At 64.1% G+C, this 108,369-nt stretch carries 94 protein-coding genes, 1 tRNA gene and 1 pseudogene (1 of these 96 only partly in view); 65 read left to right on the top strand and 31 right to left on the bottom strand.

The window, feature by feature from the left end:
- Positions 1-9,697 (bottom strand): retention module-containing protein (locus GWQ44_RS15570; RefSeq protein ID WP_275927710.1); only part of this gene is annotated, 9,697 nt, incomplete at its 3' end.
- A gap of 363 nt (positions 9,698-10,060) precedes the next feature.
- On the opposite strand from GWQ44_RS15570, the gene GWQ44_RS15565 reads away from it, so the two are divergent.
- From GWQ44_RS15565 to GWQ44_RS15500, 14 genes and pseudogenes are all read left to right on the top strand, one after another.
- A complete protein-coding gene (locus GWQ44_RS15565) occupies positions 10,061-11,413 on the top strand; it encodes a TolC family outer membrane protein (protein WP_016967921.1) in 1,353 nt (450 codons plus the stop codon).
- A 37-nt stretch (positions 11,414-11,450) separates the two neighbouring features.
- Positions 11,451-13,607: a type I secretion system permease/ATPase gene (locus GWQ44_RS15560; protein WP_016967920.1), complete on the top strand. Its 2,157-nt coding sequence runs from the start codon at positions 11,451-11,453 to the stop codon at positions 13,605-13,607.
- The gene (locus GWQ44_RS15555; RefSeq protein ID WP_103740968.1) at positions 13,597-14,964 is read left to right on the top strand and encodes an HlyD family type I secretion periplasmic adaptor subunit; all 1,368 of its coding nucleotides are present in this window, start codon (positions 13,597-13,599) and stop codon (positions 14,962-14,964) included. The genes GWQ44_RS15560 and GWQ44_RS15555 overlap by 11 nt, the downstream gene beginning before the upstream one ends.
- A gap of 326 nt (positions 14,965-15,290) precedes the next feature.
- Positions 15,291-16,178 (top strand): annotated as a pseudogene (locus GWQ44_RS15550) (TauD/TfdA family dioxygenase).
- Positions 16,179-16,216: 38 nt separating this feature from the next.
- Positions 16,217-17,242, top strand: a complete 1,026-nt coding sequence (locus GWQ44_RS15545) for an ABC transporter substrate-binding protein (RefSeq protein WP_275927717.1) — start codon at positions 16,217-16,219, stop codon at positions 17,240-17,242.
- A gap of 5 nt (positions 17,243-17,247) precedes the next feature.
- Positions 17,248-18,108: an ABC transporter ATP-binding protein gene (locus tag GWQ44_RS15540; protein WP_047300805.1), complete on the top strand. Its 861-nt coding sequence runs from the start codon at positions 17,248-17,250 to the stop codon at positions 18,106-18,108.
- 33 nt (positions 18,109-18,141) lie between these two features.
- Positions 18,142-19,008, top strand: coding sequence for an ABC transporter permease (locus GWQ44_RS15535; protein ID WP_210713740.1), 867 nt, complete (start codon positions 18,142-18,144; stop codon positions 19,006-19,008).
- 222 nt (positions 19,009-19,230) lie between these two features.
- Positions 19,231-20,157, top strand: a complete 927-nt coding sequence (locus tag GWQ44_RS15530; RefSeq protein WP_047300769.1) for a LysR family transcriptional regulator — start codon at positions 19,231-19,233, stop codon at positions 20,155-20,157.
- A 176-nt stretch (positions 20,158-20,333) separates the two neighbouring features.
- Positions 20,334-21,878, top strand: a complete 1,545-nt coding sequence (locus tag GWQ44_RS15525; RefSeq protein WP_047300770.1) for an MFS transporter — start codon at positions 20,334-20,336, stop codon at positions 21,876-21,878.
- 14 nt (positions 21,879-21,892) lie between these two features.
- Positions 21,893-22,963, top strand: a complete 1,071-nt coding sequence (locus GWQ44_RS15520) for an HlyD family secretion protein (protein WP_047300772.1) — start codon at positions 21,893-21,895, stop codon at positions 22,961-22,963.
- Positions 22,960-24,570: an efflux transporter outer membrane subunit gene (locus tag GWQ44_RS15515; RefSeq protein ID WP_275927709.1), complete on the top strand. Its 1,611-nt coding sequence runs from the start codon at positions 22,960-22,962 to the stop codon at positions 24,568-24,570. Before GWQ44_RS15520 ends, GWQ44_RS15515 begins: the two co-directional genes overlap by 4 nt.
- A 70-nt stretch (positions 24,571-24,640) precedes the next feature.
- Complete coding sequence (locus GWQ44_RS15510) at positions 24,641-25,150, top strand: sigma-70 family RNA polymerase sigma factor (RefSeq protein ID WP_016967904.1); 510 nt, start codon at positions 24,641-24,643, stop codon at positions 25,148-25,150.
- A complete protein-coding gene (locus GWQ44_RS15505) occupies positions 25,147-26,100 on the top strand; it encodes a FecR domain-containing protein (RefSeq protein ID WP_047300774.1) in 954 nt (317 codons plus the stop codon). The genes GWQ44_RS15510 and GWQ44_RS15505 overlap by 4 nt, the downstream gene beginning before the upstream one ends.
- Positions 26,101-26,193: 93 nt before the next feature.
- Positions 26,194-28,659: a TonB-dependent siderophore receptor gene (locus GWQ44_RS15500; RefSeq protein WP_275927708.1), complete on the top strand. Its 2,466-nt coding sequence runs from the start codon at positions 26,194-26,196 to the stop codon at positions 28,657-28,659.
- A 96-nt stretch (positions 28,660-28,755) separates the two neighbouring features.
- Here GWQ44_RS15500 and GWQ44_RS15495 read toward each other — a convergent pair whose 3' ends face one another.
- Positions 28,756-29,511 carry a DUF3142 domain-containing protein gene (locus tag GWQ44_RS15495; RefSeq protein ID WP_275927707.1) on the bottom strand — a complete coding sequence of 252 codons (756 nt, stop codon included), beginning with the start codon at positions 29,509-29,511 and terminating at the stop codon, positions 28,756-28,758.
- Positions 29,481-31,673, bottom strand: coding sequence for an outer membrane assembly lipoprotein YfiO (locus GWQ44_RS15490; protein ID WP_275927706.1), 2,193 nt, complete (start codon positions 31,671-31,673; stop codon positions 29,481-29,483). Before GWQ44_RS15490 ends, GWQ44_RS15495 begins: the two co-directional genes overlap by 31 nt.
- A gap of 330 nt (positions 31,674-32,003) precedes the next feature.
- Here GWQ44_RS15490 and GWQ44_RS15485 point away from each other — a divergent pair, with 330 nt between their 5' ends.
- The 3 genes from GWQ44_RS15485 to GWQ44_RS15475 all read left to right on the top strand — a co-directional run bounded on the left by GWQ44_RS15485 (position 32,004) and on the right by GWQ44_RS15475 (position 34,444).
- Positions 32,004-33,614: a glycosyltransferase family 39 protein gene (locus GWQ44_RS15485; protein WP_275927705.1), complete on the top strand. Its 1,611-nt coding sequence runs from the start codon at positions 32,004-32,006 to the stop codon at positions 33,612-33,614.
- 108 nt (positions 33,615-33,722) lie between these two features.
- Positions 33,723-34,184, top strand: coding sequence for a YbaK/EbsC family protein (locus GWQ44_RS15480; protein WP_016967891.1), 462 nt, complete (start codon positions 33,723-33,725; stop codon positions 34,182-34,184).
- 14 nt (positions 34,185-34,198) lie between these two features.
- Entirely contained in the window at positions 34,199-34,444 is a 246-nt protein-coding gene (locus GWQ44_RS15475) for a DUF2789 domain-containing protein (protein ID WP_047300786.1), read from the top strand.
- Here GWQ44_RS15475 and GWQ44_RS15470 read toward each other — a convergent pair.
- Complete coding sequence (locus tag GWQ44_RS15470; RefSeq protein WP_275927704.1) at positions 34,441-34,722, bottom strand: type II toxin-antitoxin system RelE/ParE family toxin; 282 nt, start codon at positions 34,720-34,722, stop codon at positions 34,441-34,443. The two genes, GWQ44_RS15475 and GWQ44_RS15470, sit on opposite strands and share 4 nt — an antisense overlap.
- Positions 34,719-34,997, bottom strand: a complete 279-nt coding sequence (locus GWQ44_RS15465) for a hypothetical protein (RefSeq protein ID WP_016967885.1) — start codon at positions 34,995-34,997, stop codon at positions 34,719-34,721. Before GWQ44_RS15465 ends, GWQ44_RS15470 begins: the two co-directional genes overlap by 4 nt.
- 197 nt (positions 34,998-35,194) lie before the next feature.
- Here GWQ44_RS15465 and GWQ44_RS15460 point away from each other — a divergent pair, with 197 nt between their 5' ends.
- The 11 genes from GWQ44_RS15460 (at position 35,195) to pgaD (ending at position 49,344) form a co-directional block, all read left to right on the top strand.
- Positions 35,195-35,623 (top strand): MarR family transcriptional regulator, encoded by a 429-nt coding sequence (locus GWQ44_RS15460; protein WP_016967883.1) that lies wholly within the window; start codon positions 35,195-35,197, stop codon positions 35,621-35,623.
- Positions 35,620-37,707 carry an FUSC family protein gene (locus tag GWQ44_RS15455; RefSeq protein ID WP_179598834.1) on the top strand — a complete coding sequence of 696 codons (2,088 nt, stop codon included), beginning with the start codon at positions 35,620-35,622 and terminating at the stop codon, positions 37,705-37,707. The genes GWQ44_RS15460 and GWQ44_RS15455 overlap by 4 nt, the downstream gene beginning before the upstream one ends.
- Positions 37,704-37,913: a DUF1656 domain-containing protein gene (locus GWQ44_RS15450; protein WP_011058538.1), complete on the top strand. Its 210-nt coding sequence runs from the start codon at positions 37,704-37,706 to the stop codon at positions 37,911-37,913. The genes GWQ44_RS15455 and GWQ44_RS15450 overlap by 4 nt, the downstream gene beginning before the upstream one ends.
- Entirely contained in the window at positions 37,910-38,800 is an 891-nt protein-coding gene (locus tag GWQ44_RS15445; RefSeq protein ID WP_047300791.1) for an HlyD family secretion protein, read from the top strand. Before GWQ44_RS15450 ends, GWQ44_RS15445 begins: the two co-directional genes overlap by 4 nt.
- Positions 38,797-40,245 (top strand): efflux transporter outer membrane subunit, encoded by a 1,449-nt coding sequence (locus GWQ44_RS15440; protein WP_275927703.1) that lies wholly within the window; start codon positions 38,797-38,799, stop codon positions 40,243-40,245. Before GWQ44_RS15445 ends, GWQ44_RS15440 begins: the two co-directional genes overlap by 4 nt.
- Positions 40,246-40,338: 93 nt before the next feature.
- On the top strand, positions 40,339-40,974 hold the full coding sequence (locus tag GWQ44_RS15435) for a hypothetical protein (protein ID WP_016966109.1): 636 nt from the start codon (positions 40,339-40,341) through the stop codon (positions 40,972-40,974).
- Between the two features lie 204 nt (positions 40,975-41,178).
- Positions 41,179-42,681 (top strand): YdgA family protein, encoded by a 1,503-nt coding sequence (locus GWQ44_RS15430; RefSeq protein WP_275927702.1) that lies wholly within the window; start codon positions 41,179-41,181, stop codon positions 42,679-42,681.
- Positions 42,682-42,986: 305 nt separating this feature from the next.
- Positions 42,987-45,473 (top strand): poly-beta-1,6 N-acetyl-D-glucosamine export porin PgaA, encoded by a 2,487-nt coding sequence (pgaA, locus tag GWQ44_RS15425; protein ID WP_275927701.1) that lies wholly within the window; start codon positions 42,987-42,989, stop codon positions 45,471-45,473.
- A gap of 14 nt (positions 45,474-45,487) precedes the next feature.
- The gene (pgaB, locus tag GWQ44_RS15420; protein WP_275927700.1) at positions 45,488-47,485 is read left to right on the top strand and encodes a poly-beta-1,6-N-acetyl-D-glucosamine N-deacetylase PgaB; all 1,998 of its coding nucleotides are present in this window, start codon (positions 45,488-45,490) and stop codon (positions 47,483-47,485) included.
- Positions 47,486-47,488: 3 nt separating this feature from the next.
- Complete coding sequence (pgaC, locus tag GWQ44_RS15415; RefSeq protein WP_047300800.1) at positions 47,489-48,838, top strand: poly-beta-1,6-N-acetyl-D-glucosamine synthase; 1,350 nt, start codon at positions 47,489-47,491, stop codon at positions 48,836-48,838.
- Positions 48,838-49,344, top strand: coding sequence for a poly-beta-1,6-N-acetyl-D-glucosamine biosynthesis protein PgaD (gene pgaD / locus GWQ44_RS15410; RefSeq protein WP_179598824.1), 507 nt, complete (start codon positions 48,838-48,840; stop codon positions 49,342-49,344). The genes pgaC and pgaD overlap by 1 nt, the downstream gene beginning before the upstream one ends.
- An 87-nt stretch (positions 49,345-49,431) precedes the next feature.
- On the opposite strand, the gene GWQ44_RS15405 is transcribed toward pgaD, so the two are convergent.
- On the bottom strand, positions 49,432-50,025 hold the full coding sequence (locus GWQ44_RS15405) for a DUF4291 domain-containing protein (RefSeq protein WP_275927699.1): 594 nt from the start codon (positions 50,023-50,025) through the stop codon (positions 49,432-49,434).
- Positions 50,026-50,073: 48 nt separating this feature from the next.
- The gene (locus tag GWQ44_RS15400; RefSeq protein ID WP_275927698.1) at positions 50,074-50,343 is read right to left on the bottom strand and encodes a hypothetical protein; all 270 of its coding nucleotides are present in this window, start codon (positions 50,341-50,343) and stop codon (positions 50,074-50,076) included.
- 418 nt (positions 50,344-50,761) lie between these two features.
- Between GWQ44_RS15400 and GWQ44_RS15395 the strand changes: the two genes are divergently transcribed.
- The 7 genes from GWQ44_RS15395 to GWQ44_RS15365 all read left to right on the top strand — a co-directional run bounded on the left by GWQ44_RS15395 (position 50,762) and on the right by GWQ44_RS15365 (position 55,480).
- On the top strand, positions 50,762-51,040 hold the full coding sequence (locus GWQ44_RS15395; protein WP_275927697.1) for a BrnT family toxin: 279 nt from the start codon (positions 50,762-50,764) through the stop codon (positions 51,038-51,040).
- A complete protein-coding gene (locus GWQ44_RS15390) occupies positions 51,018-51,281 on the top strand; it encodes a BrnA antitoxin family protein (RefSeq protein WP_016966295.1) in 264 nt (87 codons plus the stop codon). Before GWQ44_RS15395 ends, GWQ44_RS15390 begins: the two co-directional genes overlap by 23 nt.
- Before the next feature lie 221 nt (positions 51,282-51,502).
- On the top strand, positions 51,503-52,063 hold the full coding sequence (locus tag GWQ44_RS15385; RefSeq protein WP_275927696.1) for a YbhB/YbcL family Raf kinase inhibitor-like protein: 561 nt from the start codon (positions 51,503-51,505) through the stop codon (positions 52,061-52,063).
- A gap of 87 nt (positions 52,064-52,150) precedes the next feature.
- Complete coding sequence (locus GWQ44_RS15380) at positions 52,151-53,920, top strand: VWA domain-containing protein (protein WP_016966297.1); 1,770 nt, start codon at positions 52,151-52,153, stop codon at positions 53,918-53,920.
- Positions 53,921-53,957: 37 nt separating this feature from the next.
- On the top strand, positions 53,958-54,539 hold the full coding sequence (locus tag GWQ44_RS15375; RefSeq protein WP_016966298.1) for an RNA polymerase sigma factor: 582 nt from the start codon (positions 53,958-53,960) through the stop codon (positions 54,537-54,539).
- Positions 54,536-55,219, top strand: a complete 684-nt coding sequence (locus GWQ44_RS15370) for a hypothetical protein (RefSeq protein ID WP_275927695.1) — start codon at positions 54,536-54,538, stop codon at positions 55,217-55,219. Before GWQ44_RS15375 ends, GWQ44_RS15370 begins: the two co-directional genes overlap by 4 nt.
- 72 nt (positions 55,220-55,291) lie before the next feature.
- Entirely contained in the window at positions 55,292-55,480 is a 189-nt protein-coding gene (locus tag GWQ44_RS15365; protein ID WP_199010877.1) for a hypothetical protein, read from the top strand.
- An 18-nt stretch (positions 55,481-55,498) separates the two neighbouring features.
- Here the strand turns inward: GWQ44_RS15365 and GWQ44_RS15360 are convergent, their stop codons facing one another.
- From GWQ44_RS15360 to GWQ44_RS15350, 3 genes are all read right to left on the bottom strand, one after another.
- Positions 55,499-55,963 carry a hypothetical protein gene (locus GWQ44_RS15360; protein ID WP_275927694.1) on the bottom strand — a complete coding sequence of 155 codons (465 nt, stop codon included), beginning with the start codon at positions 55,961-55,963 and terminating at the stop codon, positions 55,499-55,501.
- Entirely contained in the window at positions 55,947-56,798 is an 852-nt protein-coding gene (locus GWQ44_RS15355) for a hypothetical protein (RefSeq protein ID WP_275927693.1), read from the bottom strand. The genes GWQ44_RS15360 and GWQ44_RS15355 overlap by 17 nt, the downstream gene beginning before the upstream one ends.
- A 167-nt stretch (positions 56,799-56,965) precedes the next feature.
- Positions 56,966-57,042, bottom strand: a tRNA-Arg gene (locus GWQ44_RS15350).
- A 188-nt stretch (positions 57,043-57,230) separates the two neighbouring features.
- On the opposite strand from GWQ44_RS15350, the gene GWQ44_RS15345 reads away from it, so the two are divergent.
- The 9 genes from GWQ44_RS15345 (at position 57,231) to GWQ44_RS15305 (ending at position 64,933) form a co-directional block, all read left to right on the top strand.
- Positions 57,231-57,773: a sigma-70 family RNA polymerase sigma factor gene (locus GWQ44_RS15345; RefSeq protein WP_080962978.1), complete on the top strand. Its 543-nt coding sequence runs from the start codon at positions 57,231-57,233 to the stop codon at positions 57,771-57,773.
- Positions 57,774-57,892: 119 nt separating this feature from the next.
- Positions 57,893-58,120: a RebB family R body protein gene (locus GWQ44_RS15340; RefSeq protein ID WP_011058560.1), complete on the top strand. Its 228-nt coding sequence runs from the start codon at positions 57,893-57,895 to the stop codon at positions 58,118-58,120.
- A 24-nt stretch (positions 58,121-58,144) separates the two neighbouring features.
- Positions 58,145-58,807, top strand: coding sequence for a hypothetical protein (locus GWQ44_RS15335; RefSeq protein ID WP_275927692.1), 663 nt, complete (start codon positions 58,145-58,147; stop codon positions 58,805-58,807).
- Between the two features lie 146 nt (positions 58,808-58,953).
- Positions 58,954-59,505 carry a hypothetical protein gene (locus GWQ44_RS15330; RefSeq protein WP_275927691.1) on the top strand — a complete coding sequence of 184 codons (552 nt, stop codon included), beginning with the start codon at positions 58,954-58,956 and terminating at the stop codon, positions 59,503-59,505.
- 113 nt (positions 59,506-59,618) lie between these two features.
- On the top strand, positions 59,619-59,933 hold the full coding sequence (locus GWQ44_RS15325; protein WP_025128569.1) for a RebB family R body protein: 315 nt from the start codon (positions 59,619-59,621) through the stop codon (positions 59,931-59,933).
- A 55-nt stretch (positions 59,934-59,988) separates the two neighbouring features.
- Entirely contained in the window at positions 59,989-60,303 is a 315-nt protein-coding gene (locus GWQ44_RS15320) for a RebB family R body protein (protein ID WP_047300842.1), read from the top strand.
- 377 nt (positions 60,304-60,680) lie between these two features.
- Complete coding sequence (gabD, locus tag GWQ44_RS15315; RefSeq protein ID WP_011058565.1) at positions 60,681-62,123, top strand: NADP-dependent succinate-semialdehyde dehydrogenase; 1,443 nt, start codon at positions 60,681-60,683, stop codon at positions 62,121-62,123.
- Positions 62,124-62,299: 176 nt separating this feature from the next.
- The gene (gabT, locus tag GWQ44_RS15310) at positions 62,300-63,577 is read left to right on the top strand and encodes a 4-aminobutyrate--2-oxoglutarate transaminase (RefSeq protein WP_016965981.1); all 1,278 of its coding nucleotides are present in this window, start codon (positions 62,300-62,302) and stop codon (positions 63,575-63,577) included.
- Between the two features lie 141 nt (positions 63,578-63,718).
- Complete coding sequence (locus tag GWQ44_RS15305) at positions 63,719-64,933, top strand: response regulator (protein ID WP_275927690.1); 1,215 nt, start codon at positions 63,719-63,721, stop codon at positions 64,931-64,933.
- Positions 64,934-65,022: 89 nt separating this feature from the next.
- On the opposite strand, the gene GWQ44_RS15300 is transcribed toward GWQ44_RS15305, so the two are convergent.
- Positions 65,023-66,015, bottom strand: a complete 993-nt coding sequence (locus GWQ44_RS15300; protein ID WP_042941451.1) for a sensor domain-containing diguanylate cyclase — start codon at positions 66,013-66,015, stop codon at positions 65,023-65,025.
- Positions 66,016-66,202: 187 nt separating this feature from the next.
- Entirely contained in the window at positions 66,203-67,387 is a 1,185-nt protein-coding gene (gene desA, locus GWQ44_RS15295) for a delta-9 fatty acid desaturase DesA (protein ID WP_016965984.1), read from the bottom strand.
- 146 nt (positions 67,388-67,533) lie between these two features.
- Here desA and dibA point away from each other — a divergent pair, with 146 nt between their 5' ends.
- The 9 genes from dibA to GWQ44_RS15250 all read left to right on the top strand — a co-directional run bounded on the left by dibA (position 67,534) and on the right by GWQ44_RS15250 (position 78,340).
- Positions 67,534-69,453 carry a phosphodiesterase DibA gene (gene dibA / locus GWQ44_RS15290; protein ID WP_047300849.1) on the top strand — a complete coding sequence of 640 codons (1,920 nt, stop codon included), beginning with the start codon at positions 67,534-67,536 and terminating at the stop codon, positions 69,451-69,453.
- A gap of 274 nt (positions 69,454-69,727) precedes the next feature.
- Positions 69,728-69,910: a sulfur starvation response protein OscA gene (oscA, locus tag GWQ44_RS15285; RefSeq protein WP_016965985.1), complete on the top strand. Its 183-nt coding sequence runs from the start codon at positions 69,728-69,730 to the stop codon at positions 69,908-69,910.
- 171 nt (positions 69,911-70,081) lie between these two features.
- The gene (locus GWQ44_RS15280) at positions 70,082-71,092 is read left to right on the top strand and encodes a sulfate ABC transporter substrate-binding protein (protein WP_253130235.1); all 1,011 of its coding nucleotides are present in this window, start codon (positions 70,082-70,084) and stop codon (positions 71,090-71,092) included.
- Positions 71,093-71,246: 154 nt separating this feature from the next.
- On the top strand, positions 71,247-72,065 hold the full coding sequence (cysT, locus tag GWQ44_RS15275; RefSeq protein ID WP_275927689.1) for a sulfate ABC transporter permease subunit CysT: 819 nt from the start codon (positions 71,247-71,249) through the stop codon (positions 72,063-72,065).
- Between the two features lie 13 nt (positions 72,066-72,078).
- Positions 72,079-72,948 carry a sulfate ABC transporter permease subunit CysW gene (gene cysW / locus GWQ44_RS15270; RefSeq protein ID WP_016968484.1) on the top strand — a complete coding sequence of 290 codons (870 nt, stop codon included), beginning with the start codon at positions 72,079-72,081 and terminating at the stop codon, positions 72,946-72,948.
- Between the two features lie 3 nt (positions 72,949-72,951).
- On the top strand, positions 72,952-73,941 hold the full coding sequence (locus tag GWQ44_RS15265; protein ID WP_016968485.1) for a sulfate ABC transporter ATP-binding protein: 990 nt from the start codon (positions 72,952-72,954) through the stop codon (positions 73,939-73,941).
- A 297-nt stretch (positions 73,942-74,238) separates the two neighbouring features.
- Entirely contained in the window at positions 74,239-75,615 is a 1,377-nt protein-coding gene (locus GWQ44_RS15260) for a cytochrome C (RefSeq protein WP_103740189.1), read from the top strand.
- Positions 75,612-76,124 (top strand): hypothetical protein, encoded by a 513-nt coding sequence (locus GWQ44_RS15255; RefSeq protein WP_016968487.1) that lies wholly within the window; start codon positions 75,612-75,614, stop codon positions 76,122-76,124. Before GWQ44_RS15260 ends, GWQ44_RS15255 begins: the two co-directional genes overlap by 4 nt.
- A complete protein-coding gene (locus tag GWQ44_RS15250; RefSeq protein WP_275927688.1) occupies positions 76,121-78,340 on the top strand; it encodes a GMC family oxidoreductase in 2,220 nt (739 codons plus the stop codon). The genes GWQ44_RS15255 and GWQ44_RS15250 overlap by 4 nt, the downstream gene beginning before the upstream one ends.
- 42 nt (positions 78,341-78,382) lie before the next feature.
- Here the strand turns inward: GWQ44_RS15250 and GWQ44_RS15245 are convergent, their stop codons facing one another.
- On the bottom strand, positions 78,383-78,907 hold the full coding sequence (locus tag GWQ44_RS15245; RefSeq protein WP_047300858.1) for an Mpo1-like protein: 525 nt from the start codon (positions 78,905-78,907) through the stop codon (positions 78,383-78,385).
- A gap of 102 nt (positions 78,908-79,009) precedes the next feature.
- On the opposite strand from GWQ44_RS15245, the gene GWQ44_RS15240 reads away from it, so the two are divergent.
- The gene (locus GWQ44_RS15240) at positions 79,010-79,696 is read left to right on the top strand and encodes a Crp/Fnr family transcriptional regulator (protein ID WP_016964922.1); all 687 of its coding nucleotides are present in this window, start codon (positions 79,010-79,012) and stop codon (positions 79,694-79,696) included.
- 55 nt (positions 79,697-79,751) lie between these two features.
- Here the strand turns inward: GWQ44_RS15240 and uraH are convergent, their stop codons facing one another.
- Both uraH and GWQ44_RS15230 read right to left on the bottom strand, forming a co-directional pair.
- Positions 79,752-80,162 carry a hydroxyisourate hydrolase gene (gene uraH / locus GWQ44_RS15235; protein ID WP_016964923.1) on the bottom strand — a complete coding sequence of 137 codons (411 nt, stop codon included), beginning with the start codon at positions 80,160-80,162 and terminating at the stop codon, positions 79,752-79,754.
- 47 nt (positions 80,163-80,209) lie between these two features.
- Positions 80,210-80,701, bottom strand: a complete 492-nt coding sequence (locus GWQ44_RS15230; RefSeq protein WP_199012316.1) for a heme-binding protein — start codon at positions 80,699-80,701, stop codon at positions 80,210-80,212.
- A gap of 135 nt (positions 80,702-80,836) precedes the next feature.
- Between GWQ44_RS15230 and GWQ44_RS15225 the strand changes: the two genes are divergently transcribed.
- Both GWQ44_RS15225 and GWQ44_RS15220 read left to right on the top strand, forming a co-directional pair.
- Positions 80,837-81,517, top strand: a complete 681-nt coding sequence (locus GWQ44_RS15225; RefSeq protein ID WP_041115126.1) for a heavy metal response regulator transcription factor — start codon at positions 80,837-80,839, stop codon at positions 81,515-81,517.
- Complete coding sequence (locus GWQ44_RS15220) at positions 81,504-82,892, top strand: heavy metal sensor histidine kinase (protein WP_199012317.1); 1,389 nt, start codon at positions 81,504-81,506, stop codon at positions 82,890-82,892. Before GWQ44_RS15225 ends, GWQ44_RS15220 begins: the two co-directional genes overlap by 14 nt.
- Before the next feature lie 11 nt (positions 82,893-82,903).
- Here the strand turns inward: GWQ44_RS15220 and GWQ44_RS15215 are convergent, their stop codons facing one another.
- From GWQ44_RS15215 to GWQ44_RS15205, 3 genes are all read right to left on the bottom strand, one after another.
- On the bottom strand, positions 82,904-84,124 hold the full coding sequence (locus GWQ44_RS15215; protein ID WP_275927687.1) for a type II toxin-antitoxin system HipA family toxin: 1,221 nt from the start codon (positions 84,122-84,124) through the stop codon (positions 82,904-82,906).
- Positions 84,117-84,365, bottom strand: coding sequence for a helix-turn-helix transcriptional regulator (locus GWQ44_RS15210; RefSeq protein WP_179598787.1), 249 nt, complete (start codon positions 84,363-84,365; stop codon positions 84,117-84,119). The genes GWQ44_RS15215 and GWQ44_RS15210 overlap by 8 nt, the downstream gene beginning before the upstream one ends.
- Before the next feature lie 144 nt (positions 84,366-84,509).
- On the bottom strand, positions 84,510-85,514 hold the full coding sequence (locus tag GWQ44_RS15205) for an AraC family transcriptional regulator (protein WP_047300869.1): 1,005 nt from the start codon (positions 85,512-85,514) through the stop codon (positions 84,510-84,512).
- Between the two features lie 99 nt (positions 85,515-85,613).
- Between GWQ44_RS15205 and GWQ44_RS15200 the strand changes: the two genes are divergently transcribed.
- On the top strand, positions 85,614-86,687 hold the full coding sequence (locus tag GWQ44_RS15200) for a fatty acid desaturase (protein ID WP_275927686.1): 1,074 nt from the start codon (positions 85,614-85,616) through the stop codon (positions 86,685-86,687).
- 113 nt (positions 86,688-86,800) lie between these two features.
- Positions 86,801-87,247, top strand: a complete 447-nt coding sequence (locus GWQ44_RS15195) for a pesticin immunity protein (protein WP_085057498.1) — start codon at positions 86,801-86,803, stop codon at positions 87,245-87,247.
- Positions 87,248-87,428: 181 nt separating this feature from the next.
- Here the strand turns inward: GWQ44_RS15195 and GWQ44_RS15190 are convergent, their stop codons facing one another.
- Genes GWQ44_RS15190 through GWQ44_RS15180 form a run of 3 tightly spaced genes read right to left on the bottom strand, consistent with a single transcriptional unit; the run spans position 87,429 to position 91,461 of the window.
- Complete coding sequence (locus tag GWQ44_RS15190) at positions 87,429-89,039, bottom strand: arylsulfatase (protein WP_275927685.1); 1,611 nt, start codon at positions 89,037-89,039, stop codon at positions 87,429-87,431.
- Between the two features lie 14 nt (positions 89,040-89,053).
- Positions 89,054-89,869, bottom strand: coding sequence for an ABC transporter ATP-binding protein (locus GWQ44_RS15185; protein ID WP_179598781.1), 816 nt, complete (start codon positions 89,867-89,869; stop codon positions 89,054-89,056).
- The gene (locus tag GWQ44_RS15180) at positions 89,866-91,461 is read right to left on the bottom strand and encodes an ABC transporter permease subunit (protein WP_275927684.1); all 1,596 of its coding nucleotides are present in this window, start codon (positions 91,459-91,461) and stop codon (positions 89,866-89,868) included. The genes GWQ44_RS15185 and GWQ44_RS15180 overlap by 4 nt, the downstream gene beginning before the upstream one ends.
- A gap of 368 nt (positions 91,462-91,829) precedes the next feature.
- Here GWQ44_RS15180 and GWQ44_RS15175 point away from each other — a divergent pair, with 368 nt between their 5' ends.
- A complete protein-coding gene (locus tag GWQ44_RS15175; RefSeq protein ID WP_103740177.1) occupies positions 91,830-92,852 on the top strand; it encodes an ABC transporter substrate-binding protein in 1,023 nt (340 codons plus the stop codon).
- A gap of 265 nt (positions 92,853-93,117) precedes the next feature.
- Here GWQ44_RS15175 and GWQ44_RS15170 read toward each other — a convergent pair whose 3' ends face one another.
- A complete protein-coding gene (locus GWQ44_RS15170) occupies positions 93,118-94,038 on the bottom strand; it encodes a LysR family transcriptional regulator (protein WP_179598777.1) in 921 nt (306 codons plus the stop codon).
- Positions 94,039-94,221: 183 nt separating this feature from the next.
- Between GWQ44_RS15170 and GWQ44_RS15165 the strand changes: the two genes are divergently transcribed.
- Complete coding sequence (locus GWQ44_RS15165; protein WP_047301544.1) at positions 94,222-95,127, top strand: TauD/TfdA family dioxygenase; 906 nt, start codon at positions 94,222-94,224, stop codon at positions 95,125-95,127.
- A gap of 238 nt (positions 95,128-95,365) precedes the next feature.
- Here GWQ44_RS15165 and GWQ44_RS15160 read toward each other — a convergent pair whose 3' ends face one another.
- Together GWQ44_RS15160 and GWQ44_RS15155 are read right to left on the bottom strand one after the other, a co-directional pair.
- Positions 95,366-96,982, bottom strand: a complete 1,617-nt coding sequence (locus GWQ44_RS15160) for an alkaline phosphatase family protein (protein ID WP_275927683.1) — start codon at positions 96,980-96,982, stop codon at positions 95,366-95,368.
- A gap of 266 nt (positions 96,983-97,248) precedes the next feature.
- A complete protein-coding gene (locus tag GWQ44_RS15155) occupies positions 97,249-98,193 on the bottom strand; it encodes a LysR family transcriptional regulator (RefSeq protein ID WP_275927682.1) in 945 nt (314 codons plus the stop codon).
- Between the two features lie 154 nt (positions 98,194-98,347).
- Between GWQ44_RS15155 and GWQ44_RS15150 the strand changes: the two genes are divergently transcribed.
- Complete coding sequence (locus tag GWQ44_RS15150) at positions 98,348-100,714, top strand: TonB-dependent receptor (protein ID WP_275927681.1); 2,367 nt, start codon at positions 98,348-98,350, stop codon at positions 100,712-100,714.
- A gap of 66 nt (positions 100,715-100,780) precedes the next feature.
- Positions 100,781-102,130 (top strand): aryl-sulfate sulfotransferase, encoded by a 1,350-nt coding sequence (locus GWQ44_RS15145; protein ID WP_179598769.1) that lies wholly within the window; start codon positions 100,781-100,783, stop codon positions 102,128-102,130.
- 103 nt (positions 102,131-102,233) lie between these two features.
- Here GWQ44_RS15145 and GWQ44_RS15140 read toward each other — a convergent pair whose 3' ends face one another.
- The 5 genes from GWQ44_RS15140 to GWQ44_RS15120 form a co-directional block, all read right to left on the bottom strand.
- Positions 102,234-102,548 (bottom strand): hypothetical protein, encoded by a 315-nt coding sequence (locus GWQ44_RS15140; RefSeq protein WP_253130204.1) that lies wholly within the window; start codon positions 102,546-102,548, stop codon positions 102,234-102,236.
- Positions 102,549-102,571: 23 nt separating this feature from the next.
- On the bottom strand, positions 102,572-103,000 hold the full coding sequence (locus GWQ44_RS15135; protein ID WP_275927680.1) for an SMI1/KNR4 family protein: 429 nt from the start codon (positions 102,998-103,000) through the stop codon (positions 102,572-102,574).
- Between the two features lie 104 nt (positions 103,001-103,104).
- Positions 103,105-103,770, bottom strand: coding sequence for a hypothetical protein (locus GWQ44_RS15130; protein ID WP_016963104.1), 666 nt, complete (start codon positions 103,768-103,770; stop codon positions 103,105-103,107).
- Positions 103,771-103,845: 75 nt separating this feature from the next.
- A complete protein-coding gene (locus tag GWQ44_RS15125) occupies positions 103,846-104,061 on the bottom strand; it encodes a helix-turn-helix transcriptional regulator (RefSeq protein ID WP_016963103.1) in 216 nt (71 codons plus the stop codon).
- A gap of 9 nt (positions 104,062-104,070) precedes the next feature.
- On the bottom strand, positions 104,071-104,649 hold the full coding sequence (locus GWQ44_RS15120) for a hypothetical protein (RefSeq protein WP_016963102.1): 579 nt from the start codon (positions 104,647-104,649) through the stop codon (positions 104,071-104,073).
- A gap of 305 nt (positions 104,650-104,954) precedes the next feature.
- On the opposite strand from GWQ44_RS15120, the gene GWQ44_RS15115 reads away from it, so the two are divergent.
- The gene (locus GWQ44_RS15115) at positions 104,955-105,206 is read left to right on the top strand and encodes a helix-turn-helix domain-containing protein (RefSeq protein WP_016963101.1); all 252 of its coding nucleotides are present in this window, start codon (positions 104,955-104,957) and stop codon (positions 105,204-105,206) included.
- Positions 105,206-106,402: a type II toxin-antitoxin system HipA family toxin gene (locus tag GWQ44_RS15110; protein WP_275927679.1), complete on the top strand. Its 1,197-nt coding sequence runs from the start codon at positions 105,206-105,208 to the stop codon at positions 106,400-106,402. Before GWQ44_RS15115 ends, GWQ44_RS15110 begins: the two co-directional genes overlap by 1 nt.
- A 239-nt stretch (positions 106,403-106,641) precedes the next feature.
- Here GWQ44_RS15110 and GWQ44_RS15105 read toward each other — a convergent pair whose 3' ends face one another.
- Positions 106,642-107,118, bottom strand: a complete 477-nt coding sequence (locus tag GWQ44_RS15105) for a DUF6392 family protein (protein ID WP_275927678.1) — start codon at positions 107,116-107,118, stop codon at positions 106,642-106,644.
- Positions 107,119-107,470: 352 nt separating this feature from the next.
- On the opposite strand from GWQ44_RS15105, the gene GWQ44_RS15100 reads away from it, so the two are divergent.
- Entirely contained in the window at positions 107,471-107,731 is a 261-nt protein-coding gene (locus GWQ44_RS15100; protein WP_016963098.1) for a hypothetical protein, read from the top strand.
- A gap of 62 nt (positions 107,732-107,793) precedes the next feature.
- On the opposite strand, the gene GWQ44_RS15095 is transcribed toward GWQ44_RS15100, so the two are convergent.
- Positions 107,794-108,369 carry the 3' end of a CynX/NimT family MFS transporter gene (locus GWQ44_RS15095; protein WP_275927677.1) on the bottom strand. 630 nt of this gene lie beyond the right edge of the window, so only the last 576 of its 1,206 coding nucleotides appear in the window; its start codon lies off the right edge, out of view — the gene reads right to left on this strand; its stop codon occupies positions 107,794-107,796.

The raw sequence follows: 108,369 nt of genomic DNA, 5'->3' as shown, positions 1-108,369 counted from the left end.
CGGTACCGGAAGTGGCGCCTGCGGCAATGGTAATTACCGCACCGTTGCTCAGGGTCACGGTGACCGGAGTACCGGCGGCATTGCTCAGGGTCGCTGTGTAGACGATGGAACCGCCCTCGGCCACCGACGGTGTAGCGCTGAGGCTGAGGTTGGTGGTGTCCACGGTATCGGTCACGGTAGTGCTGACCGGCGATTTGTCGGCAATCAGGTTCTCGTAGTTCCCGCCGCTGACCGTGCTGATGGCATTGGTCAGCGGAGTGTGGCCAACCAGCACATCGTTCGGCGCGCTGATGCTCACCGAACCGCTGCTCTCGCCGACCGGGATGGTGATTTTTTCACCATTGGCCAGAGTCACCACCACCGGCGAGCCGGTAACTGGCGCGCTGACAGTGGCGGTATAAGTGACGGTGCCGCCTTCGGCTGCCGTCGGCGTGGCCTTGAGCGTAATGGTGGAGTTGTCGATGGTGTCGGTGACGTCGGTGACCACGGGCTTGGTATCAGGCACCAGCTTCTCGAAGTTGCCACCGTCGGCCTTGGTGATGGAAACCTCGACCTTGCCAGCGTCCTTGTACACGTCATCGGCAGGTGCAGCCACAGTCACGGTGCCACTGGTTGCCCCGGCGGCGATGGTGATCACTGCGCCGTTGCTCAGGGTCACGTTGACCGGCGTGCCGGCCGCATTGGTCAGGGTCGCGGTGTAGACGATCGAACCACCCTCGGCCACCGACGGCGTGGCACTGAGGCTGAGATTGGTGGTGTCCACGGTGTCGGTCACGGTGGTGCTGACCGGGGTCTTGTCGGCCACCAGATTCTCGTAGTTCCCGCCACTGACATCGCTAATGGCATTGGTCAGCGGAGTGTGGCCGACCAGCGCATCGTTCGGCGCGCTGATGCTCACCGAGCCGGTGGTTTCACCCACTGGGATGGTGATCTTCTCGCCATTGGCGAGGGTCACCACAACAGGCGAACCGGTGACCGGAGCGGTGACAGTCGCGGTGTAGGTGACGTTGCCGCCTTCGGCCGTCGAAGGCGTGGCCTTCAGCGACACGGTGGAATTGTCGATGGTATCGGTCACGTCGGTGACGGCCGGTGTGGTGCTTGGCACCAGTTTTTCGAAGTTGCCGCCTTCAGCCTTGGTGATGGTGGCTTCGACTTTGCCGGCGTCCTTGTAGACGTCATCGGCTGGTGCCGCGACCGTCACGGTGCCAGTGGTTTTGCCTGCTTCGATGGTGATTACGGCACCATTGGACAGCGTTACAGTCACCGGCGTACCGGCGGCGTTGGTCAGGGTCGCGGTGTAAACAATCGAACCGCCTTCCGCTACCGAAGGTGTAGCCGACAGGGACAGATTGGTGGTGTCGACAGTGTCGGTCACGGTAGTGCTGACTGGAGTCTTGTCGGCGACCAGGTTTTCGTAGTTGCCGCCGCTCACATTAGTGATGGAGTTGGTCAGCGGGGTGTGGCCAACCAGTACATCGTTAGGCGCCGTGATGCTCACCGAGCCGGTAGTTTCACCGACCGGAATGGTGATCTTCTCGCCATTGGCGAGGGTCACCACAACAGGCGAACCGGTGACTGGCGCGGTGACGGTTGCGGTGTAAGTGACGTTGCCACCTTCGGCAGCCGAAGGCGTGGCCTTCAGCGACACGGTGGAGTTGTCGATGGTGTCGGTGACGTCAGTCACGGCCGGAGTCGGATTGGTCTCCAGGTGTTCGAAGTTGCCACCCTCGGCCTTGGTGATGGTGGCTTCGACTTTGCCGGCGTCTTTATAGACGTCATCAGCCGGAGCCGCGACGGTAGCAGTGCCCGAAGTGGCACCAGCAGCGATGGTGATCACGGCGCCATTGCTCAATGTCACGGTGACCGGAGTACCAGCAGCATTGCTCAGGGTCGCGGTGTAAGTGATCTGGCCACCTTCGGCCACCGAGTCAGTAGCGCTCAGGCTCAGCGTGGTGGTGTCCGGGGTGTCGGTAACCGAGGTTTCAGCCGGCTTGTCGTTGATCTCCAGCTTCTCGTAGTTGCCACCGTCAGCTTTGGTGATGGTGGTGCTCAAGGAGCTGCCGCCAGCCAGAGCATCATTGGGTGCAGTGAAGTTCACCGAACCATGGCTTTCGCCAACCGGGATAGTGATGGTCTGTCCATTGGACAAGGTCACTACCACTGGCGAACCGGTTACTGGCGCGGACACCGAAGCGGTGTACACCACGATTCCGCCTTCCGCCACGCTCGGCGTGGCTGTCAACGAAACGGTGCTGGTATCGATAGTGTCGGTGACGTCAGTCACAGCTGGAGCTGGATTGGTGACCAGGTTTTCGAAGTTGCCGCCTTCAGCTTTGGTGATGGTGGTTTCGACTTTACCTGCGTCCTTGTAAACGTCGTCGGCTGGTGCCGCGACGGTGGCGGTGCCCGAGGTTGCGCCTGCGGCGATAGTGATTACGGCACCGTTACTCAAGGTCACGGTGACCGGAGTACCGGCCGCGTTGGTCAGTGTCGCGGTGTAAACGATGGACCCGCCTTCTGCCACGGAATCTGTCGCCGAAAGGCTCAGAGTGGTGGTGTCTGGGGTGTCGGTAACCGAGGTTTCGGCTGGCTTGTCGTTAATCTCCAGCTTCTCGTAGTTACCGCCGTCAGCCTTGGTGATGGTGGTGCTCAGAGAGCTGCCTCCAGCCAGTGCGTCGTTTGGCGCGGTGAAGTTCACCGAACCGTGGCTTTCGCCAACCGGGATAGTGATGGTCTGGCCATTGGACAAGGTCACCACAACCGGCGAACCGGTCACTGGCGCGGACACCGAAGCGGTGTAAACGACGATGCCGCCCTCGGCCACGCTCGGTGTGGCAGTCAGGCTGACAGTCGAAGTATCAATAGTGTCGGTGACATCAGTCACGGCAGGCGCTGGGTTGGTAACCAGGTTTTCGAAGTTGCCGCCTTCAGCTTTGGTGATGGTGGTTTCGACTTTGCCAGCGTCCTTGTATACGTCGTCGGCAGGCGCAGCAACGGTAACGGAACCTGTGGTTTTACCGGCCTCAATGGTGATGACTGCACCGTTGGACAGGGTCACGGTCACTGGAGTACCGGCAGCATTGGTCAGTGTCGCGGTATAGACAATGGAGCCGCCTTCAGCCACGGAGTCGGTGGCCGAGAGGCTCAGAGTGGTTGTATCCGGAGTATCGGTAACGCTGGTTTCAGCGGGCTTATCGCTGATCTCCAGCTTCTCGTAGTTGCCGCCGTCGGCTTTGGTGATGGTGGTGCTCAGGGAGCTACCGCCAGCCAGTGCGTCGTTGGGTGCGGTGAAGTTCACGCTGCCGGACGACTCACCAACTGGAATGGTGATGGTCTGGCCGTTGGACAGAGTCACTACAACCGGCGAACCGGTCACTGGTGCCGAAACCGAAGCGGTGTACACCACGATGCCGCCTTCGGCGACGCTCGGAGTCGCCGTCAGGGAGACAGTGCTGGTGTCGATGGTGTCAGTGACGTCCGTCACTGCTGGAGCAGGGTTGGTGACCAGGTTCTCGAAGTTGCCACCGTCCGCTTTGGTGATGGTGACTTCAACCTTGCCAGCGTCCTTGTAAACGTCGTCGGCTGGTGCCGCGACGGTGGCGGTGCCGGAAGTGGCGCCCGCTGCGATGGTGATTACCGCACCGTTCGAAAGGGTGACGGTCACAGGTGTGCCGGCAGCGTTGGTCAGTGTCGCGGTGTAAACGATGGACCCACCCTCTGCTACCGAGTCAGTAGCACTCAGGCTCAGCGTGGTGGTGTCTGGTGTATCAGTCACCGAGGTTTCGGCTGGCTTGTCGTTGATCTCCAGCTTCTCGTAGTTACCGCCGTCAGCCTTAGTGATGGTGGTGCTCAAGGAACTGCCGCCAGCCAGAGCATCATTTGGAGCGGTGAAGTTCACGGTGCCAGAGGACTCACCGACTGGAATGGTGATGGTTTGACCGTTGGACAAGGTCACCACAACCGGCGAACCGGTCACTGGTGCCGAAACCGAAGCGGTGTACACCACGATGCCGCCCTCGGCCACGCTCGGTGTGGCGGTCAGGCTGACAGTCGACGTATCGATAGTGTCAGTGACATCCGTCACGGCTGGAGTTGGGTTGGTCTCCAGGTGTTCGAAGTTGCCGCCTTCAGCCTTGGTGATGGTCGCTTCAACTTTGCCAGCGTCTTTATAGACGTCATCAGCAGGCGCAGCAACGGTAACGGAACCTGTGGTTTTACCGGCCTCAATGGTGATGACTGCACCGTTGGACAGGGTCACGGTCACTGGAGTACCGGCAGCATTGGTCAGTGTCGCGGTATAGACAATGGAGCCGCCTTCAGCCACGGAGTCGGTGGCCGAGAGGCTCAGATTGGTTGTATCCGGAGTATCGGTAACGCTGGTTTCAGCGGGCTTATCGCTGATCTCCAGCTTCTCGTAGTTGCCGCCGTCGGCTTTGGTGATGGTGGTGCTCAGGGAGCTACCGCCAGCCAGTGCGTCGTTGGGCGCGGTGAAGTTCACAGTGCCGGAGGATTCACCGACTGGAATGGTGATGGTTTGACCGTTGGACAAGGTCACCACAACCGGCGAACCGGTCACTGGTGCCGACACAGACGCGGTGTAAACGACGATGCCGCCTTCGGCGATGCTTGGCGTAGCGGTCAGGCTGACAGTCGACGTATCGATAGTGTCAGTGACGTCAGTCACAGCAGGAGCTGGATTGGTAACCAGGTTCTCGAAGTTACCGCCGTCCGCTTTGGTGATAGTGACTTCAACCTTGCCGGCGTCCTTATAAACGTCATCGGCAGGCGCGGCCACGGTGGCGGTACCGGTGGTGGCACCAGCAGCGATAGTGATTACGGCACCGTTGCTCAGAGTCACAGTAACCGGGGTACCGGCAGCATTGGTCAGCGTCGCGGTGTAAACAATCGAGCCGCCCTCAGCCACGGTATCGGTAGCGGTTACGCTCAGAGTCGTGGTGTCCGGCGTATCGGTAACACTGGTTTCAGCCGGCTTGTCGTTGATCTCCAGCTTCTCGTAGTTACCGCCGTCCGCTTTGGTGATGGTGGTGCTCAAGGAACTGCCGCCAGCCAGAGCATCATTTGGAGCGGTGAAGTTCACGGTGCCAGAGGATTCACCGACTGGAATGGTGATGGTTTGACCATTGGAAAGGGTCACCACCACTGGCGAACCGGTCACTGGTGCTGATACCGAAGCGGTGTAAACGACGATGCCGCCTTCGGCCACGCTCGGCGTGGCCGTCAACGAAACAGTGCTGGTATCGATGGTGTCAGTGACATCAGTCACAGCCGGAGCTGGATTGGTAACCAGGTTCTCAAAGTTGCCACCATCGGCTTTGGTGATGGTGACTTCGACTTTTCCAGCGTCCTTGTAAACGTCATCGGCAGGCGCGGCCACGGTGGCGGTACCGGTGGTGGCGCCCGCTGCGATAGTGATGACGGCACCGTTACTCAAGGTCACGGTGACCGGAGTACCGGCCGCGTTGGTCAGGGTCGCGGTGTAAACGATGGAACCACCTTCGGCTACGGAATCGGTGGCCGACAGGCTCAAAGTCGTGGTGTCCGGAGTATCGATAACCGAGGTTTCAGCTGGCTTGTCGTTGATCTCCAGCTTCTCGTAATTACCACCGTCAGCTTTGGTGATGGTGGTGCTCAGAGAGCTACCGCCAGCCAGTGCGTCGTTAGGCGCGGTGAAATTCACGGTGCCGGAAGACTCACCGACTGGAATGGTGATGGTTTGACCGTTGGAAAGGGTCACCACAACTGGCGAACCGGTTACTGGTGCAGACACCGAAGCGGTGTAAACGACAATGCCGCCTTCGGCCACGCTCGGTGTGGCAGTCAGCGAAACGGTGCTGGTGTCGATGGTGTCGGTGACATCGGTGACGGCTGGTGCTGGGTTGGTAACCAGGTTTTCGAAGTTGCCACCGTCTGCCTTGGTGATAGTGACTTCGACCTTACCGGCATCCTTGTAAACATCATCCGCAGGAGCGGCAATGGTTGCAGTCCCCGAAGTAGCGCCAGCGGCGATGGTGATGACGGCACCGTTGGAGAGTGTGACCGTGACCGGAGTGCCAGCGGCGTTGGTCAGTGTTGCGGTGTAAACGATCGAGCCACCTTCGGCCACAGAGTCGGTGGCCGTCAGGCTCAGGGTAGTGGTGTCCGGAGTATCGGTAACCGAGGTTTCAGCAGGTTTGTCGCTGATCTCCAGCTTCTCGTAGTTGCCGCCGTCAGCCTTGGTGATGGTGGTGCTCAGGGAGCTGCCGCCAGCCAGAGCATCATTTGGGGCGGTGAAGTTCACGGTGCCGGAGGACTCGCCAACCGGAATAGTAATGGTCTGGCCGTTAGACAGAGTTACTACAACTGGCGAACCGGTCACTGGTGCCGAAACCGAAGCGGTGTAAACGACAATGCCGCCTTCGGCCACGCTCGGCGTGGCTGTCAACGAAACGGTGCTGGTATCGATAGTGTCGGTGACGTCAGTCACAGCAGGAGCTGGATTGGTGACCAGGTTTTCGAAGTTGCCACCGTCCGCTTTGGTGATAGTGACTTCAACCTTGCCCGCGTCCTTGTAGACGTCATCAGCAGGCGCAGCAACGGTAACGGAGCCTGTGGTCTTACCGGCCTCAATGGTGATGACTGCACCGTTGCTCAAGGTCACGGTGACGGGAGTACCGGCAGCATTGGTCAGCGTCGCGGTGTAAACAATCGAGCCGCCCTCAGCCACGGTATCGGTAGCGGTCACGCTAAGGGTGGTGGTGTCCGGCGTATCAGTAACCGAGGTTTCGGCTGGCTTGTCATTGATCTCCAGCTTCTCGTAGTTACCACCGTCAGCCTTGGTGATGGTGGTGCTCAAGGAACTGCCGCCAGCCAGAGCATCATTTGGAGCGGTGAAGTTCACGGTGCCGGAGGATTCCCCGACTGGAATGGTGATGGTTTGACCGTTGGACAAGGTCACCACAACTGGCGAGCCGGTTACAGGAGCGGTGACCGAAGCGGTGTAAACGACAATGCCGCCTTCGGCCACGCTCGGCGTGGCGGTCAACGAAACAGTGCTGGTATCGATGGTGTCAGTGACATCAGTCACAGCCGGAGCTGGATTGGTGACCAGGTTTTCGAAGTTGCCACCGTCCGCTTTGGTGATAGTGACTTCTACTTTGCCTGCATCTTTGTAGACGTCATCCGCTGGGGCGGCGACTGTAGTTGTACCTGTGGTAGCGCCTGCGGCAATAGTAATCACTGCACCGTTGGACAAGGTCACGGTGACGGGAGTACCAGCAGCGTTGGTCAAGGTAGCGGTGTAAACAATCGAGCCGCCCTCAGCCACGGTATCGGTAGCGGTCACGCTAAGGGTGGTGGTGTCCGGCGTATCAGTAACCGAGGTTTCGGCTGGCTTGTCATTGATCTCCAGCTTCTCGTAGTTACCACCGTCAGCCTTGGTGATGGTGGTGCTCAAGGAACTGCCGCCAGCCAGAGCATCATTTGGAGCGGTGAAGTTCACGGTGCCAGAGGATTCACCGACTGGAATGGTGATGGTTTGACCGTTGGACAAGGTCACCACAACTGGCGAACCGGTCACTGGCGCGGACACCGAAGCGGTGTAGACCACGATGCCGCCTTCGGCGACGCTTGGCGTAGCGGTCAGGCTGACAGTCGACGTATCGATAGTGTCAGTGACATCAGTCACGGCAGGCGCTGGGTTGGTAACCAGGTTTTCGAAGTTGCCACCGTCCGCTTTGGTGATGGTGACTTCAACCTTGCCGGCGTCTTTGTAGACGTCATCCGCTGGCGCAGCGACGGTAGTTGTGCCTGTGGTAGCGCCTGCGGCAATAGTAATCACTGCACCGTTGGACAAGGTCACGGTGACGGGGGTGCCGGCAGCGTTGGTCAGTGTCGCGGTGTAAACAATGGAACCACCTTCGGCCACCGAGTCAGTAGCGCTCAGGCTCAGAGTGGTGGTATCCGGAGTATCGGTAACCGAGGTTTCGGCTGGCTTGTCGTTGATCTCCAGCTTCTCGTAATTACCGCCGTCGGCTTTGGTGATGGTGGTGCTCAAGGAGCTACCGCCAGCCAGTGCATCGTTTGGCGCGGTGAAATTCACGGTGCCGGAAGACTCACCGACTGGAATGGTGATGGTTTGTCCGTTGGACAAGGTCACCACAACTGGCGAACCGGTCACTGGCGCGGACACCGACGCGGTGTAAACGACGATGCCGCCTTCGGCGACGCTTGGCGTGGCGGTCAGGCTGACAGTCGACGTATCTATAGTGTCGGTGACGTCGGTGACCGCTGGAGCTGGGTTGGTAACCAGGTTCTCGAAGTTGCCACCCTCTGTCTTGGTGATGGTGACTTCAACCTTGCCCGCATCCTTGTAGACGTCATCCGCCGGGGCCGCGACGGTGGCGGTGCCGGAGGTGGCGCCTGCGGCGATGGTGATCACCGCGCCATTGGACAGCGTCACGGTCAGCGGCGTACCGGCCGGATTGGTCAGGGTCGCGGTATAGACGATGGAACCGCCCTCGGCCACGGTGCTGGTGGCCGACAGGCTGAGGCCGGTGTCGTCGATCGTGTCGGTGACGGTGGTGACCGCTTTGTCGGTGCTCGGCTGCAGGTTCTCGAAGTTGCCGCCTTCGGCTTTGGTTATGCCGACTTCGATGGTGCTGCCGTTCTTGTAGACGTCGTTGGCCGGGGCCGCTACGTCGACCGAGCCGCTGGATTTGCCCGCTTCAATGGTGATCACCGCGCCGTTGGACAGGGTGATGGTCACAGGCGTCTGCGCCGGATTGGTCAGGTTGGCGGTGTAGGTGATCTGCCCGCCTTCGGAGACGCTGGCATCGGCGCTCAGGGTGACAGTGGTGGTGTCGATGGTATCGGTGATCTGAGTCACCGCCGGAGTGGGGTCAACCGTGACCAGCAGGCCGCTGCCGCCGGTGGTGCCGGTGACGCTGACACTGATCTGGCCGGGGTCGATATAGACGTTGTCCTGGGGCGCCAGAGGGACTTGCACGCTGCCAGTGGTCTGGCCTGCGCTGATCACGATGACCGCGCCATTGGACAGGGTGACGGTCAGGTCGGTCAGTGGTGCCTGGGTCAGGGTGGCGGTGTACACCAGCACACCGCCGGCTTCGGTGATGGTCGGCGTGGCGCCCAAGGTCAGGGTGGCCGGACGCAGCGAATCACTGCCGCTGCCGTTGGTGGTGGCCAGACCGTTGTTGGTCAGTCCACCAAGGTTGTTGTCCACGGCCGAAGTGGCTTGACCCAGGCCGGCCGTCGGGAAGCCGATGGTCGGGTCTACCCGGCCAGCGGTTTCTTGCAACTGGACGAAGCTGTGGCCACCCCCCGCGGCGCCCCCGGTGCCCGCAGCGGTCGGACCCGCGGCCGTGGCTTCCAGATCGGTGGTCGGGTCGGCACCGGCGGCGATCGCCTGCTGCAGCTCTGCCACCGAGGGGGCGGCTTGCGCGCTGGCCTGGGCCAGGTCGGTGGTGGAATCCGGCGCGGCACCGCTCCACTGGGTGTCACGGCCAAGATCGAGTGTGCGCCCGTCGGTCAATTCCAGGGTGACGGCGCCAGCTGGACCGGTATCGACCTGGTCACCCACGAACAGGCGGTCGCCTTCGATGAGTACGCGCCGGATTCCTTCCGGGGAAACTACGAAAACCTGACCGACAATGCTTTTGACGATGGCAACAACACTGCTCATTGGGGACTCTCCGATGTACCGCTTAGTCGACTTCCATGTACCGGCTTGGGCGCGGGCCGCAACTCAGTCAGGAGGTACATTGCTGTGTAATTGAATACGGGTATTTGACAGTATAGACGTCAATATTTTGGCTAGTTTTTTTCGAGATTAACTTTATGCCAAACTATTGACCTTATGGGTGCCATCCTAAACAATCGCTGAATTAATGTCACATTGATATTCATGCAGTAACCTGACTTGAAGTATGTGAACCAGTTCTTAGTTTGAACTTTCCGACGGACGGTCTTTGATGGTTGAAATCATTCGATGTGGCGCCACGTTTTGACGTGTTTCTGGACATGCTGTCCGAGGGAAATTTCTATCATGCGTTTTCACCTGTTAAAGGCCCTGCCGTTCGCCTTAGCCGCGAGTTTCGTGCAGGCACAAACACTCCCCGAAGCCATGCAGAAAGCACTGGATGTGCACCCGGAAATTCAAGCCGGGGTCAACAGCCGTCTAGCCGCTGACTATCAGCTCAAAGCCGCCAAAGGTGGCTATCTGCCACGTGTCGACATGCTCGCCGGCTATGGTCGCGAGGGTACCGATAACCCCAGTACTCGTGCGGGTACTGGCAGTAATCACTGGGAGACGCTGAATCGCGGAGAGTCAAGTTTACGTCTCCAGCAGATGGTTTTTGACGGTTTTGCCACGTCCAGTGAAGTTGGGCGTCAACAAGCCACCGTCAATTCCCGGGCCTATTCCCTGCTCGGCACCTCCGAGCGCACGGCGTTGACCGTCGCCCAGGTGTACCTGGACGTGCTGACCCGCCGTCAATTCGTACAGTTGGCAGAAGACAATCTGCGCAATCACGAACGCATCTACGACCAGATCAAGCTGCGCACCCAGCGTGGCGTGGGCAGCGGCGCCGACCTCGATCAGGCCGAAGCGCGCATGGCCCAGGCCCGCAACAACCTGATCACCGAGCAGACCAACCTGGCCGACGCCCAGACCAACTACCTGAGTGCGGTAGGGCAGATGCCGGATCAGCTGGAGCGTCCTGCCAGCTTTATGGCGCTGATGCCGGCCAACCTCGATGAGGCCCGCCGCCAGATGTTGGAAAACAGCCCGATCCTGCGCTCCGCCGAATCCGACATCGTGGCTGCCGAGAAGCAGTACGACGCCGCCAAGTCGGCGTTCTACCCACGTTTCGACGCGGAGCTGGGCCGTACCGCAGACAACGACCTGGACGGCCAGAACGGCCACAACAATGAATGGCAGGCCATGCTGCGCATGCGCTTCAACCTGTTCGCCGGTGGCAGCAACAAGGCCGACCTGGAGTCCAAGGCCTACCAGTCGAACCAGGCCCTGGATATCCGCAACAACGCCTTGCGGGTCTTGAACGAGGAGCTGGGCCTGGCCTGGAACGCCTTGAACAACGCCAATGCCCAGGTGCCGATTGCCCAGGAATATGTTGACCGCAGCACGGCAGTGCGCACCGCCTACCAGAAACAGTTCAGCCTGGGCGAACGTACCCTGCTGGACTTGCTCGACAGCGAAAACGAGTTGTTCACCGCATCCCGGCGTCTGGCCGAGATCAAGAACATTCAGTTATTTACTCAGTACCGAATCAAGGCGACCATGGGCGAGTTGCTCAAGAGCCAGGGAGTGGTCGCACCTATGGCTTCCGTCGTGCAGAACGATGCGAAGCCCAAGGTCCAGCTGCCTGGGATGAATTGAGCTACTTTCATCCAACAGCCAGCCAAGAGTGTCCAGCGTGGAATCAGAAGCCAGTCGAGCGCAATTTAGTCATGATCCACGCGGTATGCATGACGACCCCTTGCTGGATGGATTGCTGACCCTCTGCTTCCTGCATCAGAAGCCCGCCAGTGCGGCCATGCTGACCACCGGTCTGCCATTGCCGTCACAGCGCCTGAGCGCCGAGTTGCTGCCCCGCGCAGCGGCTAGGGCCGGGCTGCAGGGGCGCGTGTTGCGCCGCAAGCTCGAGCAGATTCCGACCATCGCCATGCCCGCCCTGCTGTTGCTCAAGAACGGTCGCAGCGCCGTGCTCCTGGGCTGGCAAGGTGAAGATCAGGCGCGCCTGCTGCTCAGCGAAAGCGATGGCGGCGAGGTGTGCGTTGATCGCCAGTTGGTGGCTGACGACTATAGCGGGCAGGTGTTCTTCGCCCAGCCCCAGCACAAGTTCGACGTCAATCACGGTTCGCTGATTCCCCGGGCCCGCTCCTGGTTCCGCGACACCCTCAAGCGCTCGCGCTGGCTGTATGCCGACGCCATCGCCGCCAGCCTGTTGATCAACATCATCGCCATGGCCGCGCCGCTGTTCGTGATGAACGTCTACGACCGGGTGGTGCCCAACCAGGCCACCTCGACCCTGTGGGTGCTGTCCATCGGCATCATGGGCGCCTACATCTTCGACCTGATCCTCAAGAGCCTGCGCAGCCTCTGTTTGGACCTGGCGGGTAAAAAGACCGACCTGATCATTTCCGCCACGCTGTTCGAACGCATCGTCGGCATGGCCATGAAGTACCGCCCGGCCCGGGTCGGCAGCTTCGCCCAGAACATCCATGAGTTTCAGAGCCTGCGCGACTTCCTCGCGTCCCTGACCCTCACCAGCCTCATCGACCTGCCCTTCACCCTGCTGATCTTCCTGGTGATCGCCATCCTTGGCGGCCACCTGGTGTGGATCCCGGTGCTGGCCTTCCCCCTTGCCCTGGGCATCGGCTACGCCTTGCAGAAGCCCCTGGTGGCGACCATGGAGAAAACCATGGCCCTGGGCGCCGAGCGCCAGTCGAGCCTGATCGAAACCCTGGCCGGGCTGGACGCCGTGAAGGTCAACAACGCCGAGAGCGAGCGTCAGTACCAGTGGGAACAGACCATCGGCACCCTCAGCCGTCTGGAGCTGCGGGTGAAGATGCTCTCCAGCCTGGCGATGAACATCACCTTGCTGATCCAGCAACTGGCCGGGGTGACCATGATCGTCTTCGGCGTCTACCAGATCATCGACGGCAACCTCAGCATGGGCGGTCTGATCGCCTGCTACATGCTCAGCGGCCGGGCCCTGAGCCCGCTGGCCTCGCTGTCCGGCTTGCTGACCCGTTACCAGCAGGCACGCGTCACCATGACCTCGGTGGACCAGATGATGGAACTGCCCCAGGAGCGCAATTTCGACGAGCGTCCCCTGAGCCGCAACGTGCTGCAGGGCGCCATCGAATGCCGGCTGCTGAATTTCACTTACCCGGGGCAGCAGAACCCGGCACTGAAGAACATCAACCTGACGATCAAGCCGGGCGAGAAGGTCGGCATCATCGGCCGCAGCGGTTCCGGCAAAAGCTCCCTGGCCAAGCTGCTGGTGGGGCTCTACCAGCCGGACTCCGGGGCCTTGCTGGTGGACGGTGTGGACATCCGCCAGATCGACGTCAGCGAATTGCGCCACAACATCGGCTACGTGCCCCAGGACATCCAGCTGCTGGCCGGCACCCTGCGCGACAACCTGACCTCCGGTGCCCGCTACGTCGACGACGAACTGGTGCTGCAGGCCTCCGAACTGGCAGGGGTGCATGAATTTGCCCGGCTGCATCCGCAAGGCTATGAGTTGCAGGTAGGCGAACGTGGGCAAAACCTCTCCGGCGGTCAGCGACAGAACGTCGCCCTGGCCCGTGCCCTGTTGCTCAATCCACAGATCCTGCTGCTCGACGAGCCCACCAGCGCCATGGACAACACCGGTGAAGAGCGCCTGAAGCAGCGCCTGGAATCGGTGGTGCAGAACAAGACCGTGGTCCTGGTGACGCACCGGGCGTCGCTGCTGTCCCTGGTGGACCGGCTGTTGGTGGTGGACCGAGGGCAGATCCTGGCCGACGGCCCGAAAGCGGTAGTGATGGAAGCGTTGAAGAAGGGGCAGATCAGTGTTGCTTAAGTCGGGATTCAAGGACTCGATCCGCCGCTATTTCAAAGGCAGCGATTCCCTCAAGGGGCAGCCACTGCCCGAAGTCAACAAGGCCCTGATCGAGGATGCGCCGCGGGTCATCCGCCTGACCATCTGGGGCATCATCGCCTTCTTCCTGTTCCTGGTGCTGTGGGCCAACTTCGCGGTGATCGACGAAGTGACCAAGGGCGAGGGCAAGGCCATTCCGTCGTCCAAGGTGCAGAAGATCCAGAACCTGGAAGGCGGGATCGTCTCCGAGCTGTACGTCAAGGAAGGCCAGGTGGTGGAAGCCGGTGCGCCGCTGATTCGCCTGGACGACACGCGCTTTCAGTCCAACGTCGGCGAGACCGAGACTGTGCGCCTATCGATGCTGCTGCGGGTCGAGCGCCTGAGCGCCGAAGTGGATGAGCGCGAACTGAACTTCCCCGCCGACGCGGTCAAGGACGCGCCCGGCCAGGCGGCCAGCGAAAAATCCCTGTACCAGAGCCGTCGCCAGCAACTGCATGACGAGATTGGCGGCCTTCAGGAACAGCTGATCCAGAAGCAGCAGGAACTGCGTGAGTTCACCTCCAAGCAGGCCCAATACCGCCAGCAACTGGGCTTGCAGCGCCAGGAAATCGCCATGTCCGAGCCCCTGGTGGCCCAGGGCGCGGTGTCGCCGGTGGAAGTGCTGCGGCTCAAGCGCGCCGAAGTGGAAACCCGTGGCCAGCTGGACGCCACCACCCTGGCCATTCCCCGTGCCGAGTCGGCGATCAAGGAAGTGCAGCGCAAGATCGATGAAACCCGCGGCAAGTTCCGCAGCGAAGCCCTGACCCAGCTCAACGAGGCGCGCACCGAGCTGAACAAGGCCAGCGCCACCGGCAAGGCCCTGGAAGACCGGGTCAGCCGGACCCTGGTCACCTCGCCGGTGCGCGGTATCGTCAAGCAGCTGATGGTCAACACCATCGGCGGGGTGATCCAGCCGGGCAGCGACATGGTGGAAATCGTGCCGCTGAACGACACCCTGCTGGTGGAAGCCAAGATCCGTCCCCAGGACATCGCCTTCCTGCACCCGGGGCAGGAAGCGGTGGTCAAGTTCAGCGCCTATGACTACACCATCTATGGCGGCCTCAAGGCCCGCCTGGAGCAGATCGGCGCCGACACCATCACCGACGAAGACAAGAAGACCACCTACTACATGATCAAGCTGCGCACCGACCGCAGCCACCTGGGCACCGATGAAAAACCGCTGCTGATCATCCCCGGGATGGTCGCCTCGGTGGACATCATCACCGGCAAGAAGAGCATCCTCAGCTACCTGCTCAAGCCGATCATCCGCGCCCGCGCCGAAGCCCTGCACGAACGCTGATCCGCGTAAAAGGCGACCTTGCCAGCCTTGTAGGCGCTGGCTTGCCAGCGAAGGGGCCCGTGAGAGCGCCTTCGCCGGCAAGCCGGCTCCTGCAGTTCGTCTCATCGAGCCGTCGACAGCGCAGCGTCCCCCGGTATCGCGCCGCTCGAATCAACATATCGTTATTCGCTAACGGTATTTAAATTCGCTTTCTTATATCTATAAAGTCGACTCCCTGCGTACCTGCCGACCAATCGGCGCGCCGCACGAAATGAACCCACACGGGATCTCCGTGAGTTTCTGATCGACGCGCGCGCCTTGGGCGCGCCTGCGCGGGAGTTTCAGTCATGTCTGCATCAGCCAGTGCCGCCGCCGTTGCCGCACAAGCCTTCGAAATCCGTCCTTTCAACGGCGCCGTCGGCGCCGAGATCATCGGCCTGGACCTGTCCCGGCCGGTCAACGACCAGGACTTCGCCCGCATCCACCGCGCCCACCTGGATCATCACGTGGTGGTGTTCCGCGACCAGCGCATCAGCCCCGAACAACAGATCGCCTTCAGCCGCCGTTTCGGCGAGCTGCAGATCCATGTGCTCAAGCAGTTCCTGCTGGCCGGGCACCCGGAAATCCTCATCGTTTCCAACATCATCGAGAACGGCCAGTCCATCGGCCTGGGGGATGCCGGCAAGTTCTGGCACTCGGATCTGTCCTACAAGGAGCTGCCAAGCCTGGGCTCGATGCTGCACGCCCAGGAGCTGCCGGCCGAAGGCGGCGACACCCTGTTCGCCGACATGCACAAAGCCTGGGACAAGCTGCCCGAGGCGCTGCGCAAGGCGGTGCAGGGCCGCAGTGCCGCGCATTCCTACACGGCGCGCTACAGCGAAACCAAGTTCGAGGGCAACTGGCGCCCGACCCTGACCCCGGAGCAACTGGCCCAGGTCGCCGAAGTGGTGCACCCGATTGTCCGCACCCACCCGGAAAACGGCCGCAAGGCACTGTTCGTCAGCGAAGGCTTCACCACCCGCATCATCGGCCTGCCGGAGGACGAAAGCGCCCAGGTGCTGGCCTAGCTGTACGCCCACAGCGTGCTGCCGGACAACGTCTACCGCCACCAATGGCAGCCCCATGACCTGGTGTTCTGGGACAACCGCTCGCTGATCCACCTGGCCGCCGGTTGCCCGAGTCATCTGCGCCGCAAGCTGTATCGCACCACCATCCAGGGCGACGCCCCTTACTGATCGGCCGGCTCGGCAGGAGAATCACCATGTCCTTATCCATTCCCTTCATTCCCCGCCTCGGCAAGCTGGCCACGGCCATCGGCCTGGGTTTCAGCCTGCTGGCCGGCAGCCTGGTGGCGCCCGCCGCCGCCCAGGCCGAAGGCCAGATCCGCATCGCTGAACAGTTCGGCATCGTCTACCTGTTGCTCAACGTGGTGCGCGATCAGCACCTGATCGAAAAACACGGCAAGCAAGAGGGCATCGACATCAAGGTCGACTGGACCCAGCTGTCCGGCGGCGCGGCGGTCAACGACGCCTTGCTGTCGGGCTCCATCGACATTGCCGGGGCCGGCGTCGGCCCGCTGCTGACCATCTGGGATCGCACCCACGGCCGGCAGAACGTCAAGGCCGTGGCCTCCCTCGGTAACTTTCCCTACTACCTGGTGAGCAACAATCCCCAGGTCAAGACCATCGCCGACTTCACCGAGAAGGACCGCATCGCGGTGCCGGCGGTGGGCGTCTCGGTGCAGTCGCGCTTCCTGCAGTACGCTGCGGCCAAGCAATGGGGCGACCAGGAATTCAATCGCCTGGACAAATACACCATCGCCGTGCCGCACCCGGATGCCACCGCCGCGCTGATTGCCGGTGGCACCGAGCTGACCGGGCACTTCTCCAACCCGCCGTTCCAGGACCAGGCCCTGGAGAACCCCAACGTGCATGTAGTGCTCAACACCTACGACCTGCTGGGCCCGAACTCGCCGACGGTGCTGTTTGCCACCGAAAAATTCCGCAACGACAACCCCAAGACCTACAAGGCCTTCGTCGAAGCCCTGGCTGAAGCTGCCGAGTTCGCCCAAAACGACAAAGGCGCGGCCGCCGATACCTACATCCGCGTGACCAAGGCCAAGATCGACCGCGCCGCGCTGCTGAAGATCATCGATAACCCGCAGTTCGAATTCAGCGTGACGCCGAAAAATACCTACCCGCTGGCGGAGTTCCTGTACCGGGTTGGCGCCATCAAGAACAAGCCGGAATCGTGGAAGGACTACTTCTTCCAGGACGCCAAACCGCTGCAAGGGAGCTGATGGCCATGAACGCCCCCTTGCCAGGCCACACGGCCAGCAACCCCACCGCCACCGCCGAAGCGCTGTTGGCGGTGGATCAAGTCAGCCTGGAATACCGCACCCCGCAGCGCGTGGTGCGGGCCACCCACCAGGTGAGTTTCGAGGTTGATCCAGCCGATCGTTTTGTCCTGCTGGGGCCTTCGGGCTGCGGCAAGTCGACCCTGCTCAAGGCGGTGGCCGGGTTTATCCAGCCCTGCGAGGGCGAAATTCGCCTGCAAGGCCAGCGCGTCAGCCAGCCCGGGCCGGACCGCATCGTGGTGTTTCAGGAGTTCGATCAACTGCCGCCCTGGAAAACCGTGAAGCAGAACGTGATGTTTCCCCTGCTGGCGTCGAAAACCCTCGGCCGTCGCGAAGCCGAGGAGCGCGCCCTGCATTACCTGGAAAAAGTCGGACTGGCAGCCTTTGCCGATGCCTACCCGCACACGCTGTCCGGTGGCATGAAGGCCCGGGTGGCAATCGCCCGGGCCCTGGCCATGCAGCCGAAGATCCTGCTGATGGACGAACCCTTCGCCGCCCTCGACGCCCTGACCCGGCGCAAGATGCAGGAGGAGTTGCTGCTGCTCTGGGAGGAGGTGCGCTTCACCTTGCTGTTCGTCACCCACTCCATCGAGGAGGCGCTGGTGGTGGGTAACCGCATCCTTTTGCTGTCGCCGCATCCGGGGCGGGTGCGGGCGGAAGTCCACAGCCACCAGTACGACTTGCAAAGCCTGGGTGGCGTGGCCTTCCAGCAGACCGCGCGCCGCATTCACCGCTTGCTGTTCGATGAAGGCCAGGGGCCGGAAACCGACAGCGCAGTGGATTTCGCCGATATCCGCATCGCCTATTGAGCCGTCAGGCCACCGTTGAACGAGGAACGCCCGATGAGCCAGTCATCCCCCGTGCGCGAAGAATACGAAGTCGTCCTGCAACCCTTGCTGCAAGTCCCGCTGGAACGAGAGCTGCCCCTGGGCCAGCGCCTCTGGCAACAGGGCTGGCTGCGCAAGGGCCTGATCCTGATCCTTTTGGCGCTGCTGTGGGAGGCCGTGGCCCGCTACCAGAACAATGACCTGTTGCTGCCCGGCTTTGTGCAAACCGCCAGCGCCCTGTACCAGGGCCTGATCAGCGGCGAATTGCTGGGCAAGGTGGGCATTTCCCTGGTGGTACTGCTCAAGGGCTACCTGATCGGCATTGTCCTGGCCTTTGCCCTGACCACCCTGGCGGTGTCGACCCAGTTCGGCCGCGACCTGCTGAGCACCCTGACCTCGATGTTCAACCCGCTGCCGGCCATTGCCCTGCTGCCCCTGGCGCTGCTGTGGTTCGGCCTGGGGCAGAACAGCCTGATCTTCGTGCTGGTGCATTCGGTGCTCTGGGCCCTGGCCCTGAACACTTACGCCGGGTTTCTCGGCGTCTCCGAAACCCTGCGCATGGCCGGGCGCAACTACGGCCTCAAGGGCCTGCGCCTGGTGCTGTTCATCCTGATCCCGGCGGCGCTGCCGTCGATCCTGGCCGGGCTGAAGATCGGCTGGGCCTTCGCCTGGCGCACCCTGATCGCCGCCGAACTGGTGTTCGGCGCCACCAGCGGCAAGGGCGGCCTGGGCTGGTACATCTTCCAGAACCGCAACGAGCTGTACACCGACAAGGTGTTTGCCGGGCTGGCGGTGGTGATCCTCATCGGCCTGCTGGTGGAGAACCTGATCTTCGACACCCTGGAGCGAATCACGGTGAAACGCTGGGGCATGCAACGCTGAGCTGCCTCGTCCGCCAGCCCCCCCACCCCCGACCGTAGGAGCTGGCTTGCCAGCGAAAGCGTCCTCAAGCGCGATGCAAGGTTCGAGGGCCCATTCGCCGGCAAGCCGGCTCCTGCGCGGGTAGTGGGTTCACGGGTCAGGATTGATCTCCCTCATTTTCCTCGGCGCCAAGCCTGCTAGCATTGCGTCCGGATCATCCCTGATCAGTCATGAGTGCTCAGCATGCAACTCCCTGATATGAACCTTCTGGTGGCCCTCGATGCCCTGCTGGATGAGGGCAGCGTGGTCGGCGCCGCGCGGCGCATGAACCTCAGCCCGGCGGCCATGAGCCGGACCCTGACGCGAATCCGCGACGCCCTCGGCGATCCGGTGCTGGTGCGCGCCGGGCGTGGCCTGGTGCCCACCCCCAAGGCGCTGGAACTGCGCAGCCAGGTGCGTGATCTGGTGGAGCAGGCCGCGCTGTTGTTCCGTTCGGCGGATCAGGTCGACCTGTTGTCGTTGCGCCGGCGCTTCAATGTGCGCGCCAACGATTTTTTTGTCGGGGTCTACGGCGGACGGCTGATCGACACCCTGGAGCGCCAGGCGCCGTTGTGCGAACTGCGTTTCGTGCCCGAAGGCGACGGCGACGATGAGGCCCTGCGGGAAGGGCGGATCGACCTGCGAATCAGCAACACCCGGCCGCTGACCCCGGAGGTGAAGGTGCAGAACCTGTTCACCACCGCCTTTGTCGGCCTGGTACGGGAAGACCATCCGTTGTTCGACGAAGAGATCACCGCCGAGCGCTTTGCCGCGTTCCCCCATATCAGCATGTCGCGCCGCGGCATTGCCCGCGGACCGATCGACGCGGCCCTGGCGGAGCAGGGCCTGGAGCGGCGGGTGTCGCTGATTGCTCCGAGCTTTCATGCGGCAATGTTCATGCTGCCGGATTCGGACCTGATCCTGCCGGTGCCCCAGGAGACCCTGCTCAGCGTCTCGCGCCTGGGCCTGCGTCTGCGCTCGTTCGTGCTGCCGATTGCCCTGCCGACCCTGGTCCTGACCCAGGCCTGGCACCCGCGCTACGACAAGGACCCGGCGCACAAATGGTTCCGCGAAACCCTGCGCAGCTCCTGCCAGACCACCTGGCAAGAAGCCCAGCCGACCTCTTCGTAGGAGCCGGCTTGCCGGCGAAAGCGGTCTTGAGGGCCTCCTCGCTGGCGAGCCAGCTCCTACGGTCAACAGGGTGAGTTGTTGCGTCTGGTGCACTTATAAGCTGTCGATAAGTCAGTTTTCGTCAGCACTGGCTGTTCATAAACTGCTCTGGTTTTCTTGTCTGGAGCAGTATTTCCATGAGTTCCCTCGCTGTCGCTGCGCCTGCTTCGGTTGAAGCCGCCAGCAAGCCGGCAGCCATTGCGCCACCAGTGTTCGGGCCGCGAATCATCATCGGTCTGGTCGGTGTGTTGTTGGCGGTGCTGGTTTCCGGTCTCAACGAGATGGTGACCAAGATCGCCCTGGCGGATATCCGCGGTGCGTTGTCCATCGGTTTCGACGAAGGCACCTGGCTGGTGGCGTGCTACACCGCGACCTCGGTGGCGGCCATGGCCTTTGCGCCCTGGTGCTCGGTGACCTTTTCCCTGCGGCGTTTCACCCTCTGCGCCATTGCGCTGTTCACCCTGCTGGGGGTGTTGTGCCCCTTCGCCCCCAACTACCAGAGCCTGTTGCTGCTGCGCACCCTGCAAGGCCTGGCCGGCGGGGCCCTGCCGCCGATGCTGATGACCGTGGCCCTGCGTTTCCTGCCGGCCAACGTCAAGCTCTACGGCCTGGCCGGCTACGCCCTGACCGCCACCTTCGGCCCCAGCCTGGGCACACCCCTGGCAGCCCTGTGGACCGAATACGTGGGCTGGCAGTGGGCCTTCTGGCAGGTGGTGGCGCCCTGTGTGCTGGCCATGGCTGCGGTGGCTTACGGCCTGCCTCAGGACCCGCTGCGCCTGGAGCGTTGCCAGCAGTTCAACTGGCGCGGCTTGCTGCTGGGTTTTCCGGCGATCTGCATGCTGGTGATCGGCATTCTTCAGGGCAACCGGCTGAACTGGTTCGAGTCGCCGCTCATTGGCCTGCTGCTGGTCGGCGGGTTGGTGTTGCTGGTGCTGTTTCTGATCAACGAATGGTCGCAGCCGATTCCCTTCTTCAAGTTGCAGATGCTCGGCATCCGTAACCTGTCCTTCGCCCTGCTGACCCTGGCCGGGGTGCTGGTGGTGCTGACCGCAGTGATCATCATCCCGTCGGCGTACCTGGCTCAGGTCCAGGGCTATCGCCCCTTGCAAACCGCTCCGGTGATGCTGGTGATGGCCTTGCCGCAACTGATTGCCCTGCCCCTGGTGGCGGCCCTGTGCAACCTGCGCTGGGTCGATTGCCGCTGGGTGCTGGGGATCGGCCTGGGCCTGCTGGTGCTGTCCTGCCTGGGCGGCACGCACCTGACCTCGGCCTGGATCCGTGACGATTTCTATGGGCTGCAATTGCTGCAGATCTTCGGCCAGCCGATGGCGGTGCTGCCGTTGCTGATGCTCTCCACCGGCAGCATCACCCCGCTGGAAGGGCCTTTTGCCTCGGCCTGGTTCAACACCGTGAAGGGCCTGGCGGCGGTGATCGCCACCGGGGTGCTGGATGTGCTGACCACCCACCGCCTGCATTTGCACTCGACGATGCTGGTGGACAGCCTGGGCAACTCGCCCCTGGTGGATGACCGGGTGGCCGGGCTGGCCCAGCGCCTGCACCAGCAGGCCATGGTGCTGACCAGCGCCGATCTGTATTTCTGCATGGCAGGGGTGGCCGCCGCGCTGATCCTGCTGATTTTCTGGCTGCCGACGCGGATCTATCCACCGCGGGCGCCGACCTGAACGAGAAGGTTTTTATGACGATCCAGAGCAAAGATAAAATCGCCGTCGCCGTGGCGACGGTGGCCGCCCTTGGTGTGCTGGTGTACCTGCTGGTGCCCGGGCTGTTTGGCCGCGCTGGCGCGCAGAGCACCAACGATGCCTTCATCGCCGCCGACTACACCCTGGTGGCGCCACGGGTGGCCGGGTTCATCAAGGAAGTGCTGGTGGAGGACAACCAGCAGGTCAAGGCCGGGCAACTGCTGGCGCTGATCGACGACCGCGACCTGCGGGCCGCGGCCCAGGCGGCGGATGCCGAAACCCTGGTGGCCAAGGCCCAGTTGCAGAACGCCCGGGCGACCCTGGACCGGCAGAGCTCGGTGATTGCCCAGGCCCAGGCGGCCTTGAGCGCGGCCCAGGCCGAGCGGGCCTTTGCCGAGCATGAGCTGAACCGCTACAACCACCTGGCCGGGGTCGGCGCCGGTACGGTGCAGAACGCCCAGCAAGCCAGGACCCGCATCGACCAGGCCAGTGCCCGCGTGGCCACCGCCACCGCGGCCCTGGCGGCGGAACGCAAGCAGGTGGAAATCCTCACCGCCCAGCGCGACGCCGCCGAAGGCAGCCTGAAGCGGGCCCAGGCGGCCCTGGAAATGGCCAGCTACGAGCTGTCCTACACCCGCATCGTGGCGCCGGTGGACGGCATGGTCGGCGAGCGCGCGGTACGGGTCGGTGCCTATGTCACCCCGGGCAGCAAGCTCCTCGCCGTGGTGCCCTTGCAGCAGGCCTATGTGCTGGCCAACTTCCAGGAAACCCAGCTCACCGCCATGCACGCCGGGCAAACCGTCGAGGTGCGGGTCGACAGCCTGGGTGGCGAAACCCTGCAGGGCCGCGTCGAGAGTCTGGCCCCGGCCACTGGCGTGACCTTCGCCGCGGTGAAACCGGACAACGCCACCGGCAACTTCACCAAGGTGGTGCAGCGCATTCCGGTGAAGATTGTCCTGGAGCCCGACCAGCCGATGGCCGAGCGCCTGCGGGTCGGCATGTCGGTGGAAGCCAGCGTCGACACCCACAGCTCGGCCACCAGCGCCCGCGAGGTGACCCAGCGATGAGCAGCGTACCCCGCAAGCACACAGGCGCCTGGTGGCGAGGGCGCTTGCTCCCGCTGGGTAGCGCAGCGACCCCGGAACCGCGCGCCGCGGTGGCCCAGGCCGCCCGCCACGGCTGCCTGGCGAGTGCTACGCACTCGAACGCAAGCAAGCTCCCTGGCCACGGGCTCCGCACTCTGCTGGCGCTGAGCCTGCTGTCCCTGGCCGCGTGCAACGTCGGTCCGGATTTTCAGCGGCCCCGGGCGACCCAGGTCCAGGCCTGGTCGCTGCCTGCGCCAGGCGCCGCCAGCCGGGCAGTGGACAGCCCCATGCAGGAGCGCTGGTGGGAGGTGTTCAACGACCCGCAACTGTCGGCCCTGAGTCGTCGGGCGCTGAGCGACAACCTCGACCTGCAACTGGCCACCAGCCGCTTGCAGCAGAGCCGGGCGGCGCGCCAGGTGATCAGCGCCGAGCGCTACCCGAGCACCTCGGCCAATGGCGGCTACGCACGCAAACGCAACAGCGCCGAAGGCCTGAACGACCCTTCGGGGAACAGCGGCAAGTCGGCTTTCAGTCTCTGGGAAGCGGGTTTCTCCGCGGCCTGGGAGCTGGATCTGTGGGGCCGGGTCCGGCGCGAAACCGAGGCCGCCGACGCGACCCTGGAAGTGGCGGAAAACGATCGACGCGGGGTGCTGCTGTCGGTGCTGGCGCAAACCGCCCAGGACTACATCCAGCTGCGCGGCGTACAGAACATCCTGGCAGTCACCGAGCAGAACCTGGAGGTGGCCCGACACAGCCTGAAGCTCTCGCAATTGCGCCTGGCCGACGGTGTGGCCACCGACCTCGACGTGGCCGAAGCCGCTGCCCAGGTCGCCACCATCGAGGCGCAACGGCCTGCGCTGCAACAGCGTCAGGCGCAGTTGATCAATGCCCTGAGCCTGCTGCTGGGGGAGCCGCCCCAGGCCCTGCACCAGCAACTGGCCAGTGCCGCCCCCGTGCCGCAAGCGCCGTCCCGGGTGGCTATCGGCCTGCCTTCGCAACTGGCCGAGCGGCGCCCGGACATCCGTCAGGCCGAGGCCCGGCTGCACGCGGCCACGGCCAGCATCGGCGTGGCCAAGGGCGATTTCTATCCGCGCATTACCCTGTCCGGCAACGTCGGCTCCCAGGCCCTGCAACTGGCGGATTTCGGCAGCTGGGGCTCGCGCCAGTTCGGCATCGGCCCGCAGTTCAGCCTGCCGCTGTTCGACGGCGGACGCCTGCGGGGCATGCTCCAGCTGCGCGAGGCCCAGCAGCAGGAAGCGGCCCTGGCTTACCAGCAGACCGTGCTGCGGGCCTGGCATGAAATCGACGATCAACTGACCCGCTACAACGCCAGTCAGTTGCGGCGCGACAGCCTGGCCGAGGCGGTGCGGCAGAACCAGATCGCCCTGCGTACCGCGCAGCAGCAGTACGTCGAGGGCGTGGTGGATTTCGTCAACGTCCTGACCGTGCAGGGCGCCTTGCTGGCCACCCAGGAGCAGTGGGTGGAAAGCTCCGCCGGGGTGTCGTTGGCCATGGTCGGGCTGTACAAGGCCCTGGGCGGCGGCTGGGAGTCGGTGTACCCGTTGCAGGCCGCCAGCCCGTCGCCTTGAAAAGCGTTTTGCCTGGATTGAGAAAAAAGTGTAATGATAATTGCTCTCAATCATGTGCGCAGTTTCATTCATGCCAGCCACCACTGACGGCAACGCCCAGCTCCATCGTCTGTATCGGGATCACCACGGCTGGTTGCAGGGCTGGTTGCGCAAGCGCCTGGGCGATCGCGAGCATGCGGCGGATGTGGCGCAGGACACTTTTCTGCGCCTGTTGCTGTCGGGGCGCTTTCCCGGGCACCAGGAAAGCCGCAGTTACCTGGCGCAGATCGCCCGCAACTTGGTGATCGACCAGTGGCGCCGGGCGCGCATCGAGCGCGCCTACCTGGACAGCATCGCCCACCTGCCGGAGCCGCAGACCCCTTCCCTGGAAAGCCGCGCGCTGATCCTGGAAACCCTGATGCAGATCGACACCATGCTCGATCGCATGCCGGACAAGGTGCGCCAGGCCTTTGTCATGTCGCAGTTTGAAGGCTTGGGTTATGCGCAGATCGCCGAGCGCCTGGAGGTGTCGGTCAGTTCGGTGCAGAAGTACATGACCCGCGCGATCCAGGCCTGCTACCAGGTGCTCTACGCAGAATGAAAGCCCATCAGGCCCCCATCGCCCCCAGCGTCGTCGAGCAGGCCAGCGAGTGGCTGATGCTGCATTGGGGCGGCCAATTGAGCCCGCAGCAGCGCGCGGCCTTCGAGGCCTGGCAACAGGCCGATCCCGAGCACTTGCGGGCCTGGCAACGCTTGCAGCAACTGCAACAGACCTTGCAAGGCGTACCGGAGCACAGCGCCCATGTGCTGCTGGCCAAGGCCCCGGATCCGCAGCGCCGGGCGGCGCTTAAGCTGCTCGGCTTGCTGCTGGTGGCGGGCGGCAGTGGCTATCTGCTGCAGGGCAGCCAGCCCTGGCGCGCGACCTTTGCCGGGGAGCGCAGCGCCACCGGGCAGGTGCGTCACCTGACCCTGAGCGATGGCAGTCGCCTGGACCTCAACAGCGCCAGCGCCGTCGATGTGCTGTTTACCGCCAGCGAACGGCGGATTCGCCTGATCGAGGGCGAGATCCTGCTTACCAGCGGGCATGACTCATCGCGGCCGCTGATCGTTGAAACCGCCGCCGGCGACATCCAGGCCCTGGGTACGCGCTTTGCCGTGCGCGAGCTGGCGGGCGGCACCCGGGTCGATCTTTACGAGGGGGCGTTGCGGGTCAGCCCGCGGCATGCCCAGGCCCTGCAACTCAATGCCGGCGAGCGCCTGTGGTTCAGCGCTGAGCGGGTGGCCCCGCGGCAAGTGGCCGAGGTCAACGCCAGCAGTTGGAGCGAGGGCCGGCTGATTGCCGAGCGCCAGCCCCTTGGGCAGTTCATCACCGAGCTGGCGCGCTATCGACCGGGGGTGCTGCGCTGCGACGAGCAGGTGGCCGGCCTGTTGCTCACCGGCGTCTTTCCCCTGGCGGACAGTGACGCGGTGCTCGCGGCCCTGGAGCGCTCGTTGCCGGTGCGGGCGCACGCGGTGACGCGCTACTGGGTGACCCTCAAGCCGCGCGCGTGAATAAAAATTCGCCAGGCCGTTGTCGGTTCTGCCGAGTTGTTCGGGATACCCCATGAAAGCCGATCAAGACGCATTCTCATGGGGAGTTCAGGAATGCCTTACCAGACCACAGCATCCATTTTGACCTTGGGCACCGCTGCCCGCCGCCACGCCCTTGTCGCGCTGCTGGCCATGGCCCCGGTGTGCCCGGGCCTTGCCCAGGCCGCCGGTGACAGCCTCAGCCAGGCGCGGGACTACCAGATTGCCGCCGGCAATCTGGATCAGGTCCTGAACCGTTTTGCCGGTGCCGCGGGGATTCTCCTGTCGGTGGATGCGAGCCTGACCGCCGGTAAGCACAGTGCCGGCCTGCAGGGACGCTACGAGGTGGCGCAGGGCCTGCAGACCCTGCTCGCCGGCAGTGGCCTGCAGGCGGTACAAACGGGTGCCAGCTGGGGCCTGCAAGCGGTGCCCCAGGACGGCGCCCTGCAACTGGCACCGACCCGGATCGGCGTTACTCAAATCGATGAGAATGCCTGGGGCGCAGTGCCGGGAATTGTCGCCAAGCGCAGCGCCACCGGGAGCAAGACCGACTCGGCGCTGGTGGAGATTCCGCAGACCATCAACGTGATCGGCGCCAAGGAAATCAAGGCCCGCGGCGCCCAGAGCGTGACCGAGGCGCTGCTCTATACCCCGGGCATGACCGGCGGTGGCTTTTCCGACCGGGTGAAGATTTTCGACGAGCCCACCTCCCGTGGTTTCTCCCCGACGCCGATGTACCTCGATGGCCTGCATTTGCCCTACGGCGGCGGCAGTACCGGCGGCGCCCTGCAGATCGATCCCTATGCCCTGGAGCGCATCGAAGTGCTCAAGGGCCCGGCCTCGGTGCTCTACGGGCAGAACCAGCCGGGCGGGATCGTCAACATGGTCAGCAAGCGGCCCACCGAAACCCCCTTGCATCAACTGGTGCTGGAAGCCGGCAGCTATGACCACAAGAGCATCGGCCTGGACCTGGGCGGGCCGCTGGATGAGCAGGGGCAGTTCCTCTATCGCCTGACCGGGTTGGCCAGCGACAGCCAGGACGCCGTCGACTACGTGCAGCGTCAGCGCCAGTTCATCGCCCCGAGCCTGACCTGGCGGCCCGATGACGACACCCAGCTGACGCTGTTCGCCCAGTTCCAGAAGGACAACGACGTGCCCGAGGCCCAGGGCCTGCCCAGCGTCGGCACGGTGTTCGCCAACCCCAACGGCAAGATCGACCGCGACCTGTTCCTCGGCGAGCCCGGGGTCAATGCCTACGATCGTGACCAGTTTGTCCTCGGCTACGAGTTCTCCCATCGCCTGAACGATGTCTGGACCCTGAAGCAGAACGCCCGTTACGCCGACGTCGATGACCGCTACCGCGCGCCGCTGCACGGCTACAAGTTCGTCAGCAACCCCAAGACCGGGCTCAACGACCAGCGCTACATGACCCGCTACGGCGTCGACTGGAAGCAGCACAACAAGGTCTATGGCGTGGATAACATCGCCCAGGCCCAGTTCGACACCGGGCCGTTCAGCCATACCCTGCTGGTGGGTCTGGACTACTACCACTTCAATTCCAAGTTCGACGGCAAGTACGACTTCAACCCGCCGATCCTCGACATGTTCACCCCCACTTACGGTCAGTCGCTGAATTTCGGCAACCCTCATCAGTGGGACAACACCATCACTCAGACCGGCCTGTATGTGCAGGACCAGATCAAGTACGAAAAATGGGTGTTGGTGTTGGGCGGTCGCAACGATTGGGCGGAAACCGATAACAAGACGCCGCTCAACGGCGAGCACACCAATGCCAAGAGCCAGTCCTTTACCGGGCGTGGCGGGCTGGTGTACCTGTTCGACAATGGCCTGGCGCCCTTTGTCAGCTATTCGGAATCCTTCCTGCCGTTGAGTGGCACCAGCATCGGGGGCAGCGCTTTCGAGCCGTCCACTGGCAAACAGTACGAAGTGGGGGTGAAGTTCCAGCCACCGGGCCAGGAGAGCTTCGTCCAGGTATCGGCCTACCAGCTGGACCAGGAAAACATCCTGACGCCTGACCTGGTCATCCCTGGGCGCAGCGTCCAGAGCGGCGCGGTTCGTTCCCGCGGCATCGAGCTGGAAGCCAAGGCCAGCCTCGGCGAATCGTTGGACCTGATTGCCTCGGCGTCGCGCAACGACATCAAGTACACCAAGGACAACGAAGGTCGCGAGGGGCGTCACCCGGCAGGCATGCCACCGCTGACCGCTTCGCTGTGGCTCAATTACACGCTCCTTGGCGACACGCCGCTGGCGGGCCTGGGCGCGGGCGTCGGCACCCGCTACGTCAAGGGCAGCTATGGCACTGATTACGACGGCGCCTTTCAGATCCCGTCCTACACCGTGTACGACGCCAGCCTGACCTACGACCTGGAAAAATCGCCGCTGCAATGGAAGGGCGTGAAGCTGGCGCTGAACGTGAAGAACCTCACCGACAAGACCTACGTCGCCAACTGCACCACCATCTGGGACTGCTACTACGGTGAGGGGCGGACCATGGTGTCGAGTTTGACCTATGACTGGTAAGGGGCCATCTGACTGATTCGTAGGGCCCTGGTCCGCTTTCGGCTGTTTGTGGAAGCTGGCTTGCCAGCGAAGGTGTCCGCCTGGCCGCCTTCGCTCTCAAGGATTCTGCAAAAACACCACATAGCCCCTGAACCAGGGGCTGTCGCGCAGGGCCTGGGGTTCCTGCCAGTCACCGCCCTGGATCAGGCCGACCTTGTAGGGCAGGCCCATGCGGTCCAGGCGCGGCAGGTAGGCTGCGTAGTTGGGAATGCTATGGCGGCCCTGGTAGGTCTGCACCACCACTTCGTCCACCACGCCCTGGAGCTGGCCGATGGCTTGCGGGTCGGCGTTGCTGCCCCAGTCCATCAGGCCGGTGATGCTCAGGCGGTACTGCGCGGGCAGGCGCTGGCGCAGGTCGCGCAGGAAACGGCCGTAGCGTTCGAGGTCGCGGGTGCTGCTGTCAAAGTCGATCTGGATGCCCACCACCGGGGTGCCCGTGGCCTGCCAGCGCTGCAGCTGGCCGAACAACTGGCGATACACCGGCTCGGTCCAGGCCAGGGTGTGGGCGCGGTACACCACCCATACCTGCTCCTGGGGCAGGCGCGACACCGGCAGGCCCTGGGCGATGAGCTGGACGCCGCTGGCCGGGTGACGTCGCGAGCGGCTGATCTGACCCTGGAGGATGTACAGGGTCTTGGCCTGGGCGAGCACGGGCTGGGTCTTGACCCCGCTCCACAGCCAGAAGGCCTCGTGGTCGGCGGCCTGCACCTGTGTCGCGCCGGCCGCCGGGGTGGCCCACCACAGCCAGAGCGGCAGCAGGCAGTAGCCCAGGGACTGGATTCTCACCAGTAGTAGCGCAATGACTGGGCCCATTGGGTATCCCCCAGCTTGGTCTTCAACTGACGGAACCAGGCCTTGCGCACGGCCGGCTCGACGCCGGCGCCGCCACAACGGTTGTTGCCGGAGGAGGCGTAGCAGTAGATGGCCCGGTACAGGGCATAGGCGCGTTCGTCGCGGCTGGCCTTGGGGTTGTTGATCACCACTTGATAGCCGTCGAGTCGCGAGAACGGCTTGCCGGGGAAGGTGTCCTGGGTGCCACCCAGGGACTGGGCGTTCGGTGGCGTGTCCAGGGGCATCTGGTCGAAGTTGTTCAGGCGCATGAACTCTCCGAGGCAGAGCAGCCCGGCCGGCGCTTTCGGGTCACGCTCAAGGAGCGCGGCAGTCTCCACCAGGCTCGGGCAACGGTAGTCCGGCTGTTCCCCTTCAGGTTGGGCGCCATTCCAGCGGAAGTCGCGCAGTGGCGGCGTAAATAGGTAGATATAGCCCAGGCTGGCGCCAAGGCTATCGTCGGGGAGGCTGGGCGGCAGTTGCTCGTAGTCTTGGCCGAAGGCCGCGTACTGGCCGCGGGTCAGGTCCTTGTACAGCAGGATAAAGCGCGCGGCGTTGCGCTCCGCTGGCGAGTCGGCCTGTTGGGCCTGCTGGCGCAGCAGTTTGGGCGAGGCCACCTGGCGCAGGAGAATGGTGCGCACCTGGGCGGTCTTGATTGGTGAGTCGGCGGCGAACACCTTGGCCAGTTGCCCGCTGCGCTCGTAGGTGTAGGCCAGGGCCAGTTCCAGCTGTTCGCGTTGCAGCGGTTGCTGGGCCAGGGGCAGCAGTTGCAGCCACAGCGCCTCGGCGCCTTTCCAGTCCTGTTGGGCCAGCAGGGCCAGGCCGCGCAGGGTCTGCTGACTGAAGCTCAGGTAGTCCAGTTGCATCGGCAGTTGGCTGGGCAGTTGCTTGAGTGCCGCCGCCGGTTGCTGTTCGACATACAGGCTGAAAGCGGCCTGGAGGTAGTCGAACAGCGCCGGCTGGCTGGCGAACAGGGCCTTCTGCTGTTGCAGGGCGTCCCGGGTCAGAGGCGCCGATGGCGCGCCGCGCATGCGCATCAGGTCCTTGACCGCCAGCAGCAGCGGAGCCTTGAAGTGGTCTTCTGGCAGGCTCAGCAGTTTGTAGTCGACTTCTTCCACCAGGTCGTCCAGAGGCATGTTGCGCGGGGTGCCGGGTGCCTGGGTCAGTTGCTGGGCGTAGTCATCGGCCAGGGCCTGGGTGTCGCCCGCCAGCCAGTGCACACGGCGGATCAGGCCTCTGGCGGATACGGCGTAACGGCCCTGTGGATAAGTCTTCAGGTAGGCCTCGAAACCGGCGCCGGCCTGTTGCAGGACGGCTTTGTCCACATGCTCCAGATTGACCATGCTCCATTCATCGAAGGCGTTCTGCTGGGCCAGGTTGAGCAGGGTGCGCGGGCTCATGTAGGCCGCGGTTTCGGCCAGCCAGGGCTGGGGATTGTCGTTGAGCGCGGCAAAACCGTTGCCGGCTTCGTTGAAGCGGCCGCTATAGAAGTCGGCGGCGGCCTGCAGGTAGCCGGCGAACGCCTTGGCCGCTGGCGAGTTCAGGTTGCCCGGCAGCAGCTTGCTCATTTCGCTGGCGTTCCAGTCGCAGCTGGCCAGCAGTTGCACCCGGGCCTCGGCCAGGGCCTGGCGTTCTTCCGGGCTCAGTGGCGCCTGGTCGAGCTGCTCGACAAACGCCAGGGCACTGGCGTCCGAGTTGCTGCGGCAGCGGCTGCCTTCTCCGGAGAGAAAGCCGTCGCCGGCGGTTTCCTGATTGGCGCGACGCAGGCCCACGGCCTGCAGCAGGCTGTCGAGCTGCGCGGTGGCGGGCGAGGGGCCGGGCTTGGGTGGGTTGCCAGTGTCGGGGTCGAGCTCGGGCGGCGCCGGGTGCAGGCGATAGTGCATGAAGGGCACGGGACCGTAGCCCATGCCCAGTTCATCCTGAATCAGGGGCCGGGGCGTCAGGGGCAGGCTGCCCTGGTCGGCCAGCAGCAGCCGCAGGTTGACCCGGCTGTCGTTGCCCGGGCTGAGAAAGGGCAGGTTGCTGCAATTGTCCAACTGGTTGGCATAGAGCTTCCAGGTCGGTGAGCAGATGTCGTCCGAGCTGGCCTGGGCCTGGCCGGTGCATAGGGCGGTGAGGGTCAAGGCCGAGAGCAGAAGCTTGCGCATGAATTGTCCTTAATTCAGAAAAGCCATGAGGGCCGGTTCCGAGTGTGGCGAAAATCATACAGAAGGCGCCGACCGGCACCTACGACCGGATAGAAAATCTGCCGTGTTGTGACGCGACTTTGCTGTGTTCCGGTCTATGTTCATCCATTGCCGGTGATGGCCGGGCCTGATCCTGGGTCATGCGGGTCAGGGGGTAATTGGCAGGGGCCGCACATGACATTCGATGAGCGGCTTTTTACCCCTGTGTCTGTGCTTTGCGGTTTTTTAGGCAAAGGACGATGCTGTCGGGGTTTGAGCGACCAGATCATGCGAATTTATGGGGAGCAAGGAATGGATTTTCGCAGAGCGCCGGAGTTGATCGGGCGTTTGCAAGAGCAGGCCGTCGTGCCTCCGCAGCAGGGCGTGCAGCGCCTGATGCGCCGGGTGCTTGAGTACTGGTTGCTGCCGGTGTTGCTGCTGGCGGCAGCCGTGCGCTTTTACGACCTGACCGCGGCTGCCATCTGGGGCGACGAAGGCTCCAGCCTGGTGCTCAGTCAGTATTCGCTGGGCGATATCTGGTTTCATGCGGCCCGCGATGTGCACCCCCCGCTGTATTTCATGCTGTTGCGCGGCTGGATCGAACTGTTTGGCGACGGGATCTTTTCCATTCGCACCTTCAGCGCGCTGCCGGGGATCGTCACCGTAGGGCTGGGAGTCTGGCTGGTGGCGCTCCTGGCGACCCGCCGCGCGGCGATTCTCGCCGGTGTGCTGTTGGCCCTGCTGCCCACGGCCGTGCGCTACAGCCAGGAAGTGCGCATGTATGCGTTGCTCGGCCTGTTACTGCTGGGGGCGACCCTGGCCCTGGTGTACTGGCTGCGCCAGCCCTCGCGCCGGGGCTATCTGGTGAGCTACGCGCTGCTGATGACCCTGGCCTTCTACACCCATTACTTCACGGCCTTCTGCGTGCTGGCGCACTGGCTGTACCTGGCCGTGTCGGGTGTGCGCGCCGAGGGTGGCGGACGCCTGATAGGCCGGCCGGCCTGGTGGCTGGCGAATGCGGCGATCGTGCTGCTGTACCTGCCCTGGGTCCCGGAGTTGCTCGACCTGCTCCGGCACATGGACGAGTTGAAGGCCAATGGCGATGTCGGCTGGGAGCCTCCGGTGACCTGGTCGTCGCTGCCGGCGATGGTCTGGCAGTTGCTGATTCAGGACGAGGGCGACAACCTGCCCGGGGGGCTGTTCGTGGGCATGCCACTGCTGTTGCTGGCGGTCTGCGGGGGGCTGGCCTGGCGTGACGGTGCGCCTGCCCGATTTGGCGGGCTGCTGGCGAGTTTCACCCTGGTGCCGTTGTTGCTGGTGTTTGCGGTGTCGTTCGCCTCGCCGGTGTTTATCGAGCGCTACCTGACCGCCTATGCCCTGGGTTTGCCGATGATCATCGCGGTGCTCGTTGATCGCTGGCTCAAATCGGCCCGGCTGGTGGCGCTGGGGTTGCTGCTGGGGTTTGTCGGGCTGGAAGCGGTGGGGCTGAAAAACAACGTCGATGTCGACGCCAACGATCAGATCAGCGTGATGGTCGACTACGTCAACCGGCACTACGTCGCCGGCGACCGCATTGTGATCAGCGACATGCTCTGGTACCTGAGCTACCTCTACTACAACCGCACCGATGCCCAGCCGATGCTCTATACGCCGCCGCTGCCGGGCGGTGCCTCCAGCAGGCCGAACGCCTACGGTTTCGGCACCCTGATCGACCACCCGGAGCAGGTCTACCTAGATCAGTTGAGCGCCTTGCCAGTGGGCAGCGGGCGCTACTGGCTGGTGGGTTCGGACGATCAGTCCGAGGAGTTCGCGCCGTTGCCACAGGGCTGGCACAAGGTCGGTCAGTTCGCCGCGGGCGGTACCCGGGCCCGCCTGTTTGTCCTCTGTGGTTCGGCGACAGGCGTGTCCTGCGCCGGGCAATGAGCGTGCAGAGTGCCGTTCGGAAGTTCGGGGCCTTGAGTCTTGCAGCTCGACCTAGACTTGCTTCAGGAGTCACAGTCCTGTCCCCTTCGCGGGGCGCTGAGGTGCATCATGCGTATGGCAAGAACCGTACAACGCAGCCTGGAACAGGCCGCCTGCGAGTTTGATCTGGTGAGCCATCCCCATTCCGCCAGCAGCCTGGAAACGGCGCGGGTGGCGGGGGTGCCGGCGGAGCGGGTGGCCAAGTCGGTGGTCCTCGACGATCACCACGGCCACTACCTGATGGCGGTGTTGCCGGCCAGCCGTCACCTGGACCTCAGCAAGGTACGCGGCAGCGGTGAATGGCAGATCACCCGGGAAAGCACCCTGGCCCACCTGTTCAACGATTGCGAGCGCGGCGCGGTGCCGGCCCTGGGCGAGTCCTATGGGCTGGACGTGGTGATCGACCCGCTGCTGACCCGGCAGAAAGACATCTACCTGGAAGCCGGCAACCACCACAACCTGGTGCACATGAGCGTGGCCCAGTACCTGAAGCTGGTGCCCCACGCCGAGGTTTGCGAAGTCTCGCACTGATCAGGAGCCCGACCATGGAAGCACCGACCCACAATCTGCCGGCGCTGTTCAAGCAGTTGGGGCTGGCCGATGACCCGGAGAGTATTGATCGTTTCATCGCCACCCATTCGCCGCTGAAACCGGAGTTGCACCTGGCGGATGCGTTCTTCTGGAGCAAGAGCCAGGCGGATTTCCTGCGCACGGAAGTGCTCGATGATGCGGACTGGGCCGAGGTGGTGGATCAGTTGGATGTGTTGTTGAGGAAGGGGCGCGGGGGCTAGGTCGGTGACGGCCATTGGCGAGCGGTGTGGACCAGGGCCAGGATCCAGACGTGGTCCTGGCTTATCTGATAGACCAGGCGATAGCTCGGGTGGGGAATCAGCTCGCGGGTTCCTGCCACCAGTCCCATGGAGCCGATCTGCGGGTTGAGGATCAGATGACCGACGCATTCGCTGAAGCGCCTGTCCATGTCGACCGCAGCCCTCGGGTTGAGTGCATGCAGGTAGTCCCAGATATCCATGCGGTCCTGTACGGCTTCGGGAACCCAGACAACCTTCATTCCAGCCTCGATGCCCGAGCGCGTCGGGCAGCGAACTCTGCCTCTACCTCTTCATGGTTGTGCCCGCGTTGAGCGTCTACGGAGGCTCGAGCCAGCAGGACTTTCTGTTGCAGGAAGGCCTCGTACTCCCGGGATTCGTGCTGTTTTTGCACGAATTCGCGCATCAACTCACGCACGATCTGTGAGGCTGGGCGATGTGCGGCCTGTGCCTCCGCCATAAACTGATCCCGCAGTTCAGTTTCCAGTTTCATCGTAAAGATGGCGTGCTTGGGCATGAGCGTGCTCCTCAAAAAGTACTGAAAAAGTATATACCTTTTCAGTACTTTCTCTGTTTTGGAGGCGCTGGATCCAAGGCTTGGCCGAGGTATTTGTTACAAAACTTGACTGGATTTATTCGTCGATGCCATATTGATAGTTAGCAAACTAACAGTGTGCGAACAGTCTTGTGCCCAACTCCCTTGAATCACTCCACATGAACATCAGCAGCGGCATGGTGGTCGCGTCGCGGCATTGGCGGCGGATCTGCCAGACCACCCTGGTCAATTTCGGCATTTCCGAAGCCTGCGCGGTGCCTCTGCTGATGATCGGGCGCCTGGGCGAGGGCGTGCGCCAGGTCACGGTGGCCCAGGCCGCGGGGATGGAAAGCCCGTCGCTGGTACGCCTGCTGGATCAACTGTGCAGCGCCGGCTACGTGTGCCGCAGTGAAGACCCCCACGATCGTCGGGCCAAGTGCCTGAGCCTGACCGACAGCGGCCGCGAGCTGGTGCAGGCGGTGGAAAGCGAGTTGGTGCGCCTGCGCCATGAAGTCCTGGAAGGCATCAGCAGCAGCGACCTGGAAGCGGCGCTGCGGGTGATTCGCGCCTTCGAGTCCGCCAGCCATGTGCCGGTGCTGCCATCTTGAAGGGCTTCTTTACCGGCATGCCCCCGGCGCGGGACTGGTTCTACGGCGTGCGCACCTTCGCCGCGTCGATGATCGCCCTGTACATCGCCATGCTGATGCAGATGCCCCGGCCGTATTGGGCCATGGCCACGGTGTACATCGTCTCCAGCCCCTTTGTCGGCCCCACCAGTTCCAAGGCGCTGTACCGGGCGATCGGCACCTTCCTCGGCGCGGCGGCGGCGGTGCTGCTGGTGCCGATGTTCGTGCAGAGCCCCTACGTGCTGGTGCTGATCATCGCCCTGTGGACCGGGATCCTGCTGTTCTTGTCCATGCACCTGCGCACCGCCAACAACTACGCGCTGATGCTGGCCGGCTACACCCTGCCGCTGATTGCCCTGCCAGTGGTGGACAACCCCCTGGCGGTGTGGGACGTGGCCGAGGCGCGCACCGAGGAAATCTTCCTCGGCATCATTTGCGCGGCGGTCATCGGCAGCCTGTTCTGGCCCCGGCGGCTGGCCCCGGTGTTCGTCGATTCCGCCGGCAAGTGGTTCGCCGATGCCGCGCTCTACAGCCAGCGCTTCCTGGCCCGCAACGTCCAGCCTGAAGAAGTCAGCGCCTTGCGCACATCGATGGTGGCCACCTTCAACAGCCTGGAGTTGATGATCGGCCAGTTGCCCCACGAAGGCGCCCGGCCACAGACGGTGCGCAACACCAAGGAGTTGCGCGGGCGGATGATCCACCTGCTGCCGGTGGTGGATGCCCTGGATGACGCCCTGTATGCCCTGGAGCGGCGCACCCCCGAATTGGTGGCGCAATTTGCCCCCTTGCTGACCAAGGCCGAGGCCTGGCTGCAAGGCACCGCCCGGGACGCCTCGGTGGAGCACTGGCAAGCCCTGCGCAGCGAGCTCGAAGCCCTGCAGCCCAGCGCCGAAGCTCTGGATGACCGGCGCCAGTTGCTGTTCTCCAATGCCCTGTATCGCCTCGGCGAGTGGATCGATCTCTGGCAGGATTGCCGCAGCCTGCAGCACGCCATCCAGTGCGAAAGCCAGGACACCTGGCGCGCGGTCTACCGGCATTGGCGCCTGGGCCGGCTGACGCCGTTTCTCGACCGCGGGCTGATGCTGTATTCGGCGGGCTCGACGGTGCTGGCGATCATCGTCGCCTCGGTGCTGTGGATCCTGTTGGGCTGGACCGACGGCGGCAGCGCGGTGATCCTCGCGGCGGTGGCCTGCAGCTTCTTCGCTTCGATGGACGATCCGGCGCCGCAGATCTACCGGTTCTTCTTCTGGACCGCGATGTCGGTGCTGTTCGCCAGCCTCTACCTGTTTTTGATCCTGCCCAACCTGCACGACTTTCCGATGCTGGTGTTGGCCTTCGCCGTACCTTTTATCTGCGTCGGCACCCTGACGGTGCAGCCGCGGTTCTACCTGGGCATGCTCCTGACCATCGTCAACACCTCGTCTTTCATCAGCATCCAGGGGGCCTACGACGCGGACTTCCTGAGCTTTGCCAACTCCAACCTGGCCGGGCCCATGGGCCTGCTGTTCGCCTTTGTCTGGACCCTGATCGCCCGGCCGTTCGGCTCGGAGCTGGCGGCCAAGCGCCTGACCCGCTTCAGCTGGCGCGACATTGTCAGCCTTTCCGAGCCGGCGACCCTGGCCGAGCACCGGCACATGGCCGCGCAGATGCTCGACCGGCTGATGCAGCACCTGCCGCGCCTGGCCATCACCGGCCAGGACACCGGCGCCGCCCTGCGCGAGTTGCGCGTGGCGCTCAACGTGCTGGACCTGCTGGCCTACGCGCCGCGGGTGCAGGGCGTGGCCCAGAGCCTGCTGCGCCAGGTGGTGGCCGAGGTTGGCGACTACTTCAAGGCTTGCCTCAAGGCCGGTGAACGCCTGCCGGCCCCCGGCGCCCTGTTGATGACCCTCGATCGCACCCGCCGCGCCTTGGGCAGCCAGGGCCTGCAAGGCGATGACGAAACCCGCCTGCACCTGTTGCACGCCCTCAGCGGCCTGCGCCTGGCGCTGCTGCCGGGGGTGGAATTCGTCGCCACCGGCGAGCTTGAACAACCTCTTCCCCATGGCATCGATGGAGCGCCTTTATGATCGGTGATCTGGATATCAGCGGGGTGTTCCTGCCCACGCTGCTGGTGCTGATGGGCATCACTTATGGCTTGTACCTGCTGGTGCACGGGGTGCTGACGCGCTTGCACTTTTATCGTCTGGTCTGGCACCGGGCGCTGTTCAACGTCGGTCTTTACGCGCTGCTGCTGGGCGCGGTGGACTCTCTCAGTCGATACCTGATGACATGAAAAAACCTTTATTGACCATTGGTCGTGTGGTCCTGACGTTACTGGTGGTGACCTTCGCGGTCGTGGTGGTCTGGCGCATGGTGATGTACTACATGTTCGCGCCCTGGACCCGGGACGGGCATATCCGCGCCGACATCGTGCAGATCGCCCCGGACGTGTCCGGGCTGATCCAGCAGGTGCAGGTGCGCGACAACCAGCTGGTCAAGCGCGGCCAGGTGTTGTTCAGCATCGACCAGGACCGCTTCAAGCTGGCCCTGCGCCAAGCCAAGGCCGCCCTGGCCGATCGTCAGGAAACCCTGGCCCAGGCCCAGCGCGAGGCCAAGCGCAACCGTGGCCTGGGCAATCTGGTGCCGCGCGAGCAACTGGAAGAAAGCCAATCCCGCGAAGCCCGCGCCCAGTCGGCGCTGGCCGAGGCCCAGGTGGCGGTGGACAGCGCCCAGCTCAACCTCGACCGCTCGGTGGTGCGCAGTCCGGTGGACGGCTACGTCAACGACCGTGCGCCGCGCACCCAGGAATTCGTCACCGCCGGCCGGCCGGTGCTGTCGGTGGTGGACAGCAATTCCTTCCATATCGATGGTTACTTCGAGGAAACCAAGCTCGATGGCATCCATGTCGGACAGGCGGTGGATATCCGCGTGATCGGCGACCGCGCGCGGCTGCGCGGGCATGTGGAAAGCATCGTCGCCGGGATCGAGGACCGTGATCGCAGCAGCGGCTCCAACCTGCTGCCCAACGTGAACCCGGCCTTCAGCTGGGTGCGTCTGGCGCAACGGATTCCGGTGCGCATTGCCTTCGATGACGTGCCGGCGGACTTCCGCATGATCGCCGGGCGCACCGCCACGGTGTCGATCCTCGACGACCAGGCCAAGCGGGAGCCCGGGCAATGAACAACGGCGCACGTTTGGCCCTGGCCGGGCTCGGCCTGCTGCTCTCGGCCTGCCAGATGGTCGGGCCGGACTACCGGCTGCCCAAGGACGCGGCGCTGCAACGCCAGGACTTGCAGGGCGAGTTGAGCGCCAAGGGCGCCAATGTGGTGTCGGCGCCGGTGCCCGCCGACTGGTGGCGGCTGTACCAGGACCCGCGCCTGGACCAGCTGGTGCAACAGGCCCTGGCCTCCAACACCGACCTGCGAGTGGCGGCAGCCAACCTGGCCCGTGCCCGGGCCCAGGTGGATGAAGCCCAGGCCGCTGGCGGCTGGAGCGGTGGGGTCAAGGCCGGGGTCGAGCGTTTGCAGGAATCCGGCGAGGCCTTCCTGCTGCCGGAAAAAGTGCCGGTGGCCAACGTCGGCAACCTGTCCATCAGCACCTCCTACCAGTTCGACCTGTTCGGCACCCTGCAACGCGGTATCGAAGCGGCCCAGGCCAATGCCGACGCGACCCAGGCCGCGGCCGATATCGCGCGCATCACCCTGGTGGCGGATGTGGTGCGCGCCTACACCCAGGTCTGTGCGGCCAACGAAGAGCGGGAAATCGTCGAACACTCCCTGCGCCTGCAAGCCCAGAGCACCGAACTGACCCAGCGCCTGCGCGATGCCGGGCGCGGCGACGAAACCCAGGTCACCCGCTCCCAGACCCAGTTCAAATCCCTGCGCGCCGAGCTGCCGCGCTATGAAGCCGCGCGCCAGTCGGGGCTGTTTCGCCTGTCGATGCTGCTGGCCAAACCGCTGGATCAACTGCCCGCTGGCACCGGCACCTGCGCCGAGTTACCGCACATCGCCCAACTGTTGCCGGTGGGCGATGGCGCGGCGCTGCTCAAGCGTCGTCCCGATGTACGGCAGGCCGAGCGCCAACTGGCCGCCGCCACCGCGCGTATCGGCGTGGCCACCGGGGCCCTGTACCCGGACATCAGCATTGGCGCGACGGTCGGCACCGTGGGCATCCTCGACAACCTCGGCAAGCCCTCCACCAACCGCTGGGGCTTTGGCCCGCTGATCAGCTGGAGCGTGCCGGCCAACGGCGCCCGCGAGCGCATTCATGAGGCCGAGGCCGCGAGCCAGGGCGCCCTGGCGCATTTCGATGGGGTGGTGCTCAACGCCATCCGCGAAACCCAGACCGGTCTGGCCCAGTACAGCGCGCAGCTGCAACGTCGCGAGGCCCTGGCGGATGCCGAGCAGTCGGCGCAACAGGCGGCGGATCAGACCCACCGCTTCTTCCAGGCCGGCCGCGCGTCCTTCCTCGCCGATCTGCAAGCCACCCGTACCTACACCGACATGCGCGCGCAACTGGCGGCGGCCAACACCCAGGTGGCGATGAGCCAGATCGATCTGTTCCTGGCCCTGGGCGGTGGCTGGGAAAGCGGACGAACGCAAGGCCCGGAACACGCGCAACCCTGAGGCCGTTGCTATGCTTTGATCAGTTGGAAAAGTGCCACGTGCCATGTGCTTTCCAACCGGTCAAAGCATGTGATGGTCATGGGGATTCCAATAATGAAAAACCCTTATGCTCCGGGCTTCTGGTGCGCGCTCTGCGCCCTGGTGCTGCTCTCTGCCACCTACTTCTACGGCATCATGCTGGCCCACCAGATCGACAAGGCCCTGGTGTTCCTCGACAGCGCCAGCGCGCTGATCGCCGTGATGGCTATCGGCGTGGTGGCCTGGGCCTCCTTCCAGGGCCAGAAAATCAAGAAAAGACAGCTCGAACAGAGCAAGACCCTGGTGGTGATCTGGGACACCAAGGTGGCCCTGCGCCGGGTCGAAACCGTGTTCGACCGCTACTTCTGGGGCAGTTACTGGCAACCGGGGCGGACCTTCGCCGAAGTCATGGGCGAGCTGACCGGCACCCCGCTGGAAAAGAGCCTGGAGGCCCTGAAGAAACAGTGCATGTTGCTCGACAAGCAAGCCGACGACGGCCACCACTGGCTGAGCAATGCCCGGGAGCTGTCGGACGTCGCCACCGCCATGGCTCGCGAGCGCTACCAACTGGACTTCTGCGACCCCCGGGGCGAGTCCCGGGGCAACAGCGCGGTGATCGATCGCGACTTCGAAGTGCTGGTCTACACCTGGAGCGCCCGCCTCAAGAGCTTCGACCATCAACTCGATGCCTTGGAACTCGAATACTCCTGAGCCTCAAGCCTCAAGCCTCAAGCCGCACGCTGCCTCCAGCTTGCGGCTTGGCGCTTGAGGCTTGCCGCTGTTTCTCTTTTGTTGGGCTCGCGCGGGCCGCCAGTGGTAATCTGCGCCGGTTTTACGCGGAGTCGAGCCGCGACCCTTCATGGGTTCAGGGAAGACCAGCACACCTTCAAACAACGGATATTGATCGGGTCAGACATGAATAAATCAGCAGGCGTACTGTTAGGAATCGTCGTCGCAGTAGGTGCCATCAGTGCCGGCGGCGCCTGGTACACCGGCACCAAGCTGGAAGGGGTCCTGCAGCAGCAGGTGATCGAAAGCAACAAGGAGCTGCAAGCTGCGCTGATCGGCTACGACGCCACCGCCACTCTGGAGCTGGTGTCCCTGGAGCGTGGCGTGTTCAGCAGCAATGCCCACTACCGCCTCAAGGGCCAGGGTGAAGTGTTCCGCGGCGATCTGGAGCTGCTGATTGCCGATCACATCGAGCACGGTCCGCTGCCTTTCTCGCGCCTGATCCGCCTCAAGTGGCTGCCAGTCATGGCTGCCAGCCATTACGAACTGGAAAAGAGCCCGCAGACCGACAAATGGTTTGCCGCCACCAAGGGCGCGGCCCCCTTCAAGGGCGTGGTCAACGTTGGCTACGACCTGTCCGCCGAAGGCACCCTGGATTTCGCACCGGTGGAGCTGGCCCTGGATGAGCAGAGCAGCCTCAAGTTCTCCGGCCTGAACTCCACTTTCAGCGTCAGCGACAACCGCCAGAAGGCCAAGGTTGATGGCTACATGGACAGCCTGAGCCTTTCGCTCAACTCGCCGGACAAAGCCCCGGGCAAGCTGGAAATCAACGGCCTGACCCTGGCCAGCAACCTGCAAAAGAGCAGCTTTGGCTACTACCTGGGGCAGAACACCCTGGAACTGACCGGCACCAAGGCCACCTTTGGTGACAAGCAGTCGGTGCTGACCCTGAAGAACTTCGAACAGAAGACCTTCAGCGAGGAAACCGGCAGCACCGTGGCCGGGCGTGCGGACTACCGGGTCGGCGAGATCACCTTCGACGGCAAGGCCGTGGGTTCGGCGGAAATGCTCTGGAGCATGAAGAACCTCGACAGCCAGGGCATGCTCGATCTGCTCCAGATCTACCAGACCGTGCTGCAGCCGTATCAGCAGGCGGCCACCGCGGCCACTGCCGAGGGCGAGCCGGCGCCGGAACTGCAAATGAGCGAAGCTCAAGAGGTCAAGGTGCGTGCCGCGGTGAACAAGGTCCTGGAGGCCAAGCCGCAGATCGCCCTGGAAAGCCTGGCATTCAAGACCGCCGGTGGCGAAAGCCGCTTCAGCCTGAGCCTGGACCTGGCCAAGCCGCAGAGCCTGGAACTGCCGCCGGCCGAGCTGGGCAAGCAACTGATCAGCCAGCTGGACGCCAAGCTGTCGCTGTCCAAGCCGATGCTGGCGGATGTCGCCGCCTTGCAGGCCCAGGCCGAAGGCCAGACCGATGCCAAGCAGATTGCCGAGCAGAGCGCCGCCACCGCGGAAATGCTCAGCGCCATGGCCCTGGCCACTCAACTGGCCAAGCTGGAAGGCAATAACGTGGTGTCGGCGTTGCATTACGCCAACAACGAAGTGAATTTCAATGGCCAGAAGATGAGCGTTGAACAGTTCGTGGGCTTTGTCATGAGCAAAATGGGCGGCGCTGGCGCCCTGCAATAAGTCCATCAAGGGGCGCTTTGCCCGCCCCTGCCCCCTTCAACGCCCGGTGCTGTGTGACACAGCCCGGGCGTTGTGCTGTCTGCCGCCCATGGCTGCGCCGGGCCAACGCCGACTGCGTCTGACGCGGTGTCTGCGCAGCTCTTGAAAACCGATTCTGAATAAAGATGGCGTTTCAAATTCTCGACTACCCTTCGTGGAAGAATGTCCCGGAAAGCTTTGCCGGGTCATGTGTTGCCGCTACCTGACGTCCGCAAGGGCGAGGGGTCGGGCAGAGCTCCGGCTTGCTATGTAAGGATGCTGACGAAATGCCACGTACTGCTCATCCCGCCCGCCATTGTGGTCTGCGCCCGCTTTTGGGGCTGGCGCTGTGCAGCCAACTGCTCTGGTCCGGGGGGGCCTGGGCCGATGCCGCCTATGACCAGTTGATCATCCAGGCCCGGGCCGGCAGTTATGCCCCGGCACTCAACCACCTGCGGCAGGTGCCGGACAGTGCCTTGAACAATGGGCTGGTCAGTGATCATTTGCAGATCGCCAGCTGGGCCGGGCTCGACGCCGAGGTGGTGCAGGTCTATGAAACCCAGGGGCGCAACCGCATGCTGGCGCTGCAGGCGCTGACGGCCACGGCCCGGGCCTATCGCAACCTCAAGCAGTTTGATAACGCCACCCGGCTCTATCGTCAGGCCCTGGAGCGCGAGCCGCAGAATGCCGACTTGCAACTGGGCCTGGCCCTGACCCAGGCCGATGCCGGCCAACCGGCGGAGGCGGTGGTCCGGGCCCGGGCTCTGGTGGCGGCCAAGCCCGATGATTCCTCGCGGCGTCTGGCGCTGGGCTACGCACTGACCCGGGCCAATCAGCCCTACGATGCCCTGGCCGAGTACGACCAGGCCTTTGTGCGCGCCGGCGACAAGCCCGAGGTCCAGCGTGAATACATCTACGCCCTGCAACGGGCGCGCCTGCCGGAGCCGGCCCTGCGCCTGGCCCAACAGCATCCGGGGCTGATCGATCCGCTCATTCAGCGGCGGATCCAGGCCGACCTGGCGGCCGAACGGGTGCGCCTGTCGGAGTTGGCCAGCCGTGGTGAAAAGGAGCGGTTCGTGGTGGCCGACCGCGCCCTGGCCGACTACGACGCGCTGTTTGCCGCCTGGGGCAAGGACCCCCAGGCCCAAGACGAGCTGAACCGTTGGCGCATCGACCGGCTGGGGGCGCTCAAGTCCCGGGCGCGTACCGCAGAGGTGATCAGCGAATATGAGCAGCTCAGCGCGGCCGGTGTGGTCATTCCGCCATATGCGCTGCGCTGGGTGGCGGCTTCCTACCTCGACCAGCGCCAGCCGGAAATGGCCGCGGACCTGTATCGCCGCGTCCTGTCGGCCCCGGATGGCGATGCCGCGTACCGTCTGGAAGACACCACCGCCCTGTATTACGCGCTGCTGGAAAGCGAACAGCCGGAGCAAGCGCTGAAGCTCGCCAATGACCTGGCCGACAGCACGCCACGGCGGATTCAACTCACCGGCCAAACCGTGGGCGACCCCAACGACGACTGGGTCGATGCTCAACTGCTGGCGGCCCAGGCCGGTGTGGCCGGCGCTTCAGGGGCGGACCTGCCGGGCACCGAGCAACGGCTGGAGGCCCTGGCCGAGCAGGCTCCGGGCAATATCAGCGTGCGCCTGGCCCAGGCCGACCTGTACCGGGTGCGTGACTGGCCGCGGCGGTCGGAAAACCTGCTCAAGGAAACCGAAAGCGTGGCCCCCCGGGATGTCAGCCTGGAAGTGTCCCAGGCGCACACCGCCCTGGATCTGCAGGAATGGCGGCAACTGGATGCCCTGACCGACGATGTGCTCGAGCGCTTTCCGGAAAGCCGTCAGGTGCAGCGCCTGGCCCGTGAGCGCGAAGTGCATGACATGGCCGAGTTGCGCGTCTCGACCTACGGCGGCAAGAGCTACGGCGGCGGTAGCAGCGGTGCCGGCGCAGTGGCCGGGAGCCGGGATTTCGGCATCGAAAGCCGGCTTTATACGCCGCCGATTGCCGAGGACTGGCGCCTGTTCGGCGGGGTCGGCTACGCCATGGGCGACTTCCCCGAAGGCATCGGCCACCACCGCTGGCAGGTCCTGGGGGTGGAGCGGCGCACCCGCGACATGACCCTGGAAGCCGAAGTTTCCAACCATTCCTACGGCTACGGCGACAAGACCGGTGCCCGGGTGTCCCTGGCCCGCGACATCGACGATCACTGGCAATACGGCGGCAGCCTCGATTACCTCTCGGCCAACACCCCGCTGCGGGCGCTGAACAGTGACATCAGCGCCAATGGCGGCAGCGCCTTCCTGCGCTGGCGGGCCAATGAAAGCCGGGAATGGAAACTGTCCCTCAGCCCGTCGCATTTCAGCGACGGCAACAACCGTTTCGAAGCGCTGCTCACCGGTCGTGAAGGGGTCTACCGCTCACCCAAGGTGCAGGTCGACCTCGGCCTGGAAGTGGGCGCCAGCCACAACACCCTGCAAGACACGCCCTACTTCAACCCCGAGGCGGATCTCAGCGTGCTGCCCACGGTTACCGTCAACCACGTGCTCTATCACCGTTATCAAACCTCCTGGAGCCAGCAGTTCCAGGCCGGTGCCGGGACTTACAGCGAGCGCGGCTATTCCACCGGCGCGGTGGGGTTGCTCAGCTACGGCCAGCGCTACAGCTGGAATGACGTGTTCGATATCGCCGGGGTCTTGAGCGTGATCAACCGACCCTACGACGGCAATCGGGAAACCGATCTGCGTCTGGCGGTCGACCTTACCTATCGTTTCTAGAGACGAGCGTGATGATGCGCCTGATCAACCGTTGCATCCTCCTGCTGGGCGTCCTGGTGCTCAGCGCCTGCTCCCAGCCCGCGGCGGAATTTGTCGCCCCGGGGCAGCGACCGCTGCCTCATAGCGAGGCGCCGTGGCCGAAAAACCACGTGCTGGGCATTGCCTACCACGACATCGAGGATCGCGACCCGGACCAGCGGGTGGTGGCGGTACGCACCGAGCGGATGATCGAGCAACTGGCCTGGCTGCGGGAGAACGGCTACCGGCCGGTGACCGTGGACCAGATCCTGGCGGCGCGCAAAGGCGGGCCGGAGCTGCCGGCCAAGGCCATCCTGCTGACCTTCGACGACGGCTATTCGAGCTTCTACACCCGCGTGCTCCCGGTGCTGCGCAGCTATCGCTGGCCCGCGGTGCTGGCGCCGGTGGGCGTGTGGATCGATACCCCGGCCAATCAGCCGGTGGATTTCGCTGGCGAGCTGCGGCCCCGTTCGCAGTTCCTGACCTGGGCCCAGGTGCGCGAGATCTCGCGCTCCGGGCTGGTGGAAATTGCCGCCCATACCGACCACAGCCACCTGGGCATTCTCGCCAACCCCCAGGGCAACCTGCAGCCGGCGGCGGCCACCCGACGCTATGACGCCGTCGCCGGTCGCTATGAAAGCGAGGCGGATTTCCAGGCGCGGATGCGCCAGGACGTGACCAACATCTCGGACAAGATCCTGGCCGTGGCCGGTTATCGCCCGCGGATCTGGGTCTGGCCCTATGGCACCGCCGACGGCTCGACCCTGCAAGTGGTCGACAGCCAGGGCTTCAAGATGGCCCTGACCCTGGACGACGGCTTGGACACCCTCGACAACCTGATGAGCAGCCCGCGCTTCCTGGTGGTTTCCGACCCGGACGGCATGCACTTCTCCAACAGCATCGTCGGCACCGAGGCCAGCGCCCCGATGCGCGTGGCGCACGTGGACCTGGACAATGTCTACGACCCGGACCCCAAGCAGCAGGAGATCAACCTCGGCAAGCTGGTGCAGCGCATGGCCGACCTGGGGGTCAATACCGTGTTCCTCCAGGCGTTCGCCGACCCCAAGGGCGACGGCCTGGTGCAGTCGCTGTACTTCCCCAACCGGCATCTGCCGATGCGCGCCGACCTGTTCGATCGGGTCGCCTGGCAATTGCGTACCCGGGCCCACGTCAAGGTCTACGCCTGGATGCCGGTGCTCAGCTTTGCCCTGGATGCCCGCCTGCCCCGCGTCACGCGCTGGGACCCGGCCACCGGCCAGAGCGCAATCGATCCGAAACAGTATCAGCGCCTTTCGCCCTTCGACCCGCAGGTACGGCGCCTGATCGGCGATCTGTACGAGGACGTGGCGCGCATGACCTCGGTGGACGGCATTCTGTTCCACGACGACGCCGTGCTTTCGGACTTCGAAGACGCCAGCCCCGAGGCCTTGCGCGCCTATGCCGCCCAGGGGCTGCCGGATTCCATCGCCGGCCTGCGCAACGATCCGGCGACCCTGCAGCGCTGGACTCGTTTCAAGAGCCGCTACCTGATCGACTTCACCCATGAGCTGAGCGCCAAGGTCCGGGCGATCCGCGGGCCCCAGGTGCAGACCGCGCGCAATCTGTTTGCCGAACCGATCATCAACCCGCAGAGCGAAGCCTGGTTCGCCCAGAACCTCGACGACTTCCTGGTCAACTACGACTGGACCGCGCCCATGGCCATGCCGTTGATGGAAGGGCAGAGCCTGAAGCATTCCGGGCCCTGGCTGGAGGCCCTGGTGGATCAGGTGCGGGCCCGTCCCGGCGCCCTGCAGCGCACGGTATTCGAGCTCCAGGCCCGGGACTGGAAGCACAAGCCCGCCCAAGACCTGTCCGCACAGCAACTGGCCGACTGGATGGGCCGGCTCAAGCGCCAAGGGGCGACCCACTTCGGTTATTACCCGGACAATTTCCTTGAGAACTCACCGGACCTGAAAACCCTGCGGCCCGCGCTCTCCAACAAATGGAGCCCCTGAATCATGATGGATCGTATGCTCGCCCTGGTGGTGCTGGCGCTGGTGCTCGGGGTGCCCCTGGGACTGATCTTCCTGGTGACCGGCGAATTCCTCATGGACTTCGTCTTCTATTACCCGCTGTTCATGTCGGCGCTGTGGATCGCCGGCGGCCTGTATTTCTGGCTGCACTGGGAGCGCCACTGGCCCTGGTCCGATGACACGTTGCCGCCGCCTTTGGCCGGTGAGCCGCTGATCAGCATCCTCATCCCTTGCTACAACGAAGGGGACAACGTCGCCGATACCCTGCACGCGGCGCTGGCTCAGCAGTATCCGAACATCGAAGTGATCGCCATCAACGATGGTTCCAAGGACAACACTGCCCAGGTGCTCGACGCGATCGCGGCCCAGGACCCGCGCCTGCGGGTGCTGCACCTGGCGCAGAACCAGGGCAAGGCCGTGGCCCTGCGCATGGGCGCGGTGGCGGCGCGCAGCGAGTACCTGGTGTGCATCGATGGCGACGCGTTGCTGGCGCCCAACACTGCGGCCTACCTGGTGGCGCCGATGCTGGACAACCCGCGCCTGGGCGCGGTCACCGGCAACCCGCGGATCCGCACCCGCTCGACCCTGGTGGGCCGGGTCCAGGTCGGCGAATTCTCCTCGATCATCGGCCTGATCAAGCGCACCCAGCGGGTGTTCGGCAAAGTCTTCACCGTCTCCGGAGTGATCGTCGCCTTTCGCCGCACGGCCTTGCACCGGGTGGGCTACTGGAGCCCCGACATGATCACCGAAGACATCGACATCAGCTGGAAGCTGCAACTGGACCACTGGTACGTGTTCTACGAGCCCCGGGCATTGTGCTGGATCCTCATGCCGGAAACCGTGCGCGGCTTGTGGAAGCAACGGCTGCGCTGGGCCCAGGGCGGCGCCGAGGTGCTGTTCAAGAACATCCGTGGCATCTGGGAATGGCGCCACCGCTACCTGTGGACCCTGCTGTTCGACTACTGCCTGTCCACCGGCTGGGCCTTCACGTTCCTGCTGTCGGTGATCTTCTGGGGGCTGGGCAAGTTCATCGTCATGCCCGAGGCCATCGCGGTGCACTCCATTGTGCCGCCGGCCTTTACCGGCCTGGTGCTGGCGATGGTGTGCCTGGCCCAGTTCGCGGTCAGCATCCTGATCGACCGGCGTTACGAGAAAGACCTGTGGAAGACCATGTTCTGGGTGGTCTGGTACCCGTTGGTGTTCTGGTTCATCAGCCTGCTCACCACCCTGGTGAGTTTCCCCAAGGTGCTGTTTGGCGAGCATCAGAAACGGGCGCGTTGGGTGAGTCCGGACCGTGGAATCAAGCCCATCGATGACGAAAAGGAGGCGCGCTGATGAAGATCATCCGAACCCGCCAGCGACCGTTCATGGTGGTCGTCGACATTGTCCTCACCGTACTGGCCTGGGTCGGCCTGCTGTACCTGCTGATTCGCGGGCTCATACCCCTGCTGGACAGCCATGAGGGGCCGCGTTTTGAATCCGGCCTGCTCGGCGCCCTGACCACCTTGCAGTTCTACGCCTGGGTGGCGGTGCTCAATGCCCTGCTGCTGATTTCCTGGGCCCGTTATCGCCAGCGTCGCAACCGCAACTACCCGCCACGGCTGCCGGCGCCGGTGGTGGACGACAAGCGCTTGAGTGACAGCTTCAAGCTCAGCGACGAAACTTTCGCCCAGATGCGCCAGCCCGGGATCATGACCGTGCACAACGATGAAGAGGGCGGCATCACTCATGTCACCACGCAGTTCTACCGTATCCGCCCCGAGGATCAGCAGCACCCACCGTTGGTGGTGGAACCGCCGCCGCGGGTGATTCATCTGCATTCGGAGGAGAGGGAGAAGTAGCCAGAACCTTGTTCTGAATTCGATCTGGCAAACGTTGTGAAGGTGCGGCACGGGAGCCCGGCGCATAACCCAATGGTTGCTGGAGGGTTAGAGTCGCTCGACTGTGATGGGGTACTCCCGCTCCTGAGGAAGCCGGCTGTAAGCCTTCTCCAGGTCCCCATCCTCAATCAGTCGATGAATCTCGTGGGCCAGGGGCGTGACATCGGTGATGCGCTTGATCCACTGGTTCACGTACAACTGCACGGCCTCCTTGCTCAGGCCGATCTGGATCGCGCGGTGTTCCTGGGGCCGCAGGTACAGGTCACGCTCCGGGTCCCATTGAATGCGCACCGGCGACTGGTCTTTCAACTTCAACCACTCTTCCTTGCTCATGGACTCGTCGGCATGGCTCAGGCAGCCGTTGGCCAGGGCCCATTCGAAGCCTTCGCGGCTGATGTCGATGGCCAGGATGCGGGTCTGTCCGGCGTCCTTAAAACCCCAGCCGGCGCGGTACATCATCCACAGGAAAGACGGCTTTATCCAGGTCATGCGCTCCATCTTGAAGGGTGGGGAGACGAAGGTGCCGTGGGCCAGGGCGGCGTCGGCGATGCTGTCGGAGTAGGCCTGGTAGACGCGAATGGTGTCGGCGTCGTAGAGCGCGCGGATCTGGCGCTGGGGGAGTTCTGTTGCGGGTTTATGCATGGCATTTCCTTATGAAAAGCGGGCGGCCGGGAAGCCGCCCTGGGGTGTTTAGAGTTCGGCGTGCGGTTGCAGGCGTCGTGATGTCACATCCAGCAGATCACAGCCATCGCGCAGCAGGATGCTGCACACCAGGGTCAGTTCCTGCACAACCACCGGCTCGCTGCGCAGGGTCTCGGCGGCGAAGTGCTCCAATAGTTGGGTCGCGGCACGGATGCGAAAGGCTGCGGCGTCGTGCAGCACATCGATGGGCGCCTGGGTGTCGATCAGCAGGGAAGGAATCAGGCAGTCGTGGCCGGTGATCGGCATGTAGCGGTTCATTGGCACACCTCGTTTGATTGGTAGAAAGCTACCGTTCAATCGTCGCCAAACGAATGGGTGGCAGCTGTACGCAGGTTGGCGAGCCGGAAACGAGAAACCGGCAGACCCGAAGGTCTCCCGCGCACAGCTGCCATGAAGCAGCGTTGCGGGTGCAAAAGAGCCTGCAAACAAGCAAACAGCTTTCGCATTCGTTATTCCGGTCGCCAAACCAGGTCGCCATCTGGGCGACGGCCGGACTATAAGCCGCGGGCTTGCGGCGGTGCAAGGCAAGTGTGGTGGCGTCTTTTCCGAGAACGTTGTAGGGCTTTTTCCGTACACATCCATCCCGCTTGCGACTGTATTTCCAGGTATTTACCCAGGGCGCTTTTGGCGAACGCTCGGCTAGTCTGTATGTACATTTGTAAATACGGAAATGCTCATGTACTTTGAATGGGACGAGGCCAAGAACCACGCCAACCTGCTCAAGCACGGCATCGATTTCAACGATGCCGTGCTGATGTTCCAGCGTCCGGTGCTGTCCTTGCGCGATGAGCGTCTGGACTACGGCGAAGAACGCTGGATCAGCCTCGGTTGGATCAGGACCCTGGTGGGCGTGGTGGTCCATACCGAGCGGCGGGGTCAAGCGGTGCGCATTATCTCGGCGCGCAAAGCCACTAAACGGGAGGCTAAATACTATGTCCAACGGATCGAAAACTGACGGATCGAAAACGGATTGGGAGCGCCTGGCAAAAACCGATGACCAGGGCATCGATACTTCTGATATCCCCGAGCTGGATGACGATTTCTTTCGCCGCGCCGAGGTGCACCTGCCGGGCAAGAAGGCCGTGACCATTCGCCTGGACGCCGATGTGCTGGAGTGGTTCAAGGGCCAGGGCGCGGGTTACCAGACGCGGATCAACCAATTGCTGCGCCAGTACATGCAGGCCCACCGGGACTGAGGCCTGCGCATCATTTCAGGAGGCGGACGGGTGGCCCGCCGCTCTTTCCGGCCGGCCGTGGGGGGAGTCGCCATTGCGATGATTGTCTGAAATATTCATTTACAACTGCCCCTGTCCTCAAGCTCAATCTGCCCCGCGCCGTGCACGAAGCGGCGCGTCCTGTCGTGCAGGCTATAGTCTTTTGGCTCACCCCGATCTCATCCGCAAAAAGGTGCTTTCGTATGTCTCGCTTTGCCTCCCGCAATACTTGGCTGGCCGCTGGTGCCGTGCTGCTGTGCCTGCAGTTTCCCGTGCAGGCCCAGGAGCGTTTTACCCTGAACATTCCCGGGGTCTCGGATGACCGGCTGTTCACCACCGGCAATGCCAGCGATGCCAAGGGCTGTGGCGGGCACAACAATTCTCCGGCCTTGAGCTGGACCGCCGGGCCCGAGGGCACCTTGAGCTACGCCATCGTCATGCACGATCCGGACGGCGCCAAGGGCCAGGGCGTGGATCACTGGGTGCATTACGGGATCAAGCCGACCACCCGCCAGTTGCCGGCCGGCGCCGGCACCAAGCCGACCCTGGAAGGGCTGGCCGGGCTCAACAGCCGCAACGGCACGTTGTACATGGGGCCGTGCCCGCCGGTGGGCGATAGCGCCCATCACTACATCATCCAGATCTTTGCCCTGGACCTGGCGCCCGACGTGCTGCCCGCCGGGCTGACCCGCGTCCAGTTGCTGGAGAAGATCAACGGCCACGTGTTGCGCAACAGCAGCGTGGTGCGCCGCTATTCCCGCTAAGTAAAAATTTTCGCGGGCTTAACCCGAATCGCCCAGGGGCTTCGTCTGAAGGGGGGAATGGATCATTTCTTCCCGAGGTCAGCCCCCATGTCCCTTCCTCTGCATTTTCTTCGTCCGGCCGCCCAGGGTTTCGCCGCCGGCCTGCTGCTGGCGGTGGCCGGCTGCGGTGTGTCGTCCAAGCCTGAATCCGCCGCCGGGGCTTCGACTCAAGGCGCGTTGCAAGCCGCGCCCGAAGTACGGTACGAGGTGCAGCGCGCCAATGTCGCCATGGCCAAGCGCGTTGCCTATCCCATGGGGTTGTCGGCGCCGAGGCCGGCACCCATCGCCGCCCGTGATTCGATCAGCGCCGGTTACCGCGATGAGCCACGGGAGCAGTACCAGAAGCTGGCGGACAACCCGATCCACAGCGTTGCCGAAGCGCCAGTGTCGACCTTCAGCGCCGACGTCGACACCGGCGCCTATGCCAATGTCCGCCGTCTGCTCAACCAGGGCAGCTTGCCGCCGCAAGGCGCGGTACGCCTGGAGGAGCTGGTCAACTACTTCCCCTACGATTACGCCCTGCCCACGGACGGCTCGCCCTTCGGCGTGACCACCGAGCTGGCGCCCTCGCCGTGGAATCCCCATACCCGCTTGTTGCGCATCGGTATCAAGGCTTCGGACCGCGCGGTAGCAGAGTTGGCCCCGGCCAATCTGGTGTTTCTGGTGGACGTCTCCGGCTCCATGGATCGCCGCGAAGGCCTGCCCCTGGTGAAAAGCACCCTCAAACTGCTGGTGGATCAACTGCGGGATCAGGATCGGGTGTCGCTGGTGGTCTACGCCGGTGAATCGCGAGTGGTGCTGGAGCCCACATCCGGACGCGACAAGGCGAAGATTCGCACGGCCATCGACCAGCTCACCGCCGGCGGTTCCACGGCCGGCGCCTCGGGTATCCAGCTGGCCTATCAGATGGCCCAGCAGGGTTTTATCCACAAGGGCATCAACCGCATCCTGCTGGCCACCGACGGCGACTTCAACGTCGGCATCAGCGACTTCGACAGCCTCAAGGCCATGGCTGCCGAGAAGCGCAAGAGCGGCGTGTCCCTGACCACCCTGGGTTTTGGTGTGGATAACTACAACGAGCACCTGATGGAGCAACTGGCCGATGCCGGTGACGGCAACTACGCCTACATCGACAACCTGCGCGAAGCGCGCAAGGTGCTGGTGGACCAGCTCAGCTCGACCCTGGCGGTGGTGGCCAAGGACGTGAAGCTGCAAGTGGAGTTCAACCCGGCCCAGGTCAGCGAATACCGCCTGCTGGGTTATGAGAACCGCGCACTCAAGCGTGAAGACTTCAGCAACGACAAGGTCGACGCCGGGGAAATCGGTGCCGGGCATACGGTGACGGCCTTGTATGAAATCGTCCCGGCGGGCGAGAAGGGCTGGTTGGAGCCGCTGCGTTATACCCAGGCCAAGGCGCCGCAACAGACTGGCAAGCAGGGCGAGCTGGCGATGCTGCGGGTGCGCTACAAGGCGCCGGAGGGTGGCAGCAGTCGCCTGATCGAACGGCCGATCAGCGCGCAGCAGCCGGCTAAACTGGCCGAGGCCAGCCCGGACCTGCGCTTCGCCGCCGCGGTGGCGGCGTTTTCCCAGCAACTCAAGGACGGCCGCTACACCGGCAACTTCAGCCTGAGCGACACCGCCAAGCTGGCCCGCGGCGCCAAGGGCGAGGATCCTTACGGGCTGCGGGGCGAGTTCGTACAACTGGTGGAACTGGCGCAAAGCCTGCAAACTCAGGCGCCGAAAGCCCAGGCCGGGAATGCGCCCCAGGCCGAGGCTCAGCCCGTGGACATGAGCCAGTTGCAGAGCCGCCTTGAATAGCCCCCTCACGAGCAGTGAACAGGAGTTCATCCGCCCCATGTCGGCTCCCCAAGTGTCCACCGATGCCAGCAGCGATGAAGCGCTGCTGGCGCGTTATCGCGCTGGAGATCCAGCGGCTTTCGAGCTGCTGTACCAGCGCCATCGCCAGGGCTTGTATGGTTTTGTGCTGGGCTTGTGCGGCAAGGCCGAGCTGGCGGAAGAGGTCTACCAGGACACCTGGCTCAGCCTGATCCGCAGCGCCAGCCAGCCCCAGGGCCGGGCCAGCTTTCGCACCTGGCTGTATCAGATCGCTCGCAACCGGCTGATCGACCACTGGCGCAAGCACGGCCAGCGCAACCCGTTGCACGACAGCTACGACGAACAACTGCACGGCGAAACCGACCAGGCTCCCGGTCCCGAACAGCAACTGAGCCTGTGCCGCGACCAGCAGCGTATCGAAGCCGCCTTGCAAGATTTGCCCGAAGACCAGCGCGAAGTGTTCCTGCTGCGGGCCCACGGCGACCTGGAACTGCCAGAAATCGCCAGCCTGACCCAGGCGCCGCTGGAAACGGTGAAAAGCCGTTTCCGTTATGCGCTGAAAAAATTGCGTCGGCTCCTGGCCGAGGAGGTACTCACATGACTGACGCCCGACAGACCCCGTCCCCTGAAGAGCAGATGCTGGCGCACATCCGCCAACACAGCGCCCAGGAACCACCGGCCCATCTGGATGCCCTGATCCTGGCCACTGCGCGTCGCGAAGCCCCTGCGCCGAAGCCGAGCCTCTGGCAGCGCTGGATGCACGCCTGCCAGCGGCCGCGCTATCAACTGGCCTTTGCCAGCCTGTTTGGCGTGGCCCTGGTCATCGGCTTGCTGCGGCCTTCCCCGGAGCACTATCCACAAGAGCAGGCCTTTGTCCCCGCGCCCGCTCCAGCCCCAGCTGCGCCCATGGCACGCCAGGCGGCGCCACATTCTGCCGAACTGGCCGGGGCCTTGAGTGCTGCCGAGCCCGCGGCCCCTTCGCCCATTGCTCCGGCGGCCCCTGTCGGCAGTTTTGCCGCGCTGCCGGAGATGCAAGCGTCCGCCGATGCCGCGCCACCGGCGATAGCCAAGCCCAGGGCCGAGTCGAGCAAGCTGGCCAAGCGCATGTCGGCCCCGGTCGAGGCGCGGACGATCAAACGGCTGGATGAGCAACTTCAGGCGGTCTTGCGCCTGTGGGAAGGCGGCCAGAGCCGCGAGGCGGCCGAGCTGCTGCTGCAGCTGCATGAACAGTATCCACAGGAGGATCTGGACGCGCGCCTGCAAGCCTTGCGTCGTCAATAAAGCGCGGGGGTTGGCTGTCGTCGGGGAAAGCGCGCACTATCTGCGCAGTTTCCAGAAAGTGAGAGGCCGGTCATGGCACCCCGCATCGACCGTATAGCGGCAATGTTGAACTGCCCGATCAAGGGCGCGGATATCCGTCAGGCCATCAAGGAAAGTCGCAAGGACTTTGGCCTGGAAGAGGCTGAAGAGTGCGCCGACCCCGAGGCGCAGGACGAAGCCGAGCCAGCGCCGCAGGACGCCGAAGCCGCCGAGGATGAATAACTCAGGCGGCCGCCGGGTTCAGCTGTAGGGCAAGGCCGGCAGGTCGATGAACTCGGCGCAGGCTCCGTCCGCGGTCATGCGCCGGGCCCGTTCCGGCAGCAGCCGGGCGTGATTTTCCACCTGCCAGCGATACCAGCTCAAACGCTGGACGATGCGCCGCCGGCAAGGCTCCGGCAATTGCCCCAACAGATCGATGCTCTCGGGCGCCCAGTGGGTCCGGGTCGAGTAGTAACAGAACAGGTTTTCCCGCAGGCCGAAGCAATCCTCGATGGTTTCCACAACGCTGTAGACATAGAGCTCGAAGGCGCTGCTCAGTTGTTGTGCACCGTCGGCGTGGTCCCGCAGGTAGGCGAAGATCCCCGGCCAGTTGATGCAGTACAGGTGCTCGTCCCAATCGCCGTCCCGGGTCAGGTACTGGCCCTGGCCGCGAAAGAACTGGGGCATTTCCTGACGCTCCAGGGCCACTTCAAAATTGCTTTTCATCGCGTATTCCTTCGACGTCGGTGATGCTCGCGGACAGCGCTACGCATTCGATCACGCAGTCGAAGCCGATTTCCAGGCGCAGGTAATAACCGGGATTGAGACGGGTGAGCTGGGTACGCATGCGCCCGTCGAAGCGCGTACCGCTGACCGCCAGTTCGCTGATGCCCTGCACCTTGAGCAGCAGGCGGCAGTGGGTCGGGGCCTGGCTCGCCGGCCAGGTGCTAGGCACCGACAGCCGCCCCAGATCGCCATACAGTTGCAGGCTCAGTTGCTCGCCTTGAAACACCGGGCCCGGAGTATTGAAGTCGTAGGGCGTGGCCGCTTCATTGAAGACTGCCCGCCAGGCTTCGGCGTTATCGATGTTGAACAGCCAGTCGCGGGTGCCCCGATCCCGCTCCGGGATCGCCCGGCACTCTGCCAGTGAGGGTAACTGCGCGCGGGTCAGATCTTCGTGCCATAGCTCCCGGGCCGCGATCAGCAGGCGCTGGAAGAAGTCCCGGCTGTCGTCGATCACCGCTGGCCAGCCGCTGGGCCATTGATCGTATTCGTCGTCCTCCTCGACCGGCTCCCAGACACTGTCGAAAGCGTAGTCCGGGTCGTCCAGGGCCGCTTGCAGGACCTGCACCAGCTGTTGCCGATGACGGAAATTCTGCTGGGGGTAATCGCGCCTCAGAGCGTAGTGGCGGATCAGGTATTCGCGGTCTTCGGGGTGGTTGGGGTTGAAGCGGCTCAGTTCCGCATCCCGCTCAGGGGGCATGTCATAGCCGGTGAAACAGCTGATCCAATCACGGAGTTCTGGCTCGAAGGGCTGGTTGCACAACGGATGGCACAGCATGGGGACCTCCTGTCCGGGGGCGTGGAATGTAGCAAGTTGCACCTTGTCGGGACAGCCACCCGGCGTCGTTCGGGTTCCGGTTGTCGATGATGGCTGCCGCCGGAAACCTTGAAGCCCGCAAACAAAAAAGCCCCAGGCCATCAGACCTGGGGCTTTTTCGCTAAAGATGGCGCACTCGGCGGGATTCGAACCCACGACCCCTGCCTTCGGAGGGCAGTACTCTATCCAGCTGAGCTACGAGTGCAGTGCGGGCGACATCATACCTATGTCGACTCGGGGCGTCCACGCCGGTTTTCATTGGCGTGCGGTTGCACGTCGCCACCCGAGGCAACCCGGGCCGTAGCGGCAGTTTTTCCCGCTGCATCGGCCGTTCGGCCCAGCGCAACCTGCAGCCATATCCGTGCGGTCACGGGGCACAGGGAGGTGCGGGAGATGAACTGTTCGATGCAAGAGGGCCTGCCGACAGCGTTGGCGGATCATCTGTTCGAGGCGAGCTGGAAGGCGGTGCTGCCCGGGTTGCAGCGTCGCGCCCGGCAGTTGGCGCGGGGTAACGCCGATGGCGCTCAGGAGTGGCTGGCTGCCACGGCGATCAAGGCGCTGCTGTTCTTTCGTCGTTCGCCGCAGCGCATTCGCGATCCCCAGGGCTTTCTGTTTCTGGTGCTGGATCATGTGTTTGTCGACAGCTGTCGGCGGCGGGCGCGGGAGCAGCGTCTGTTCGTGGATTTCGCCGATTTCGAGGACGATCCGCTGCAGCAGCTGGAGGCGCCGCAGATGTCGGTGCTGGAGCAGGTGGAGCTGCTGGAAACCCTGGCCCTGCTCAGTCGGCGGGTGGCGCAATTGCCGCTTAAAAAACGCCGCTTGTTTGAACTAAAGTTTGTCGACGATCTGCCCTACCCGAACATCGCCGCCGAGCTGGGGATGAACCAGCCCCTGGCGCGCAAGCACGTGCAATTGTTGCGCGAGGCGCTGCGTTGAGGGCGTGGCAGGATTCACAGCGGGTGCGCCGCAACGTTCTTGTTCAGTGAACCTGTTTTCGACGCTGTAGCCGGTGCCACCGCCTCCTGCGGTGGGCCATTCCATCTAAGGAGAGATGTATGCCCGATCCAATGGTCAATTCGCAGATCACCGATGCCGTGACCCAGACCAACGTCAAGGTGGTGGCCGAAGCCCCGGCCCAGGCCATCGCCTCGTTGTATCAGGTGGCCAGCCACTCGGCCGGCCTGTCGTTGCAGAATGCGGTCAACAGCCAGCAGGCGCTGAACCAGATCTCCAACGCGGTGGTGTCCAAGGCCGTGGCGTTGATCATGGCGATCGGCGAGTAGGGCTGACAGCCCGGGAGAATCGTCATGGCATGGTTCAAGAAGAAAACCCCACCCGCGGCTGCGGCCGATGACACCGCGAGCGCGGCGGCCGGCCCCGGTCAGGGGGCGGAAGCGGCCGCGCCTCAAGCGGCGCCCAGCGAGCCCACGTCGACCGGCACCGATCGGGCGGCCGACCCTGCGCCTTCAGCGCCGCCCGCCGCCGCGCAACCTTCGGTGATGGAGACGATGAACGCGCAGTTGCTCAAGCAGGCCGGCACCCCCAGCACCGACAGCACCGATGCGCTCAACAGCCAGATCGTCCAGGCGGTGCAGTTCACCAATGCCCAGACCTTCAGCTATGCCCCGGCGCAGATCGCCGCAGCGCCGGACATGATGATCAGCCAGGCCGCCGGCCTGGTGGCGCAGTCGGCGGCGGGGTATTTCGACGGGGTCAGCAAGCTGGCCCTGGCGGCGCAGTCGGTGCTGCTCAAGCAGATGACCGAGAACATCGTCAAAGAGAACGTGAAAGGCGCCGCCGAGGATGCCCTGGGCGCCCTGGTCACGGATCTGCTGGTGGGTGCCGCCGCGGCCGTCGCGGCGGCGGCCGGTGCCATGGAAGCCGATGCGGCGGGCATGGCCATCGACAAGATCGACGCCAGCATCGCCAAGTACAGCGACGTTCTGGCCAATCGATCCTCGTCTTCCTGAACCTGACCCTCGGGCGCGCGAGGCGCCCGGGGCCGTCGTGCAAGAGGCGCCGGCGTTCGCCGGCCGCTCTGTCCACCCCAGGCGTTAAAGTTCGACGGACCCGGTGCCCAGCCCTTCGACGCCATTGATCAATAAAGGAGCAAGCAATGGCCAATGAAGAGCAAACCCCGATGGCGACGATACTTCTCTTTGCCGAGAAGTATCTGAATCGCCCATTGACCCAGCATGAGCGCCAGTTACTGCAGGCGTTTGCCCAGGCCAAGCCGCTGGACATGTCCAAGTCCGCGCAACAGAGCGTTGATCTGGCGCGGCGGCGGGCCACCGAGTTGATAGAGGCCGATCAACAGCACGCTCGCAAGATCATCGAGCAGTTGTCGGGGGCCGGTGCCGGCAAGGCTGATTCCCAGGCGCGCGAGCTGGTGCTGCGTCAGCTGCTGGCGGCGGCCGAGAGCCAGGCCGCTGCCGCTACTGCCGCGCCGACGGGCGCAGCGGAACCGGCCGCGACGCCGAGTGCGGACAACGCCGCGGCCGCGACAGCCACTCCCGCCCCAGCCCCTGCCGACGATCCCGCCCTCAAGGCAATGATCAGCGCCCTGGTGCAGCAGGAGGTAAAAGCCGCCGTCGAGGCGCGCATGGCCGAGCTGTCGCAGAAAGTCGAGGACACCCTCAAGCAGGTGCTCGCCGCTGCCGGGCAATGAGCCCCCCCTGAAATAAGCCTGCGGTTCCAGGCCTCGCGGTTCACAGCAAAACGGCTGCCACGTTCACTCAAAGACACGGAATGCTCCGTGTGCCTAACAAAGGAAGTTGAGCCATGCCACTTGTAAACGAACAAATCACCGATGCCGTTACCCAGACCAACGTCAAAGTCGTCGCCGAAGCGCCGGCCATGGCGATGGGCACCATCTACCAATCCATGGCCCAGGCCACCGCGATTCTGTTCCAGAACTCGGTGTCGGCGCAGCAGCAGCAAAACACCCTGGCCCAGGCCGCGACCAACCAGGGCGTGATGCAGATCTACAGCGTCGACACCACCGCCGGCGCCGCGGCCACCGAGAAGGTTGCCCAGGGCGGCGTATCCGACAACCTCACCAGCCTGCTGACGGTGCTCAAGTCCTTCCAGGGCTGAGTGGTTGAGCGTCTGGTTTCCCGTTGAACTTTCCTGCTGAAAAAATGGAGTTTTTATGAGCACAGTCAGTCCGCAAATCACCGATGCCGTGACCCAGACCAACGTCAAGGTGGTGGCCGAAGCACCGGCCATGGCGATGGGCACCGTCTACCAGTCCATGGGCCAGTCCGTGGCCATCCTGTTCCAGAACTCGGTGTCGGCGCAGCAACAGCAAAACACCCTGGCCCAGGCCGCGACCAACCAGGGCGTGATGCAGATCTACAGCGTCGACACCACCGCCGGTGCGTCGGCCACCGAGAAAGTCGCCCAGGGCGGTGTGGCCGACAACCTCACCAGCCTGCTGACGGTGCTCAAGTCGTTCAGCGGCTGACCCTTCTCCAGGCGTCATGCCAACGCCCCCGCGGTCTGCAGGCCCCGGGGGCGTTGTCTTTTGCCCGGCGGCATGGGAGGTTGAGGCGGATTTTTTACCGCTAGGCGCCTTTACGTTCTTTTTTTCGAACAGCCTATTGTCCTTTACCCCTGTTGACCCTAGGATTCGTTTGAGATTTCAAACGCTCTTGCCTGGGTGCCCAAGCGCACGTCTATCCTTGTGTGCGACATTTTCGTGCTTTTACCCAGTGAACGATTTTCCTGACGGCAGCTTTGTCCCGGCTTTCGGACGCGCCAGCGCGGTCCGTGTCTGACAGGGCGCCTTTTTTACAATCACAATTCGCCCCGCGTATGCGCGGTGCTGTTAAGGAAGCCGACATGCAGCTCAAAGACGCCCAGTTGTTCCGCCAGCAAGCCTTCATCGATGGAGCTTGGGTCGACGCGGACAACGGCCAGACGATCAAGGTCAACAACCCCGCGACCGGTGAAATCCTCGGCACCGTACCCAAGATGGGCGCCGCCGAAACCCGCCGCGCCATCGAAGCCGCCGACAAGGCCCTGCCGGCCTGGCGTGCCCTGACCGCCAAGGAGCGCGCCACCAAGCTGCGCCGCTGGTATGAACTGCTGATCGAAAACCAGGACGACCTGGGCCGCCTGATGACCCTGGAGCAGGGCAAGCCGCTGGCCGAAGCCAAGGGCGAAATCGCCTACGCCGCCTCCTTCATCGAATGGTTCGCCGAAGAAGCCAAGCGCATCTACGGTGACGTGATCCCGGGCCACCAGCCGGACAAGCGCCTGATCGTGATCAAGCAGCCGATCGGCGTGACCGCGGCCATCACCCCGTGGAACTTCCCGGCGGCGATGATCACCCGTAAAGCCGGCCCGGCCCTGGCCGCCGGTTGCACCATGGTCATCAAGCCGGCGTCGCAAACTCCGTTCTCGGCCCTGGCCCTGGTGGAACTGGCGCACCGTGCCGGCATCCCGAAAGGCGTGCTGAGCGTGGTCACCGGCAGTGCCGGCGACATCGGCGGCGAGCTGACCAGCAACCCGATCGTGCGCAAGCTGTCGTTCACCGGCTCCACCGAAATCGGTCGCCAACTGATGGCCGAATGCGCCAAGGACATCAAGAAAGTCTCCCTGGAACTGGGCGGCAACGCGCCGTTCATCGTGTTCGACGACGCCGACCTGGATAAGGCCGTCGAAGGCGCGATCATTTCCAAGTACCGCAACAACGGTCAGACCTGCGTCTGCGCCAACCGCCTGTACATCCAGGATTCGGTCTACGACGCCTTCGCCGAGAAATTGAAGGCGGCGGTGGCCAAGCTGAAGATCGGCAACGGTCTGGAAGAAGGCACCACCACCGGCCCGCTGATCGACGAAAAAGCCGTGGCCAAGGTCCAGGAACACATCGCCGACGCCCTGAAAAAAGGCGCGACCCTGCTGGCCGGCGGCAAGTCCATGGAAGGTAACTTCTTCGAGCCGACCATCCTGGTCAACGTGCCCAAAGACGCGGCCGTGGCCAAGGAAGAAACCTTCGGCCCGCTGGCGCCGCTGTTCCGCTTCAAAGACGAAGCCGAAGTCATCGCCATGTCCAACGACACCGAGTTCGGCCTGGCCTCGTACTTCTATGCCCGCGACCTGGGTCGTGTGTTCCGTGTGGCCGAGGCCCTGGAATACGGCATGGTCGGGGTCAACACCGGCCTGATCTCCAACGAAGTGGCGCCGTTCGGCGGCATCAAGGCCTCGGGCCTGGGCCGTGAAGGTTCCAAGTACGGGATCGAGGATTACCTGGAAATCAAATACCTCTGCCTGGGTATCTGATCCGGTTTCAAGCGCCGGGGGCACGAGAGCGCTGTCCCCCTGCGCCGCTTTAAAAACGCACTTTTCAAGGTGGCCCGGGAAGGCTCCGACAGTCGATCAACGCATGCTGTCGCAGCCGCTTCCCCGCCCCGCAACCCTTGAATCACACCGCTGTCGCAGCGGTGAATGAGGACACTATGAGCAAGACCAACGCATCCTTGATGAAACGCCGTGAAGCCGCTGTACCGCGCGGTGTGGGCCAGATTCACCCGATCTTCGCCGACAGCGCGAAGAACGCCACCGTCACCGACGTTGAAGGCCGCGAGTTCATCGACTTCGCCGGCGGTATCGCGGTACTGAACACCGGTCACGTGCACCCGAAAATCATCGCCGCGGTGACCGAGCAGCTGAACAAGCTGACCCACACTTGCTTCCAGGTTCTGGCCTACGAGCCTTACGTGGAACTGTGCGAGAAAATCAACGCCAAGGTTCCAGGTGACTTCGCCAAGAAAACCCTGCTGGTGACCACCGGTTCCGAAGCCGTGGAAAACGCCGTGAAGATCGCCCGTGCCGCCACTGGCCGTGCCGGCGTGATCGCCTTCACCGGCGCCTACCACGGCCGCACCATGATGACCCTGGGCCTGACCGGCAAAGTCGTGCCTTACTCGGCCGGCATGGGCCTGATGCCCGGCGGCATCTTCCGCGCGCTGTACCCTAACGAACTGCACGGCGTGAGCATCGACGACTCCATCGCCAGCATCGAGCGCATCTTCAAGAACGACGCCGAGCCTCGTGATATCGCCGCGATCATCATCGAGCCAGTGCAGGGCGAAGGCGGCTTCTACGTCGCGCCCAAAGAGTTCATGAAGCGTCTGCGCGCCCTGTGCGACCAGCACGGCATCCTGTTGATCGCTGACGAAGTGCAGACCGGCGCTGGCCGTACCGGCACCTTCTTCGCCATGGAACAGATGGGCGTTGCCGCCGACCTGACCACCTTCGCCAAATCCATCGCTGGCGGCTTCCCGCTGGCCGGTGTCTGCGGCAAGGCCGAATACATGGACGCCATCGCTCCAGGTGGCCTGGGCGGCACCTACGCCGGTAGCCCGATCGCCTGCGCCGCCGCTCTGGCGGTGATGGAAGTGTTCGAGGAAGAGCACCTGCTGGATCGCTGCAAGGCAGTGGGCGAGCGTCTGGTGACCGGCCTCAAGGCCATCCAGGCCAAGTACCCGGTGATCGGCGAAGTGCGTGCCCTGGGCGCGATGATCGCGGTGGAACTGTTTGAAAACGGCGACAGCCACAAGCCGAACGCCGCTGCCGTGGCCCAGGTCGTGGCCAAGGCTCGCGACAAGGGCCTGATCCTGCTGTCCTGCGGCACTTACGGCAACGTCCTGCGGGTGCTGGTGCCGCTGACCTCGCCGGACGAGCAGCTGGATAAAGGCCTGGCCATCATGGAAGAGTGCTTCGCTGAGCTCTGAGTGGTTGCTGCTGTGACCTGATCGACAAAAAACCCGCTTCGGCGGGTTTTTTTCATCCCCGGGCAGTCCATGGGGGATTTGCGCTGTATGGAAGCCTGCGCATTGACTAAGGTGCAAGGGATTGCCTAGGGAGCGTGCTGCATGACCGCTGTTGATCTACCCGCTGTACCTCGCGTGCTGATTGCCGAGGCCGACCCCTGGTCCCGCGATTTGCTCAAGCAAGTGCTGCTCAGTGTGCGCTGTGATGCCCGTGTGGACCTGTGTGCCGACGGTCAGGAAGCCCTGCAGCTGTTGAGCGAAAAACCTTATGACCTGATCATTGCCGACTGGGAACTGCCCGGGGTGGATGGTCTTGCCTTGCTGCGTTCTGTGCGCCAGCGCAAGCGCAACCCGCTGCAGCCGTTCATTCTGCTCAGTGCTCGCAACGACAGCGCCAGCGTGCGCGAGGCCCTGCCCCTGGCGCCCACCGCCTACCTGACCAAACCCTTGAACATGGAAGGCCTGACCCAGCGCCTGCAGGGCTTGCTGCTGGACGCTGGCCAGGAAGTCTCTTGCGAGGCACCGGTCCTCGCCCCGGGCATGAGCCTGTGGACCTTTCTCGAACGCCGTCGCGAGGTCGCCGATGGCGCGCCGTTACTGACCGATGTGCAACTGGCGGTCAAGCGCAGCCTCAACCCCGACGGTCTGGACCTCAAGCAACTGGAGGAAGAGATCCGCACCGACCCCCAGGTCACCGCGGTGCTGATTTCGGCCGCCAACAGCGCCGCGCAGCACCACGGCGACGGCGTGCAGACCCTGTCCCAGGCCCTGCACCGGCTGGGCACCGGGCAGAGCATGAACCTGATTCTCGGGCTGACCCTCAAGCGCAGCGCGCGCCTGAGCGATCCGGCCCTGGCCGACTATGCCGAGCGTTACTGGGAGCTGTCCCTGCATACCGCGGAATACGGCCGCACCCTGGCGCGCCTGCTGGATTTGGACCAGGAGCGTTGCTACTGCGCCGGGTTATTGCATCGCCTGGGGGATCTGGCGCTGCTGCGCTGTCTGCAGGAGTGGAAACAGGCCGGGGGCGAACTCGACGATCAGGAAGAGATCGGCGATGCCCTGGAGCGTTTTGGCGCGGCCTACGGTTCGGCCCTGCGCACCCGCTGGCGCATGCCCCTGGAACTGCGGGAGCTGATTGCCTCCAGCTACCAGTTGGGCGGCGGGGTCTACTCCCGCGAGGCGCTGGTGATGCACCTGGCGGCGCAGCTGGCGCGGTTGACCGAGCATGAGGGGATCGAAGAACTGGCGCGCAGCAAGACCGCGCGCCTGCTGAAAATCGGCCTGCCGGAGCTGACCCGTCTGCGCAAAGGCTGAGCTTCGGCAGGCGCCGGCGCTTGAGTCTTGTGCAGCCTTGGCAGCGCCTTCGCTGGCAAGCCAGCTCCCACGGACGTGCGCGCGCCTGGTTATCCGCTGACGATGCGGTTCTTGCCCTGACGCTTGGCTTGGTACATCGCCGCGTCGGCGCGGGCGAACAGGCTGTCGAGGCTTTCATCTTCGCGGCGCCGGCTGCTCAGGCCCTGGCTGATGGTGACGTTGAAGGTCTGGCCCTGGCAGCAGAAGGTCTGCCGCTGAATCTCTCGCTGCAGGCGTTCGGCGACCTGATGGGCCATGTCCGCGGCGCAGCCGGGAAACACCGCGGCGAATTCTTCGCCACCGATACGTCCGAACAGATCGCCGCGGCGCAAGGCGGCACGCCCGCTTTCGGCAATGCGTTGCAGCACGATGTCGCCTTCGGGGTGACCGTAGGTGTCGTTGATCACCTTGAAGTCATCGATATCCAGCAACAGAAACACCAGGGGCAAGCCGTGCCGGCGCGCCTGTTCGAACTCGCGATGGGCGCATTCGAAGAAGTGCCGGCGGTTGCTGCTCTGGGTCAGCGCGTCGGTGGTGGCCAGGCGTTGCAACTCGGCTTCCAGCTGCTTCTTCTCGGTGATGTCTTCGGCAATGCCCACCACGATCAGCCGTTGCCCGGGCTCGGGGTTGCGGTTGATGAAGCATTTGTCGCTGAGCCAGCGTACCTGGCCATTGGCGTCGATGATGCGGTACTCGCGGTCTTCCACCGCGCCCTTTTCCAGCACCTGGGCCAGGCTGCGCTCGGCGTATTCCAGATCGTCGGGGTAGATGCTGTCGCGCCATTGCTTGCTGTCCGCCAGCAGCAGTCCGGCAGGGCGCCCGAATATACGTTCATAGGCCGGGCTGACGTACAGCACCTGGCGGCTGTCCCAGTCATAGGCCCAGAGCACCGCGTTGACGCTGACCAGCAGGGAGCTGAACAGCTGCTCGCGCTCGGTCAGGCGCGCGACCTCGCCCTGGGCGTGCATCAGGGCCAGCAGGGTTTGCGCGGCTTCGGGCCACTGCACAAGCGAAGATGGAGTGTGTGAATTCTTATTGACCATCGGCACAGATCTCAAAAGGTCTGCCGCGCGCTATGAAGCAGCGGCTACGACCAAGCCCGCCTGGGTGGCGAAGTGTTGCTTGAGATAGGGGATCGGACGCTAAGTTCCCAGCCGCTTCGGCGATAGCTGGCGCGCCCGCCGGACGGTCGCAGGCGCCCCTCGCCCGCTGCGGGCGAGGGGCTCTGGCTCAGGCTGCGGAGGGCCGCAGAGAGTAGGTTTTCAACTGGTGGGCAAAGTCCCGCAGGGACTGGATGCCGCTGGCTTCGGCCTCGTGCACCCAGTCCTTGATCGCCGCCAGCATGTCGTGGCCGTTGGCGCTGGTCTTGACCCAGATCTGCTGCAGGGCCAGGCGCTTTTCGTAGATCACCTTCAAGGCCTGGCTGTGTTCCAGCATGGTCTGGATACGCAGGTGGTGGCGGTCTTCCAGCAGGCTGGTTTCCCGGGACAGCAGGCGCTTGGCGCGGTGGAACTGGTGGCGTACCGAGTGATCGACCTTGGCCAGTTCCTGTTTCACCAACGGGCCGATCACCAGCTTGCGGTACTGGGCCATGATCTGGAACCGGTTGTTGAGGATGGCCATGGCGGTGTCCATGTCCAGGTGGCCCTTGCCTTCGACCCGGTGGGCGATCGGCGCCACGCGCTGGACCTTGGCCAGGCGCAGGAAGCTGAAGACCTTGATCCAGGCCCAGCCCATGTCGAACTCCCACTTCTTCACCGAGAGCTTGGCCGAGTTGGGGTAGGTGTGATGGTTGTTGTGCAGCTCTTCACCGCCGACGATGATGCCCCACGGCACCAGGTTGGTGGCGGCGTCGCGGCATTCGAAGTTGCGGTAGCCCACGGCATGGCCCAGGCCGTTGATCACGCCGGCGGCCCAGAATGGAATCCACATCATCTGCACCGCCCAGATGGTGATGCCGATGGTGCCGAACAGCAGCAGGTCGATGACCGCCATCAGCGCGATGCCGCCCAGCTTGTAGCGGCTGTAGAGGTTGCGCTCGATCCAGTCTTCCGGGCAGTTCTTGCCGTAGATGCGCAGGGTTTCCGGGTTCTTGGCTTCTTCGCGATACAGCTCGGCGCCCTTGCGCAGCACGGTGGACAGGCCCTTGATCACCGGGCTGTGGGGGTCGTCGACGGTTTCGCACTTGGCGTGGTGCTTGCGGTGGATGGCGGTCCACTCGCGGGTGTTCTGCGCCGTGGTCAGCCACAGCCAGAAGCGGAAGAAGTGTTTCAGACCGGCGTTGAGTTCCAGGGAACGGTGGGCGGAATAGCGATGCAGATAAACGGTGACCGCGACGATGGTCACGTGGGTCATCAACAGAGTGACTGCCACCAGTTGCCAGGCGGACAAGCCAAGTAAACCTTCGTACCACATAGGCGATAAGGCCCTCGATAAAGAAAAAAACAGCTCAGGCATTATCACTAAGCCCGCTGAGAAAACCAGTCGCCCTTTCAGATAAGAGTGGCGGCATGTTTCTTCCTCTATAATCCCGAACTTTTCGTGTGGAAATAGACGGACTTATGTCGGTTTCTTATCGCAATGGCTTGCGTGCCGCGCTGCTCTATCTGCTGCTGTCCCTGATCTGGTTGCAGTTCAGTGGTTATTTACTGAGCAGTTTCTTCGATGAATTTGCCGATCAGGCCTACTGGCACAAGGTCAGTGGCTACGCCTGGGCACTGGTCAGCGCGGTGCTGATCTTCTTTGCCCGGGCCCGTCTGTTGCGAGTCATGGGCGCCGACCGCTGGTTGCGTCATCAGCAGAAGGATCGCGAGCGCCTGCGCCAGGCGGCGGCCGTGTTCGACTGCACCCGTGAAGGGGTACTGGTCAGCGACACCCAGGGCCAGATCGTCCACGTCAATCGTGCCTTCATCGAGATCACCGGCTACCAGAGCGAAGAAGTCCTCGGGCGTCAGCCGAGCCTGTTCAAGTCCGGCCATCACTCGGCGGATTTCTACAAGGCGATGTTCGACTCGCTGCAGAAAACCGGAGAGTGGAGCGGCGAAATCTGGAATCGGCGCAAGAGCGGCGAGATCTACCCGCAGTGGCAGAGCATTCGCGCGATCCGTGATGAACAAGGTGAACTCACCCACTATGTCGCGGTGTTCTCCGACATCAGCGCGATCAAGGATTCCGAGCACGAACTGGCCCACCTGGCCCACCACGATCCGCTGACCGACCTGCCCAACCGCCTGCTGTTCACCGATCGTGCCGAACAGGCCCTGGCCTCGGCGCAGATCCACAAGCGCGGCTGCGCCATGCTGATGATCGACCTCGATCACTTCAAGATGATCAACGACAGCCTCGGTCACAACGTCGGCGACCAGTTGCTCAAGGCCGTGGGCGAGCGCCTGGGGGGCATGTTCGGCCCGGGCATGACCCTGGCAAGGCTGGGAGGCGATGAGTTTGCAGTGCTGGCCGAGAGCTGCCCGCAACTGGTGCAGGCCGCCGCCCTGGCGCAGCGCATCATCGACGGCCTCAAGGAGCCCTTCCAGCTGGGTGAACAGCAGGTGGTGATCAACGCCAGCATCGGCATCAGCCTGTTCCCCAGCGATGCCCTGAGCGCCAGCCAGTTGCTGCGCAACGCCGATGCCGCGCTGTTCAAGGCCAAGAGTGCCGGGCGCAACGGTTATGCCCTGTACACCGAAGAACTCACCGCCCATGCCCAGCAACGGGTCGAAATCGCCTTCGAGCTGCGCCGGGCCCTGGAGCAGCAGGAGCTGCGGGTCTACTACCAGCCGGTGCACGATCTGAAGAACAGTCGCCTGATCGGCGTCGAGGCCCTGGTGCGCTGGGAGCATCCCCAGCGTGGCCTGGTGTCCCCGGCGGAGTTCATCCCCATTGCCGAACGCACCGGGATGATTGCCGAGATCGACGCCTGGGTCATGCAGCAGGCCTGCCGGCAGATGTGCCAGTGGCAGGCCGATGGTGTGGCGCTGTCGTTTATCGCGGTGAACGTCTCGACCCGGTTGTTCGCCCGCAGCGAGCTGTACCAGCAGGTGGCCCAGGTGCTGCACGACACCGGCCTGGACCCGGCCTACCTGGAACTGGAAGTCACCGAGAGCGCGGTGATGGACGACCCGGAAGTGGCCCTGGAGCAGATGCACCGGCTGCGCGAGCTGGGCATCCGCCTGGCCATCGACGACTTCGGCACCGGCTATTCGTCCCTGCTGCGGCTCAAGCGTCTGCCGGTGCAGAAACTCAAGATCGACCAGGGCTTTGTCGCCGGCCTGCCGTTCGATGAAGACGATGCGGCGATCTCCCGGGTGATCATCGCCCTGGCCCAGAGCATGGGCATGCAGGTGCACGCCGAAGGCATCGAACAGGTGGAGCAGGCGCGCTTCCTGCTCGAACACGGCTGCGACCTGGGCCAGGGCTACTGGTTCGGCAGGCCGATGCCCGCTGAGCAGCTCGACTGGAGCAATGCCCCCGCCATCCGCTGATACCCCTGTAGCCGCTGCTGAGCCTGCGAAGCTGCGAACGACCGCAACGCGGGCGCAGTTGTTGTAGACCGCTGAAGGCCTGAAGGCCTTGTCGCAGCCTCGCAGGCTCGGCAGCGGCTACAGAAGGCTAAGCTGCTGTCAGGTCGAATATTTTTTCTGGTTATATAAACATTCTTAAACAGTATTTTTAAGAATATCCGCGCCTATCTACTATTGCTCCCACGCCGCAAGCAGTGCCGCCACTGCCAGGCACATCTCACTCAGGAGCAGCACCATGAGCGCATCTCTACGTAGCGTTGACGGCCAGGACGAAGCAACCATCTTGCGGGAAATTCAAAGCGCCCTGCGCGACCTGCGCTTTGGCGCGGTGGAAATCACCGTGCACAACGCCCAGGTCGTGCAGATCGAACGCAAGGAAAAATTCCGCCTGCAACAGCCCGGCCACAAGCCCGGCTAACGCCGCCCCGCCCAATACCGCAGCACCCTCTCGCCCGCGAGAGGCCCGACTGGACAACCGGAGGGCGTCATCCATGACCCCCAGTCTGAACCCCAGCATTCGCCCACGAATGCGGTCCTGATTCGCCATAAGAAAAATGCCAGCACATTAAAAAATTTCGGGAGCTCCATCATGTCGTCGATTCGCCGTTATGCCCTGGCCGCCCTCGCCAGCGCCGTTTTTGCCGGTTCCGCCGTTGCCAAGGATTACGAGCTGCTCAACGTGTCCTACGACCCGACCCGCGAGCTGTACCAGGACTACAACGCCGAGTTCACAAGCTTCTGGAAGCAGTCGCACCCCGGCGACAACGTGAAAATCCAGCAATCCCATGGCGGCTCCGGCAAACAGGGCCGGGCGGTGATCGACGGCCTGCGCGCCGACGTGGTGACCCTGGCCCTGGCCGGCGACATCGACGAAATCGCCAAGCTCGGCAAGACCCTGCCAGCGGACTGGCAGAAACGCCTGCCCGACGCCAGCACCCCCTACACCTCGACCATCGTGTTCCTGGTGCGCAAGGGCAATCCCAAAGGCATCAAGGACTGGGGCGACCTGATCAAGAAAGACGTCTCGGTGATCACCCCGAACCCGAAAACCTCCGGCGGTGCGCGCTGGAACTTCCTTGCCGCCTGGGCCTATGGCCTGAAAACCGGCGGCAGCGAAGCCAAGGCTCAGGAGTATGTGAAGGAGCTGTTCAAGCACGTGCCAGTGCTGGACACCGGTGCTCGCGGCTCGACCATCACCTTCGTCAACAACGGTCAGGGCGACGTGTTGCTGGCCTGGGAAAACGAAGCCTTCCTGGCCCTCAAGGAAGACGGCGGCGCCGACAAGTTCGAGATTGTCGTGCCTTCGCTGTCGATCCTCGCCGAGCCACCCGTGGCAGTGGTGGACAAGAACGCCGAGAAGAAAGGCAACACCGAGATCGCCGAGGCGTACCTCAAGCACCTGTACAGCCCGGCCGGCCAGGAAATCGCCGCGAAGAACTTCTACCGTCCGCGGGACAAGGATGTCGCCGCCAAATATGCCCAGCAGTTCCCCAAACTGGACCTGGTGACTATCGACAAGGACTTCGGCGGCTGGAAGACTGCCCAACCGAAATTCTTCAACGACGGTGGTGTGTTCGACCAGATCTACACGGCCCAGTAAACCCGACCCTCCGTAGGAGCTGGCTTGCCAGCGAAGGCGCCCTGAAGGGCAATGCACGACTTGCGGGCCTTTCGCCGGCAAGCCGGCTCCTACGAGGCAGAGCCCGCATTCAGTTGCGGGCTTTGCGTATCCGTACCGTTAACCAAGGACTTTTATGTCGCGTCGTATCTCCCCCGTCATACCCGGCTTCGGGCTGACGCTGGGCTACACCTTGGTGTACCTCAGCCTGATTGTGCTCATCCCCCTGGCGGCGATGTTCGTGCATGCCGCGCAACTCACCTGGGAACAGTTCTGGGCCATCATTTCGGCGCCACGGGTGCTCGCCGCACTCAAGCTGAGCTTCGGTACCGCGCTGTATGCGGCCATCATCAACGGCGTCATTGGCACCCTGCTGGCCTGGGTCCTGGTGCGCTACAGCTTCCCCGGGCGCAAGATCATCGACGCCATGATCGACCTGCCCTTCGCCCTGCCCACCGCCGTGGCGGGCATCGCCCTGACCGCGCTCTACGCGCCCACCGGCCTGGTGGGCCAGTTCGCCACTGAGCTGGGCTTCAAGATCGCCTACACGCCCCTGGGCATCACCCTGGCGCTGACCTTCGTCACCCTGCCATTCGTGGTGCGCACGGTGCAGCCGGTGCTGGCAGACATTCCCCGTGAAGTGGAAGAGGCCGCCGCCTGCCTTGGTGCCAAGCCCTGGCAGGTGTTCCGCCATATCCTGGTGCCGGCCCTGCTGCCGGCCTGGCTCACCGGCTTTGCCCTGGCCTTCGCCCGGGGCGTCGGCGAGTACGGCTCGGTGATCTTCATCGCCGGCAACATGCCGATGAAGACCGAAATCCTGCCCCTGCTGATCATGGTCAAGCTCGACCAGTACGATTACACCGGCGCCACTTCCATCGGCGTGCTGATGCTGGTGGTTTCCTTCATCCTGTTGCTGCTGATCAACCTGCTGCAGCGGCGCATCGAACGTCCATAAGGAGGCGCGATCCATGTCTCAATCGTCTATCGCCGCCTCGTCGGCCAACGCCGCCCGCCGTGGCAGCGCCACCTCGCGGCGGGTGCTGATTGGCCTCGGCTGGCTGATCTTTGCCCTGTTTTTGCTGCTGCCGTTGTTCATCGTGGTGTCCCAGGGCCTGAAGCTGGGCATCGGTGCGTTCTTTGAAGCGATCTTCGAGCCCGATGCCCTGTCGGCGCTGAAGCTCACGGTGATCGCGGTGCTGATCTCGGTGCCCTTGAACCTGGTGTTCGGGGTCAGCGCTGCCTGGTGCGTGAGCAAGTACTCGTTCCGCGGCAAGAGCATCCTGGTGACCCTGATCGACCTGCCGTTCTCGGTGTCGCCGGTGATCGCCGGCCTGGTCTACGTGCTGATGTTCGGCGCCCAGGGCCTGTTCGGCCCGTGGCTTTCCGACCACGACATCCAGATCGTCTTCGCCTTGCCGGGCATCGTCCTGGCCACCATCTTCGTCACCGTGCCCTTCGTCGCCCGGGAACTGATCCCGCTGATGCAGGAGCAGGGCACCCAGGAAGAGGAGGCCGCCAGGTTGCTGGGGGCCAACGGCTGGCAGATGTTCTGGCACGTCACCGTGCCCAACATCAAATGGGGCCTGATCTATGGCGTGGTGCTGTGTACCGCCCGGGCCATGGGCGAATTCGGCGCGGTGTCGGTGGTCTCCGGGCATATTCGCGGGGTCACCAACACCCTGCCGCTGCACGTGGAAATCCTCTACAACGAGTACAACCACGTCGCCGCGTTTGCCGTCGCCAGCCTGTTGCTGATCCTTGCGCTGTTCATCCTGCTGCTCAAGCAGTGGAGCGAATCCCGAATCAACCGCCTGCGCGCCAGCGCCGCGGAGGAATAACTCATGTCGATCGAAGTCCGTAACGTCAGCAAGAACTTCAACGCCTTCAAGGCCCTGAACAGCATCAACCTGGATATCCACAGCGGCGAGCTGGTGGCGTTGCTCGGCCCGTCCGGTTGCGGCAAGACCACCCTGCTGCGGATCATCGCCGGCCTGGAAACCCCGGACGACGGCAGCATCGTGTTCCACGGCGAGGACGTATCCGGCCACGACGTGCGTGATCGCAACGTCGGTTTTGTGTTCCAGCACTACGCCTTGTTCCGCCACATGAGCGTGTTCGACAACGTCGCCTTCGGCCTGCGCATGAAGCCCAAGCACCAGCGTCCCAGCGAGAGCAAGATCGCCGAGAAGGTCCATGAGCTGCTGAACATGGTGCAGCTGGACTGGCTCGCCGACCGCTATCCGGAGCAACTGTCCGGCGGCCAGCGCCAGCGTATCGCCCTGGCCCGCGCCCTGGCGGTGGAGCCCAAGGTACTGCTGCTGGACGAACCCTTCGGCGCCCTCGACGCCAAGGTGCGCAAGGAACTGCGGCGCTGGCTGGCGCGGCTGCACGAAGACATCAACCTGACTTCGGTATTCGTCACCCACGACCAGGAAGAAGCCATGGAAGTGGCCGACCGCATCGTGGTGATGAACAAGGGCGTGATCGAACAGATCGGCTCCCCGGGGGACGTCTACGAGAACCCGGCCAGCGACTTCGTCTACCACTTCCTCGGCGACTCCAACCGCCTGCACCTGGGCGAGGATCACCACGTGCTGTTCCGCCCGCACGAGGTGTCGCTGTCGCGTTCGGAACTGGAAGACCACCACGCCGCCGAAGTGCGCGACATCCGCCCGCTGGGCGCCACCACCCGAGTCACCCTCAAGGTGGAAGGGCAGAGCGAGCTGATCGAAGCCGAAGTGGTGAAGGACCACGACAGCCTGATCGGCCTGGCCCGTGGCGAGACGCTGTTCTTCAAGCCCAAGGTCTGGCAGAAACACACCAGCCTCTGACCCCGCCGACATCACGCCCGCTGTAGGAGCTGGCTTGCCAGCGAAAGGGTCCTTCAGGCTTGCACCTGGCTCGAAGGCCTCTTCGCCGGCAAGCCGGCTCCTACGCAGAGGATGTCGCGTATCGACGGTGGGTGATGGCGTTCGGCTATTGCTGCTAGCTCGATTCGATCTATGGCCCGTGCCCTGGGCGCAAGTTTCCTTATCTACGCTGGAAATGGTGCCAGGAGGGCGCAATTGAAGAGTCCATGAAGGACCGGCGTTCTGTCTCCTGGCCAGCCTGATGCCAAGGAGACAAGCATGAAAAAGGAAGTCTATCGGCCCGGTCCGAGGTTCGGTTGTGCACTCTGCGGTGCACTGCTCAGCCCTTTGGCCCTGGCGCTTGCGCCACCTGACCTGTCCTCGCACATACCCTACGACGTCGCGGTGACCGCCCCCCCGACACCAACCCTGGAAAGCCTGCAGCGCGATTTCGACGTGCTGTCCTGGCAGACCTTCATCGCCCTCAACTGGCCGGCCCAGGCCGACGGCAGTCCCGGCACTGGCCCCATCGGCAAGGAGGACGGCCCCACCGTCTGGGAAAGCTGGAAAGAGAGCTATCAGATCTTCCGGGCCAAGGGCGAGAAGCCCTTGGCCTGGGAGGCCCCGGCGATTCTTCCCAAGCCCTGTGAAGGGCTCAAGTCCGGGCGCCTGCTGCAACAGATGGGCAAGGTCGCGGGTGTCCTCGACGAGTTCATCCAGCCGTTCCAGAGCGGCCCGCTGGTGGACCAGAGCGGCACCTACACCCGCAACGAAATCGTGGTCAACCGGCCGATGTTCAACGATATCGTCGACAAGGGCCTGTACAGCGTCCAGGGTCAGCAGGCGTATTTCGCCGCCAGCCCGAACAACCGCGTGGCCTTCAGTTGCAGCTCCAATCCCCACCAGAAGCTCGGCGCAATCATGGTCAAGGCCTCGTGGAAGGTGCTGGACGGCAACGACCAGCGCAGCCGCTTCCATACGGTGGACGCCCTGGTCTATACCCCCGGCAACAGCGATCCGACCCATGGGCCCATCGTGGAAGAGTCGTGCAAGGCCGAGGCGGTGGGGCTGGTGGGCCTGCACATCGTGCACAAGACCGCGCTGGCGCCGCAGTGGGTCTGGTCGACCTTCGAGCACGTGGACAACGTGCCGGAAAAAACCACCCCACCGGAGCAGCGCAAAGGCCCGTACCTGTTCTACAACGCTGCCAGCCCGGCCAAGGTCAACGAACCACCGCCCCGGCCCTGGAACCCGGCGGTCAAGGCCACGCCGTCTCAGATCGTCCGCGAGATCCCGCTGACCGAGGCCGCCAAGGCACTGAACAGCACCTACCAGGCGCTGCTGCGCACGGCCAACCCGCAGAGTGTCTGGGCCAACTACCAGATGATCGACACCCAATGGCCCGCCGATCCGGCCCCGGACTGCGAGACGCCGTCGCCGACCAATCCCCTGGGCAGCCCGGCCCCGACCTTCCTTGCCAACGCCACCCTGGAAACCTTTATCCAGGGCACGGTGCCCCAGGCGTCCTCCAGTTGCATGGACTGCCACAACAACGCGACGACCCGGGTCACCCAGAACCCCCGCACCACCTTCGCCGACTTCACCTATCTGCTGGAGCGTGCCCAATCCACTGGCGCCGCAGGGAGCAAACCATGAGCACCGAGCGTGAGAACTTTGTCGGCCTGTCCTCGGCGTTGCTGGGGATCGGCAAGGCCTTGCTGGCGCCGTCGATCGACCCCATCGACCTGCCCAGCCAGTTTCTGGCCTATATCCGCCCGAAGCTGACCGAGGCCCAACTCAATGACCTGCTGAGCCAGTACGCCAGCCTGGTGGCCGACCAGCAGAGCCCGCAACAGATCGCCCGGGCGTTGCTGATGAGCAACGGCCAGCCGGCGGCCACACCTGCGGCCAAGGCCTGTCGTTCGATCATGAAAATGTGGCTGCTGGGGGTCTGGTACCAGCCTTATGACGCCAGCAGCTTCAAGGCCGGGCAGCAGTGGGTCGTGTCCGACCTGGCGTACCAGCAGAGCTGGGCCTGGAAGGTCGCCCAGGCTCATCCCATGGGCTACAGCCAGTTTCATTTCGGCTACTGGAACGAGACGCCGCCGAGCCTGGAGGCCTTTACCGGTGTGCCCGCCAAGGGGCAGCAAGGAGCTTCGTCATGAGCACAGAACAAGCGGATGTGGTGATAGTCGGCGCCGGCCTGGCCGGTAGCATCATTGCCTATCAACTGGGGCTGGCCGGGATCAAGGTCCTGGTGCTGGAGTCCGGGCCGAGCATTCCGGCCAATCGCACGCAATACATGGAGCGCTTCTACAACGCCACCCTGAAGACCCCGGAGTCGCCCTATCCTCCGGCCAGCAACTTGCAGCCGCCGCTTTATCCGGAACTGCAGCCGGCCCAGCAGAACGCGCCACGGCCGACCATTGCCGACCTGATCAACGGCTGGAAAGAGCCCGCGACCAGCTACCTGGTGCAGAAAGGCCCGGAGGCGTTCACCAGCACCTATGAGCGCGTGGGCGGCGGCACCACCTGGCACTGGGTGGCCACCTGCCTGCGCATGCTGCCCAACGACTTTCGCCTCAAGTCGCTGTACGGCGTCGGGGTCGACTGGCCCATCGGCTACCAGGATCTGCAAAGCGCCTATTGCCGCGCCGAGGCGGAGATTGGCGTGGCGGCGGATGTGGGTGACCAGGATTACCTGGGCATGACCTTTCCCGAGGACTATCAATTCCCCATGCACAGCATTCCGCTGTCCCTGGTGGATCAGCGCTTCGTCTCGGCCTTGAAGGGGCGTTCGTTCGCCGGCATGCCGCTGCGGGTGAGCCCGACGCCGGCCGGGCGCAACTCCGAGCCCTACGCCGGGCGCCGGGTCTGCGCGGGCAATACCAACTGCACGCCGATCTGCCCGATCCAGGCCAAGTACGACGCCACGGTGACCCTGAACAAGGCCCTGGAAACCGGCAACGTGCGGGTGCTGTACCAGACCGTGGCGAGCAAGGTCCGGGTCGATGGCAAGTCCGACATCAGCGGTATCGAGTTCATCCAGTACCAGCTGGGGGACGGCCCGCCCACCGCCAATGGCGTGGCCCTCGGGCAGCGCTATGTGATCGCCGCCCACGCCATCGAGACCCCCAAGCTGTTGCTCAATTCAGCTTGCGCCGAGGCGCCCAATGGCGTGGCCAACAGCAGTGGCCAGGTCGGGCGCAGCCTGGCGGACCACCCGATCTACCTGGCCTGGGGGCTGATGCCGCCGGGGCAGAAGGTGTTCCCTTATCGTGGGCCGGTGTCCACGGCGGGCATCGAAAGCCTGCGCGACGGAGCCTTTCGCCATCACCGGGCGGCGTGGCGCATCGAGATCGGCAACGAGGGCCTGAACTGGCCGATCGGCGATCCCTACGCCACGGTGTGCGACCTGATCGACGGCAAGAAAGACAGCAACACCAACCCAACGTCCCTGGCGTTGTTTGGAGAGGATCTGATTCGTACCCTCAATGATCGTCTGACCCGTCAATTCCGCATTGCCTTCCTGGTGGAACAGGTGGAGAAGGACCCGGACCACGCCGACTGCTACATCGTGCCTTCCAGCGAGTACAAGGACGGTCTGGGCATCCCTCGCCCAGAGATTCACTACAAGCTGTCGGACTACACCAAGGAGGGCTTCAAGCAGGCCCGGCAGGCGGCCACCTACATCATCACCGAGCTGTTGGGGGCTACCGAACTCACCAATCTCAAACCGACACCGGATAAGAACCCCGGATTCTTCATCTACGATGACGAGCCCTACAGCTTCCAGGGGGCCGGGCACCTGATGGGCACCTATCGCATGGGTGACGACCGCAAGACCTCGGTGGTGGATAAGCACCAGCGCAGCTGGGAACACCCCAATCTGTTCCTGGTGGGGGACGGGGTGTTCCCCAGCAGCGGGACGGCCAACCCCAGCCTGACCATCGCCGCGCTGTCGTTTCAGGCTGCTGATGTGCTGGCCAACGAGCTCAAGGCCGCCACGGTCACGGTCCAGGCCAACAGGCCGTGGCAAGGCACCGGGGTGCAGCTCAATGGCGTGAGTCCGCGGCTGGTGCGCTATGTCGGCGGGCACTGGTCCGCCAGTCCGGCGGGAGGCATGGTGGATGGCCGGGGCAATCCGCTCTACCTCGCCAAGCCCGGCTACACCTTGCCGGGAGCCAGCGAAGGGGCATTGATCGGCCGGGTCGGTGCGGATGGCGAGCCCTTCCTGATCGGTGATCTGGCCGAGATACCGGCGGGCCGCCAAGGGGAACTGCAACTGTGTATCAATGACGACCTGGATGGGCGTTACGGTGTCGGCCTGCAGGACAACCAGGGTGAACTGACGGTGCGGGTGGAGTTCGGCACCCTGTGAAAGAACCTGGCCGGGGGGCGTTCGGCACCCCCGGCCAGGGCTTCAGACCATGGCTTTCTTGTGCCGCAGAGCCACCGGGCCCGAGCGCTGCTCGATGGCCTGTTTCAAGTCATGGCGCAGCCCCAGCAGGAACGCCAGTTCGGCCACCACGAACAGCGGACCGACGATCAAACCCGACAGATCATCGACAAAGGCCGGTTTGCGGCCCTCGTAGTAATGGCCGATGAACTGGATCACCCAACCGATCACGAACAGGCCCAGGCCGCTGCTCAACCACAGCCCGGTGCTCTGCGCTGCCAGCGCCTGCCCGGCCCAGACCGACAGCCCCATCAGCACACTCATCAACACGCCCAGGCGCAACTCCAGGCGCAGGTAGAACACGCACGAGGCCAGGGCCAGCAGCGCGGCCGGCGACACCAGGATCCCCGCCAGTGGCCAGGCGGGACGGGACAAGAGCACGGCCACCGCCACCACAATCATTGGAATACCGATAAAGTGGCTGGCGATATTGCGCGGGTCGCGGTGGTAGGCGGCGTATTGACTGAGATGATCAACGAGGCTTTTCATTGTTGTTCCTCCGTAAGGGTGGCCCGATCATGCCCGGCCACCGATCACGGCACTGTCAGCTAGGCGACAATCCTTGCGATGCCCTGAGGGAAAGACCTGTTCATGGACCTGCACCCGTGGCGTGAATGCCTGATGACCGGCCAGTGGTTCAGCCACCTGCCGGATTCCTTACAGAATAGTCTGCTCGACAACGCCCGCCTGCGTCGGCTGACGGCGGGGCAGTGCCTGTTCCGTCGCGGCGATCCGCCCTGTGGTTTGTACGCGGTGCTGGAGGGCACGGTGCGGGTGGGCGCGGTCAGCGAACAGGGCAAGGAAGCGTTGCTCAGCCTGATGCAGGCGCCGCACTGGTTCGGCGAGATCTGCCTGTTCGACGGCCAGCCGCGCACCCACGATGCCTACGCCGAAGGCGCCTGCACCCTGCTCCAGGTGCCGCAGGCGAACCTGCTGCACCTGCTGGAGCAACAGCCGCAATACTGGCGCCAGTTCGCGCTGCTGATGAGCCACAAACTGCGCCTGGCCTTTATCAATCTGGAGCAACTGAGCCTGATGCCGGCCCCGGCGCGGGTGGCCAACCGCCTGCTGGCGATGGCCAGCGGCTACGGCGAAGTCAGCCAAAGTCGCAGCCTGCTGCAACTGCCCCAGGAGCAACTGGCGCTGATGCTCTCGCTGTCGCGCCAGACCACCAACCAGATCCTCAAGGACCTGCAGCACCAGGGCATCCTGCGCCTGAGCTACGGCGAGATCGAAATCCTCGACGCCGAGCGCCTGCGGGCCCTCGCCGGCCTGTAGGCGCTGGCTTGCCAGCGAAGGGGCCCTCAAGACCGCCTTCGCCAGCAGCCAGCTCCTACGAACCACGATAGGTCGAGAAGCCATAAGGGCTGAGCAACAACGGAATGTGGTAGTGCTGCTCGGTCTGCTTGACCTCGAAGATCACCGGAATCTCCGGAAAGAAGGTGTCGCGCTTGGCCTGCTTGAAGTATTCGCCGGTCTTGAACACCACCCGGTATTCACCCGCCGTCAGCGCCTGGCCCGCGGGAAACAGCTCGCTGATCCGCCCCTGCTCGTTGGTCACGCCGCTGGACAGGGCTTTCCAGTCCTGGCCCACATGCTGCTCCAGGGTCACCTTGACCCCCGGCGAGGGCAGGCCGTTCTCCAGGTTCAGCACATGCACGCTCAAGGGATTGCCCGCCGCCAGGGCCAGGCTCGACAGACCGCAGAGGCCGATAGCGGCCAGGCCATTACGCAAAAAGTTCATGCAAGACTCCTCATCACATTGATCAAACAATCCACACGCCGACCGCGTTACAGCGCGGTCCGCAAACCGATTTTCTGCGCCGCCTTGAGCGCACATTCCTCGTCCTGCGCCGCCCCACCGGCCCCGGCAATGCCCATGGCGCCCACCAGTTCGTTACCGGCGAACAGCGGAATCCCGCCCCCCAGCAACAACAGCTCCGGCAAGGTATTGAGATTGGCCGCCTCGGGGTTGTTGCGCGCCCGCTCGGCGAACAGCCGGCTCGGGGTCTTGCTGGACAGCGCGGTATAGGCCTTGCGCTGGCTGGCGACGGTGTTGTGCGGGCCGACGCCATCAGCGCGCAGGGTCACCAAGAGGTTGCCGCCACGGTCCAGTACCGACACCACGGCCGTGCACTGGGCCAGGCTGGCGTCCGCCAATTGACGGGCGGTGGCCAGGTCCAGCTCGGCGTGGCGAGGCAGTTCCGGGGCCGCCAGGGCGCTGCCGGCAAGGCCCAGGCCGAGGCCCAGACCAAGGCTTACAACAAGGGTTTTGCACATCATGGGAAGGCTCCGCAAAGACAGGCCGCCACCTTACCCAGCGGTGCTCGTCAGAACCTCGTCAGTTGGATTACAAGTTTGTAATGGGCAAGCGCGCGCCGTGCGCCTAGCCTGTGCCGATCATTTCCGAGGTGCACCATGCGTTTGCTGGTAGTTGAAGACGAAGCCAAGACCGCGAATTTTCTGGCCAAGGGCCTGGGAGAATCCGGATTCGCCGTGGACGTGGCCCTGAACGGCCTGGACGGGCGCTATTTCATCGAGCAGCAGGAATACGACCTGATCATCCTCGACGTGATGCTCCCCGGCCTCAATGGCTGGCAGTTGCTGCAGTTGATCCGCCAGCGCGGTGCCACCCCGGTGCTGTTCCTCACCGCCAAGGACGCCATCGAAGATCGGGTCCGTGGCCTGGAACTGGGCGCCGACGACTACCTGCTCAAGCCCTTTGCCTTCGCCGAACTGCTGGCCCGGGTCCGCACCCTGCTGCGCCGCGGGCCGCTGCGCGAGGCCGAATCCTTCAGCATCGCCGACCTGGAGATCGATGTGCTGCGTCGCCGGGTCAGCCGTGGCGGCCAGCGCATCGCCCTGACCAACAAGGAGTTCGCCCTGCTGCACCTGTTGGCCAGCCGCCAGGGCGAGGTGCTGTCGCGGACCCTGATTGCCTCCCAGGTGTGGAACCTGAATTTCGACAGTGACACCAACATGGTGGAAGTGGCGGTGCGCCGGCTGCGGGCCAAGGTCGACGATCCCTATATGCCCAAGCTGATCCACACCGTGCGTGGCGTCGGCTACCAGCTGGAAGCCCCGGATGAAGCGCTCTAGTTCCATCGCCTGGCGGCTGGCCCTGGCCTTTGCCGCGGTCTGCGCCCTGGTGCTGAGCGTGATCGGGGTGTTCCTCTACCGCTCCCTGGCCGAGGAAATCGCCTACCGCGACGACCTCGCCCTGCTCGGGCGCCTGGAACAGGTGCGCGCCCTGCTGCAGGACAGCGACAGCCTGGACGCCCTGCAAGCCCGGCCCCGGCTGTACCAGAACATGCTGGGCAACCAGGAAAGCCTGCTGCTGGTGCTGCGGGCCGATGGCTCGACGGTGATCGGCATCAACCCCCGGCAACAGCGCTTGCCCGAGTTGCTGCCGATTGCCCGGGAGCAGCGCCCGCAACGCCGCGACATCCTCCTCTGGCCGGGCAGCGACCAGGTTCCGCTGGCCCTGCTGGCGGGGCAGGCCAGCGGCCCCAAGGGCGAGGCGCTGACGGTGATTGCCGGGAAGGTCCTCAGCGAGCGCGAGCAGATGCTCGCCAGCTACCGCCTGCGCCTGTACCTGGCGGTAGGCCTGGGAGCCTTGCTGGCCTTCGCCCTGGGCCTGCTGCTATTGCGCCGGGGCTTGCAGCCGCTGCGCCAGCTCAGCGAGTCGGTGCGCGAGATCGATCTGCGCAGCCTCGACCGACGTCTGCACACCAGCGGCATCCCGGCCGAATTCCACGAGCCGGTGCAAGCCTTGAACGCCATGCTGGCGCGTCTGGAGGAGAGCTTTCAGCGCTTGTCGCAGTTCTCCGCCGACCTGGCCCATGAAATCCGCACGCCGTTGCACAACCTGCTGGGCAGCAACGGCCTGGCCCTGAACCAGCCCCGCAGCGCCGCGGAGTACCAGGAAGTGCTGGCCTCCAACATGGAGGAGTTCGAGCGCCTGGGGCGCATGGCCGAGAACCTGCTGTTCCTGGCCCGGGCCGAGCAGGCCGATGCGGCGCTGGACCGCCAGTTGCTGTCACTCTCGGGCGTCGGCGCGCAGTTGTGCGACTACTTCGAGGCCCTGGCCGATGACCGGCAGATCCGCCTGGAGAACGGTTTTTACGGCGAGCTGCTGGCCGACCAGCAACTGCTGCAACGGGCTCTGGGCAACCTCCTGGCCAACGCCGTGCGCCACGCCGACGCGGGTTCGCTGATCCGCCTGCGACGCCGCGACGAAGCCGGCTGGTGCTGGCTGCAGGTGCACAACCAGGGCCCGGCGATTGCCCCCGAGCACCTGCCCCGGCTGTTCGACCGCTTCTACCGGGTCGACCCGTCCCGCGCTGAACCGGGGGATTCCGGCGGCCTGGGCCTGGCCATCGTGCGCTCGATCATGCTGCTGCATGGCGGTCAGGTGCGGGTCGCGAGCGAGGGGCAGGCCACGGTGTTCGAGCTGGGTTTTGCGGTTCTTTAACGGTGCCCGGATCAACGGGTCAGGCTGCGCGCCACACCGGTTTTCCAGGCCTCGCTCATGGCCTCGGCCATGCCCTTGAAGGCGGGATGGGCAGCGCTATAGACCTGCATCTCGCCCATTGCCTGTGCCATGCCGTGCTCGACCTGTTGCAACAGTTCATGGCTGCGGCCTTCGCTGAGGTTACAGGCCGTGCGGGCGAAGCGCAGCAGCGCCTGGCGTTTGGGCCAGGCCTTGGAGCCTCCCAGTAATAGCGCCAGGCTGTCCGCCTTGATGTAGACCGACGTGGTGACCAGATCAAAGGCCGGAGCCAGGCTTACCGGGGCGGCCACATCCGTGTCGGGGTAGAGCACGCCGAAGTTCTTCAGATGGGCATCGCCATTTCTCAGTCCGGCCGACAACGCCACGATCTTGAAGAACGACTCCAGGGCCCGGTTCAGCAGGTGTGGGGAGACAAAGGCCTTGATCTGTTTCGCCGCGCCTTCGTAGGAGCCGTCGTACTTGGCTTTGGCCGGCCAGGCGTTGAGCACGCAGAAATCCTCGAAACCCAGGTAGCCCTGGTCGCTCAGGTCGAAACGCTTGACTACCAGGAACTGGCCATTCTGGCTGAGTTCGATCTCCGGCACTGGCAGGCCGGCATGCAGCGCCGCGCGCATGCAGAAGAATTCGTTGGCGGCCAGGTGGGGGTATTGATCGGCGCGAAAAGCCTTCACCAAATGCGTGGCGCCGCGATGGGTCAGGCGTTCGACGCTGTCAGCGCTGTCGCGGATCAGGACCTTGGGCTGCACCCCGGAAACCCCTGAATACTGGCCATAGGTCGCCAACAGATCCTCGAACAGTCCCTCGGCACCGTCATGCACCAACAGGTCTTTCAGGCTGGTTTCCGGCAAGGGCGCCTGGGGGCGTTGGGTTGTGCTGATGGCCACCCGACCCAGTTGGTGCGGCCCCACGATCGATAGCAGGGCGAAGTCATCGAAACCGCGCACCGCCTTGCTGAAACGGCGCAGCAGTTCATCGCGCAGCGAACCCTCCGGCAGGTGCATATCGAACACCGGTGGCAGGCCTTGGTCCCAGCCATAACTCGCCAGGCGTGGCGGCATGGTCAGCGAGACCGCGTCGTGGGGCGAGGTGTTGTCGCTGTAGGTGAACACCGAGTCCGCCGGCGCCTGGCCACGGCCGAGAGTGCCCACCGCCGTGCCGGCCACACGGATGTGCAGCCGCTGTTCCTCAGTCATGGAAATGTGCCTGTTTCAGGCTGTCCAGGGTCGGGCGTTGCCGGTGGCGGGGCACGGCGCTGAGCTCGTAGCCAAAACCATTGAGAATGGCTTCGACCTTGCGCAGGCCGATTTCGGTAATGGTGTTGTTTTCAATCCCCGAGATGGTGGCGCGGCTCATGCCGTATTGCTCTGCCAACGCTTGCTGCGAGAGCTTGCGCTCTTTGCGCAGGGTCCGGATCAGTTGTCCAAGGCTTTCCATGGGTGTTGTTCCGCATTGTATACAGTGCATTTTTACTGAAATTTATTAAATGCATCCTATTTGATGCAATTTGCAGTGTAGATCGGCTGAGTCTCTCTCGCGGGATTTTTGATTGGTGGAGGGTGCGGCTGGCCGGTGCGGGGCTTAGCGCAAACCGTCGCGAAACTGCCCCGGGGTCATTCCGGTCCAGCGCTTGAACGCCCGGCTGAAGCTGCTGGCGTCAGCAAAGCCCAGCAGGTAGCTGATTTCGCTCAGGGAGCACTCCTGGTCCCGCAGGTGCAGCAGGGCGAGGTTTTCCCGGCATTCGTTGAGCAGGGTGTCGAAACGCGTGCCTTCATCCGCCAGGTGCCGTTGCAGGCTGCGCAGGCTCAGGTGCAGGGCCTGGGCGACTCGTTCGGCGGAGGGTTCGCCTTCCGGCAATTGGGCTTCGATCACGCCGCGCACCTTGCGCTCCCAGGTCAGCGGCCGCAGTTGCAGCAGGGTGCGCTTGAGCACCGCTTCGTTGTGCTCGGCCAGTTCCGGGTTGGCGTCGTCCAGGTGGCTGTCGAAATCGTGCAGGCCGAATTCCAGGCAGTCGTCGGCGGCGGCAAAGTGCACCGGGCAACGGAACACCTTGTGCCACTGGCTCGGGTCCGCCGGCGCCGGGCGGCGCAAATGCACGGCGAGCGGCGCGTAGTCGCGGCCCAGGCGGTTGCGGCAGGTGCGCACGTAGATCGCGGCAAAGGCGTCGATGGCCTCGATGGCCGGCTGCGGCGCGCCGTCGGGCACCTTGAGGAAGAACCGGTAGCGGTCCGGCTCGCGGGTCAGGGCCAGTTCCAGGGCATCGCTGACCACCTGGTGATAACGCACGATGCGCTCGAACACTTCCCGCAGGCTGCCGCTGGCCACCAGGGCGTAGCCCAGGGCATGGAAGGTGGTGGGGCTGACAAAGCGCGACACCCGCAGGCCAATGGCCGGGTCGCCGCTGGCCTGCACGGCGAGATGCCACAGGCGGGTGGTGGCCGACAGCGGATAGCGGGCGTTGGGGTCATCCATCAATTGCGGGTCGAGCCCGGCTGCGCGGCACAGTGCGTCGCTGTCGAGGTCGAGGGCGTCCAGTTGCTTGCGCAAGGCGCGGGTCCAGCTGGCAAGGGAAGTGGCTTCGGTCATGCGATTGGCGCGTCCGGTCAACAGGTTGGCGTTTACGGCTAGGGCCCGGAGCCGGGGCTCGGGGCAGGATGCACACATCACTGACCAGAGGATGGAATCATGCAGGGTATTTCTGCAAGCCCCGAGCGGATGAACGCACAACAGCGAGCGGCGCACATTCGCCAGGTGGTCCTGGCCCGGGGCGATGAACTGCGCCGGCGCTTTCCCTTGCTGCGGCACCAGGACGCCCTGGGCGCGGGGATTCTGCTCTTTGCCTTGTCCGGGATGCTGGGGTCAGCGGCGCTCTATGTCGCTGGCTACCTGACCTGGTGGGCGTGCCTGCTGCTCAACGCGTTCTTCGCTTCCCTGACCCACGAGCTGGAACACGACCTGATCCACAGCATGTACTTTCGCAAGCAGCGCCTGCCCCACAACCTGATGCTGGCGCTGGTCTGGCTGGCGCGGCCGAGCACCATCAACCCCTGGGTGCGGCGTCATCTGCACCTGAATCACCACAAGGTGTCCGGCAGCGAGAGCGATATCGAAGAGCGCGCCATCACCAACGGCGAACCCTGGGGCGTCGCCCGCCTGCTGATGGTCGGCGACAACATGATGGCGGCCTTCATCCGCCTGCTGCGGGCGCCGGGGGCCAAGCACAAGCTGCGCATCCTCGGCCGCACCCTGGCGGTGTATGCGCCGCTGGCGTTGCTGCACTGGGGCGCCTGGTACCTGTTCCTCGGCTTTCATGCCGCCAATGGCGTCGCCGCGTTGCTCGGCAGCCCGATCCAGTGGTCGCAGGACACCCTGGCGCTGATGCACGGCATCGATATCGCCGTGGTGGTGATCATCGGCCCCAACGTGCTGCGCACCTTCTGCCTGCACTTTGTCAGTTCCAACATGCACTACTACGGCGATATCGAACCGGGCAACGTGATCCAGCAGACCCAGGTGCTCAACCCCTGGTGGATGTGGCCGCTGCAGGCCTTCTGCTGCAATTTCGGCAGCACCCACGGCATCCATCATTTCGTGGTCAAGGAGCCCTTTTACATCCGCCAGCTGACGGCGCCGGTGGCACACAAGGTGATGGCCGAGATGGGCGTGCGCTTCAACGATTTCGGCACCTTTGCCCGGGCCAACCGCTTTCATCCCGTGGAGCAGGTGACCACGCAACCGGCGCATAACGCCCGGGCTTGAGGGGACGGACTGTCTTTCTGGTTAAATATCCAGGGACCGATAACGTTAAGCCAAGGTCGCGCGGCGCCGGGAAACGCCCGGAATCCGCGAAGGGGCAACGACAGGGAGACAGTATGAACAGTGCGCTAAGGCGATTGATCGCCGTTGCCTTGATGAGTGTGGGCAGCGTGTCGCTGGCCGACTCGGTGGCGCAGGGCCGCAACGAGGCGCTGGCGCTGAGTATCTTGAAGCATCTGGAAGTGAACAGTTTTCGCAATTCCTTAAGGCCGAAGCACTACCCGGACGGCACCACGCTGGGCCAGACGCCCTATCGGATCTACGAGAAGGATGCAGGCGCCGAGGGCGGCTACAGCGCGATGGACGAAGAACAAAGCTGGGTCTACAGCGTCAGCGTGATGGCGCGGGGGAAGCAGGGCATCACCATCTGTTTTGTCGACCAGAACCTGCACGGCAGCTACCTGGCCGCTTCGCTGTTGCTGGTCGAGAAAAACCGGGCGGGGCACTACGTTGTGATCAAGGAACTGCCGACCACCCCGGCCTGCAGCATCACCCGAGGCTGAGGCCAGCGCCTGGCACAGCCCGGTGTATTCACCGACAACCCAAACGCACCGCGTAGGAGCCGGCTTGCCGGCGAAAGTGCCCTGGAGACTTGTGTTGTTCTGGAGGACGCTTTCGCTGGCGAGCCAGCTCCTACACAGGCCCGCTCTTGCACGGTCCGGTTCAGAGCCAGCTCCTACAAGCTCAATCCGGCTGGAACGGCGATTCGCTGAGGATCACCCCGGTTTCATCCACGTAGCGCTGCCATTCCTCCAGCAGGGTGCGCAGTTTTTCCGGCTGGCTCTGGGCCAGGTCGTGAATCTCGCCCGGGTCCTGGCCCAGGTCGTACAGCTGCCAGGTCGCCGGGCCCACCGGCCCGGGGATGTACACCGCCTTCCACTGGCCCTGGCGAATCGCCCGGCGGCCGAACAGCTCCCAGCCGGTCACCGTGTGCTGGTCATGCACCTGGGCGGTTTCGCCGGAGAGAAAGCCCAGCCAGGACTTGCCCCGCAGCGGCGCCACATCGCGCCCGCGCCAGCGCTTGCCGGGGTGGCGCACGCCGGCCAGGTCGAGCAGGGTCGGGGTGATGTCCATCACCGTGCCGAAGCCGTGGCTGATCTGTCCCTTGAGCGGCAGTTGCGGGTAGTGCAGCAGTGCCGGCACGCGAATCCCGCCCTGGGTGGTGAAGGCCTTGAACAGCCGCGATGGCGCGGTGGCCGCCTGGGCCCAGGCCGGGCCGTACCAGACGTAGGAGTTGGCCCGGCCGATGTTCTCCAGGCGGTTGTCGTAGTGCTGGTTGAGGTAGGTCAAAAGCTCCGGCCCGAACTTGGGAAAGGCTTCCAGCAGCGCGCCTTCGGCGCCGTTGTCGGACATGAACAGGATCAGCGTGTTGTCCAGCTGGCCCTGCTGGCGCAGGTAGTCCACCACCCGGCCGATGTTCCAGTCCATGCGCTCGACCATCGCCGCATACACCTCCATGGCCCGCGCCGAAACCTGGCGCTGCTCGTCGCTGAGGGCGTCCCACTCGGCGTTGAGGTTGATCAGCGGATGGGGCTCGACCTCGGCCTCGATCAGGCCCAGGGCCTTGAGTTTTTCCAGGCGTTCCAGGCGCAGCACCTCGGGGCCGGCGTCATAGCGGCCACGGTACTTGGCGACGATCTCTTCGGGGGCCTGCAACGGCCAGTGGGGCGCCGAGAACGGCAGGTAGGCGAAGAACGGCCGGCTCTGGTCGCGTTCCTTGAGGTACTGCAAGAGCTTGTCGCCGAAAGCATCGGAGGAATAGAAATCCGCCGGCAGCTCATCGATGAATTGGTCGTCCTCGATGTACAGCGCCGGGGTGGATTTCAGCAGCCCGGGGGTGTGTTCATCGTAGGTCGGCTCGAAGCCGTAGTGATTGGCCGCCCCCGGCAGCAGTGAAAACGAACGCTCGAAGCCCCGGGCATGGGGCGCGCGCTCGGCGGTCAGCCCCAGGTGCCATTTGCCGCTCATCAGGGTCTGGTAGCCGGCTTCGCGCAGCAGTTCCGGCAAGGCCACCACGCGGTCATTGAGATAACCCTCGTAGCCCGGCTTGCCGATCAGTTCTGGAGTCAGGGCCTCGGCCATGGTGCCGATCCCGGCGATGTGATGGTCGGTGCCGGTGAGCAGCATGGAACGGGTCGGCGAGCAGGTCGGGGCAGTGTGGAAATCGGTCAGGCGCAGGCCATTGAAAGCCAGGGCATCGAGGTTCGGCGTGGCGATCTCGCCGCCGAAGGCTCCGAGGTCGGAGAAGCCCAGGTCGTCGGCCAGGATCACCAGAAAGTTGGGACGTTGCGGCATCGCGGCACTCCTGTTCAGCAAGCAATGAAGGTCAAGGGCAGGTCGCGGATCTGCACCGGCTGCGGCGCCTGGTAGTGATCATCGCTGGTCAGTTCGTGGAGCAGTTCTTCGCGCAGTTGGTGGAAGTCGAAACCGCTGCGCTGGCGCGGGTGGGGCAGGGCCACCTGGACCACGCGCTTGATCCGGCCCGGGCGCGGTTCCATCACCACCACCCGGTCGGCGAGGAAGATCGCTTCCTCGACATCGTGGGTCACCAGCACCGTGGTGATCTTGGCCCGCTCGCGGATCGCCAGCAGCTCGTCCTGCATCTGCTGGCGGGTCAGGGCGTCGAGGGCGCCGAAGGGTTCGTCCAGCAGCAGGATGCGCGGGCTGGCCACCAGCCCGCGAGCAATGGCCACCCGTTGCGCCATGCCGCCGGAAAGCTGGTGGGGATAGGCCCGGGTAAAGTCCTTGAGCCCTACCAGTTCGATGAAATCCTCTATCCGCCGCTGGCGCTCAGCGGCGCTCAGGGGCTCGTTGACCAGGCCCAGGCCAATGTTCTCGGCCACCGTCAGCCAGGGGAACAGGCGGTGTTCCTGGAACACGATGCCGCGTTCGCTGCCGATGCCGCTGACGGCCTGGCCGTCGACCCGGATCTCGCCGCGAAACTCGGTGTCCAGGCCAATCAGCAGGCGCAGCAGGGTGGACTTGCCGCAGCCGCTGGAACCGACGATGGCGACAAATTCGCCGTCGGCGATGTCCAGGTTGAATTCGCGGATCGCCTCCACCTCGCCACCGGCGACGGCGAAGCTCTTGCCCACGTGATTGAAACTGACCAGGGGTGCGTTCATGCGTGTCTCCAGCGGGTGGCGCGGGTTTCGAGTTGTTGGCCCAGCAGGTTGAGCAGGGCTCCGGTCAGGCCCACCAGGAGCATGCCGGCCATGATCTGGTCCATGCGCAGCAGTTGCTGGGCGCTGATCATCTGGCTGCCGATGCCGCCGTTGGACGGCATGAAGTATTCCGCGCCGATGGTGCCCATCCAGGCGTAGATCAGGCTGATGCGCAGGCCGGCGAAGATGCCCGGCGCCGCCCCGGGCAGCACCAGTCGGCGCAGGCGTTGCCAGAGGTTCAGGCGCAGCACCTGGGCGGCCTCCGCCAGTTGCGGCGACAGCTGGGCGACGCTGCGCTGGGTGGCGATGAACAATGGAAAGAACGCGGCCAGGGCGACGAACACCCACTTGGCCAGTTCCCCCAGGCCGAACCAGGCGGTGAGCAACGGCACCCAGGCGAACAGGGCGATCTGGCGGATCGCGGCCAGGGTCGGGCCCAGCAGCCGTTCACTGAGCCGCGACAGCCCCAGCAGCAGGCCAAGGGCCAGGCCCAGTCCGCCACCCAGGGCCAGGCCGCCGAGGGCGCGGCCCAGGCTCAGGCCCATGCCTCCCAGCAAGCTGCCGTCCCGCAGGCCGTCGACAGTGGTGCTGAGTACCGCCAGCGGGCTTACCAGGATGTTGGCGTCCACCCATTGCTCTGCGCTCGCCACTTGCCACAGGGCCAGCAAGGCCAGGGGCAGCAGCCAGGGTTGCAGGCGCTGCCAGCCCTGATAACGCGGGCCACGACGCAGGGCGGCGGTGGCCGGGTGCGGCCAGTGCACCAGGGTGCGGTCCAGCCAGCCGATGCCACGGTCCATGCACACCCCCAGCACGCCGATCACCAGGATGCAGACGAAGACGATATCCAGCATGAACAGTTGCCGCGCCCAGACCATCAGGTAGCCGATGCCCTCGCTGGAGGCCAGCAGCTCCACTGCCAGCAACGAAGTCCAGCCGGTGGCCAGGGCCAGGCGCACCCCGGCCATGAACGCCGGCAGCGCGGCGGGCAGCACCAGGCGCCGGATCAGCAAGGCCGGGGGCAGGCGCAGCACCGCGGCGGCTTCCCGCAGCCTGGGCTGGGCGTCGCGCACGCCCACCAGGGTGTGCAGGGTCACCGGCACCACCACGGCCTTGACCAGCACCACCAGCTTGAGCACTTCGCCGATGCCGAAAAACACCATGAACAAGGGAATCCAGGCCAGGGTCGGAACCTGCGCCAGGGCGCCGAAGGTGGGGTACACCAGACGCTCCAGACGCGGGCTGAAACCCAGGGCGCCGCCCAGCAGGGCACCGGCAGCGATGCCGGCCAGCAAGCCCCAGAACAGCCGTTGCAGGCTGATCGCCAGATGGCTCCACAGCTCGCCATGGGCCAGCTCCAGGGCGCTGCTCCAGACCAGGGCCGGGGCCGGCAGGATCTGCTCGCTCATCCACAGGTTGCGGCTGGCCAGCCACCACAGGACGAACAGGCTCAGGGGCAGCAGCCAGGGCAGCAGGCGCTGATGGATTGCGGGCCAGCCCGGGCGGCCGTTGGACGGTGCCGCCAGGGGCAGGCTGAGCAGGGAAACACGGGCCATGGATGACCTCCGTCGTCGGGTACTGCATGGCGTGGGTCGATGCCGCAGGCGCTGGCTGGTCAGCGAATCAGGGCTGGCGGGCCTCTTCACCGGCAAGCCGGCGCCTACGTGTTATGCGTTTGTGGTCTATTAAGATTCTTATCGATTCTATTAAGAGATAAGAGAAGCCATTTAAGGCTTCTGGCCGACACGCATCCAATGCATTTGAAGAATATTTTTCATGCATTTGATGCATATCCTCCGGGGCGCCCGTGGCAGCTGGTTTATTCAATACGGTTATTAAAATGTGAATTTATAGTATTTAAAGGTTGATCGATTCCGTGCCTACCTTCTGCTCCTCACAGCCTTTGCCATCAGGAGCCGCACCCATGAACCTTCCCTTCAAACGCGTGATCAGCCTGTTCGCCGCGCCGGCCCTGGCGGGACTGCTGGGGTGCTTGCCGCTGCTGGCCCAGGCCGCCGAGCTCAAGCAAATCCGCATCGCCGTGCCCGACCTCAGTGCCGGCACCCAGCACAGCGGCGGCGGGGTGGTGGACGTGCTGCGCCAGCAACAGATCTTCGAAAAGGCCTTTGCCGACCAGGGCATCCAGATCCAATGGAATTTCTTCAAGGGCGCGGGGCCGGTGATCAACGAAGCCTTCGCCAACGGCCAGGTGGACCTGGCCTATCTTGGCGATCTGGCGGCCATCATCGGCAAGTCCAATGGCCTGGACACGCGTCTGCTCAGCGCCTCGGCCCGTGGGGTCAAGCACTACCTGGGGGTGGTGCCGGGTTCCGGAATCAAGACCCTGGAAGACCTCAAGGGCAAGCGCGTGGCGGTGTTCCGTGGCACCGCCACCCAGCTCTCGTTCGACGCGGCCCTGGCCAGCCGGGGCCTGAGCGAGAAGGACCTGAAGGTGGTCAACCTCGACTTCAACGCGGCGGTGGCGGCCCTGGCGGCCAAGCAGATCGATGCGTCCTGGGGCAGCACCGGGCTTTCCGCCCTGCGCAGCAAGGGGCTGGCCGAGCTGCCCCTGAGCACCAAGGACCTGGGCGGTGCCGGCAGCGTGCAGAGCGTGCTGGTGGGCGCCGGCAAATTTGTCGACGAGCATCCCGAGGCCGTGGAGAAACTGCTCAAGGCCCAGCAGCAGGCCGTAGAGTGGCTGACCCAGGACAGCAACAAGGACGCCTATATCCAGCTGGTGTCGGGCTTGGCCAGCTACCCGCCGGTGATCCTGCAGGAAGACCTCAAGGACCAGCGCCTGAGCGAGATCTTCCCCTCGACCCTGGACCCGGTGTTCCTCGGCAAATTGCAGGATTCGGTGGACTTGGCGGCCAAGGAGCGGTTGATCCGCAAGCCGTTCAAGGTGGATGCCTGGGTCGCCCCGCAACTCGCCGCCGCAGGCCTGTAAAGCCCTTCCTGAACCCCTGTAGCCGCTGCCGCAGGCTGCGTTCGGCACCGTAGGGGCCGCCAGGGCCGGCAACGCGGTCTACCTGGAGGAACCGGGTGCCGTCTTGCGCCGACTGCGTCGTCGTTCGCAGCCTTCGGCAGCGGCTACAGGGCAGCGTTTGGCGCCGTGGGGGCGCTGGGCCGGCAACGCGGTCTATCTGGAGGAACCGGGTGCCGTCTTGCGCCGACTGCGTCGTCGTTCGCAGCCTGCGGCAGCGGCTACAGGGTTAGACGGCGATGCTGTGGCTTTGCTGGTCGACCGCCACCAGCACTTCGATCAACTTGCGTGCCGCCGGCGACAGGCGGAAACCGCTGCGGCTGACGATGCCGCAGCGGGCATTCAGGCTGTCGATGTTCTGCGGCAGGTTGCGCCAGTGCAGCAGCACCAGCGAACCCTGTTCGATGTCTTCGGCAAAGGCCTCGGCGGTGCCCACGCCAATCGCATTGGACTGGCGGACGATCTTCACCAGCGCCGGAAAGTGCTCGGTTTCGATGGTGGGTGAAAAGTCGATGCGTCCGCTGAGGTTGGCCAAAAGCTTGCGAATCCCCGGGGGGATCAGGGTGGTGGCCAGGGGGTAGTCGAACATGTCGTTGGTGGACAGGCTTTCCTTGGCCAGCAGTGGGTGCCCGGGGCGGCAGAAGAACACCCCGCGCTTGGGCGTCAGCGGCTGGGTCTGGTAGTTCGGGTCGGCCTCGAAATGGCGGATGTCGGCGATAAAGAATTCGATCTCTTCGCGGTTCAGGCTGCGGCTGAGTTTCTCCCAGTTATCCACGGCAAAGCAGGTGCGCACCTTCGGGTGGGCACTGGTGAATTGCGCCACCGCGTCGGGCACCAGTTTCACCGCCGGGGCCGGGCCGCAGCCGAAGCGCACTTCGCCGGCATCGAGCTTGGTCATCTGGGTCACTTCACTGCTGAGCAAGGCCGCGCCCTGCACCAGGCTCAAGGCGTGCTGCAGCACCACCTGGCCTTCCGGGGTGGGGCGCAGGTCCTTGTTGCCGCGGTCCACCAGTACGCAGCCGAACTCCTGTTCCAGGCCCTGGATACTGCGGCTGAAGGCCGGCTGGGTGATGCCCATGGCGTCGGCGGCGCGGACAAAACTGCGGTGTTCATTGAGGGCGATGAAGTAACGCAATTGGCGAAGATCCATATGCTTTCCCGGCATCCGAAAAATAGCTCGAAGGCATTTGCGACGAGTGAGGCATGAGGTTTTAAATGCAAGCTCTTATTCCGTCAACGAAGCATGTAGTTATCTATTAGATCTAAATTGAATATAGATAGAGCGTTGTTTCGCGGCGGTTCCAACCGTAAGCAGTCGATGAGGGTGTACCTGATGAGCAATGCCGCCTTAGCCGTTAAACCCGCTGTTGATGCCCTTGATATCCACCCGGTGGCCGGTCGCATCGGCGCCGAGATCCGTGGCGTGCAACTGTCCGGCGATCTCGACGCCGCCACCGTGGACGCCATCCAGCAAGCGCTGGTGCAGTACAAGGTGATCTTCTTCCGTGGCCAGACCCACCTCGACGACCAGAGCCAGGAAGCCTTCTCCCACCTGTTGGGCGAGCCGGTGGCCCACCCCACCGTGCCGGTGCGCGACGGCACCCGTTACCTGCTGGAGCTGGACGGCGCCGAGGGCCAGCGGGCCAACTCCTGGCACACCGACGTGACCTTCGTCGACGCCTACCCGAAAGCCTCGATCCTGCGCTCGGTGGTGGCCCCGGCCTCCGGTGGCGACACGGTGTGGGCCAACACCGCCACGGCCTACAACGAACTGCCGGCGGAACTGCGGGAGCTGGCGGACAAGCTCTGGGCGGTGCACAGCAACGAATACGACTATGCCGGGGCCAAGCCGGACGTCTCGGCGGAGAAGCTGGAGCGTTACCGCAAAGTCTTCACCTCCACGGTGTTCGAGACCGAGCACCCGATTGTTCGCGTGCACCCCGAAAGCGGCGAAAAGAGCCTGGTGCTGGGGCATTTCGTCAAGCGCATCAAAGGCTATTCCCAGGCCGACTCGGCGCACCTGTTCAACCTGCTGCAAAGCCACGTCACCCGCCTGGAAAACACCGTGCGCTGGCGCTGGAGCGCCGGTGACGTGGCGATCTGGGACAACCGCTCGACCCAGCACTACGCCGTGGACGACTACGGCACACAGGACCGCATCGTGCGCCGCGTGACCCTCAAGGGCGATGTCCCGGTGGGCGTCCACGGCCAGCGCAGCCAGACCATCAAAGGCCTCTGACCCGCCCCACGGGCATCTACCCGATGAACCTGCCCACTTGTAGGAGCTGGCTTGCCAGCGAAGGCGTCCCAGAGAGCGCTGCAAGGCTTGAGGGCCTCTTCGCCGGCAAGCCGGCTCCTACAAGAATTTATGCGATGAACCTGCCCGCTGTAGGAGCTGGATTGCCAGCGAAGGCGTCCCTGAGAGCGATGCAAGACTCAAGGGCCTCTTCACCGGCAAGGGGAGGTGCACGCGCGGGTTACCACACGCCGATCTGTACCAGCTTTTCGCTCTCCGGTTCGCCGTAGCGAAAACGCTGGCCGCGCAGGTCGATCTCTTCATGGCTGATGGTGGTGCGGCGTTTCAGGCCGCGCAGCCATTGCAGCAGATACCCCAGGTGTTCTTCACGCACCGCGGCATAGGCCGGGTCCGCCCCCAGGTCATGCAGCTCCTGCGGGTCGTGGTGCAGGTCGAACAGTTGCGGGCGCAAGCCGTCATAGGCCAGGTACTTCCAGCGTTCGCTGCGCACCATGGTCATGCGGCAGCGGTCGATGGGCTGGCCCAGGCGCTCCCGGGCCGGAGCCTGGAAGGCGTAGTCGTATTCGCTGATGGCGTAGCGGCGCCAGTCCACTGTCGCGCCGTGCAGCAGCGGGATCAGCGAGCGTCCTTCCAGGCGATGTTCGGCCCCCGGCAGGCCCAGGGCCTCAAGAAAGGTCGGCAGGGCGTCGATGGTTTCCACCAGGCGTTCATCCACCGTGCCACGGCGGCTGTCCGCCGCCGCGCGCGGGTCGCGGACAATCAGCGGCACGCCCACCGCTGGCTCCAGCAGGAACTCCTTTTCCCCCAGGTAGTGGTCGCCAAGGAAGTCGCCGTGATCGCTGGTGAAGACGATCAAGGTGTCGTCCCAGCGGCCATTGCTCTGGAGGAAATCGAACAGCCGGCCCAGTTGATCGTCCACCTGCTTGATCAGCCCCATGTAGGTTGGCACCACGTTCAGGCGCACCTCATCCCGGGAAAAATTCAGGCTCTCTTCATGCTGGCGAAAGGCGGCGTAGACCGGGTGATCGCTGAGCTGCCCGGGCGCCGCGCGCACCGCCGGGATCACCTGCTCGGGGCCATACAGGGCGTGGTAGGGCGCGGGTGCGATATAGGGCCAGTGCGGCTTGATGTAGGACAGGTGCAGGCACCAGGGCTGCTCGCCCTGTTCGCTGATGAAGTCGATGGCGCGGTCGGTGGTGTAGACGGTTTCCGAATGTTCCTCGGCGACCCGGGCCGGCAGGTGCGCGTGGCGCATCTTCCAGCCGCTGAGGATCTGCCCCTGCGCGCCGGCCCCGGCGTTGGCCCAGTCGTGCCAGGGGTTGAGGCCGTCGTAGCCGAGGTTGCGCAGGTAGTGGGTGTAGGGCGCGGCCTCGCGCTTGTCGTCGAAGATCGGGTCGTCGGGGTAGATGCCGTCGTGACGCAAGTAGGGCTCGAAGCCGACTTCGTTGAGCACCTCGGCCTGGGCACTCTCGGGGTCGATGGCCAGTCGTTGCAGGGCGTCGAGGTTGGGCGTGGCGTGGGTCTTGCCCACCAGCGCGGTGCGGATGCCGTGGGGCCGCAGGTAGTCGCCCAGGGTCCATTCTTCCAGGGGCAGGGGCACGGCGTTCCAGGCCACTTGGTGGCTGCTGACATAGCGCCCGGTGTAGGCCGACATGCGCGACGGGCCGCAGATGGTGCCCTGGGTGTAGGCGCGGCTGAAGCGCACCCCGGCGGCGGCCAGGCGGTCGATGTTCGGGGTGTGCAGGTGCGGGTGGCCGTAGCACGAGAGGTAATCCCGGCGCAGCTGGTCGCACATGATGTAGAGCACGTTGCGCACGGGTTGGAGGGTGTTGGACATGGGGTTCACCGAAGGGAAGACAGGCGAGTTTTTTCGCCTTCGGCGGGGCCTCCCGGCAAGCGCATTTGCCGAATAGTTTTGATGCATGGCATGCATCGCCTGTAGCCGCTGCCGCAGGCTGCGATCGGCCGCGCAGCGGCCGCTGGGGATTTGCCGTGGATGGCCGGGGCGAGGACTGCGTCCTCGTTCGCAGCCTCGCAGGCTCGGCAGCGGCTACAGGTGCAAGCGCAGGGGGCGAGTGTCGGGGCAGGACGCCAGTCAGGCGCTCAGACGGCCAGGTTGTCGAGGGACGGCAGCGCTTCGTCCTGTTCGTCTATGGCCTTGATCTCGTCGATCATCGCCGCCGCCAGGGGCGACAGGCGGTAGCCGGCGCGGCTGACGATGCCGTAGCGGGTGTAGAGCTCTTCCAGGTCGTCGGCCAGGCCGTCGATCTTCAGGCACACCAGTTCGCCCTTGGCGTTGTGCAAGGCGTCGCTGTAGGAGCCGATGATGCCGATGGCGTCCGAGCGCAGCACCACCCCCAGCAGGCTGTAGCTGTTTTCGCATTCCACATTGGGGGTTAAGTCCGGCTTGCCGCTCAGGTCGACGATGACCTTGCGCAGGTTCGGCGGGCGGATGGTCACCGCCAGCGGGTAGCTCATCAGTTCGCTGGCGCTGACGCTGTCGCGCTGGGCCAGGGGGTGCCCGGCGCGGCAGCAGAAATGCCATTTGCGCGGACGCAGGCGCTGGGTCAGGTAATCCGGGTCGGCCTCGAAGTGCCGGGTGTCGGCGACGAAGAACTCGAACTCTTCGCTGAGCAGGCGCTTGCTCAGGCTTTGCCAGTCATCCACCTGGAACTGCACCCGGGCCTTGGGATAACGCCCGATGAAGCTGCCGATGGCCCGGGGGATCAACCCCGAGGCCGGCGCCGGGCCGCAGCCGAAACGCAACTCTCCCGCCTCCAGGCCATTGAACTGGCTGATCTCGTTGGCCATCTGCTGGGCGCCGCTGACCAGCCGCCGCGCGTGCTCCAGCAGTAACTGGCCCTGCTTGGTCGGCGCCAGGTCCTTGCGCCCGCGATCCACCAGCTGACAACCGACGCTGTGTTCCAGGGCCTGGATGCTGCGGCTGAAGGCCGATTGCGAAAGGTTCACCGCCGCCGCGGCCGCGACAAAGCTGCGCTGCTCGGCGAGGGCGATGAAGTGGCGGAGCTGGCGCAGGTCGATATGCATTTTTCACATAAAAAATATCGGGGAAATGCATTGGCTATGCATTAGGTCGACTCCTTATAAAGGCAATCTCTTATGCAGTAAATCTTTGTAAAAACATAAATAAATAACTTTAAGGAATATACGAGGCTGTATATTTTCTGACCAGGAGCCGCCCATGAGCCCGTTGTCCCTCGCTTCACCCCTCTCGCCCCGGCGGCTCAAGCGCCTGCCCCTGGCGCTGTTGCTGGCCGGCAGCGCGAGCTGGACGCCGACCTGGGCCGAAGACGCTCCGGCGCCAGACACCACGCCGGCCAAGAGCAGCGCCAGCAAGGCCGATGACGGCCAGTTGCAGACGGTGACCGTGACCGCCCGCCGCCGCGAGGAAAGCTCGCAGAACGTGCCCACGCCGATGAGTGTGGTGGGCGGGCAAGCCCTGGAGAGCCAGCGGGTCTATCGCATCCAGGATCTGCAGCAACTGGTGCCCAGCGTCAACGTCGCCTACATGCATGCGCGCCAGTCCAGCGTGTCGATCCGTGGCCTGGGCAATAACCCGGCCAGCGACGGCCTGGAAGGCAGCGTCGGGCTGTACCTCGACAACGTCTACCTGGGACGGCCGGGGATGGCGGTGTTCGACCTGATGGACATCGAGCAGCTGGAAGTGCTGCGCGGTCCCCAGGGCACCCTGTTCGGCAAGAACACCACCGCCGGGGTGATCAACATCAGCACCCGGGCGCCGAGCTTCACCCCGGAGCGCAGCATCGAAACCTCCCTCGGCGAGGACGGTTACTTCCAGACCAAGGGCACCATTTCCGGGCCGCTGACAGATGAGCTGGCGGGGCGTTTTTCCGCCTACCGCACCCGCAGCGATGGCGACATCAAGAACGAGTTCGACGGCCATGACCTCAATGGCGGCTCCCGCCAGGGCTTTCGCGGGCAGTTGCTGTACAAGCCCAACGAGCGCTTCAACCTGCGCTGGATCGGCGACTACAACGAAGAGGATTCCAGTGCCGGCACCCGGGTGCTGTACAGCACCGGGCCGACCATCAACGGCACCAACGTCTACGAGTCCCGCGCGGCGGCGGCCGGAGCGACCTTGGTCAACGGTTCGCAGCGCAAGGTCAACCTGGACAACGACCAGCACGTGACGGTGTTCCAGGGCGGCACTTCGCTTGAGGCCAACTGGACCCTGCCCAGCGACTTCACCCTGACCTCGGTCAGTGCCTACCGCTGGTGGAATTTCACCCCGCGCAACGACGACGGCCTCAACGTGCCGGCCAGCTACAACGCCGGGGTGTCGGTGGAGGACAAACAGTGGTCCCAGGAATTCCGTCTGGCCTCGCCCACCGGCGGCTTCTTCGACTACGTGCTGGGCGCCTACTACTTCGGCTCCGACCTGGACAACAAATCCTTCGCCTATTACGGGCCCCAGGCGGACATCTGGAACGGCACCCCGGCCGGCGCCCTGAGCAACGTCACCAGCCTCGGCAACGGGCATATCCAGACCAACAGCTTCGCCCTGTTCGCCCAGGGCACCTGGCACCTGACCGAGCGCCTGGATTTCACCGCCGGGCTGCGCGGCACCTACGAGGAAAAAAGCGCCTGGGTCAGCCGCAACGCGCCGCTGGGGGGCGCGGCGGTGGCCGGTGCCGCCGCCAATGCCCGTCGTGGTCGTGCCGGGGCCTATGATTCCGGCGACCTCAACCAGTACAGCACCAGCCCTTCGGGCCTGCTCAACCTCAGCTACCGCTTCACCGATGACCTGCTGGGCTACGCCACCCTGTCCCACGGCGAGAAGTCCGGCGGGGTCAATCTGGCGGTGGGCTCGGCGCCGACCGCCGGGGCCGACTCGCTGCTGATCGGCACCGAGCGCGCCAACAACGCCGAGCTGGGGTTCAAGAGCACCCTGTGGGACCGTCGCCTGCAACTCAACGCCAACCTGTTCTGGACCCAGGTCAACGGCTACCAGACCAACGCCTACGACAATGCCAACCGCGTGCAGTACCTGACCAACGCCGGTTCGGTGCGCTCACGCGGGGTGGAAGTGGAAAGCACCCTGGTGCCGATTCGCGGCCTGACCCTGAACCTCAACGGTTCCTACAACGACGTGCGCTACCTGTCCTACAAGGACGCGCCGTGCCCGCCGGAAGTCAGCCTGCGCCCCGGTGCTCCAGCCTCCTGCGATCTCAGTGGCCACCAGGTGGTGGGCGCCTCGAAATGGATCGGCAACGCCAACGGCGAATACAAGTGGAACCTGGACAACGGCCTGGAAGAGTACGTCACCGCCAGCTACGCCTTCCGTTCCAAGGCGGTGGGCACCGTGGAGGATTCCGACTACGGGCAGATCCCCAGCTACGCCGTGGTCAACCTGTCCACCGGCCTGCGCGGCAACTACGAACAGGGCCAGTGGGACGTTTCGCTGTGGCTGAAGAACGCCTTCGACAAGACCTACTACACCACCCTCTGGACCGCCGGCAACGGCGGTTACGAAGGCCTGCTGGGCACCCCGCGAACCCTCGGCGTGACCGGTCGCTACGACTTCTGATGCTCGGCTTTTCGCCCCTTGCGCCGGGTTCGCCGGCGCCTTTCGACTTGAACAGGAGTGCTTGTCATGTTGCGCCTCACCACCGCGTTGCCCCTGCTGCTGTCCACCGCCCTGCTGGCCTCGGCGGTGCAGGCCGCGCCCAGCGTCTACCCCACCGGCGTGACCCGCTACGACCCGGCCAGGGCCTATAACCAGTACGTGATCTTCAGCGGCGCCGACAAACAGACGCACCTGATCGACATGAACGGCAACGAGGTGAAGCACTGGCCCCAGGCCGGTTTTCCCTCGGCCATCATCGACCCGCAACTGGTGAACGGCGAGCGTGGCCGGGTGCTGTTGCAGCTCAAGGACAAGGAGCCCGGGCCCTTGGGTTCGGCGGGCAACGGCCTGGGCAACCAGAGCGTCGGCGAGCTGGACTGGAACGGCAACCTCGTCTGGCAGTGGGGCGACCAGGCCCCGGGCGGCGCCGCCCAGCAGCATCATGACCAGCGCCGCCTGAGCAACGGCAACACCCTGGTGCTGGCCAACAAGGTGCACCAGGTGGCGGGGTTCAAGGTGCCCCAGGTGATCGACGACGCGATCTATGAAGTCAGCCCCGAGGGCCAGGTCAAATGGCAGTGGCTGGCCTCCGAACACCTCAAGGAGTTCGGCTTCACCCCGGCGCAACTGAAGCTGGTGTACGGCACCGACAACCCGGATTACCTGCACATCAACAACCTCAGCGTGGTCGGCCCCAACCCGTGGTTCGACGCCGGGGATAAACGCTTCGCCCCGGACAACCTGCTGATCGATTCGCGCAACGCCAACTTCATCGCCATCCTCGACAAGCACAGCGGCAAGGTGGTCTGGCGCCTGGGGCCGAACCTGTTGCCGATCAACCCCAAGACCGCCGCCAAGGTGCCGCGCCCGGTGGACCAGTTCGTCGGCCAGCATGACGCCCACATCATTCCCGCCGGCTTGCCGGGGGCCGGGCACCTGCTCGTGTTCGACAACCAGGGCACAGCCGGCTACCCCTCGGTGCCGCTGGGGCTGATCGCCGGTTCCCGGGTGCTGGAGATCGACCCGATCAAGAACCAGATCGTCTGGCAGTACAGCGCCGCCAGCTCCCGGCAGCCGGGCTGGGCTTTCTACAGCTCGTTCATCAGCAGTGCGCGGCGCCTGCCCAACGGCAATACGCTGATCGACGAGGGCATGAACGGACGCTTTTTCCAGGTCACCGCCGGCGGCGAAATCGTCTGGGAATACGTCAGCCCCTATCTGGGCAAGGCGCCGGGCAGCGAGGCCATCAGCAACTGGGTGTACCGCGCCTTGCCGGTGAGCTACGACTGGGTGCCCCAGGGCACGCCGCGTTCGGAAACCGCGGTGAGCGTGCCGGAGTCGGGGCTGAAACAAGCCAGTGCCAGCGCGGGGATCTGAGCGTGAGGCCGTGCCATGGCGCCTGTCAGGTCGGGCTGGCGCCCTGACGGGAGCAAGCGCCCTCGCCACACAATGAGGTGCGGGAGCAGACCTGGGCAGTGCCTCAGAAGTAGAAGTACAGGCCGGTGTCGCGTTCCAGGGCCAGTCGATTCAGGGCGATCAGCCTGTGGATAAGTTCATCCCCGGGCGTCGCGGCCTGCATCAGGATCGACAGGGCCGTGGCCAGGGCGGCCTGGCCCTGGATCGAGGCGTCTTCGTAGTCATCGATCAGGCTGCCCAGGGCGCGGTTCAAGCTGGGCAGCAGGTCGCTGCGCGACAGCAGCGTCCACTGCTCCGGGGACAGCGCCAGTTCCTCCAGGTCGCCCGGTAGGCACTGGTCCAGGTCCAGGCGTTGTTGGGCCTCTTGGCTGGTGGGCACGACTATCCATTTGCGCGCTGTGTTCATGGCTGCCACAGCTCGACAAAGGCCTTGAAGTCGGCCGCCACCGGGTAGCGCCTGGCGCTCTCGGGATCGAAGATTTCCACCGCCACGCCCGGGCTGTTGAAGTCCAGGCAGATCAGCAGGCCGCCGGCATCCCGGGCAATCGGCAGGCAGCCTGTGGCGAGCCCCGGCACGCGGCCAGGGCTGGCGTACCAGAGCAGGGTCCAGGGCTGGTTGCTCAGGCCGAACTCGAAGAACTCGCTGATGCAGGTGTAGCCGCCGCCATAGGCGAAGCCGCCGATCCCCGGCGTGGCGGCCGCGGCGTATTGCACCAGCTCCAGGTACAGCGCCGGAAACTCAAGGCCGAGGCGTTGCTGCACCTGGGCGATCAGTTGTTCGTCCACCGCCGATCCGGGTTCGATTTCCCAGGCAGTCCAGTCCAGGGGCATGTTCGACCTGCGCCTTGTCGTTGAGGGGGCTGCGCCCGCGCGAGGGGGATCGGGCGGGCGGCGAGCGGCGATTGTAAGCGTGTCGCCTGGTGCGCGGTAGGCGCTTAGTTGCAGCTGTGGCCTTCGGGCAGGGTGACCGTGTATTTGCGCTGCACGCGGTTGCGGAAGTCCAGGTTGTCCAGACTTTCCTGCACCAGGAAATCCTCGACCTTGGCGTCCTGGCAATCCTCGTTGTAGGACGAGGCCCGCAGCAGGAATACCGTGCGCCGGCTCTGTTCGTCCTGGGCCTTGATATTGAAGGTCGACAGGGTGGTGTAGCCGGTGCGCTCCGAGGAACCGATGGCACGGTAGGACATCGTTGGGGTGCTGGTGCACACGGTCTGTTGGTTCTTGCCGGGCATGCACGTGGTTTTAGTGCTGCTGGGCACCTGGCCGTAGTCGGTGGCGGTGTAGCGGTAGCTGGTCTTTTTACTGCCCACGTCCAGGGCAATGTTCATGCGAAACGGCGGGTGGTTTTTCGGCAGCGACGACTCGGTATACACCTGGGTGAAACCCATGCCGTGCAGGGCGGCGACCATGTCGCGCAGGTAGTAGCTGGCCTTGAGGCCCTGGGCGTCCTTGGCGCTGTTGACGGTCACCAGCACCGGAGCCTTGGGGTCGAAGTAATAGTCTTGGGCCGGGGTGGCGTCGATGGCCACTTCGAGTTTGTTGGCGCAGCCGGTCAAAAGACAGGCGAGCAAAAGCAGCGGGCAGAGCAGGTAGCGAGTCATGAATAAGCCAATGTGCAACGTGAGGAATGGATAAGGCTTTAACGATCGAGACTCGGTTCGAACAAACGCGGGGGGTTACGCAGGCTCGCTGGCCTGATACTCCAGCAGGTCGCCGGGTTGGCAGTCGAGTGCAGCGCAGAGTTTGTCCAGGGTCTCGATTTTCATCCCCTTGACCTTGCCATTTTTCAGCAACGACAGATTCGCCTCGGTAATGCCCAGGATGGCGGCCAACTCTTTGGAGCGAATCTTGTTTTTAGCCATGACAACGTCAAGCCGAACGATAATGGTCATCTCATTGTTCTATATGTAGTGACTGTGCTCATCACTGAGGACTTTGGCGTCGCGCATGATAATGGAAAACGAGCAGAGCAAGATTCCTTTGACCACCTCATAGGCCGCGTAGGACGAGAAGCCCGCGGAGATCTGCAGAATGCGCTGGCCGGGCGGCAGGTCGAGGGACAGGGCCAGGCCTTGCAGGGTTTCCATCATCGGGAAGGTGGCCGGGGCGACGATCCACAGCATGCCCACGCGCCAGAGGATGCGGATGTTGCGATCGCTCCAGGTTTCGCCGCGCGACAGGCGCAGGAAGAACACCCCGGTCAGGTACAGGGCGAAGCTCGACAGCAGCAGCGGCAGGAAGTCGAGAATCACCAGCAGGGCGAAGCTTGCGGAGGAGAGTTTGAAATCGGCTTCCAGCAGGCGGGGCGAGTGGTCGGCGAAGACGCTGAGCAGGGCGCCCAGGACCTGGTCCTTGTTGTAGATCCACATTCCGGCATTGCCACCGACCTCGACTACACCCATGACCCAGGCCAGGATCGCGGCCAGCAGGCCGACCCGTCGTAAGCGGTATTGGGCCGAGCCGTTGATTTGGGAGTGCATGCGTTATTCCTTGCAAAACTTGGGGGGTGGCGAATTATTGATAAATAATTATCGAATTACAATAATTTATTTCTCTAGGATTGTTCTCGTCTAGTCGCCTGGAATGATGTTGTGGCGAGGGAGCTTGCTCCCGCTCGGGCGCGTAGCGGCCGCAAGACCTGTGCTTGCGACAGTCTGGGAGTACATACCCACTATCGAAGCCTTTCACCCACCGCCACGGAGTGTGAGCCCCCACAGCGTCCCTTTGATTTTTCGCCATGTTAGGTATACGTTACATTCAATCAATTTTGTTGCGTATAGAGAACATGGACTACCTCCTTATCACCGCGCGCCTTGGCGAGCAGGTTCGCCAGCGTCGACTGCATCGTGGCCTGACCCAAGCCAGCCTGGCTGCCTTGGCCGGCGTGACCCGGCAGAAGGTCATCGCCATCGAGCGGGGCGACTTGTCGGTGGGCATGGCGGCCTATGCGCGGGTGCTGGGAGCCCTGGACTGTGAATTCACCCTGGTGCCTGCCGCGATGCCCACATTGGACGAGATCCAGGGAGTGTTCGACTGATGGCCACGGTGCTGCAGGTAGCCACCCCGGCCGGTGAGAGCGGGAAAATCCACCGTGGCGCTGGCGATTATCTGTTTCGCTATCGCGATGATGCCCGGGCACCGGCGGCAATCAGTCTGCTGATGCCCGTGCGGTTGGATGACTACCGTTATCGGGAGTTGCACCCGATCTTCCAGATGAACCTGCCCGAAGGCTATGTGCTGGAGCAACTGCGCAACCGCCTGGCCAAGGTGGTGAAGGTCGACCCGATGTTGCTGCTGGCGCTGTCCGGCAGCAGTGCGCCGATCGGGCGGGTCGCGGTGAGCTCGCCCGAAGTCGATGGGCTGTTGCAACGACAGCGGTTCCCCGGGGAAAAACTGCAGGAAATCCTCGCGTGGGATGGCACCGAGGACATCTTTGCCGACCTGGTGGACCGCTACATCCTGCGTGCCGGGATATCCGGCGTGCAGCCCAAGGTGATGGTGCCGGAGCGGCATGACGCCGCGTCGCAGCGTTTTACCTCGAACACCTCAGAGTTGATCATCAAGAGCGGCCGGGACGAGTTTCCGGGATTGGCGATCAATGAATTCCTGTGCATGTCGGTGGCCAGGGAGGCGGGGATGGCGGTGCCCGAGTTTTACCTCTCCGATAACGCCAAACTGTTCGTCATGCGCCGCTTCGACCGGGACGAGCAGCTCGGTTGCCTGGGGTTTGAAGACATGGCGGCGTTGATGGGGCTGGGTGCGGAGCAGAAATACAGCAAGAGCTATTCGGCCATTGCCAAGGCCGTTCGCCTGTTCTGCCCGCCTGAGCAGGTGCCGGGTTCACTGGCGCAGTTGTTTGCCATGGTCAGCCTGAGTTGCATCGTGGGGAATGGCGATGCCCACCTGAAGAACTTCGGGCTGTTGTATTCCGATCCTGGCCAGCGCGATGCACGGCTAGCGCCGGCCTACGACATCGTCAACACCACGGCCTACATCCCGCAGGACGTGCTGGCCCTGGATCTGCTGGGCAACAAGTCCCTGTTTGCTTCGCGGCAGGGGTTGCTGGAGTTTGCCAAGGTCTGTGATGTGGCTCGTCCGCAAGAGGTCATTCGCGGGCAGTTGGACGCACTGGAGCGGGTGTTGAGCCGATCGGCCGGATGGGGCGAACGGGCACCGCATGTCGTCGCGGCGATCCGGCAATGTGCCGAGCCCTTTATGAAAACCTTTGGCTAGTGCCTGCGTTCGGCCATCGTGTCTAAGGGGGCAGGAAGATCAAAAGCCAGAGCAAGATCAAAATCTGACGGCGGCCTGCCGGCCGGCCTATCTCTGTCTTCCTCCACGTTCCCTGTAGCCGCTGCCGAGCCTGCGAGGCTGCGAAAAGGACCGCAGGGCCTTGCTTGGCGATCTCGCGCCGGTCCTCTGACGCCTGGCGGATCGCCGCGAATCCTAAAGAGCCACTCTGTGCAGTCGAATCAGTCGCGCTGCGGCTCCAGCAAGTCAAACGACAGGACTCTGATCTGCATGTCGGCGCTATAGACGAATCCAACCCGAGCACTGGGATGCAGAGGCTCCGGCAGGCGGTAGCTCTCCCAGGCGTTGAGCATGCATTGCCCATCGGCTGATGGCCTGCGTTCCCCCGAGCGCAGGGGCGTGCCCAGCAGCTCGCGAATGTCGGCGTGGGTCATGCTGCGTGAGAACGGGGCGGGCAGTTCGCCGCTGTAGAACGAGCGCCCCTGTTCAAGGGGCATGAGTTCGATCAGCACCTTTTCCAGGGCCAGGCTGTCTTCCCAGAAGTCCAGCATCAGGCCGGGCTCGACGACCACGGTCAGCCAATCGAATTCATCGTAGATCTTGTCCGTCGGGCGCTCGATGCGCTCTCCCTGGGCGATCAGTTCTGCATGGCTGAGCCCGAGGCTCTTTACCCAGCGGCTGAGGGTGTCGGCGTCCATTGCGATTCCTGTGTTCTGGGTATCGAGAGGGGATTCTACTTGGGGTCGATGGAAGGGAATGGCAATACTTCGGCGATTGTTCCGCCAGGACCTCCTGCCTATAGTCCGGCCTGTCACCGACGCATCGGTGACCGATCTTAGCCGGTCGAAAAACAGAGTAATGGATGCACTTCCTGCCTCATAATGCCTAGCGCTTGTCGCTTGGTGTTTGTTATGGCGGCTGTGCGCGGGACACCTTCGGGTGTGCCGGGTTTCTCCATTACTGGCCCGGCCGGCTAACCCGCGTACAGCTGCCACCCCTCTTGTTTAGCCGCAACGGGTGTCAGCTCCACACAGTAATGGAGATGTACCCATGTCCGAGTTCACCCCGCTACAAAGCAATCTCACCCCCACCCCGGTGCTCTACCTCAACCCTGCCGCCCCTCTGGCCGATCTCTATGGCTGCGCTGTGCAGCGGATCAAGGCCACTCGCGATCTGATGCACAGTCTCAACTGCCTGAGCATCAAGGGTGTTGCCGATCAGGACCTGAGCCATGTGGCCAATGCCGCCCACCTGCTGCTGCAGGACGGCTGCGATGTGCTGGATGCATTGCAGTGGCGGATCGAGGGCTGATCCGTACCTTGAAGCCTGTCCGCCTGCGAGCCCTCGCAGGCGGCATCGATTGACGGCCGCGCTCAGGTCGCTGGCGCGACAGTGCCGACAGCGGCCCGGGCCCGATAGCTGGCCGGGCTGAAGATTCGCGTCAACAGCAGCATCGCCAGGACACCCACGATCAACACCCACCAGGCGCTGACAAAGCTGCCGGTGACTTGCCGCAGCCAGCCGCTGAGCCACGGCGAGACGGCGTTGATCAGAAAACCCACGCCCTGGACAAAAGCCGCCAGTTGCCCGGCTTCCCGGGGATCACGGCGGTGATCCAGGGTCAGGATCAGGCTCAGGGCAAAGCACGCGCCGAGGCCGAAGCCGATCAGCGCCACCCACAGGTGCGGGCTCTGCAAGGGCCACAGCACCAGCCCGAGAAACCCTGCGGCCTGGGCCGCGAGGCTGATGCCCAGCAGTGGGCGGCGGTCGCTGCTGCGCTGGGCCAGGGCGGGCATCAGCAGGGCGGCGCTGACTTGGAAAATCGTCATGAAGGCCAGCAGCGAGCCGCTTTGGGTAGCACTCCAGCCCAGCTGCAAGTAGTAGGCCGGCAGCCACGCCACCATGCTCATGTAGCCGCAGTTCACCAGGCCGAAATACAACGCCAGCAG

The organism is Pseudomonas sp. 3MA1 (assembly GCF_029237275.1).
GTDB lineage: Bacteria > Pseudomonadota > Gammaproteobacteria > Pseudomonadales > Pseudomonadaceae > Aquipseudomonas > Aquipseudomonas fluorescens_AP.
The sequence above is the reverse complement of the archived record's forward strand: the minus strand, read 5'-3'. Positions and strand labels throughout refer to the sequence as shown.

Bases quoted from the DNA above. Each gene is read 5' to 3' on its own strand.
- GWQ44_RS15565 (WP_016967921.1), top strand. From the start codon at position 10,061: ATGCGTTTTCACCTGTTAAAGGCCCTGCCGTTCGCCTTAGCCGCGAGT.
- GWQ44_RS15540 (WP_047300805.1), top strand. From the start codon at position 17,248: ATGAACGCCCCCTTGCCAGGCCACACGGCCAGCAACCCCACCGCCACC.
- GWQ44_RS15535 (WP_210713740.1), top strand. From the start codon at position 18,142: ATGAGCCAGTCATCCCCCGTGCGCGAAGAATACGAAGTCGTCCTGCAA.
- GWQ44_RS15530 (WP_047300769.1), top strand. From the start codon at position 19,231: ATGCAACTCCCTGATATGAACCTTCTGGTGGCCCTCGATGCCCTGCTG.
- GWQ44_RS15525 (WP_047300770.1), top strand. From the start codon at position 20,334: ATGAGTTCCCTCGCTGTCGCTGCGCCTGCTTCGGTTGAAGCCGCCAGC.
- GWQ44_RS15520 (WP_047300772.1), top strand. From the start codon at position 21,893: ATGACGATCCAGAGCAAAGATAAAATCGCCGTCGCCGTGGCGACGGTG.
- GWQ44_RS15515 (WP_275927709.1), top strand. From the start codon at position 22,960: ATGAGCAGCGTACCCCGCAAGCACACAGGCGCCTGGTGGCGAGGGCGC.
- GWQ44_RS15510 (WP_016967904.1), top strand. From the start codon at position 24,641: ATGCCAGCCACCACTGACGGCAACGCCCAGCTCCATCGTCTGTATCGG.
- GWQ44_RS15505 (WP_047300774.1), top strand. From the start codon at position 25,147: ATGAAAGCCCATCAGGCCCCCATCGCCCCCAGCGTCGTCGAGCAGGCC.
- GWQ44_RS15500 (WP_275927708.1), top strand. From the start codon at position 26,194: ATGCCTTACCAGACCACAGCATCCATTTTGACCTTGGGCACCGCTGCC.
- GWQ44_RS15495 (WP_275927707.1), bottom strand. From the start codon at position 29,511: ATGGGCCCAGTCATTGCGCTACTACTGGTGAGAATCCAGTCCCTGGGC.
- GWQ44_RS15490 (WP_275927706.1), bottom strand. From the start codon at position 31,673: ATGCGCAAGCTTCTGCTCTCGGCCTTGACCCTCACCGCCCTATGCACC.
- GWQ44_RS15485 (WP_275927705.1), top strand. From the start codon at position 32,004: ATGGATTTTCGCAGAGCGCCGGAGTTGATCGGGCGTTTGCAAGAGCAG.
- GWQ44_RS15480 (WP_016967891.1), top strand. From the start codon at position 33,723: ATGCGTATGGCAAGAACCGTACAACGCAGCCTGGAACAGGCCGCCTGC.
- GWQ44_RS15475 (WP_047300786.1), top strand. From the start codon at position 34,199: ATGGAAGCACCGACCCACAATCTGCCGGCGCTGTTCAAGCAGTTGGGG.
- GWQ44_RS15470 (WP_275927704.1), bottom strand. From the start codon at position 34,722: ATGAAGGTTGTCTGGGTTCCCGAAGCCGTACAGGACCGCATGGATATC.
- GWQ44_RS15465 (WP_016967885.1), bottom strand. From the start codon at position 34,997: ATGCCCAAGCACGCCATCTTTACGATGAAACTGGAAACTGAACTGCGG.
- GWQ44_RS15460 (WP_016967883.1), top strand. From the start codon at position 35,195: ATGAACATCAGCAGCGGCATGGTGGTCGCGTCGCGGCATTGGCGGCGG.
- GWQ44_RS15450 (WP_011058538.1), top strand. From the start codon at position 37,704: ATGATCGGTGATCTGGATATCAGCGGGGTGTTCCTGCCCACGCTGCTG.
- GWQ44_RS15445 (WP_047300791.1), top strand. From the start codon at position 37,910: ATGAAAAAACCTTTATTGACCATTGGTCGTGTGGTCCTGACGTTACTG.
- GWQ44_RS15440 (WP_275927703.1), top strand. From the start codon at position 38,797: ATGAACAACGGCGCACGTTTGGCCCTGGCCGGGCTCGGCCTGCTGCTC.
- GWQ44_RS15435 (WP_016966109.1), top strand. From the start codon at position 40,339: ATGAAAAACCCTTATGCTCCGGGCTTCTGGTGCGCGCTCTGCGCCCTG.
- GWQ44_RS15430 (WP_275927702.1), top strand. From the start codon at position 41,179: ATGAATAAATCAGCAGGCGTACTGTTAGGAATCGTCGTCGCAGTAGGT.
- pgaA (WP_275927701.1), top strand. From the start codon at position 42,987: ATGCCACGTACTGCTCATCCCGCCCGCCATTGTGGTCTGCGCCCGCTT.
- pgaB (WP_275927700.1), top strand. From the start codon at position 45,488: ATGCGCCTGATCAACCGTTGCATCCTCCTGCTGGGCGTCCTGGTGCTC.
- pgaC (WP_047300800.1), top strand. From the start codon at position 47,489: ATGATGGATCGTATGCTCGCCCTGGTGGTGCTGGCGCTGGTGCTCGGG.
- pgaD (WP_179598824.1), top strand. From the start codon at position 48,838: ATGAAGATCATCCGAACCCGCCAGCGACCGTTCATGGTGGTCGTCGAC.
- GWQ44_RS15405 (WP_275927699.1), bottom strand. From the start codon at position 50,025: ATGCATAAACCCGCAACAGAACTCCCCCAGCGCCAGATCCGCGCGCTC.
- GWQ44_RS15400 (WP_275927698.1), bottom strand. From the start codon at position 50,343: ATGAACCGCTACATGCCGATCACCGGCCACGACTGCCTGATTCCTTCC.
- GWQ44_RS15395 (WP_275927697.1), top strand. From the start codon at position 50,762: ATGTACTTTGAATGGGACGAGGCCAAGAACCACGCCAACCTGCTCAAG.
- GWQ44_RS15390 (WP_016966295.1), top strand. From the start codon at position 51,018: ATGTCCAACGGATCGAAAACTGACGGATCGAAAACGGATTGGGAGCGC.
- GWQ44_RS15385 (WP_275927696.1), top strand. From the start codon at position 51,503: ATGTCTCGCTTTGCCTCCCGCAATACTTGGCTGGCCGCTGGTGCCGTG.
- GWQ44_RS15380 (WP_016966297.1), top strand. From the start codon at position 52,151: ATGTCCCTTCCTCTGCATTTTCTTCGTCCGGCCGCCCAGGGTTTCGCC.
- GWQ44_RS15375 (WP_016966298.1), top strand. From the start codon at position 53,958: ATGTCGGCTCCCCAAGTGTCCACCGATGCCAGCAGCGATGAAGCGCTG.
- GWQ44_RS15370 (WP_275927695.1), top strand. From the start codon at position 54,536: ATGACTGACGCCCGACAGACCCCGTCCCCTGAAGAGCAGATGCTGGCG.
- GWQ44_RS15365 (WP_199010877.1), top strand. From the start codon at position 55,292: ATGGCACCCCGCATCGACCGTATAGCGGCAATGTTGAACTGCCCGATC.
- GWQ44_RS15360 (WP_275927694.1), bottom strand. From the start codon at position 55,963: ATGAAAAGCAATTTTGAAGTGGCCCTGGAGCGTCAGGAAATGCCCCAG.
- GWQ44_RS15355 (WP_275927693.1), bottom strand. From the start codon at position 56,798: ATGCTGTGCCATCCGTTGTGCAACCAGCCCTTCGAGCCAGAACTCCGT.
- GWQ44_RS15345 (WP_080962978.1), top strand. From the start codon at position 57,231: ATGAACTGTTCGATGCAAGAGGGCCTGCCGACAGCGTTGGCGGATCAT.
- GWQ44_RS15340 (WP_011058560.1), top strand. From the start codon at position 57,893: ATGCCCGATCCAATGGTCAATTCGCAGATCACCGATGCCGTGACCCAG.
- GWQ44_RS15335 (WP_275927692.1), top strand. From the start codon at position 58,145: ATGGCATGGTTCAAGAAGAAAACCCCACCCGCGGCTGCGGCCGATGAC.
- GWQ44_RS15330 (WP_275927691.1), top strand. From the start codon at position 58,954: ATGGCCAATGAAGAGCAAACCCCGATGGCGACGATACTTCTCTTTGCC.
- GWQ44_RS15325 (WP_025128569.1), top strand. From the start codon at position 59,619: ATGCCACTTGTAAACGAACAAATCACCGATGCCGTTACCCAGACCAAC.
- GWQ44_RS15320 (WP_047300842.1), top strand. From the start codon at position 59,989: ATGAGCACAGTCAGTCCGCAAATCACCGATGCCGTGACCCAGACCAAC.
- gabD (WP_011058565.1), top strand. From the start codon at position 60,681: ATGCAGCTCAAAGACGCCCAGTTGTTCCGCCAGCAAGCCTTCATCGAT.
- gabT (WP_016965981.1), top strand. From the start codon at position 62,300: ATGAGCAAGACCAACGCATCCTTGATGAAACGCCGTGAAGCCGCTGTA.
- GWQ44_RS15305 (WP_275927690.1), top strand. From the start codon at position 63,719: ATGACCGCTGTTGATCTACCCGCTGTACCTCGCGTGCTGATTGCCGAG.
- GWQ44_RS15300 (WP_042941451.1), bottom strand. From the start codon at position 66,015: ATGGTCAATAAGAATTCACACACTCCATCTTCGCTTGTGCAGTGGCCC.
- desA (WP_016965984.1), bottom strand. From the start codon at position 67,387: ATGTGGTACGAAGGTTTACTTGGCTTGTCCGCCTGGCAACTGGTGGCA.
- dibA (WP_047300849.1), top strand. From the start codon at position 67,534: ATGTCGGTTTCTTATCGCAATGGCTTGCGTGCCGCGCTGCTCTATCTG.
- oscA (WP_016965985.1), top strand. From the start codon at position 69,728: ATGAGCGCATCTCTACGTAGCGTTGACGGCCAGGACGAAGCAACCATC.
- GWQ44_RS15280 (WP_253130235.1), top strand. From the start codon at position 70,082: ATGTCGTCGATTCGCCGTTATGCCCTGGCCGCCCTCGCCAGCGCCGTT.
- cysT (WP_275927689.1), top strand. From the start codon at position 71,247: ATGTCGCGTCGTATCTCCCCCGTCATACCCGGCTTCGGGCTGACGCTG.
- cysW (WP_016968484.1), top strand. From the start codon at position 72,079: ATGTCTCAATCGTCTATCGCCGCCTCGTCGGCCAACGCCGCCCGCCGT.
- GWQ44_RS15265 (WP_016968485.1), top strand. From the start codon at position 72,952: ATGTCGATCGAAGTCCGTAACGTCAGCAAGAACTTCAACGCCTTCAAG.
- GWQ44_RS15260 (WP_103740189.1), top strand. From the start codon at position 74,239: ATGAAAAAGGAAGTCTATCGGCCCGGTCCGAGGTTCGGTTGTGCACTC.
- GWQ44_RS15255 (WP_016968487.1), top strand. From the start codon at position 75,612: ATGAGCACCGAGCGTGAGAACTTTGTCGGCCTGTCCTCGGCGTTGCTG.
- GWQ44_RS15250 (WP_275927688.1), top strand. From the start codon at position 76,121: ATGAGCACAGAACAAGCGGATGTGGTGATAGTCGGCGCCGGCCTGGCC.
- GWQ44_RS15245 (WP_047300858.1), bottom strand. From the start codon at position 78,907: ATGAAAAGCCTCGTTGATCATCTCAGTCAATACGCCGCCTACCACCGC.
- GWQ44_RS15240 (WP_016964922.1), top strand. From the start codon at position 79,010: ATGGACCTGCACCCGTGGCGTGAATGCCTGATGACCGGCCAGTGGTTC.
- uraH (WP_016964923.1), bottom strand. From the start codon at position 80,162: ATGAACTTTTTGCGTAATGGCCTGGCCGCTATCGGCCTCTGCGGTCTG.
- GWQ44_RS15230 (WP_199012316.1), bottom strand. From the start codon at position 80,701: ATGATGTGCAAAACCCTTGTTGTAAGCCTTGGTCTGGGCCTCGGCCTG.
- GWQ44_RS15225 (WP_041115126.1), top strand. From the start codon at position 80,837: ATGCGTTTGCTGGTAGTTGAAGACGAAGCCAAGACCGCGAATTTTCTG.
- GWQ44_RS15220 (WP_199012317.1), top strand. From the start codon at position 81,504: ATGAAGCGCTCTAGTTCCATCGCCTGGCGGCTGGCCCTGGCCTTTGCC.
- GWQ44_RS15215 (WP_275927687.1), bottom strand. From the start codon at position 84,124: ATGACTGAGGAACAGCGGCTGCACATCCGTGTGGCCGGCACGGCGGTG.
- GWQ44_RS15210 (WP_179598787.1), bottom strand. From the start codon at position 84,365: ATGGAAAGCCTTGGACAACTGATCCGGACCCTGCGCAAAGAGCGCAAG.
- GWQ44_RS15205 (WP_047300869.1), bottom strand. From the start codon at position 85,514: ATGACCGAAGCCACTTCCCTTGCCAGCTGGACCCGCGCCTTGCGCAAG.
- GWQ44_RS15200 (WP_275927686.1), top strand. From the start codon at position 85,614: ATGCAGGGTATTTCTGCAAGCCCCGAGCGGATGAACGCACAACAGCGA.
- GWQ44_RS15195 (WP_085057498.1), top strand. From the start codon at position 86,801: ATGAACAGTGCGCTAAGGCGATTGATCGCCGTTGCCTTGATGAGTGTG.
- GWQ44_RS15190 (WP_275927685.1), bottom strand. From the start codon at position 89,039: ATGCCGCAACGTCCCAACTTTCTGGTGATCCTGGCCGACGACCTGGGC.
- GWQ44_RS15185 (WP_179598781.1), bottom strand. From the start codon at position 89,869: ATGAACGCACCCCTGGTCAGTTTCAATCACGTGGGCAAGAGCTTCGCC.
- GWQ44_RS15180 (WP_275927684.1), bottom strand. From the start codon at position 91,461: ATGGCCCGTGTTTCCCTGCTCAGCCTGCCCCTGGCGGCACCGTCCAAC.
- GWQ44_RS15175 (WP_103740177.1), top strand. From the start codon at position 91,830: ATGAACCTTCCCTTCAAACGCGTGATCAGCCTGTTCGCCGCGCCGGCC.
- GWQ44_RS15170 (WP_179598777.1), bottom strand. From the start codon at position 94,038: ATGGATCTTCGCCAATTGCGTTACTTCATCGCCCTCAATGAACACCGC.
- GWQ44_RS15165 (WP_047301544.1), top strand. From the start codon at position 94,222: ATGAGCAATGCCGCCTTAGCCGTTAAACCCGCTGTTGATGCCCTTGAT.
- GWQ44_RS15160 (WP_275927683.1), bottom strand. From the start codon at position 96,982: ATGTCCAACACCCTCCAACCCGTGCGCAACGTGCTCTACATCATGTGC.
- GWQ44_RS15155 (WP_275927682.1), bottom strand. From the start codon at position 98,193: ATGCATATCGACCTGCGCCAGCTCCGCCACTTCATCGCCCTCGCCGAG.
- GWQ44_RS15150 (WP_275927681.1), top strand. From the start codon at position 98,348: ATGAGCCCGTTGTCCCTCGCTTCACCCCTCTCGCCCCGGCGGCTCAAG.
- GWQ44_RS15145 (WP_179598769.1), top strand. From the start codon at position 100,781: ATGTTGCGCCTCACCACCGCGTTGCCCCTGCTGCTGTCCACCGCCCTG.
- GWQ44_RS15135 (WP_275927680.1), bottom strand. From the start codon at position 103,000: ATGCCCCTGGACTGGACTGCCTGGGAAATCGAACCCGGATCGGCGGTG.
- GWQ44_RS15130 (WP_016963104.1), bottom strand. From the start codon at position 103,770: ATGACTCGCTACCTGCTCTGCCCGCTGCTTTTGCTCGCCTGTCTTTTG.
- GWQ44_RS15125 (WP_016963103.1), bottom strand. From the start codon at position 104,061: ATGACCATTATCGTTCGGCTTGACGTTGTCATGGCTAAAAACAAGATT.
- GWQ44_RS15120 (WP_016963102.1), bottom strand. From the start codon at position 104,649: ATGCACTCCCAAATCAACGGCTCGGCCCAATACCGCTTACGACGGGTC.
- GWQ44_RS15115 (WP_016963101.1), top strand. From the start codon at position 104,955: ATGGACTACCTCCTTATCACCGCGCGCCTTGGCGAGCAGGTTCGCCAG.
- GWQ44_RS15110 (WP_275927679.1), top strand. From the start codon at position 105,206: ATGGCCACGGTGCTGCAGGTAGCCACCCCGGCCGGTGAGAGCGGGAAA.
- GWQ44_RS15105 (WP_275927678.1), bottom strand. From the start codon at position 107,118: ATGGACGCCGACACCCTCAGCCGCTGGGTAAAGAGCCTCGGGCTCAGC.
- GWQ44_RS15100 (WP_016963098.1), top strand. From the start codon at position 107,471: ATGTCCGAGTTCACCCCGCTACAAAGCAATCTCACCCCCACCCCGGTG.